Origin of the sequence: Planctomonas deserti (genome assembly GCF_003067705.1) — a bacterium.
GTDB lineage: Bacteria > Actinomycetota > Actinomycetes > Actinomycetales > Microbacteriaceae > Planctomonas > Planctomonas deserti.
The window spans coordinates 1-114219 of the sequence record NZ_QANL01000001.1; the positions used below are offsets into that span (position 1 = coordinate 1).

A 114219-nucleotide genomic window follows, 5' to 3' on the forward strand; every position below is an offset into this window, starting at 1 on the left:
ACATCTAGATGCGAAAACCAGAACCGGGAATCGATACCCAGTCTCCGCGAGTTTGTTCTGACTAAATTCGAATATCAACTGACATTCATTATCTAATCCAAAGGAATCTCACCAACCACCAAAAAGGTGATTGCCGAGGATATTTGGCATTTGACATTGTGCACGCTGTTGAGTTCTCAAGGATCGGACGCACCCGGATCCATCCCTATTCAGGACTTCCTCCGAGGCAACTTCCTTAGCTTACATCATCTCCTGGCCCCCGTCAACTCGGCCGGGCGGTTCGGATCGTGATGATCCTGGCCCGGTTCGGGTGAGGGGAACTGTCGGAGCGACGTCCCATCCTACGCATCCGATCCGACTACTCGCAAGAGCGTCTGAACCAGGTGGAGGAGGTGGCCCCCGCTTGAGGCCGGGAAGCTCAGCGGCTTTCCCGCACCTTTGGGGTGACAAGTAAGTACTTTACGCAGGGCTCCAGGGGGCCGCAACTCGGCGCTGCAGCCCGGGCGTGTCGCGCCACAGTTCCCCGGAATCCCGGCGATGTGGCTCTACTCGGCGCCGGCGTGCAGGTGCCCGAGCGCACGCTCAAAGCGGGCCCGGAACTCGGCCACCTCGGCGTCGCCGATGATCAGCGGCGGCGCGATGCGGATGCTGGACGGGTTGGGAGCGTTGATGATCAGCCCCTCCTGCATCGCGGCAGAGGCGACCCGTGCCGCGACCGGCTCGGCGAGACCGAGCCCGAGCAGGAGTCCTCGCCCGCGGACCTCCCGGATGAGCGGGGAGCGCATGCCACGGATCACGTCGCGCAGCTGCTCTCCCCTGCGCTCCGCGTTCCCCACCAGGTCGGCCGTCTCGATCTCCCGGAGTACGGCGTTGGCGGCGGTGGTGGCGAGGGGGTTCCCCCCGAAGGTGCTGCCGTGCTGCCCCTTCTGCAGGAGGTCGGACGCGCGCTCGAAGGTCACCATGGCGCCGATCGGCACTCCGCCGGCGATGCCCTTGGCCACGGTGATGGCGTCCGGCTCTATCCCGTAGTGCTGGAAGGCGAACCACCTGCCGGTGCGACCGACACCGGTCTGGATCTCATCGAGCATCAGCAGGGCGCCGTGTTCACGGGTCAGCTCGCGCGCGCGCCGCAGGAAGCCGTCGGGATGTTCGACGACCCCCGCCTCGCCCTTGATGGGCTCGACGAGCACGGCGGCCACCGTGTCGTCGATGGATGCCTCGAGGGCCTCGATCGTGGCGTCGATGTGCTCGACGCCACCGGGCAGAGGCAGGAAGGGCGCCTGCATCTCGGGCTGACCGGTCAGGGCGAGGGCCCCCATGGTGCGGCCGTGGAAGGAGCCCTTGACGGTGAGGATGCGCGTGCGCCGCCCGGACTCGTTGTTCCGGCGGGCCAGCTTGAAGGCGGCCTCGTTGGCCTCGGCGCCCGAGTTGCCGAAGTAGACGCGCCCGGCGTCCCCGGCGCCGCTCAGCCGGCGGAGTCGCTCGGCGAGTTCGATCTGCGACGGCGTCGCGAAGTAGTTCGACACGTGGGCAAGAGTGGCGATCTGCCTGCTCACCGCCTCGACGAGGGCGGGATGCGCGTGCCCCAGCGAGTTGACGGCGATGCCGGCGAGGAAGTCGAGGTAGCGCTTGCCCGCGCTGTCCTCCACCCAGGCACCCTCACCGCGGACGAGCATTGCGAGCGGCGGCGGGGACGAGCGCATCATGGCCGAGCTGAAGCGCTCCGCCCACGGGGTGACCGCATCCGGCGGCGGGGCGTGGTGCCAGGTGGGGGAATCCGACCGGGGGGACGACCCGTCGGCCGGCTCGGGAACCGGAGGAAGCTCCGGAACCGCATCCGTCGCGCAGCCGTGATCCGTTTCCGTGGGGTGGTCAGACATGGGAGACGACCTCCGTGCCGATGCCGCTCCGGGTGAAGATCTCGAGGAGGATGGAGTGCGGGATGCGGCCGTCGATGATCGCCGCCTTCGCCACTCCCCCGTCGACGGCCTCGAGGCACGCCGCCATCTTGGGGATCATTCCGGACTCGAGGCTGGGGATCAGCTCGCGCAGCGCATCCGCCCCGATGACCGAGACGAGCGATTCCCGGTTGGGCCAGTCGCTGTAGAGCCCGGCCACGTCGGTGAGGACCACGAGCTTCTCGGCGCCGAGCGCCACCGCGAGCGAGGCCGCGGCCGAGTCGGCGTTGACGTTGAGCGACTGCGTCGGATCGTCGATGTCCGGCGCTATCGAGGAGACCACGGGGATGCGGCCGGCCTCGAGCTGGGCGAGAACGGCGGCGGGGTCCACCTCGACCACGTCCCCGACGAGCCCCAGGTCGATCTCCTCGCCGTCCACGACGGCGGACCGGCGCCGGCCGCGGAACAGGCCCGCGTCCTCGCCCGAGATGCCGGCCGCGAGCGGCCCGTGCTCGTTGATGCGGCCCACGATGCTGCGGCTCACCTGGCCGGTCAGCACCATGCGCACGACGTCCATGGCCTCCGGCGTCGTCACGCGGTAGCCGCCGCGGAACTCCGACTCGATGCCCAGGCGCTTCAGCATCGACGAGATCTGCGGGCCGCCGCCGTGCACCACCACGGGGCGGATGCCCGCGTAGCGGAGGAAGACGATGTCCTCCGCGAACGCCCGGGTCAGCTCCTCGCTCACCATGGCGTTGCCGCCGAACTTGACCACGATGATGCGGTCGTGGAAGTGCATCAGCCAGGGCAGCGCCTCGATCAGGGTGGCGGCCTTCTCCCGCGCCTGATCCTGGTCCGTGCTGCTCCGGTCCGTGCCGGGCTGGTCGGTGCCGCGCTGGTCGGTGCCGGGCCGGTCCGTGCTGGGCTGGTCACTGCCGCGCTGGTCCGTCACCTGCTGGTCGCTCTCCGTCGCGTCGATCGTCGGGTCCGCCATCCTCAGCTCGCGTATGCGCTGTTCTCGTGCACGTAGTCGTGCGTGAGGTCGTTCGTCCAGATGGTCGCGGTCTCGCCGCCCGCGTGCAGGTCGATCAGCACGTGCACGGCCCGCGGTGAGAGGTCGACGAGGTCGCGGCTCTCGTGCGGCTCCCCCGCTCGGCAGACCTGCACGCCGTTGATGGCGACGTCGATCCCGTAGGGGTCGAAGGCCGCGTCAGTCGTGCCGACGGCGGCGAGTACGCGGCCCCAGTTCGGGTCGTTGCCGAAGACCGCCGCCTTGAAGAGGTTGCTCCGGGACACCGCCCGGCCGACCGTCACGGCATCGTCCTCCGACGCCGCGTTCACGACCTCGATGGCGATGTCGTGGCTCGCGCCCTCGGCATCCGCCTGCAGCTGGAGGGCGAGGTCACGGCACACGTCGGTGAGCGCGTCCGTGAAGTCGTCGACGGCCGGCACCACCGCTGACGCGCCGGAGGCGAGCAGGGTGACCTGGTCGTTCGTGGACATGCAGCCGTCGGAGTCGAGGCGGTCGAAGGTGACCCGCGTCGCGGCCCGCAGGGATGCGTCCAGCACCGGGGAGGGCAGGTCGGCGTCGGTCGTGAGCACGACGAGCATGGTCGCGAGCCCGGGCGCGAGCATGCCCGCGCCCTTCGCCATGCCGCCGACCGTCCAGCCGTCGGGCGAGCGGAAGACCGCCTGCTTGGGCCGGGTGTCCGTGGTCATGATGGCCTCGGCCGCGTCCGCGCCGCCGGACTCCGCGAGCGAGCCCGCGGCGGCCCCGACGCCGTCCTGCAGCTTGTCGAGCGGAAGCTGCTCGCCGATGAGGCCCGTCGAGCACACGAGGACGTCGCCCGCCGAGATGCCGAGGTACTCGGCCACCGTCTCGGCCGTGGAGTGCGTCACCTGGAAGCCGCGGGCGCCGGTGTAGCAGTTGGCCCCGCCCGAGTTCAGCACGATGGCGGCGACGGTGCCGTCGGCGATCACCTGCTGCGACCACAGGATCGGGTTCGCCTTGCAGCGGTTGCTCGTAAACACCGCGGCCGCCGCCTGGCTCGGCCCGTGGTTCTGCACGAGCGCGAGGTCCCTCGCCCCCGTGGACTTCAGTCCGGCGACGGCGCCCGCCGCCACGAATCCTCGTGCTGCTGTCACGCTCACGGCGCCACCCCGTTCCTCTGCAGTCCCGTCGTCTCGGGCAGTCCGAGAGCGATGTTCGCGGACTGGATCGCCGCCCCCGCGGTGCCCTTGCCCAGGTTGTCGATGACGGACACGGCCACGACCCGCTGCGCGGCCTCGTCGATCGCGAGCCCCACGAGCGCCGTGTTCGAGCCGAGCACGTCCGCGGTGCTGGGGAAGACGCCGGGCGGGGTCAGGTGCACGAAGGGCTCGTCGCGGTACGCCAGCTCCCAGGCGGCCCGCACGTCGGAGGCGCTGAAGCCGGGCTCGAGCCGGGCGGTGGACGTCGCGAGGATGCCGCGGGCCATGGGCACGAGCACAGGCGTGAAGGACACGGTTACCGGCGACCCGCCCGCGAGCTCGAGGTTCTGCTGGATCTCGGGGGTGTGCCGGTGGATGCCGCCGACGCCGTAGGCGCTCGCGGAGCCGAGGATCTCGCTGGCGAGGAGGTTGGTCTTCAGGGCCCGGCCGGCGCCGGACGGGCCGACCGACAGGACCGACACGATGTCGTCCGGGCGGATGACGCCCGCCTTCAGGCCGGGGGCGAGGGCGAGGGTGATCGCGGTCACGTTGCAGCCGGGCACCGCGATGCGCTTGACGCCCTTCAGGTGCTCGCGCTGCGCCTCCGGGGCGTCCAGGTGCACCAGCTCCGGCATCCCGTACGGCCAGGCGCCGTAGAACTCGCCACCGTAGAACTTCGCCCAGGCGGACTCGCTCGTGAGGCGGTGATCCGCGCCGCAGTCGACAACCAGGGTCTCGGGATCCAGCTCCGCCGTGATGGCGCCGGACTTGCCGTGCGGCAGGGCGAGGAACACGACGTCGTGCCCCGCGAGGTTCTCCGCGGTCGTCTCCACGAGCTCGAGGTCGCCGTAGCTGCGCAGGTGCGGATGCACGCTGAGGAGATGCGATCCCGCGTTGGAGTACGCGGTGACGGTGCGCACGTCGAACTCGGGGTGATCGGCCAGCAGGCGGAGGAGCTCGCCGCCCGCGTATCCGCTTCCGCCCGCGACCGCCACCGAAAAAGTCATGCATCCAACCTACTGCCGCCCGGCACCCGCCTCTTTCCGCCGAAGCGCCTCACCCCGCACGCGCACGCGTGAGGTGCCTACTTCGGACCCTCTCGGGCGGAATTCGGGACCGAAGTGGGCACCTCACGGGAGGGGGCGCGGGGTCAGTCGCGGAGGGTGGCCCCGAAGCGGGTGGCGGCGAGCGCGACCGCCCCGTTCTTCGCCTCGGTCGCCTCGGCGGCCGTGAGCGTGCGGTCGGCGGCGCGGAAGCGCAGCGCGAAGGTGAGCGACTTCTCCCCCTCGGCGACGCCCGTGCCCCGGTAGTCGTCCACGAGCCGCGCCTGCTCCAGAAGCTCGCCGGCGCCCTCGATGATGGTCGCCAGCACCTCGGCGGCCGGCACGTCCACCGGAACGACGAGGCTCAGGTCCTGCGTCGCGGCCGGCATCGACACGATCGGGGACACGACGACCTCGCGGCGGGCGTGCTCCAGCAGCGCGTCCAGATCCACCTCGGCGACGCCCACGACCCGCGGCAGGTCCAGCTCCCGCGCGAGCGCGGGCAGCAGCTCGCCCGCGAAGCCGATCGGCACCGCCCCGGTGGGCGTGTCGACGACCAGCTCGGCGGTGCGTCCGGGGTGCAGGGCCTTGTGCCGGCCCTGGATCACCCGCACCTCGGCGCCGACGGACGCGGCGAGCTGGTGCACGGCGGTCAGCGCGTCGGCGACGCCCGCGGGAAGCGCGGTCTGCCCCGGCTGCTTCGCCACGGTGTTGCCCGTCACGAGCACGCCGACGTGACGCGGCTGCGGGGGGATGCCGGCGTTCAGCAGAGCGAGGGTCTCGTCGCTCGGCAGCGCGCCGCCCTGCGGCAGGTCGGTCGCGTGGCCGTAGGTGACGCCCGGCTCGGGCCGGAAGACGAGGCCGATCTCGAACAGGGACAGGTCGGTGAAACCGCGGGAGAGGTTGCGGCGCGCGACGTCGATCAGGCCGGGCAGCATCGAGGTCCGCAGGAACGGCGCCTCGACGTCGAGCGGGTTCGCGAGTCGCACCGCGGGCACCGCATCCTCCGTCGGGCTGCCGAACGTGTCGTTCGCGATCCCGGACAGGAAGGGGTAACTGAGCACCTCGACCGCGCCCACTGCGGCGAGGGCGTCGGCGGCCTTGCGACGCAGGCGCTGCTCGCGCGTGATGCCGCGGCCGGGCGGGGCGACGGGCAGCACCGAGGGGATGCGGTCGTAGCCGACGATGCGGGCGACCTCCTCTGCGAGGCTCGCGGCGTCGATGAGGTCGGGTCGCCACGTCGGCGGGGTCACGGAGAACCCGGCGCCGGTGCTCTCGACGGACGCCCCGACGGCCGCGAGCGTTCCGCGCACCTCGTCGGCCGAGAAGTCGACGCCGATGAGGCGGGTCACGTAGTCGGCCGGCAGGGCGATGGCGGCGGGCGGCTCGGACTCGTCGAGCACGGAGCCGAGCTCGTCCGCCGTGCCGCCCGCGTGCTCCACGAGCAGCTGGACGACCCGCGCGGCCGCGGCGGACGCCACCGCGGGATCGACACCGCGCTCGAAGCGCTTGGACGCCTCGCTCGGCAGCTTGTGCCTGCGGGCGGTGCGGGCGATCGACACGGGGTCGAAGTTGGCGGACTCGATGAGCACGTTCGTCGTGCCGCTCGAGATCTCGGTCGCGGCGCCACCCATGACGCCGGCCAGGCCGATGGCGCCGGACCCGTCGGTGATGAGCAGGTCCTCGGGATCGAGCGTGCGGGTCTGGTCGTCGAGGGTGACGAGCGTCTCCCCGGGACGGGCGCGCCGCACGGTGATGCCGCCTGTCAGCCGGTCGAGGTCGTAGCCGTGGATCGGCTGGCCGAGCTCGAGCATCACGTAGTTCGTGATGTCGACCGCGAGCGAGATGGACCGGATGCCGGCGAGCTTCAGGCGCGCGACCATCCACGGCGGCGTGGGGCGGGTGGCGTCGATGCCGCGCACCGTGCGGGTGACGAAGACGCCGCAGCCGACGCGCCCGCGGATCGGCGCCTCGTCCTCGACGGTCACCGAGAACCCGCTCGGCCGCGCGGCCGACAGGTCCGCGGCGACGCGCTCGACGGGATCCGTGAAGGCGGCGCCGGTGGAGTGCGAGTACTCCCGGGCGATGCCGCGGATGGAGAACGCGTACCCGCGGTCGGGCGTGACGTTCACCTCGACCGCCTCGTCGTCCAGGTGGAGGAGGCGCACCGCATCCGTGCCGACCTCGGGGTCGAGGCCGATCGAGGACAGCACGAGGATGCCGGCGTGGTCGTCGCCGAGGCCGAGCTCCTTGGTCGACGCGATCATGCCGTCCGACACGTGGCCGTAGGTCTTCCGCGCGGCGATCGGGAACGGCCCGGGCAGCACGGCGCCCGGCAGGGTCACCACGACCTTGTCGCCCACGGTGAAGTTGTGGGCGCCGCAGACGATGCCGCGCACGTCGGCGCCGCCGTCCGCCGCGAGCTGCCCCTCGGGCGCGACGCGCACCTGGCACCAGTTGATCGTCTTGCCGTTGTTCTGGGGCTCGGGCGTCGCCTCGAGGACCTGCCCGACCACGACGGGCCCGGTCACCTCGAAGCGGTGCACGTCCTCCTCCTCGAGGCCGACGCGCACGAGGGCGGCGTGGATGTCCTCGGCAGTGACGTCTCCGGGCAGCTCGACGTACTCGCCGAGCCAGCTGATGGGGATACGCATGCCTCTAGACCACCATTCCGAACTGCTGCGAGAAGCGGATGTCGCCCTCGACCATGTCGCGCATGTCACTCAGGTCGTTGCGGAACATGAGGGTGCGCTCGACCCCCATGCCGAAGGCGAAGCCGGTGTACTCGTCCGGGTCGATGCCCGCGGACTTGAGCACGTTCAGGTTGACCATGCCGCAGCCGCCCCACTCGATCCACCGGGGCCCGCCCTTGGCACCGGGGTGCCACACGTCCATCTCGGCACTGGGCTCGGTGAACGGGAAGTAGTTCGGGCGCAGGCGGATGCGCGCCTCCTCGCCGAACATCGCTCGGGCGAAGTGCTCGAGCGTTCCGCGCAGGTGCGCCATGGTGAGGCCGCGGTCCACGGCGATGCCCTCGACCTGGCGGAAGACGGGGGTGTGCGTCGCGTCGAGCTCGTCGGTGCGGTACACCCGGCCGGGCGAGATGCGGTACACGGGCAGCTCGCTCGCAAGGAGCGAGCGGATCTGCACGGGCGACGTGTGCGTGCGGAGCACGAGGTGCGACTCCGGCGGATCGATGAAGAACGTGTCCTGCATGGCCCGGGCGGGGTGGTCGGCGTCGAAGTTGAGGGCGTCGAAGTTGAACCACTCGCTCTCGAGCTCCGGCCCCTCGCCCTGCTCCCAGCCCATGCCGACGAAGATGTCGACGATCCGCTCCTCGAGAGTGAGCAGCGGGTGGCGCGCGCCGGGCGTCCAGCGGGTCGGCAGCGCCGTGACGTCGATGGCCTCGGCGGCGAGCTGCGCGGCCGCCTCCGCCTCGGCGATCTCGGCCTCGCGGGCGGCGAGCGCCTGGTTCACCCGGGCGCGGGCCTGGCCGACGAGCTTGCCCGCCGCGGCCTTCTGATCCTTCGGCACGGTGCGCAGGCCGGCGTTGAGCTTGGCGAGTGCGGATGCCTCCCCGACGTGGGCGTTCCGCGCGGCGCGGAGGGCGGCGGAGTCGGCGGCGGCGGCGATGTCCGTCAGCGCGGCATCCACCGCCTGGTCGACGTCGGATCCGGAGATGTTGATGGGGTCAGACACGAGAGACGAGTTTACGGCGTCCCGGGTGCGCCCCCGCCGCCGCAGGGTCTTGCCGTGGCCGGTGTGGGCGGGGACGCTACGGGAGGACCTCGGCATCGCGGGACCGGTCCCACAGGGCGAGGCGGGTGAGGGCGGGCTCGCCCATCCGGTCGACGACGAGCGTGAGCAGCTGCTCGGTGAGGAGGAACGCGGCGGACATGCTCTGGAACGTCTGCCCCGCGTCGCTCGTCACGTCGAGCACGACGTCGGCCCGCGGCGCGATCGGGCAGGCCAGGCTGTCCGTGACGAGCACGAGCGTGGCGCCGCGGCGCTGCGCCGCCGTCGCCAGGTCGGAAGCGCTCCGCTGGTAGCGGTGGAAGTCGAACAGCACGACGACGTCGCGCCGGCCCAGGTCGAGCACGGTGCCGAGGTCGCGGCCGTCGGGGTCGTTGATCATCCGCACCCCGGGTCGCAGCTGCTCCAGGTGCAGCCCCAGGTGGTAGGCGAGGAGGTAGGAGAATCGGCCGCCGGCGAGCACGATCCGCTTGCCGGGATCCGACAGCGCGGACACCGCAGCATCCCAGGAGGACTCGGGGATGCGGCCGAGGGAGTCGACGGCCCGCTCGGACTGCGCGCGGGCGAAGTGGAGCACGGTCTCCCGCGCCGAGCCCCCGGCGACGACCTCGTCGTCGACCCGATTGATCGGCCCGGACGAGCGCAGCCGCAGCTCCTCACGCAGGGCCCGCTGCAGGTCGGGGAAGCCGGTGAAGCCGAGGCTCTGGGCGAAGCGGAGCACCGTGGGCGGGCTCACCCGCGCCTCCTGGGCGAGGCCCGCCGCGGTCGACAGCCCCGCGCTCGGGTAGTCGCCGAGTAGCACGCGTCCGACCTGCCGCTCCGCCCGGCTGAGCGTGGGCAACGCCGCGGTCGTCAGATCGGCGACGGTGCGCTTCCCCTCGGCCACGACGGTCAGGCTACCCGGGCCTCGGCGGCGAACAGCGACTCCGTCGTCGCGTGCCCGTCCGCCAGGCGGATGGTCGTGACGGACTCCGGCGGGAGCGCCTCCCAGTCGGTTCCGGCCACGCCCGTCGAGCCGATCAGCACGGTGCCGTCATCCTTGCGGCGCCAGCGCAGGGCGAAGTAGTCCTCCGCGTGCTCGTCCGGCAGGTCGTAGGCGAGGATCTCCGCGATGTCCTCCTCGTCGAGCGAGCTGCCCGCCGACGCGTGTACGACGATGAGCTGCTCCGCGTCAAGGAGGATCGCGTTCAGGCTGCTCGCCGGGAACGTCGCCCGGAGGCGGCTCGCCACCTCGAGCGCCGCCGCCGGCAACGGGAGGCCGTCCGCGACCTTCTCCCGGATGAGGGCGAAGTACATCTCGCTGTCGGTCTGGCCGACGAGGCGCTCGACGCTCGCCGGGGACAGCATCGAGCGCACCCGGTCGAGGGGCTTCACCGATCCGTTGTGCTCGAACGAGATGCCGTCCGCGAGGAAGGGGTGGGTGTTGTCGTCCTGCACGCCAAGGCCGAGCGTCGCCCACCGCAGGTGGACCATCGCGGCGCGGGCCTGGGCGGCGATCGCGGAGCCGAAGGCCTCGTCCTCGGCGGCCGATCGCACCGACTTCTGCACCTCGGGCGCGGCGCCGGGATCCGCGATGCCTGACCATCCCCACCCGTCGCCGTGCACCTGCGCGAGCGACACGAAGCTCTCGATGCCCGCAGGGCCGAGCTCGGCGTCCGCGGCGGAGGGGGTGGGGGCGACGTAGGCGAAGAGACGGCACATGTCGGGGCGATCCTCCCAGGACGAGTCGGACGGGCGAATGAAACGAATGTAACAGGCCGCTTCCTTGTAATGACTTTGAAACAAATCTGCCCCATGATGATGCCACGACGATGTGAACCCGATGCGGAAAGTGGATCCACGTGGACGAGACGATGGACGGAACGACGAGTACCGAGCTCGAGTCGCTCGTGAGCGCGCTCGAGGGGGCCGGAGTCGATCTGCTCGTCGGTACCGCCGTCGACTTCGGCGGTGTCACCCGGAGCAAGGGAGTGCCCGTGCGCCGGCTTCCGGCGTTCGTCGAGTCCGGCATGGGGGCGTCGCCCTCCTGGAACGTGTTCTGCGTCGACAACGCCATCGCCTTCACCTCCACGATCGGCGTGACCGGCGACCTCCGCCTCCGCCTCGACCCCGCACGCGTGCGACGCATCGACGACGGGCTCGCCTGGGGGCCGACCGACTTCTACAACCAGGACGGCACGCCGTCCCCGCTCTGCTCGCGCAGCCGCCTCGCGGCAGTGGTGCAGCGAGCCGAGTCGCTGGGACTCGTCGCCACCATGGGGACCGAGCTCGAGTTCACCCTCACCACGGCAGACGGCGAGCGCCTGCCCCGCCCGGCCTGGGCCGCCTACGGCATGCAGTCCGTTGTGACCAACCGGGCGTTCCTCGTGGACCTGACCGCAACCCTCGAGGCGTCGGGCGTCGGGCCCGAGCAGGTGCACGCGGAGTACGGGATCGACCAGTTCGAGGTGTCCCTCGCCCCCGCGTCGCCCGTCGCCATGGCCGACGCTCAGGTGCTCACCCGGGCGCTGATCGGAATCGTCGCCTCGCGCCACGGCATGGCCGCGTCGTTCTCCCCGCTGCCCTGGATCGACGGCACGGGGAACGGTGCCCACCTCCACCTCTCGCTCGCCCGCGACGGCGAGCCGCTGTTCGCGGGCGGCGAGGGACCGCACGGCATCACCGAGGCCGGCGGATCGGCCATCGGGGGCATCCTGGCCGGGCTGCCGGAGCTCCTCGGCGTCTACGCGGGCTCGTTCCTCTCCTCGCACCGGCTGCAGCCGGGGCACTGGTCGGGCGCGGCGGTGTGCTGGGGGCTGGAGAACCGGGAGGCGGCCGTGCGCTTCCTCGCGGCGACGCAGGGCAACCCGCACGGCGCGAACGTCGAGCTGAAGATCGTGGACCCGACGGCGAACATCTACCTCGCCGCCGCCGCGCTGCTCGGCTCGGCGCTGCACGGCATCGAGGCCGGACTCCCCCTGCCCGCGGAGGTCGCCACCGATCCGGCGGGGCGGGCCGACCCCGCTCTCGCGCTCGAGTCGGACCACGCGGCCGTCCTCGCCGCGCTCGAGGGATCCGCGCTCGCCGCGGAGCTCCTCGGCCCCGAGATCCTCGAGGGCGTCGTCGCCGTGCGCCGGCACGAGGCCGAGGTTCTCGCCACCCGCACCGGCGAGGAGATCGCCGAGGCGCTGCGCTTCGCCTGGTCGTCCTGACCGCCCTGATCCGACCCCACGACCTCGACCCGACCGACCGCGCCCGACCTGACCGACCCCATCCCGGCACCCCAGCCCGTCCCGTCACCCCCCCAACCCGAACGGAGAGAGCCATGGCAGTAGAACAGCACGACCAGACCGTCATCCGGCGGCGCCTTCCCCTGTGGGCCGCCCTGGCCCTGTCCCTCGCCACGGTGGGCCCGACCCTCGCCATGTCCGGCAACGGGCAGGGCCTCGTCGGCATCGTCGGCAAGTCCGTCCCGCTCGTCTTCGTCATCGGCCTTGTCGGCGTCGGACTCGTCGCCTACGGCTTCGTGCGGCTCACGCGCCACCTCAACCACGCCGGATCCGCGTACGCGCTGGTCGGCGGCACCATCGGACCGCGGTCCGGCTTCTTCTCCGGCTTCGCCATGCTCGGCGCCTACGTCGGGTTCTCCATCGGCACGCTCGCGCTCACCGCGACGTTCGTGAACGCCTTCCTCGCGCAGCTGCAGAACGGCACCGACGACCCGTTCCAGATCCCCTGGATCGTCATCGCGCTCGTCGGCGCGGTCATCTCCTTCGCCCTCGCCGGCCGCGACGTCGCGCTGATCGCGAAGGTCCTCCTCGCGATCGAGGGCATCGGCATCGTGGCCATGGTCGTGCTCGTCGTCGTGATCTTCGCCAACGGTGGCGCCCCGACCACGGGCCTCGACCTCAGCGTCTTCAGCTTCGAGGGCGTTGACGTGTCGCAGGTCATGTCGGGCGTCGTCGCCGCGTTCCTGTCCTGGGCGGGCTTCGAGGCATGCGCGTCGCTCGGCGAGGAGACGAACGACCCGAAGCGCAACATCCCCCGCGCCCTCGGCGGCACGCTCGTGCTCACCGGCGTGCTGTTCATCGTCGTGATGTTCGTGCAGACCGTCGGCTTCGGCACCGACGCCGCCGGGCTCGAGCGCTTCCAGACCTCGGGCAACACCCTCGGCGACCTCGGCAACGACTACATCGGCACCTGGTTCAGCCTGATCATCATCTTCACCGCGATTTGCGCGGCCTTCGGCTGCCACCTCGCGACCGCCGCGACGTCGGGCCGCATGATCTACGCCTTCGCCCGTGACGGCTTCGGCCCCTCCTCGCTCGCGGTGCTGCACACCAAGACGCAGGGACCCCGGCGGGCGACCTGGCTCGTCATCGTACTCGCCCTCGTGGCCAACATCGTCTGCGCGCTCGTCGGCTGGCCGGTGATGGGCACGGGCAACGCGCCGCTCGACGCGTACTTCCTCTTCGCGGTCGCGGGCGCGGTGTGCCTCATGGTCGCGTACTTCATGGTCGAGATCGCCGCCGTCGTGTTCACCGGCAGCCGCCGCTTCGACGTCGTGCACGGCGGGCAGGGCCGGATCCTCGGCATCGCGCTTCCCGCGCTCGGCGCCATCGTGATCGCGGTCGTGCTCTGGTTCAACGTGAAGGATGCCACCGACCCGGCCGCCGCTCCGCTCCTCGGCCTGTACTGGTGCGCGCTCGGCCTCGTGCTCGCGGTCGCGGCGTCGAAGATCGCCGCGCGCGTCGGACGCGCCCTGAGCGCCGAGCTCGACCTCCCCGCCCTCGGCAAGGAGCTCGACCCGCGCGAGCCGGTCGTCAGGTGACAACCCTCTACGAGCGCGACGCCGCGGTGATCGCGGGCGTCGAGAAGCTGCGGTTCTTCCCGCTCGAGGTCGTCGAGGGCCGCGGATCGCTGCTCTACGATCCCGACGGCAGGGAGCTCCTCGACCTGTCCGCGACCTGGACCGCATCCGGGCTCGGTCACGGGCATCCGGCCGTCGTCGAGGCGGTCACCCGCGCGGTCCGCACCGCGCCGGGGTCCGGCGGCCTGTCCGCCGTCCACCCGGACTCGGTCGGCCTCGCCGAGGATCTGCTCGCCCTCGTTCCCGGCTCCGGCGAGCGCCGGGTCTACTTCGGGCACGCCGGTTCGGACGCGAACGATGTCGTACTGCGGGCCTGCCGGAACGCCAGTGGCCGGCGGACGGTCCTCGCGTTCGAGCACAGCTACCACGGTGGCGTCGGCCTCGCCATGGCGGTCTCCGGACAGCAGGTCGACGCGGGACACGAGCCGGACCCCGACGTGGTGTTCCTGCCCTACCCGAACCCGCTGCGACCGCGGACCGGCGACATCGACTCGACCGTCGACGAGATCCTGGCCCGTGCCAGGGAGGTGCTGGCGACGGACACCATCGCGTGCCTCATCGTCGAACCGATCCTCTCCGACGGCGGCCTGGTCGTGCCGCCGGACGGGTTCCTCGCCCGACTGCACGCGCTTTGCCGGGAGCACGGCGTGCCGCTCGTCTGCGACGAGGTGAAGGTCGGCCTGGGCAGGCCGGGCCTCCTGCACGCCTTCGCCCACGACGGCATCGAGCCGGACATCGTGACGTTCGGCAAGGCCATCGGCGGCGGGCTTCCCCTGTCTGCGGCCGTCGGGCCGGCAGCGATCCTCGACAATCCGCCCGCATCGGCCCTGCTGACCACGGCGGGCAATCCGATCTGCACCGCCGTCGGCCGCGCCGTGCTGCGCACAATCGTCGAGGACGGGTTGCCCGAGCGCGCCAGGATCGCGGGCGAGCGCCTGATGGCGGGGCTGCGCGACGTGCAGGACGGGCGCGGCGCCGACCGCGGCCGATCGGCGGAGCGCATCGGCGACGTGCGCGGCCGCGGGCTGGCGATCGGCCTGGAGCTGGTCGCCGGGCGGGACGGGCTGGAGCCGGACCGGGAGCTCGCCCAGCGTGTCGTCTACCGGGCCTGGCAGCTCGGCGCGGTGCTGTACTACGTCGGGGGGAACGTGCTGGAGATCACGCCGCCGCTCATCATCACGGACGACGAGGTCGACCGCGCGGTCGCGATCCTCGATCGGGCCATCAGTGACGCCATCGCCGGCGTCGTCACGAAGGAAGAGGTGGCCCCCTATGTCGGGTGGTGAACTGCGGTACCTGTCGATCGAGGACGTGGACGTGCTCGCGGGGCTGGCCGACCCGGTGCCGGGCGACCTCGCGGCCGCGCTCCGGGACATGCGGCTCGCGGACCACCACGTGCACGGCTGCTACACCGCCGACATCGACCGGGCCCAGTTCGAGGAGTCGATCAACGAGGGGTCACCCGACCCCATCCCCGCGTTCATGACGCAGTTCGACTCGCAGCTGGGCTTCGCGATCCGCCGTTGGTGCTCGCCGCTGCTCGGGCTCGAGCCGCATGCGAGCGCCGACGACTACTGGGCCCGCCGCGCCTCCCTTCCGCGCCGGGAGGTGAACCGCGCGATGCTGACGCCCGCCGGCGCGTCCCGCTGGTACCTGGACACGGGCTTCAAGGGCGGCTCGATCAGCTCCGCCGCCGAGATGACGGAGGACTCGGGGGTGCCGGGCTCCGAGATCCTGCGCCTCGAGGTGCTGGCCGAGGGACTGCTCAACGACGGCGTCTCCCCCGCGGAGTACCCGGACGCGTTCCGCTCGGCGCTGCAGGACGAGGATCACGTGGTCGGCTACAAGACCATCGCCGCCTACCGCACGGGCTTCGACATCGACTGGTCGCGCCCCTCGGACGAGGAGGTCGCGCGTGCGGTCGAGGCGTGGGCGGCGGCGACGAACGGACCGGCCCGGCTGCTCGACCCGCGCATCATCGCGTTCGGCATCCACGAGGCGGCCGACCTGCGCCGCCCCGTGCAGTTCCACGTGGGCTTCGGCGACCGCGACATGGACCTGCACCGCTCCAACCCGATGTACCTGCTCGACCTGCTGCGCCAGCCGGCGATGGCGGGCACGCCCGTGATGCTTCTGCACTGCTACCCGTACCACCGCGAGGCGGGCTACCTGTCGCAGGCGTTCGACGACGTCTACTTCGACGTCGGTCTGACCCTCAACTACCTGGGCAGCCAGAGCAGGCAGATCGTGGCGGAGTCGCTGGAGTCCGGCCCGTTCGCGAAGCAGCTGTTCTCGTCCGACGCGTTCGGGCTGTCGGAGCTGCACGTGCTCGGTTCGATCCTGTGGCGCCGGTCCATGGCGCAGGTGCTCGGCGCCTGGGTGCGCGAGGGCGACTGGAGCGAGGCTGACGCGATCCGCGTCGCCCGCATGATCGGCCGGGACAACGCGGAGCGCGTCTACGGAATCTGAGCCGCCCCCAGCCTCCGCATCCGCATCCGCATCCGCATCCGCATCCGCCGTACGGTTCCGGATTCAGGCCGCACGAGAGACACGCCGTGCTTCGAGGGGTCGAAACGCGGCGTGTCGCCGTACGACCTGAATTCGGGACGGTGCCCCTGCACGGTGCTGGGGGCCGGTGCCCGCCAACGTGGGCGGGCTAGGTCGAGGCGCCCGCGACGGCGGCGCCGCCCTCGAGCGGAGCGACGGTCGCCGCGCCACCGGGTCCGCCGGTCGGGGCCGCGGTCGCGGTGCCGGACTGGTTCCGCCGGCGGGCGAGGAACCGGGCCAGCGTGGAGACGGCGAGGTTCAGCAGCAGGTACATCGTGACCATGACCACGAACAGCGGGAAGTAGTACGTGGAGCGGCCCAGGTACTCGGCGAGGAGCTCGCCCTCCTTCACGAGGCCGACCTGCCCGACCACCGTGCCGAGCGCGGTGTCCTTGATGAGCACGACGAGCTGGGCGACGATGATCGGCAGCATGTTGCGGAACGCCTGGGGGAACTCGATGAGCAGGCGGTTCTGCAGCGGGCGGAGGCCGATCGCGAGACCCGCCTCGCGCTGGCCCTTCGGCAGCGCGAGCATGCCGGAGCGCAGCGCCTCGCCGATGATCGCACCGTTGTAGACGGTGAGCGCCGCGACGACCGACCAGTACGCGCCGATGGGGAACATCAGGTAGATGAACAGCATCATCAGCAGCACGGGCATGCCACGGAAGAACTCGAGCACGACGGTCGTGGGGACGCGCACGACGCGCAGCTCCGACTGCCGCAGCAGGGCGAACACGACGCCGAGGAGGATGGCGAGCGCCGCGGCGGTGATGGCGGACTGCACGACGATCCAGAGTCCGCGCAGCAGCGCCTGCCAGATCAGCGGGTCGTTGAAGATGAGCCAGCGCTCGGCGTCCAGCTGGCCCGCCTGGGCGAGCTGCACGATCGCGAACGCCAGGACCCCAGCGACCACCAGGCCGGTGACGACGGAGAGGATGCGCGAACGCCGCCGGGCGCGGGGGCCCGGGACGTCGTAGAGGACACTCGTCATCGGCGCACCGCCACTCGTCGTTCGATGTGGTCGGCCAGCTGGCCGAGCGGCACCGTGATGATCAGGTAGAAGAACGCGACGCCGAGGAAGACGGCGACGACGGCGTTGCCGTTCGCGTTGGCCACCTCGCGCCCGACGTTGAAGAGCTCGAAGATGAAGAACGCCCCGGCGACGGATGTGTTCTTCGTGAGCGCGATGATCACGTTGATCAGGGGCGGCACGACGCTGCGCACGGCCTGCGGCAGGATCACGAGCCCGAGCGTCTGGCCGAACGTCATGCCGATGCTCCGGGCCGCCTCGGCCTGGCCGACCGGCACGCCGTTGATGCCGGACCGGATCGCCTCGGCGAAGAACGGGGCCGTGTAGATGGTGAGCGCCAGCACGGCGGCCACCTGGAACGGCAGCGCGCCGGAGATGTACGTGATGATGACGCTGAAGAAGGTGAAGACGAGCAGCAGCGGCGTGTTGCGCAGCACCTCGACGTACACGGTCGACGTTGCGCGCAGGCTCGCGACGGGTGAGACGCGCATCGCCGCGAGCAGGAGCCCGAACGGCAGTGCGAAGAGTGTCGTGAGCCCGAGAAGCGTGAGCGTGCCGCCGAACCCGCGAAGGAACGTGTCGATGTTGTCGAAGATGACGTTCATGGCACCTCCTTCGGGAAGTCAGGGTGGTGGGGAGAAGAAGCGGGACCGAGCGGTCCCGGGAAGCGGTGGAGTGGCCGACCGGCGCCGGCGTGGGAGCCGGATGAACCGGGACCGGCCGGTCCCAGGGGAAGGTGCGGACCCGCAATGCGGGTCCGCACCTCTCCGGGTGGTGCTAGTAGCGGTCGACCGCCGGGGGCTCCGGCGTGTTCTCGATAACGGTGCCCGCGGTGGCCTCGAACAGGCGCGCCCAGGTGCCGTCGTCGTACGCCTCCTCGAGGGTGTCGTTGATGAAGTCGCGGAACGCCTGGTCGCCCTTGGCGATGCCGATGCCGTAGGGCTCCTCGGTGAAGGTCGCGCCACCGTCGACGAGCTTGAACTCGCCCTCGTTCTGGTCGACGAATCCGGCGAGGATCACGTTGTCCGTGGTCACCGCGACGACCTGCTTGTTGCGCAGCGGGTCGAGGCACTTGCTGTAGACGTCGGTGGGCACGACGACCGCGCCGTACTCCGCCTCGATGGTCGCGGCGGGCGTGGATCCGGCGACGGAGCAGACCTGCTGGCCGCGCACGTCCTCGGGACCCGTGATGGTCTCGTCGTCCGCAAGGACCATGAGCGCCTGACCGGCCACGTAGTACGGGCCGGCGAAGTCGACGACCTCCTTGCGCTTGTCGTTGATCGTGTAGGTCGCGACCACGGCGTCGACGGAGCCGTTCTGGATGAAGGGCTCGCGGTTGGCCGACACGGTCTCGGTCCACTCGATGCTGTCGAAGGGGATGCCGAGCTTCGAGGCGATGAGCGCACCGATGGCGACGTCGAAGCCCTCGGGCTTGCCGCTCGGAGCGCGCAGGCCGAACAGCGGCTGGTCGAACTTGGTGCCGATGGTCATGGAGCCGGCCTCGGCGAGCTTCGCCATGGTCGTGCCCTCTTCGAACTCGGGGCTCTCCTCGACGACGAGCGAGTAGGGGCCCTCGCCCTCGGCGGGGGCGTCGGACGCGTCCGCGCCGGGGCTCGTTGCGCTGCCGGGCGCGCCGCATCCGGTGAGGCCGAAGGCCACGGCGACCGCCGCGGCGCCGACCGTCAGGAATCTTCTCTTCATGGGGTTTCCCTTTTCTCTTGGGTGCTGTTGCTGTGTTCGGGAGGGAATCGGCGTCGCGCCCCAGCCCCGGGGCGGGGTACGCCGGGTCAGTGGGTGAGGATCTTGGAGAGGAAGTCCTTCGCGCGCTCGCTCTTCGGGTTGTCGAAGAACTCGGCGGGGGTACTGTCCTCGAGGATCTCGCCGTCGGCCATGAACAGCACGCGGTCCGCGGCCTTGCGGGCGAAGCCCATCTCGTGGGTGACGACGACCATCGTCATGCCGTCATGGGCGAGCTGCACCATGACGTCGAGCACCTCGTTGATCATCTCGGGGTCGAGCGCCGAGGTGGGCTCGTCGAGCAGGATGACCTTCGGGTCCATGGCGAGGGCGCGGGCGATTGCGACGCGCTGCTGCTGTCCGCCGGAGAGCTGGGCGGGAGACTTGTTGGCCTGGTTGGCGACGCCGACGCGCTGCAGCAGGTCCATGGCGCGCTTCTTGGCGTCCGCGGGCGACTGCTTGCGCACCTTGATCGGGCCGAGCGTCACGTTCTCGAGGATCGTCTTGTGCGCGAACAGGTTGAACGACTGGAACACCATGCCGACGTCGGCGCGCAGCTTGGCGAGGCCGCGACCCTCCTTCGGCAGCTCCTTGCCGTCGATGAGGATCGTGCCGTCGTCGATCGTCTCGAGGCGGTTCAGCGCGCGGCAGAAGGTCGACTTGCCGGATCCGCTCGGCCCGATGACGACGACGACCTCGCCACGGTTGATCGTGGTCGAGATGTTCTTCAGGACGTGCAGATCCCCGTAGTGCTTGTTGACGTTCTTGACGACGACCAAGGGCTCGCGCCCTGCGGCTGCGGTGCCGGGGGCGGGGTGCGCCGTGTGGCTAGGCTCCATGCCTTCACCCTATTGCACGGCATGTTACGTATTTGTGTCGCTTCAATCGCCCTGGGGAACGGCGGAACGCTGCGCGAAGGCGCTCTCGTACAGGCACACCGAGGCCGCCGTAGCGAGGTTCATCGACTCCGCCTGGCCGTAGATCGGCACGGAGACGGCCTCGTCGGCGAGGGCGAGGTTCTCGTCGGTGAGCCCGCGCGCCTCGTTCCCGAACAGCCACGCGGTGGGCCGGGCCAGCGTCCCGGCCTCGCGGGCCGCGAGCAGGTCGGAGCCCTTGATGTCCGCGGCGAGCACGGTGAGGCCGGCCTCGCGCGCGCGGTCGAGCACCGCGGAGAGCTCGGGAGCGAGCGCGACGGGGAGGTGGAACAGCGACCCCGTCGTCGCGCGGACCACCTTCGGGTTGTACGGGTCGACGGCGCGGCCGGTGAGGATGACCGCGTCGGCTCCCGCCGCGTCCGCGGCCCGGATGATGGTGCCGGCGTTGCCCGGATCCCGCACCTCCTCGAGGATGGCGACGAGCTGGGGCCGGTCGGCGAAGATCCGGCGCACCGAGGTGGGGAACTGGCGGCAGACCGCGACGACGCCCTGCGGCGTGACGGTGTCGGCCATGGCCTCGAGCACCTGCTCCGTCACGTACTCGATCTCGACGTCGGCCTCCTCGGCCGCCTCGCGGAGCTCGGGGTGGCGCTCGAGCGCCGTCGGCGTCGCGAACACCTCGACGAGGAGCTCGGGACGGAAGTTGAGGGCCTCCCGCACGGCCTGCGGCCCCTCGAGGAGGAAGGCGCCGGTCTCCGCCCGCTCGTCCTTCGTCGACAGCCTCGCGACGGAGCGGACACGGGGGGCGCGGGGGTTGTCGAGCATCGCGCCAGTCTACCGACGGGGCATCCGGCGACCGGGGCGGGAGCAGCGCCCGGCGCGACGGCCGCGGACACGACGAAGGGGCGGCACCGGAATCAGTGCCGCCCCTTCGTGCGGATGGTGCGCTGCCTTAGGCGGCGGAGACCTTCGGAGCCGACGTGTCGGCCGGAAGGGCCTGACGGGCGGTCTCGACGAGGGCGGCGAACGTGGCGGGCTCGTTGACCGCGAGGTCGGCGAGGATGCGACGGTCGACCTGCACGCCGGCCAGGTTCAGACCCTGGATGAGGCGGTTGTAGGTGAGGCCGTTCGCGCGCGACGCGGCGTTGATGCGCTGGATCCACAGGCGGCGGAACTCACCCTTGCGGGCGCGACGGTCGCGGTACGAGTAGACGAGGGAGTGGGTGACCTGCTCCTTGGCCTTGCGGTACAGACGGGACCGCTGACCGCGGTATCCGGCGGCGCGCTCGAGAATGATCCGACGCTTCTTGTGGGCGTTTACGGCCCTCTTTACTCTTGCCATTTCCTATTTCCTTCTGAACGTGTCCGGTCGGTGAGGCGGATGGGCGCGAGGCGCCCACGGGGCCTACTTGCCGAGGAGCTTCTTGACGATCTTGCTGTCGGCGGCCGAGAGGACCTGGTCCTCGTTGAGGCGGCGCTTGCGCTGGCTCGACTTGACCTCGAGGTTGTGGCGCATGCCGGCCTGCTGCTTCATGATCTTGCCGGAACCGGTGACCTTGAAACGCTTCTTCGTCCCAGAGTGAGTCTTCTGCTTAGGCATTGTTTTCTTCTTTCGCTTCTCGTGCACTCGCCTTGTTGGCGTCGCGCTTTGCGTTGGCCTCCGCCTTGGCCTCCGACTTGTTCTTCGCCGGGCCGATGACCATGACCATGTTTCGGCCGTCGATGGTCGGGGTGGACTCCACGGAGCCGAACTCCGACACATCCTCGGCAAATCTCTGGAGCAGACGCACGCCCTGCTCGGGGCGTGACTGCTCACGACCGCGGAACAGGATCATGGCCTTGACCTTGTCGCCCTGCTTGAGGAAGCCCTCGGCGCGCTTGCGCTTGGTCTCGTAGTCGTGGCTGTCGATCTTCAGGCGGAAGCGCACCTCCTTGAGGATGGTGTTCGCCTGGTTGCGGCGAGCTTCCTTGGCCTTCTGAGCGGCTTCGTACTTGAACTTCCCGTAGTCCATGATCTTGGCCACGGGGGGCTTCGAATTCGGTGCTACCTCGACGAGGTCGAGATCTGCTTCCTGTGCGAGCCGGAGAGCGACATCGATGGAGACGACGCCGATCTGCTCGCCTGCTGGGCCAACGAGGCGAACCTCAGGAACGCGGATACGGTCGTTGGTACGGGGATCGCTGATGAATAACTCCTCTGGATTGCGATGCCTGCTCCCGTGGCGACGGATGCCGCCCACGGGCCGGAAGAGGAGATTTCACCGAGCTGGGCCGGCGAACCGGCACAACGGGCTTCGCCTGTGTGCACTCTCGCGCACACGAACTCCCGTCAAAGGGAGCGGCATCGACCCGGTAACCTTATGAAGCGGTCAAGCGCGGGTGGGAAATTTCCACTTTCGTACCGGCGCTACAAACGCCGGAAGCCATGAGAACTATAGCAGGTCACGCGGAAAACGGCACCCAAGGGCCAGTAGGAGGAACGCATGAGCGACTACGAGGGTCCGACGGGTCTCGAGAACGGCGCGGGCGCCGATGCCGGCGCCGGTGCCGATGCCGAGGGCGACTACGTCCGCGACATCGCGGAGGTGTCGGCGGTCGAGGTCATCACCACCACGGCCGTGCACCTCATGAGCGCCGCCGCCGTGAAGTGCGGCCTCGCCGACGACCCGGAGTCGCAGACCGACCTCGACGAGGCGCGGAAGATCATCACGTCGCTCGCCGGACTGGTCACGGCGGCGTCGCCCGAGATCGGCGACCACCACGCGCGCAGCCTCCGTGACGGCCTGCGTTCCCTGCAGCTCGCGTTCCGCGAGGCGTCCGCGATCCCCGACCCGATCGGCAAGGGCCCGGGAGAGAAGTGGACCGGCCCGGTCAGCTGACCCGCCCCGCTTCGTACGCAACACAGGCTCAGCTGCCCCTTTGGGCGGAAGCGGCCGGCGCCATCGGTGGCTCCGGGCTGTGAGGGAGCCTGCGTCAGGTGCTCGCCCCACGGTCCCTGAGCCCGATGCCGCGTCCGCACCCTACGGTCCCTGAGCCTGTCGAAGGGATAAGGACCACACGGTCCCTGAGCCCGTCGAGGGGACGCGACGTTCGCTTTCGGGATCAGTTGCGTCGCTTCGACCAGCTCAGCGACCGTATCCGGCCCCGTCCCCGTCCCCGATGTCACCCCTCCCCGCTCTCCAGCACGCAATTCGGCACATGTGGGCCGACACGCCGCCCTAGTGACACGGCATCGGGCGTGTCACGGCGGATCTGCTGAATTGCGTTGACCATTCGGCCCGACTGCGCCTTCCGTGCGCAATGCAGGCTCGGCGCGCCCTCGGTCGGCGGGAGCCCGCGCCGACAGTGGAACCCTGCCGTGAGGGAGCCTGCGTTGGGTGCTCGCCCCCACGGTCCCTGAGCCTGTCGAAGGGACGGGACGTTCGCTTCCGAAATAACTTGCGTCGCTTCGACGAGCTCAGCGACCGTGTCCGTACCGTTCGTGCCCGTCCTGTTCCCTGCACCCGGAGCGACGCAACTCAGCAGGTCTGGGCCGACACGCCGCTTCGGCAACACGGCATCCGGCGTGTCGCGGGGGATCTGCTGAATTGCGTTGACGACCCCGCCCCCAGGGACCGAGGGCTAGGGGGTGTGAGTGGTGAGGGCTACGCGCATGCTGTCCACGCGGGTCGCGATCATCTCGTCCGCCGCCCAGCGGGACTGCAGGCGGGCGAGCAGGGCGTCGAGCGCGGCGCGGTCGAGTCCCGGGACGAGGGCCAGGCGGACCACGACCTCGGGGCCCGCGAGACGGGCGTCGGGGTCCCCCGCCGAGACGGCGACCGCGCCGACGGCGGACTCCCCTGCGACGGCGGCGGCGAAGGCGGCCTCGACGGCCGGATCCGTGGCGCTCGGCGACCACGGCTGCGACTGGGCGATGGCCCACAGGGCCGGGCGGCGCAGCACGAACTCGGACTCCGAGGTGGGGTCGAGGACCACGAGGTCGGTCTGCTCGCTCGCCGCGGCGAGGGCGACGCGCACCCCGTCGGCCGGCACCGGCCGCGCTGTGGGGTTCCAGGCGCGCATGGTGTCGACGGACGTGAACACCGGCATCACGCTGCGACCGTCGGGACCCGCGACCGTGACGATGGACAGCTCGGCGCTCTTGTCGACGGTGAGGCCGTGCGCGCCCTCCCCCGACTCGCCGAGCGCGGCGACCAGCGGGATGAGCAGGCGCGACTCGCGCACCGCGTCGACCACGGCGGTGGCGTCGGCGTCCCCCGCCCGGAAGCGGCGGAGGGCGTCAGCCAGCCGCGGCGGCGCGGATCCGTCATCCGTCGACGCGGCGGTGTGCTCGAACGACCGGCCGGCCCAGGGGCGCCCGGCGGAGTCCGTGGCGCCGCCGGCGCCGTGGGGTGCCGACATCAGTCGGAGGCGACGTCCAGCGCCTCCGCGAGCGTGAATGCGCCCGCGTAGAGCGCCTTGCCCACGATCGCGCCCTCGAGGCCGTTGGGCACGAGCTCGCGCAGGGTGGCGAGGTCGTCGAGGGAGGAGATGCCGCCGGATGCGATGACCGGGCGATGCGTGCGGGCCATGACCTGCTGCAGCAGCTCGACGTTCGGGCCCTTGAGGGTTCCGTCCTTCGTCACGTCGGTCACGACGTAGCGGGCGCAGCCGGCGTCCTCGAGGCGGTCCATGACCTGCCACAGGTCGCCGCCCTCCCGGGTCCAGCCGCGGGCGGCCAGGGTCGTGCCGCGGACGTCGAGGCCGACCGCGACCGCCTCGCCGTACTGCGCGATGACGTGCGCCGCCCACTCGGGGTTCTCCAGGGCCGCGGTGCCGAGGTTGATGCGCTTGGCACCGGACTCCAGCGCGGTGTCGAGCGAGCGGTCGTCGCGGATGCCGCCCGACAGCTCGATGTTCACGCCGCGCGTCGCGCGGATGACCTTCTTGATGATGCCGAGGTTGTTGCCGCGCCCGAACGCCGCATCGAGGTCGACGAGGTGGATCCACTTCGCGCCCTGGTCCGCCCAGTCGCTCGCCGCATCGACGGGGTCGCCATAGTTGGTCTCCGTGCCGGCCTCGCCCTGGGTCAGGCGCACGGCCTTCCCGCCCGCGACGTCGACCGCCGGAAGCAGCGTCAGTCCGGGGGTCCTGTTGAACTCGCTCATTGTCGCCTTCGTTAGTGGTGCACGGCCGGTGGCGATATTAGACCTAGCGGAGCGTCCGGAGCCAATTGGTGAGGAGGCGGATGCCCGCGGGACCGGACTTCTCGGGGTGGAACTGGGTCGCGGTGAGGGGGCCGTTCTCCACTGCCGCGACGAAGCGCCCGCCGTGGTCCGCCCAGGTGACCTTCGGCGACGGGAAGGGCGGCTCCGGGAACAGCGTCCAGTTCTGCACGGCGTATGAGTGCACGAAGTAGAACCGCTCGTCCTCGATGCCGTCGAACAGCGCCGTTCCCGCCGCCGCGTCCACCGTGTTCCAGCCCATGTGCGGGACGATGGGCGACCGCAGCTCCTCGACCACGCCCGGCCATTCGCCGAGGCCCTCGGTCTCCACGCCGCGCTCGACGCCACGGGAGAAGAGCACCTGCATGCCGACGCAGATGCCGAGGACCGGCCGGCCGCCGGCCAGCCGCTTGTCGACTATGGCGTCGCCGCGCACGCTCATGAGGGCGTCCATGACGGCCGAGAAGGCGCCGACACCCGGCAGCAGCAGTCCGTCGGCCTCCTGCGCCTTCTTGGCGTCCCGGGTGAGGAACACGTCCGCACCGGCGAGCTCGAGCGCCTTGACTGCCGAGTGGATGTTGCCGCTGCCGTAGTCGAGGACTGCGACGGATGGGGCGCTCACAGCGCTCCCTTCGTTGAGGGGATTCCGGACACGCGGGGGTCGAACTCCTTGGCCGCGCGGAACGCGCGCGCGAAGGACTTGAACTCGGCCTCGGCGATGTGGTGGGGGTCGCGCCCGCCGAGCACGGTCACGTGCATCGTGAGGGCGGCGTTGAAGGCGATCGCCTCGAAGACGTGCCGCACCATCGACCCGGTGAAGTGCCCGCCGATGAGATGGAACTCGAAGCCGGCCGGCTCCCCCGTGTGCACGAGGTACGGACGCCCGGAGATGTCGACGACGCTCTGCACCAGCGCCTCGTCGAGGGGCACCAGGGCGTCGCCGTACCGGGAGATGCCGGACTTGTCGCCGAGTGCCTGACGGATGGCGGTGCCGAGCACGATGCCGATGTCCTCCACGGTGTGGTGGACATCGATCTCGATGTCGCCCGATGCGCGCACGGTGAGATCCGTCAGGGAGTGCTTGGCGAACGCGGTGAGGAGGTGATCGAAGAACGGGACCGACGTGCTGATGGTCGACTGGCCGGTGCCGTCGAGGTCGAGCGACAGCTCGATGCTCGACTCGCTCGTCTCGCGTCTCAGCGATGCGGTGCGGGCAGGACGTTCGCCGGTGCTCATCCGTTCAGTTTAGCCGCGACGGGGGTGCGACCCACGGCCGCGATCGCCTCGAGGAAGGCCGTCGTCTCGGCCTCCGTTCCCGCGCTCACCCGCAGGTGGCCCTCGATGCCGATGTCGCGGATGATGACCCCGCGCTCGAGCAGCGCCTCGAACAGCGCGTGCGGGTCGTCGACCCCGCCGAACAGCACGAAGTTCGACCAGCTGGGCACGGGCGCGTAGCCGAGTCGCTCGAGCTCGACGATGATGCGGTCGCGCTGGCCCTTGATGTCGTCCACCATGGCGAGCATCTCGTCGGCGTGCGCGAGGGCGGCGATCGCCGCGGCCTGGGTCAGGGCGGAGAGGTGGTAGGGCAGGCGCACGAGCCGGAGGGCGTCGGTCACGGCGGAGTGGGCGGCGAGGTAGCCGAGCCGGGCACCGGCGAAGGCGAAGGCCTTGCTCATCGTTCGTGACACGAGAAGACGGTCGCGGCCCTCGAGCAGGGTGAGCGCCGTCGGCTGATCCGCGGGGATGAACTCGGCGTATGCCTCGTCCACGACGACGATGCCGTCGGTCGCGTCGTACGCGGCGGCGATGGTCTCGAGCGACACCGGGGTCCCCGTGGGGTTGTTCGGCGAGCAGAAGAACACGAGGTCAGGCCGCGTGCGCTCGATCTCGCGAACCGCCGTCTCCGGCGAGATATCGTAGCCCGCGTCGCGCGTGCCGTCGATCCACCGCGTTCCAGTGCCGGACGCGATGATCGCGTGCATGGAGTAGGTCGGCGGGAAGCCCAGCACGGACCGGCCCGGCCCGCCGAACGCCTGCAGGATCTGCTGCAGCACCTCGTTCGACCCGTTGGCCGCCCAGATCTGGTCCCGGGTCAGGCCGTGCCCGAGGTAGCCGGCCAGCCGATCGCGCAGCTCGCCGAACTCGCGGTCCGGATAGCGGTTGATGGTGAGGATCGCCGAGGCGAGACGGGCCACGATGTCGTGCGCGACGTCCTCGGGCACCGGATGCGTGTTCTCGTTCACGTTGAGCGCGACGGGAACCTGCTTCTGCGGCGCGCCGTAGGGGGTGCGGCCGCGGAGGTCGGCGCGGATGGGGAGGTCGTCGAGGGTGGTCACCAATCGAGTGTAGGGCGGGACGAATCCCGTGCCGCTACCGCCCCAGGTCGCTCGGGATCGCCAGCTCCTGCCCCGGCACGACGTCGTAGGACGACAACTGGTTGAGCCGCACGATCGACTCGATGACGTCACGCGGGTCGGCGGCGGGGGCGACGGCCTGGGCGATGGCCCAGAGCGATTCGCCGCTCTCCACCGTCACCGACTGCAGCGGGACCCGCGAGATCTCCGACGAGGCGACGGCGGGCTCTCCGGTGAGCGCGAGGAACAGGGATCCGGCGACGATCGGGATGCCGGCGAGGGTGGTCAGCGCGGCGCGGCCGCGGCGGGTGAGGCGCAGGCGCGTGCGGGGGGCCGTCGTCGCGGGTGCAGGCGCGGCGGGCGCGAGCGCCTCGACGGCGACGAGGTGGCGCCGGGGCGGGAAAGAGGTGGCGAATGCATCGGTGATGAGAACTGCGCTCATGGTCGTGCCTCTCTGTGAGGTGTTCCGGGGGGTGCCCGGGTCGATCCCGCACCCGGCGCTCGGTCCTCGGCCGGGAGGCCCGGGCACCGGGTGCGAAGATCTGTTCCGAATATATCTTCGATCGAACGAAGCTACAACTGCCGGCAGGAATTCGAGGAGCAATTTCGCGAAACACTCGAACGGATGTTTGCTTCCCGAACCCCTGCCGATATGGTTCGAGTGTCTGGTTGGCACTCAATCAGGAGCCACCGACATTGCCGCCACCGCGCGGCCGAGAGACAGGGGATCACGTGAGCACGGAGCGAGCCCAGGGTGACCGCGGGACCAGGCGCCGCAAAAACCTCAGCGAGAAGCAGGTCGCGATCCTCGAGGTCATCTCGAAGTCCGTTGCGTCCCGCGGTTATCCGCCGAGCATGCGCGAGATCGGCGACGCCGTCGGGCTCGCCTCGCTCTCGAGCGTGACCCACCAGCTGAACCAGCTGGAGCTGAGCGGCTACCTCCGCCGCGACCCCAACCGTCCTCGCGCGCTCGAGATCCTCATCGAGCTGCCCGCCAACCCCGCGGACGCGGACCTCGACAACGTGACCCCGGTCGGCGACGTCGCCATGGTGCCCCTGGTCGGCAGGATCGCCGCCGGCGTACCCATCACGGCCGACCAGCAGATCGAGGAGGTGTTCCCGCTCCCCCGCCAGCTGGTGGGCAAGGGCGAGCTCTTCATCCTGCGTGTCTCGGGCGATTCCATGATCGACGCCGCGATCTGCGACGGCGACTGGGTCGTCGTCCGCCGGCAGAACACCGCGGAGAACGGCGACATCGTGGCCGCCATGTTGGACAGCGAGGCGACCGTCAAGGTGTTCCGGCAGCGCGACGGCCACACCTGGCTGCTTCCCCGCAACTCGAGCTTCGAGCCGATCCTGGGCGACTTCGCGGAAGTGCTCGGCAAGGTCGTCGCCGTCATGAGGTCCGTCTAGCCGACGTCCGCCCCGGCGGGTCCGTCACACGAGACAGCGCCGCCCGACCTGCTGGTCGGGCGGCGCTGTCTCGTTGTGGCGCCTGTCGTCAGTCGGCGAGGACGGTGGGCGCGGGTGCGTCCACCGCGAACTCGGCGAGCTGCGGCGCGAACTCCGGCGACACGAGGGCGTGGACGCGGGTGCCGCCCTCCTCGTAGTCGATCGAGAGCACGCGCTGGCGGTCGTGCACCTGGGTGACGAGGTCGCCGCGGTCGAACGGGATCAGGGCGTTGACCTCGACCGAGGGCCGGGGCAGCAGGGCCGAGATGCGCTCGCGCAGCTCGTCGATGCCGGCGCCGGTGCGCGCGGACACGAACACCGCATTCGGCACGAGCCCGCGCAGGGCCATCAGGTCGTCCTCGGACACCAGGTCGCTCTTGTTGAACACGATCAGCTCGGGCACGTCCCGCGCGTCGACCTCGCCGATCACGTCGTGCACGGTCGCGATCTGGCTGGCCGGGTCGGGGTGCGACGCGTCGACGACGTGCACGATCACGTCGGCGTCGGCCACCTCCTCGAGGGTCGAGCGGAAGGCCTCGACGAGCTGGTGCGGAAGGTTCCGCACGAACCCGACCGTGTCGGTCAGCGTGTACAGCTGACCGTCCGGCGTCTCGGACTTGCGAACGGTGGCATCGAGGGTCGCGAACAGGGCGTTCTCCACGAGCACGCCGGCCCGCGTGATGCGGTTCAGCAGCGACGACTTGCCGGCGTTGGTGTATCCGGCGATCGCGACGGACGGCACGGAGTTGCGGTTGCGGTTCGCCCGCTTCGCCTTGCGCGCGGGCTCCATGCCCTTGATCTGCTTGCGCAGCCGCGCCATGCGGGTGTGGATGCGCCGACGGTCGAGCTCGATCTTCGTCTCACCGGGTCCGCGGGATCCCATTCCTGCGCCCGCGCCGCCCACCTGACCACCGGCCTGGCGGGACATCGACTCACCCCATCCGCGCAGTCGCGGGAGGAGGTACTGAAGCTGCGCGAGCTCGACCTGGGCCTTGCCCTCGCGGCTCTTCGCGTGCTGGCTGAAGATGTCGAGGATCACGGCGGTCCGGTCGATGACCTTGACCTTCACCACGTCCTCGAGCGCGCGCCGCTGGCTGGGCGCAAGCTCGGTGTCCGCGATCACGGTGTCCGCGCCGAGTGCCGCGACGACGTCGCGCAGCTCGTGCGCCTTGCCGCTGCCGAGGAACGTGCCGGGATCCGGCGTCGCGCGCTTCTGCAGCAGCCCATCGAGCACCTTCGCGCCCGCGGTCTCTGCCAGGGCGGCGAGCTCGCGCAGCGAGTTCTCCGCGTCCTCCAGGCCGTTCTGCGGGTAGATGCCGATGAGCACGACGTTCTCCAGCCTCAGCTGCCGGTACTCGACCTCGGTGACGTCCTGGAGCTCCGTGGACAGGCCACCCACGCGGCGCAGAGCCTGGCGCTCCTCGCGGTCGAACTGCTCCCCGTCGGCTCCCGCCGCGTCCGGGCGCGAGTCCCCGTCGGCCTGCAGCGCCTGAGCGGCGCCGGCGCCGAACAGGGCGTATCCGGACGAACGGGTCTCTGCGCGTGCGAGCACGCGGTCGACGACGTCGTCTCCGTGTTCCTCTTGCTGGTTCGTCATGTGTTGGTTAACCCTAGTCTCTTGGATTTCGATATCTTCCCTCTATGTCGGGCGACCACTACTTCACCTCGTCTCCGGAGAGCGAGCTGAAGCTGCGCACCTTTTCTGCGCGGCTGAGTGGTCAGTCGTACGAGCTGACGACGGCGAACGGGATCTTCTCCCCCGACCGCATCGATCTCGGCACTCAGGTGCTGCTGAGCTCCACGCCCGCGCCGCCGGCCGCCGGTCACCTGCTCGATCTCGGTTGTGGATGGGGCCCCATCAGCCTCACGCTCGCGCTCGAGTCACCGGACGCGACCGTGTGGGCGGTCGATGTGAACGAACGGGCGCTTCAGCTCGTCCGGCTCAACGCCGAGCGCTTGGGCCTCATGAATGTCAACGCGGTTCTGCCCTCGGATGTTCCCGCCGACGTGCGGTTCTCGACCATCTGGAGCAACCCGCCCATCCGCGTGGGCAAGAACGAGCTGCACGGCATGCTCGAGCACTGGCTGCCCCGGCTGGCGCCCGGCTCGGACGCCTGGCTCGTGGTGCAGCGGAACCTCGGCTCCGACTCGCTGCAGGCATGGATGCAGGCGACCCTCGGCGACAGGATCGCCGTGCAGCGAGCCACCTCGAGCAAGGGCTACCGCGTGCTGCGGGCCCGGCGGACCGGGAGCGTCCCCGACTCAGCGGAGTAGTGCTGCACGGCGGACACGGTCCCTGAGCGTGTCGAAGGGACACTACCGGCGCACGGAACGTCCCTTCGACAGGCTCAGGGACCGTAGAGCCCCGCATTCCGCACGCAGCGAAAAGCGCGCTACGGGAGGGCGAGCACGCCGTCGAAGACGAGCTCCGCCGGACCGGAGAGCGCGACGTGCTCGCCGTCCTCCGCGGGGAACATGCGCACGCCCACGACGCCGCCGGGCACCTGCACGCGCCACTGGTGCGGGGCGCCCTGACCGGCCCAGTGCCGCGTGGCCAGCGCGGCGGCCGCGGCACCCGTGCCGCAGGAGAGGGTCTCGCCACTGCCGCGCTCGTGCACGCGCATCCGGATGCGGCCGATGCCGTCGCGCACGAGGGGCTCCTCGGGCACGACGAACTCCACGTTGACGCCGCCGACGACCTCGGGCTCGACGTGCGGGACGTAGGACAGGTCGGCCTCGTCGAGCTCGTCGTCACTGGACAGGGCGACGACCACGTGTGGGTTGCCGACGTCGATGCCGAGCCCGGGGCGTGCGACCTGCAGGTTCTTCGCGCGGACGAGCGGCTCGCCGCCCGCGAGGCGCCAGCGGCCGAGGTCCACGGAGAATCCCGAACCGCTGATCTGGACGTCGCGGACGCCCGCCCGGGTGCCGATCGGGATCGTGTCGCCGGGGACGAGGTCGATCAGGCCGTTCTCCAGCAGGAAGCGCGTGTAGACGCGGATGCCGTTGCCGCACATCTCGGCGGGCGAGCCGTCCGCGTTGAAGTAGTCCATGAACCACTCGGCCGCCGGGTCCTCGGCGAGGCTGGCGGCCCCCTCCGGGAGGCTGGCCGAGCGCACGGCGCGGATCGTGCCGTTCGCCCCCACGCCGAAGTTGCGGTCGCAGATCGCCGCGATCTGGCTGGGGGTCAGGTCGATGTCGCCATCGGGGTCCGCGAACAGCACGAAGTCGTTGCCCGTGCCCTGTCCCTTGGTGAACTGGAGATCGATGGCCATCCGCCCATGCTAGTCAGCGGCGGCAGAGCCCGGCCGAGCACGGATCCCCGCCGGCTCGAGGGCGGCATCCACGGCGGCCATCGCCTCGTCCACGCGCCCGGGGTCGAGCGCCCCGAGGGGGGTGGCGTCGGAGTAGCGGCGGAACCAGCTGACCTGACGCCTCGCGTACTTCCGAGTGAGCAGCGCGGTCTGCGCGATCGCCTCCTCCTCCGTCAGGTCGCCGCGCAGCTGGGCGATCGCCTGGGCATAGCCGATCGCGCGGCTCGCCGTCACGCCCCGCTCGAGCCCGAGCGGCAGCAGGGCGCGCACCTCCTCGACGAGCCCGTCCTGCCACATCGCCTCGACGCGGGCGTCGAGGCGGGGCACGAGCTCGTCGCGGGGCATGCCGAGACCGAGGATCACGCTGTCGCGCCAGCGGCCGGGCTGCTCGGGCAGGGACGCGCTGTGCGGACGGCCCGTGAGCTCGATGACCTCGAGGGCCCGGACCAGACGCCGCCCGTTGAACGGCCCGATGGCGGCCGCCGCCTTCGGGTCGATCTCCCTGAGGTGCCGGTGCAGCATGCCCGGCCCCTCCCGCTCGAGCCGCTCCTCGAGCCCGCGCCGGATATCGGGATCGGTGCCGGGGAACTCGAACTTGAACAGCACCGACGACACGTAGAGCCCGGAGCCGCCGACGAGGAGGGGGACGGCGCCCCGGTCCTGCACGTCGGCGATGGCCGCGCGGGCATCCCCCTGGTAGCGGGCCACCGCGGCGTCGTCGGTGACCTCCAGGACGTCGAGCAGGTGGTGTGGCACGCCCCTGCGCTCCCCGGGCGGCAGCTTCGCGGTGCCGATGTCCATGCCGCGGTAGAGCTGCATCGCGTCGGCGTTCACGACCTCCGCGGCGATCCCCCGATCGCGGAGGCGCTCAGCGAGGTCGAGCGACAGGGCGCTCTTGCCCGTGCCGGTCGCCCCGACCACGGCGATGATCGGGGTCACGGAAGCGTCGCTGGGCGTCAGCGCCGGCCGTCGGCGGAGTCGTAGATCGGCACCGTGATCACGGGCCGCGCTCCGACGCGCAGGCTGGGCAGGCCGAGGTTCACCGCGGGGCCTGCGTCGCCCGCCCCGCCGTGGGCGGGGACCGCGCACGACTCGGCCTGAGCGCGATCCCAGGCGTCGCCCGCGCTGGTGCGGCGCAGAGCCAGGGGCGCGCCGTCGGCCGAGTCCGCGATGAGGTGGAACGGGGCGGCCTGGCTGATGGTCACGGTGACGATGTCGCCCGGGCGGGGCTCGGGCGAGCCGGCCGGCACGTCGAAGTGCACGAGCCGGGAGTCCTCCGCGCGGCCGCTGAGGCGGTGCCGTTCGGCGTCCTTGCGCCCCTCGGTCGTGACGAGGAGGTTGACGCTCGTGCCGACCAGCTTCGCGTTTTCCTCGGCGGAAATGCGGTCCTGAAGGGCGACGAGGCGCTCGTAGCGCTCCTGCACGACGGCCTTCGGAACCTGGTCGGGCATGGTCGCCGCCGGGGTGCCCGGCCGGATCGAGTACTGGAAGGTGAAGGCGGAGGCGAACCGGGCCAGCTCGACCACGCGCAGGGTGTCCTCGAAGTCCTCCTCGGTCTCGCCGGGGAAGCCGACGATGATGTCGGTGCTGATGGCGGCGTTGGGGATCTTCTCGCGCACCCGGTCGAGGATGCCGAGGAACTTCGCGGAACGGTAGGACCGGCGCATGGCCTTCAGCACCCGGTCGGAGCCGGACTGCAGCGGCATGTGCAGCTGCGGCATCACGTTCGGGGTCTCCGCCATGGCGTCGATGACGTCATCGGTGAAGGCTGCCGGGTGAGGGCTCGTGAAGCGCACGCGCTCGAGCCCCTCGATGCGGCCGGCGGCGCGCAGCAGCTTGCTGAACGCCTGGCGGTCGCCGAACTCGACGCCGTAGGAGTTCACGTTCTGCCCGAGCAGCGTCACCTCGATGGCGCCGTCGTCGACGAGCGCCTGGATCTCGGCGAGCACGTCGCCCGGGCGGCGGTCCTTCTCCTTGCCGCGCAGCGCCGGGACGATGCAGAAGGTGCAGGTGTTGTTGCAGCCGACGGAGATGGAGACCCAGCCGCTGTGCACGGAGTCGCGCTTGGTGGGAAGGGTCGAGGGGAAGGTCTCGAGCGACTCGAGGATCTCTATCTCGGCCTCGGCGTTGTGCCGGGCCCGCTCGAGCAGCCGGGGAAGCGAGCCCATGTTGTGGGTGCCGAAGACGACGTCGACCCACGGGGCGCGCTCGAGGATGACGTTCTTGTCCTTCTGGGCGAGGCAGCCGCCGACGGCGATCTGCATGCCCTCGTGACGCTTCTTGACGGCCGCGAGATGGCCGAGGTTGCCGTAGAGCTTGTTGTCCGCGTTTTCGCGCACCGCGCAGGTGTTGATGACGACGATGTCGGCCTCGGCCCCGTCGGCCGGCACATAGCCGGCGGCCTCGAGCGAGCCGCTGAGGCGCTCGGAGTCGTGCACGTTCATCTGGCAGCCGTAGGTGCGCACCTCGTAGGTGCGCGGACGCCCTGCGGCGTCGAGGGCGGCAGGCGACGCGAGGATGGGCGTCGGCGGCGTCAGGGGGGCGGTCTGGCTCATGGTGCGTCTAGTTTAGGTCGGCGTTCCCGCGCTGTCCGTCGCGTCCGCAGGCCGCGCTCCCACGATCAGCGGAAGCGCACCCCGGAACCCCGGCCGTGGCCGGCGAGGGCGACGCGGGTGGCCTCGCGCACGATCGACGACGAGTAGCCGCGCCGCATCAGGTAACCGGTCAATCGCCGCTCGGCCGTTGCCGCGTCGAGGGACGAGAACTGGCGGGCGCGCTTGACGGCCATCTCGGTGGCCATCGCCTGCTCGTCCTCGTCGTCGATGGCGGAGACCGCCTCGTCGATCACGGCGGGGTCGATGTGCCGCTGCGCAAGCTCGCGGGCGAGGGCGTTGCGCCCCAGCCCCTTGCGCTCGTGCTTGGTGCGCACCACCGTCTCGGCAAGTGCCGCGTCGTCGAGCAGGTCGACCCGCTGGAGGCGGTCGAGCTCGGCCTCGATGGCCTCGATGTCGTACTCGCGCCGTGCGAGCAGGTCGCCGAGCTCCCATCGGGACATGCCGCGACGGGTGAGGGCGCGCATCGACACTGTCTCGATGTCCTGCAGCGGAGCCTCGGGCTCGGGCTCCGCCTCGTGATCCGCCTCGGGCTCGGTCTCGCCGGCCTCCGGGTCACCGACGGCGACGTGGGCGGTGATGCGCGCGAGACCCTCGGCGCGCCGTCGGTCCTTCTCCGACCGATCCTGGTCCGGGACCTTGTGGTCCGGGACATCCTGGTCGGAAGGCGCCCAACCGGTCTGGGCAGCGGCGCCGTCCGGGGCCGCCGCACCACCCGGTGCGGAGGCACCGCGGAGATAGGTCACGGGAGCGAGGCCGCCGTCCTCCCGGTCGCTGGCGGGAGGAAAACGCACCATGTCCCGTGACCTATCCGTTCCGCGTCCGTCGATCCGGCTCACGCGCCCTTGCGGGCGGCGATCTTCGGCTCGATGGAGTTGACCTTCGACTCCTCGATGGGCGTCACCTCGGCGACCGCGTTCGGGTCGGCGACGAGGCCCATCTTGATCTTGATCTTGTGCTCGATGTCGGCCGCGATGTCCGGGTTCTTGATGAGGAAGTTGCGGGAGTTCTCCTTGCCCTGCCCCAGCTGGTCGCCGTCGTAGGTGTACCAGGCGCCCGACTTGCGCACGATGCCGTGCTCGACACCGAAGTCGATGAGGCTGCCCTCGCGGGAGATGCCGACGCCGTACAGGATGTCGAACTCCGCCTGCTTGAAGGGCGGCGCCATCTTGTTCTTCACGACCTTCACGCGCGTGCGGTTGCCCACCGCGTCGGTGCCGTCCTTCAGCGTCTCGATGCGGCGGATGTCCAGGCGGACCGACGCGTAGAACTTGAGCGCCTTACCACCGGCCGTGGTCTCCGGGCTGCCGAAGAACACGCCGATCTTCTCGCGCAGCTGGTTGATGAAGATCATCGTGGTGTTCGTCTGGTTGAGCCCACCGGTCAGCTTGCGCAGGGCCTGCGACATGAGGCGCGCCTGGAGACCGACGTGGGAGTCGCCCATCTCGCCCTCGATCTCCGCGCGGGGCACGAGCGCCGCGACGGAGTCGATGACGATGAGGTCGATGGAGCCGGAGCGCACGAGCATGTCGGCGATCTCCAGGGCCTGCTCACCGGTGTCGGGCTGCGAGACGAGCAGGGCGTCGATGTCGACGCCGAGCTTCTTGGCGTACTCGGGGTCGAGCGCGTGCTCCGCATCGATGAAGGCCGCGATGCCGCCTGCGCGCTGCGCGTTGGCGATGGCGTGCAGGGTGAGCGTGGTCTTACCCGACGACTCCGGGCCGTAGATCTCGACGATGCGGCCGCGGGGCAGTCCCCCGATGCCGAGGGCGACGTCCAGCGCGACGGAGCCCGTGGGGATCACGGCGACGGGCGCGCGTTCCTCGCTGCCGAGGCGCATGACCGAGCCTTTGCCGAACTGGCGGTCGATCTGGGCGAGGGCGGTCTCGAGCGACTTCTCGCGATCAGCGGGTGATGGCATGGGATTCTCCTTCGGTGGAACGTGTCGCGCCTATAGGCTGTCGACGCTCAAAACCCGGACCGCTGGAAGCGGGACCGGACCGTTCGACAAGGCTGTTGCTGGCTCAACGCCTGATGAAGAGCACGCTAGGCAAAGCCACCGACATTCCACTCGGCGGGGCGCCATCTGTGTACAACTCGTCTTCGATTGGACCTGAGTACGAGGCTATCAAGCCTCGAAGGTGTATTCGAGAGGCGGCTGGGCGTGTCGCGCGTGGATTCCCGCCGATCGGCGGCGTGCGGCGGCTACTTCTTGGGGTCGGCGAGACCGGCGCCGTGGCGGCGCGACTCGGGGACGTCCATGGCGCGGCACAGCGCCAGCCAGACGTCCTTCGCCCGCACGCCGGCGGCGAGAGCGGCCTCGGGCGTCCGGCCGCCGAGCTCCGCGAGAACGAGGTCGTGCAGCAGCACCTGCCCGTACCCCTGGCCGAACTCGTCGGCCACGGCCCGGCGGAACTCGCTCAATCGCATCCGTCAACGCTAGCCGGTCGCCCGTTAACGACGAAACGCCCCGCGCGTGCGGGGCGTTCGGCGGTTCTTGAGTCACCGGGTGACGAGGTCTGCGTCCAAGTCTGCGACGAACTCATCCGGCACGGTGTCCGGGATGGGGTTGAGGCCTTCGATCACTGCAAGTCGATCTCCGACCTCGCGCATGATCACCGAGATCGGGGTGTCGAGAGCATCTGCCACCGAGGCGAGGATCTCCGACGAAGCCTCTTTCTGGCCACGCTCCACCTCGCTCAGGTAACCGAGTGCGACGCTCGCCTTGCTTGCGACCTGGCGGAGCGTGCGTCCCTTCTGCAGGCGGAAGTCCCGGAGAACATCGCCAATTTCCTGACGAACTAGTACCACTGGACCCTCCTTCAATGCCTGTGCGCCTGCGAAAGCCGGCGGATACGGATGGACAACGTTACAACCACCGATTGCGCCAATCTAACCATTCACACTGGGGGTTTGCTTGTGAACCCGCTAGTAGTAACCGCGCGTCGCGGTCATTTGTTCCCGAGCTCGTCCACCGCGTTCTTCAGCAGGAGCAGGGCCTCGTACACCGTGGTGTTGCGGATCTCGCTGCGGTCGCCGGTCAGTGCCAGGCGCGTGACCCGCGTGCCCGCGGGCGTGGAGATGCCCACGAACACGGTGCCCGCCGGCTGGCCGTCCTGCGGATCCGGTCCGGCCGCGCCGGTCGTCGCGATGCCGATGTCGGCGGGCCGGCCCGAGACGCGGCAGTGCTCGCGCACGCCCACCGCCATGCGTCCGGCCACGTCGGGATGGACCGCCCCGTGGGCGGCGAGCACGTAGGAGTCGACGCCGAGCAGGGTGTGCTTCAGCTCCGTGTTGTAGGCGACGACGCCGCCCCAGACCACGGCGGACGCCCCCGGCGGGTCGATGAGCTTCGCGGTCAGCAGGCCGCCGGTGAGGGACTCCGCCACCGCGACGCTCAGTCCGCGCGCGGTGAGTTCGGCGATCAGCTCGATCGCCAGGCCGTTGACCGAGACGCCGTGGATCTGCGGCCCGCTCCCCTGGCCCGCGTCGCCGGTGCCTGCGGCGTCACCACCGCGCACGACCTCCTCCTCGGCGGTCATCGCGGGGTCCTGTTGTGCCGCACCGCCTGCACCACGTAGTCGATGCCGGTGACCACCGTGAGCATGACGGCGATCGACATCACGCCGGTGTTGAGCACGTGCACCCACGGGCCGAGGAGGTCCCACAGCGGCACGAGGGCGAGGGAGATCGCGACCGACTGCGCGATGGTCTTGAGCTTGCCGCCGCGGGAGGCGGGGATGACGCGGTCGCTCAGCACGGCGAAGCGGTAGACCGTGATGCCGATCTCCCGCACCATGATGACGACGGTGACCCACCAGGGCAGCTCGCCCAGCAGGGAGAGCGAGACGAGGGCACTGCCGATCAGCACCTTGTCGGCGATCGGGTCGAGCAGCTTGCCGGCGTCGGTCACGAGGTTCCGGCTGCGGGCGATCGCGCCGTCGACCCCGTCCGTGGCGATGGCCACGATGAACAGGGCGGCGGCGACGTAGCGCAGCGCGCCGTCCGCGGAGCCGTCCATCAGCAGGAGGGCGATGAACAGCGGCGCGAGCAGGATGCGGACCACCGTGATGACGTTGGCGAGGTTCGCGTTGCTCGCGGGCGTCTCGCCCCTGCTCACGAACCGCCCCCGCAGTGAACCGCCGAGAACGGAGTCGTTCCGCGCCGGTGTGCGACCCCTCCGCACGCTGCTCTTCGGCACGTCGATCACTCCCTGCCGGTCAACCCCCAGGCGTCCTCGTCCGAGGCGCCCTCCTCCTCATCGTATCCGGAGTAGTCCTTCTCGAGCGGGTCGGCGGAGTACCGCTCGTCCTCCTCCGAGTCGGGCTGCGGCGAGACCGGGGAGGCCGTGCGCGGTGCCGCTGCGGCGGGCTCCTCGCCCCGCATCCGGGCGAGCACGGCGGGCAGCTGCTCGGCCGCGACGAGCACGTCGCGGGCCTTCGAGCCCTCGGACGGGCCCACGACCTCACGCGACTCGAGCAGGTCCATCAGGCGGCCGGCCTTGGCAAAGCCGACCCGCAGCTTGCGCTGCAGCATCGAGGTCGACCCGAACTGGGTGCTGACCACGAGCTCGGTGGCCTGGAGCAGCAGGTCGAGGTCGTCGCCGATGTCCGCGTCGATCTCCTTGCGCTCCACCGTCGCCGCGACGTCCGGGCGGTACTCCGGCTGCGCCTGCCGGGTGACGTGCTCGACGACCTTGACGACCTCGCTCTCGTTCACCCAGGCACCCTGCACGCGGATGGCCTTCGAGGCGCCCATGGGCAGGAAGAGGGCGTCACCCTGGCCGATGAGCTTGTCGGCACCGGGCTGGTCGAGGATGACGCGCGAGTCGGTCATGCTGCTCACCGCGAAGGCGAGGCGGCTCGGCACGTTGGCCTTGATGAGGCCCGTCACGACGTCGACCGAGGGGCGCTGTGTCGCGAGGACGAGGTGGATGCCGGACGCACGCGCGAGCTGGGTGATGCGCACGATCGAGTCCTCGACGTCGCGCGGCGCGACCATCATGAGGTCGGCGAGCTCGTCCACCACCACGAGCAGGTAGGGGTACGGCTTCAGCTTGCGCTGGCTGCCGGCGGGCAGCACGATCTCGTCGTTGACCACGGCCTTGTTGAAGTCGTCGATGTGGCGGAAGCCGAAGCTCGCCAGGTCGTCGTACCGCATGTCCATCTCCTTCACGACCCACTGCAGCGCTTCCGCCGCCTTCTTGGGGTTCGTGATGATGGGCGTGATCAGGTGCGGGACGCCGGCGTAGATGGTGAGCTCGACGCGCTTCGGGTCGATGAGCACCATGCGCACGTCGGACGGCTTCGCCCGCATGAGCAGGCTCGTGATCATCGAGTTGACGAAGCTGGACTTTCCGGAGCCGGTGGAGCCGGCCACCAGGAGGTGCGGCATCTTCGCGAGGTTCGCGACGACGAAGCCGCCCTCGACGTCCTTGCCGACGCCGATGGTCATGGGGTGCGAGCTGCTGGTCGCGACCGAGGACCGCAGCACGTCGCCGAGGGAGACGATCTCGCGGTCCGTGTTGGGGATCTCGATGCCGATGGCGCTCTTGCCCGGGATGGGCGAGAGGATCCGCACCTCGTTGCTCGCGACGGCGTAGCTGATGTTCTTGGCGAGGGCGGTGACGCGCTCGACCTTCGTGCCCGGTCCCACCTCGAGCTCGTACCGGGTCACGGTCGGGCCGCGGGAAAACCCGGTCACCGTCGCGTCGACGGAGAAGTTCGTGAGCACCTCGGTGATCGCGCGCACGACCTCGTCGTTGACCGCGGAGCGCGCCTTCGCCGGGGTACCGGCGGAGAGGGCGGCCGGGGACGGCAGGCGGTACGGCGCGGTCGGCGCGTCCGACGTGGGAGTCTGCACGTCCTCGTCGAAGTCGCCGCCCGTGAAGCCCGGCAGCTCGTCCGTCGCCGACATGCTGTCGTCGTCGAGGATGCTGGTGGGGCTCGGGGAGACCACGGGTCCCGGCACGGGCACCGGCGACGCGGACTTCTTGGACGACGCCGCGGGCACCTGGTCGGGGTGCAGCAGGTCGCCGAGCACCTCCGTGTCGAACTGGCCGGGCAGCGGCTTCGTCGCCAGCTCCGGGTCGGGCGTGCGGTCGAGGATCTCGGTGGGGCTCGTCGAGGTCGGCGAGAGCACCGGGCTGTCGTACGCGGGGTCGTCCTCGCGCTGCGACTTGTTGCGGCGCCACCAGGGCAGCTGGCCCTCGTCGTCCTCGTCATCGCCGTCCTTGCCCGCGTCCTTGCGGGCATCCTTCTTGGCGTCCCGGTCGGCCTCGGTGTCGGTCGCGCCGAAGAGGTAGCCGTAGAGCTCGCGCAGGCGCGGTCCGACGCGGTTCGGCGGGGTCTTCGTGATGATGAACAGGGAGAGCACGAGCAGGATGGCGATCACGACGCCCGCGCCGTACTGCGTGAGCAGGGCGGTGAGGGGTGCCGCGAGGATCCAGCCGAGCACGCCGCCCGCGGTGGCGAGCACGATCATGCCCTCGCTCGGGTCGGGCTGGCCGCCGGTGAGGTGGCAGAGGCCGGAGACCGTCACGAGCAGCACGCCGAGACCGATGCCGATGCGGCCGTTGTCGTCCGTCGACGAGGGGTGCCGGAAGAGCCACAGGGCGAAGAGGAACAGGATGACGGGCAGGGCGAAGGCGACGCGGCCGAACAGTCCGCCGAACGTGTAGGCGTCCAGCGCGATCGCGACGGCGTCCGTCGGGTTGAACCACTCGACGATCGCGCCGATCACGGCGAGGACGATGAGGAAGAACGGGAAGCCGTCCCGCCTGTCCTCCTTGCTCAGCTTCTCCGGGCCGAGGGCGCGCGCGGCGCCGCCGGTGAGGTGGGCGAGGCCCATCCAACCCCGCGACAGCAGGCCGCTCTCCTGCGGCTCGTCGGCGACCGGGTACTTCACAGTCTTCTGCGCGGCGGTCGCGGACGACTTCCGTCCCGATGCCTCTGTGGTGCCGCGCGAGGACTTCGCGACGGGCGACGCGGTGCCGCGCCCCTGCGACGCCCGGGCACGGCCGTTCGACTTGGTGCTCGTGGCCATTCCCTTACGGTACCTTCCCGGTCCGCCGCGGGCGGGCAAGGGGGCACGGGTGTCTGTTCCGGCCGGTCAGTACCGGATCGCATCGATGACCTTCACCCGAACCGCGACGATGGCGGGCAGGAGCCCGGCGAGGGCGCCGACGAAGAGCGACGCGGCGAGACCGAGGATGGCCGCGTCGAGCGGGAAGGGCGGCAGGTCGACGACGCCCCGCCCGATCGCGTCCGTGACGAAGGGGCTCTTCACGATGGCGACGGCGGCGAGTACGCCGACTACGCCCGCGGCCATGGTGGCGACGACGCTCTCCATGAGGACGGCGAAGAAGACCCGGCCCGCCGTCGCTCCGAAGCTGCGGCGGACGCCGATTTCCCGGATGCGCTGGCGCACGGTGACGAGCGAGATGTTGACGAGCCCGAGCGCGCCGAGCAGGAGGACGAGTGCCGCAACCCCGCCCACGAGCAGCTTGATCGGCAGGAACGGGTCCTCGCCGAACGCGGCGAAGTCGTTGCGGTTGACCGCGACCTCGACCCCGTCGCCGAGGTCGGAGGCGATGTCGGTGCGCAACCGCTCCGCCAGCTCGTCGGCGATCTCCGGCGGCACCCACGCCTCGAGGGACGGCTGCCCCTGGGCGACCGCATCCGGGCCGGCGACGCGCTCGAATGCGTCGAGGAGCATATACGCGGTCGGCCCCTCCTCCGGATAGTTGTTCGGCAGCACGCCGGTCACGACGGCTGTCGCGCCGTTGAGGCCGAGCAACGGAACGGTCGGGTTCGCGCTGAGCTCCACGCCGCCGAGCGCGACGAGGAACGCCTCGTTCACGACGAGCGCGGGCGCCAGGCGGGCGGAGTCCGCGTCCTGGAACCAGCGCCCCTGCTGCACGGGGACCCGGTGCATGGTGCCGTAGTCGGCCTCGACGGCCGTGACACCGATGTCGCGCACCCCGTCCGGGAACTGGGCACGCAGACCGGTGTAGAGCACCGCGCTCGTGTACGTGACGCCGTACCGGTCAAGGGCCTTCGCGTACGCGTCGCGCGACTCTGTATACGGCGCGGGCATGCCTGTGTCCGGGGCAAACGACGAGATGCTGAGCGTCGCCGGCCGCCCTCCCCCGCGCTCGGAGAACTCGCGCTGCGCCTGTTCCGCGACGGCGCCGAGCCCGACGACCGTGGTGAGCGCGCAGACGGCGACCGCGACGCCGATCAGGGAGAGCAGCACGCGCGTGCGGTGGATGCGCAGCTCCGCCCAGGCCTCGACGACCGCGCCGACGAAGCCGGTCGCGGCGTTCCTCACGCCGTCACCTCCGCGCCTGAGCCGGCCGGCAGGAGCACCCCGTGGTCCAGCCGGTAGTGCCGCTCCGCGAGCGCCGCGACGTGCGGGTCGTGGGTGATGGTCACGAGGGCCGATCCCGCGGTCCGCGCGACCTCGTCGAGCAGCCCCATGACGGTCTCACCCGTCTCGACGTCGAGGGCGCCGGTCGGCTCGTCGGCCAGGATGATCCGCGGCGAGCGCACGAGGGCCCGGGCGATGGCGACGCGCTGCTGTTCGCCGCCGGACAGCTTCTCGGGCATGGCGGTGAGCCGGTGACCGAGCCCAACGCGGTCGAGCATTTCGGCCGCGATCGCCGAGCGGCGCCAGAACTGCCGCCCGCTCGCGTAGAGCAGCGGCGTCATGACGTTCTCGAGCGCGCTGCGGCCGGAGAGCAGATTGAACTGCTGGAAGATGAAGCCGATGTCGCGGCCGCGGGCGCGGTCCCGCGCCGCCGCGGAGAGCGTCGACACGTCGGTGTCGCCGAGCAGGATGCGCCCGGTCGTCGGCGCGTCGAGCAACCCGAGGATGTTCAGCAGGGTCGACTTGCCCGAGCCGGACCGGCCGACGATGGAGATGTGGTCCCCCGCGTTCACGTCGAGGTCGACCCCGGTGAGGATGGTCAGCGGCGGCGCGTCCGGGAGCGGGATCGTGCGGGTCACGCCCTCGAGGCGGACGAGGCTCATCCGCCGTACCCGACGAAGCCGTCCTCGCCCTCGGCCGGCGCGGGCGCCCCCGGCACGAACTGCAGCACCGTGTCTCCCTCGGCGAGCCCGTCGACGATCTGCACCGATGCGCCGTCGTTCAGGCCGATGCGGACGGGGCGCTTCTCCGGCTCCCCACCGTCCGGCGCCACGACCCAGACGTTGCCGTTCTCGGACAACCCCTCGACGGCGGTGGTGGGCAGGGTGAGCACGTCGGCCGCCTCGCCCGCCGCGATGGTGATGCTGGCCGCGAGCCCGTTGAAGACGCGCACCTCGCCCAGGATCGCGCAGGACACGGTCGTTCCCCCGGACGCGGGCGGAGCGCCGACGTCTGCCCCGCCGAGCGGGTCGTCCTCGCCCGCCGTGGTGCTGCCGCTGGACACCTTCAGGCCGGGGCAGCTGAACGGGGCGGGCCCGCCGGGGATGGTCACGGTCGCGTCCGCGGGCTGGGTGACCAGCCGGTACTGCTGCTCGGCGGTGAGCGTGCCCGTCGCCGAGAAGGTGGAGGGGGCCACGGAGCCGAGGCTGTCGCCGACCGAGACGACCTGGTCCTTCAGCACGGGAAGCGAGCCGACGACGCCGGCGATCGGGGCCCACACGGTCTCGACCCGCACCTTCGGCTTCGGCTGGGTGACGGACCCGTCCTCCGCGACGACCGGGTCGACGGGCGTCTCCTGCCGGATGCGAAGGAGCGGGTCCCCCTTGGCGACGGTCGCGCCCTGCGCGACGACGAGGTCCGAGATGGTGCCGGCGAGCGTGGCGCGGATCGGCACGGTGGCATCGGCGGCGATGGCGCCCTCGACGACGATGTCGTTGACGATCGTCCCCGTTGCCACCGCCACCTCGGCCTGCGTGATCTCGCCGGTCGGCACCGCGGGATCGGTGGTCGCGGTCGCGTCGCCGAAGAACGCGACCTTGACCAGGGCCGCCGCGATGGCGCCGAAGATGATGAGTCGAAGGATCGGGAAGATCCACTTGCGCGTGACGCCCATCCGGGGACCGCCTTCCTTCCGCTGCCCCGCGGATCGGTATGTCGGTCACACTATCCAGGAGGTGAGGAAATGCACCTCCGCCGGAAGGATGATCAGCGTCGCCTGTGGGAGGACATTGCGGGACCTCGCCGCGCTCGCCTCTGATCGCGGCGCCCGATCCTCGCGCGTCAGTTGAGCGTGCGGACCATGGTGTCGGCGTCACGGCCGGACTCGACCGTGACGAAGCCCTCCCCGCGGTACAGGCTCATCGCGAAGTTGGCGCGCTCGCAGCTCAGGCTGATCCGGGCGAAGCCCGCCTCCCGGGCCTGCGCGACGACGGCCTGCAGCAGGGCGCGGCCGACGCCGCGGCTGCGCCAGGCGGGATTCACGCCGAGGGTGAGCTCCGGCACGCCGGGTCCGACGAATCCGTAGCCCGGGTCGGCCGCGGTGAGCAGCCGCAGCCAGCAGGCCCCGATCGTGGTGCCGTTCGCCGTGACGGCGACGGAGCCGAGGTCCCCCGGCCGCGGCCAGCCCGCGACGTAGTGCGACACGGCCGGGTCGGCGAGGGTCGCGTCGCGCGATCGCTTGCGCTCGGGGTGCCAGTTGGCGGCCTCGACGAGCATGTCGGTGAGGAGCCGGGCGTCCTCCATCGTCGCGGGCCGGATCGAGAACGCCGAGTCGCTCATGACTGCACCAATCGGGGATGCGAAGGAACGCGAGACCGCCAGAGTACGGCAGCGACCGCACCCGGGACAGGCCCCGCGGGGACGAGGCGGGTCGCTCAGGCGGCGGACTCGGTGGGAGCCCGCCGCCGGATCGATCAGGCCTCGATGACCACCGGGATGATCATGGGGCGGCGGCGGTGCGAGGAGTTCACCCAGCGGCCGACGGTGCGACGCACCACCTGCGAGAAAGCATGCGAGTCGCGCGTGCCGTTCGCGGCCGCCTCGGCGAGCGCGCGGATGACCTGCGGCTTCACGGCGTCGAAGACCGACTCCTCCTCCGCGAACCCGCGGGCCTGGATCTCCGGGCCGACGATGACCTTGCCGGTCTGGGCCTCCACCACGACGAAGATCGAGATGAAGCCCTCCTCGCTGAGGATGCGGCGGTCCTTGAGGTCGGCGTCGGTGATGCCGCCCACCGTGGATCCGTCGACGTAAATGTAGCCGAGGTCGAGCTGGCCGACGACCGAGACGTGGCCCGCGCGCATGTCGAGCACGGTTCCGTCCTCGGCGATGAAGGTGTTCTCCTCGCGCACGCCGGTCTGCACGGCGAGGTCGCGGTTGGCCTGGAGGTGGCGGTACTCGCCGTGCACGGGCAGCACGTTCTTGGGCTTCAGGATGTTGTAGACGTACAGCAGCTCGCCCGCGGACGCGTGGCCGGAGACGTGCACCTTGGCGTTGCTCTTGTGCACCACGTTCGCGCCGAGCTTGGTGAGGCCGTTGATGACGCGGTAGACGGCGTTCTCGTTGCCCGGGATGAGGCTCGAGGCGAGGATGACCGTGTCGTCCTTGCCGATCTCGATCTGGTGCTCCATGTTCGCCATGCGGCTGAGCACGGCCATGGGCTCGCCCTGGGATCCGGTGCTCATGTAGACGATGCGGTTGTCCGGCAGGTTCGCGGCCTGCTTGCTGTCGATAAGCACGCCCTCGGGCACCTTGAGGTAGCCGAGGTCGGCAGCGATGCCCATGTTGCGCACCATCGAGCGGCCGATGAAGGCGACGCGGCGGCCGTGGGCGTGCGCGGCGTCCAGCACCTGCTGCACGCGGTGCACGTGGCTCGAGAAGCTCGCGACGATGACGCGACGGGGCGCCTTGCCGATCACGGCATCCAGCACGGGACCGATGGAGCGCTCGGTCGGGGTGAAGCCCGGCACGTCTGCGTTCGTGGAGTCGGGCAGGAAGAGGTCGACGCCCTCCTCGCCCAGGCGGGCGAAGGCGCGGAGGTCGGTGATGCGGTCGTCGAGCGGGAGCTGGTCCATCTTGAAGTCGCCCGTGTGCAGCACCCGGCCGGCCTTGGTGACGATGGAGACCGCGAGCGCATCCGGGATGGAGTGGTTCACGGCGACGAACTCGAGCGCGAACGGCCCGAGGTCCTCGTGCTGGCCCTCGCGCACCTGCAGCGTGTACGGCTTGATGCGGTGCTCCTTGAGCTTCGCCTCGATGAGCGCGAGGGTGAGCCCGGAGCCGATGAGCGGGATGTCCTGCTTCAGGCGGAGGAGGTAGGGGACGGCGCCGATGTGGTCCTCGTGGCCGTGAGTGAGCACGACGCCGACCACGTCGTCGAGGCGGTCGCGGATCGGAGAGATGTCCGGGAGGATCAGGTCGACGCCCGGGTGCTGCTCCTCGGGGAAGAGCACGCCGCAGTCGACGATGAGGATCTTGCCGTCGATCTCGTAGATGGTCATGTTGCGACCGATCTCGCCGAGGCCGCCGATCGGGATGACCCGGAGCGTTCCGGGTTCGAGGGCGGGCGGGTCGAATACGGCGTTGGGCATGAGGTCTCGTTCCTACGTTGTGGTGTGGGGTCGTGCTGCCGCCTCACGGGCGGTGGACGTCGTGGCGGCGCCGAGGCGCCGGGGAGGTCAGCGGGTGGTGCCGGCGACCTTCGGGAGGGCACCGCCTGCGGCGGCGTTGCGGTCCGGGCGGAAGTTGCGGAAGTCGGCGCCGGGCACGTTCTTCACGAGGTCGATCTCGTCCTCGATCTGCGCGGCCTCCCACTCCTCGGGACCGACGAGCGGCAGGCGCACGCGGGGGCTGCCGATGCGGCCGAGCCCGTGAAGGATGTACTTGGCCGCGACCGTGCCGGGCACGTGGGTCATGACGGCGCGGACGAGCGGCTCGAGCTGCTGGTGCGCGGCCGTCGCGGCCTTCAGGTCGCCGGCGTTCACCGCATCCACCATCGTGCGGTACGGCGTGGGCGCGATGTTCGCGGTCACGCCGATGAGACCCGTGCCGCCGATAGCGAGCGTGGGCAGCGCGTTGGCGTCGTCGCCCGCGAAGTACAGGAGGTCGGTCTGGTTGAGCACGCGGCTGACCTCGCTGAGGTCGCCCTTCGCATCCTTCACGGCCATGATGTTCGGGTGCTTGGCGGCGCGCAGCAGGGTGTCGTACTTGATGGGGATGCCCGTGCGGCCCGGGATGTCGTAGAGGATGACCGGCAGGTCGGTGGAGTCGGCGATCATGCGGAAGTGGGTGAGCACGCCGGCCTGAGTCGGCTTGTTGTAGTACGGCGTGACGATCATGTTGCCGTCGGCGCCAGCCTTCTCGCTCTGCTTGGCGAGTTGCATGGCGTGCGCGGTCTCGTTGGAGCCGCCGCCGGTGATGATCTTCGCGCGCCCATCGGCGACCGACTTGCCGACCTCGACGAGGCGGATCTTCTCCGGGTCCGTCAGCGTGCTGGTCTCGCCCGTGGTGCCCGTGACGACGATGCCGTCGGCCCCGGCGCGGATCACGTCGTCGATGTGCTTCTCCACGCCGGGCCAGTCGACCTCCCCGTCCGCCGTGAACGGCGTGACGAGGGCCACGAGTACCTGACCGAACGGATTCTCGAGAGTGGACACGCTCTACAGGGTATCGGGTGGGGTCGCCACCTCGGTGCCGCGGTGTGTGTTGCGGGGTGCGGGTGCGGTGCCCCGGATCCGGTTTCGTCTAGTACACAACACAGGCTCCCCCACAGCCCTCCTCAGGTGATCGCGCGGGTGGAGACGCGGATTCAGCTGTTGCAGCCTGTATTCGGTACTGATGCGGGCCTTGCGCGGTCCCCGAGTGTGTCGACATGCGGGACGAGCACGGCGGACCAGGCAGAGGGGCGTCAGACGCGGAGGAGGTGCAGGCCCAGGGCGATGTGGCGCTCGACCGCCGCGAGCACCTTCTGCCGTTCCCGCATCACCTGGCGATAGGAGAAGCGCAGGGTGACGCAGCCACGGGCGGCGCCGGCGGCATCGCGACTGCGGTCCGACTCGAACTCGTGATACTCCTGACCGTCGAGTTCGATGATCAGTGACCGCCCGATGAGCAGGTCGACCCGTCCCACTCCCGCGATGCTCACCTGCGGGCGCGCGTCGATGCCGGAAAGGTGGAGCCGCCAGCGGACCAGAGTTTCGAGTCCGCTCTGCGCGTCCGACCGGCAGAAGTCGATCGCCCGCGTGACGTGCCGCGGGACCCGCTCAGCGAGTTCGTCGAGCTCCTGCGATGCAAGCTCATCCTGATTGAGCGCGGATTCTAGTGTGACGAGGAAGCTCTCTGCGCCCTGGCACCGGGCGATCTGCAGGAGCGCGTGCGGCAGGGAGACGGCCGCTTTCTCGTCGCCGGGCCAGCCGTGATCCCGGTGCACGCGGCGCCCGCCCGGCGGGGGAAGCCGGCTCTGAGTCGGCGGGATCCAGACGTGCACGCGGGAGAAAGGGAGGGTCCAGAGACTGTGCAACCGTGCGGCGGACACGCAGCCGACGCGGCCTCCGATGGCCGTCGCTTGCCGTACGGACGACGGGGCGTGAGGCGCAACAAAGCTGCCGCGCCGCACCCGCTTGATCAGTCCCTCCTCGAGAGCGAGGTCGACGTGCCGTCTGCGGAGGCCGGCCCGGCGGAGATCGGCAGCGAGAACCAGGCCATGGGACTCCCGGACTTCCACCCCGAACACGCGCACCCTCCCAGGCTGGCGCGGTCGGTCGGTCAGCCGACCGGGGACCTCTGTGCCGTGAAGAGGCCGCTCTGGTTTGGATCTGTGGAGGACTGTTCCCCACCGCTGCGTTCCGCCCGGCTCGACACAAGAGGCTCGACCGGTTCGCAATGCAGGCTCGACGTTTCCCAACACAGGCTCGATCAGATCTCCGGCGGCGGCAGACCGCCTCTCAGCGGTGTTGTCGCCTTGTGCGAGCCTGTGTTGCGCTCCGGGTGAGCCTGTGTTGCGTTACGGGAGGGAGGTGAGCCCGTGATGGGCGCGCAAGCCTGTGTTGGGTGATGGCGAGCCTGTGTTGGGGTGAAGAGAGCGGACGGGTGGGATCGGGTCAGTAGAGGTCGAGGTCGGGCTCTCGGCCTTCCGCCGTCGCCTTCTCGGAGGCGCGCTCCAGGCGCACGCGGAGGGGCTCCTCGTCGGGGTGCGGCACCACCATCACGGGGCACGGCATGTTGACCAGCACGTCGTGGGTGACCGAGCCGAGCAGCAGTCCGGGCACGGCGCCGCGGCGGTGGGTGCCGACCACGATCAGGTCGGCGGACTCGGCCGCGTTCACCAGCTCCAGGGCGGCCGGCCCCTCGAGCAGCTGGGCCCGCACGGGCAGGTTAGGGTGCCTCTCGGCGATGCGGGCGACGCAGCGGTCCAGGATCTCCTGGTGCTTCACCCCCACCGTCGAATGCGGGTCGGGACCGATGCCGATCCGGCCCAACAGGTTCGCCGCCGGGATGTGCCAGGTGTGGATGACGAGCAGCTCCCGGCCCAGGCGCTCCGCCTCGCGGGCGGCGACGTCGAGCGCGACCTGCGACGTGTCGTCGTCGTTCGCGCCCACCACGACCGGTCCCGCCTGCGACGTCCACTTGGCGGGCACGACCACGACGGCGCAGCGCGCGGCGGCGGCCAGCTGGTGCGGGAGGATCCCGTGGAACACGCCCGTCGCCTCGTGCGTGCCGACGACGAGCAGGTCTGCCCGGGCCGACGCGTACAGGAGTTCCTGGCGCGGCGTGCCGCGGCGGATCGAGCCGCTCGACGCGACCGACGGCGCCTCCGCCTCGGCGCGCTGCACCGCATCCTGCACCACCCGCTCGTACAGCGGCCTGAGGGTCTGCTCCGCGTCCGGCGGCGCCTGGTTCGACATCTCGATCACCGTGGTGATGTCCAGCGCGGCGGGCGCCGACTTCGCGCGCTCGATGGCCCAGCTGAGGGCGGCGTCGCTCTCCGCTCCCCCGTTGACCGCTACGACAATCTTCTCGACCATGGCGCCTCCCAGCGTTGCCGGCGACGCCGAACAGCCGGCCCGCTCCGCGGGTTCGCGGATGGTCGCGTGCCGGCGCCATCGCCGTTCGCTCTCATGCTAGCCAGGACGGGCCGCCCGCCAGAAGAGCGGGGCCATCGGGGTGGTGTCCCGTCGCTTCGACGAGCTCAGCGACCGTAAGGGCGACCTCGGTAAGCGAGTTGCGGTTCCTGGGCCGGTCGAAGGGACACGCGGATCCGTTACGTCGCTTCGACAAGCTCAGCGAGCGTAGGGGCCGATATGGGTAGGCGAGTTACGGTGCCTGAGCCTGTCGAAGGGACGCGCGGTTCCGTTACGTCGCTTCAACAAGCTCAGCGACCGGAAGGACGAGCTCAGCGACCGGGACAGCAACCGCGACCGTGACCGTGACCCCCAGCCCGGCGGCACCACCGCAGGTGCGGTTACGGGGCCACGCGGCCGTTCGCGTTGAAGGCCGCGTAGGTGAGCGGCATGAGCTCCGCGAAGACGTCCTCCATCTGCTCCGCGCACATCTCGATCTCGCGCTGCGGGAACGACGGGAACTGCGTGCCCTCGCGCTTGGTGCGCAGCGACAGGAAGTTCATGAGCGACCGGGCGTTCAGGGTCACGTACATCGACGAGTAGATGTTCAGCGGCAGCACGATGCGGGCGACCTCGCGAGCGACCCCGGCGTCGAGCATCCGCTGGTACGCCTCGAAGGCCGCGGTCGACGCCGCGCGGGCCTGCTCGCCGACCAGCGCCGTCTGCTCGGGCGTGCCCGGCGTGAAGTCGTACGCCCCCGGCTTGCCCACCTGCACGAGGTTGCGCTCCGGACCGGGCACGTAGAACACCGGGTTCAGCTCGCGGTAGCGGCCCGATTCCTCGTTGTAGGAGGCGATCCGGTGCCGCATGAACTCGCGGAACACGAAAATCGGCGCCTGCACGTAGAAGGTCATCGAGTTGTGCTCGAAGGGTGAGCCGTGGCGGTCGCGCATCAGGTAGTTGATGAGCCCGCGATCGCGCTTGGTCTGCACGTCGGCATCCACGTCCTGCGCAGCCTCGAGGGTCTGCTCGCCCTGCGTCGAGACCCGCGCGGCGAACAGCACGTCGGAGTCGTGGGCGCTCGAGCGGACGAGCTCGACGGTCATATCGGAACGGAAGACGATGCTCTCAGACACGCCCTTCACCCTAGGGCAGGTGCGGCGCCCGGGGACTCCCCGGGGGCACAGCCCGCGTGATTACGCTGGGACTCCTCGACGGAAGGTGGCGGCATGACGAACGAGCACCAGGTGGATCCGGGGGACGACCCCGTCCCCGAGGCGGTGTCCCCCGCGAAGGCGGACATGGTCGACGCGGCAGGCGGGACGACGCCCAGCACGACGCCCGGGATGACAGAGACGCCGGCGACCGAGGGAACGGCCCCGACGACACCGCGGGACGGAACGGGCGCCGCGGATGCGGTGGAGCCCGAGGACGAGGGCCCCGCGGAGTCCGTGCTCGAGGCGGTCTCGCCCGTCAAGGCGACGCTCGCGTCCCTCGCGACGCCCGCCGCGGCCGAGCCCCGCAGAGCGCTGCGCGTCCTTCTCGCCGGGGCGTCCGGCACCATCGGCACGGAGCTCGTCCGCCAGCTCGAGGCCGCCGGGCACACGGCGATCCGGCTGGTACGGCGCGAGGCCCAGGGCCCGCTCGAGGTCAGCTGGTCGCCTGCGGAGGGTCGCCTCGACCCCGCGGCGCTCGACGGCATCGATGCGGTGGTGAACCTCTCCGGCGCCACCATCAGCCGCGTGCCGTGGACGGCCGGCTACCGGCGGCAGATCCTCGACTCCCGCATCTCCGCGACGCGGACCCTGACCCAGGCGATGGCGGCTGCCGCAACGCCTCCCGAGGCGTTCCTCAGCGGATCCGCCGAGGGGTTCTACGGCGACCGGCCGGGCGAGACCCTCACCGAGGACTCCCCGCGCGGCCTCGGCTTCCTGCCGGAGGTCGTTGACGCCTGGGAGAGCGCGGCACGGCAGGCGCCGTCCGGCACGCGAGTCGTGCTTCTACGCACGGGCATCGTGCTCGCGGAGAAGGGGGCGCTCCAGCCCATCCGGCTGCTGACCAACCTCGGCGTCTCGGGCCCCCTCGGCGGCGGCCAGCAGCACTGGCCCTGGATCAGCCTCTACGACGAGGCCGCCGCGATCGTGCATCTCATCGCCTCGTCCTCCCTCTCGGGACCCGTCAACCTCGTCGGGCCGACCCCCGCGACCGCGGAGCGCCTCATGCGCTACCTGGCCCGGCGATCGCACCGGCCGTACCTCGTGCCGGCCCCACGCTTCGCGCTCACGCTCGCGCTCGGCGACGCCGGACGCGAGCTGCTGCTGGCGAGCAGGCGGATCTCGGCGGCCCGCCTGCAGGAGGACGGATTCTCGTTCGCGCACCCGGGCGTCAACGAGGCCGTGGACTGGGCCGTGAACCGGTCGGAGCACGGCGCCTAGCGCAGCCTCTGCATCGCCGGCGGGCGCTGCCAGCGCTAGCGGGCGTTCTCGGCGCGCTGCAGGTCGATGGCCGTGCGGATGGCCTTCCGCGCCCGCTTGCGGTCGCCGCTCGCGTCGTAGGCGAGCCCGAGCCGGAACCAGGCGCGCCAGCTCTCGGGCTCGGCGTCCACCTCGGCCCGGTAGCGCGGGAACTGCTCGTCCGCCGCCGCCCGGACGGGGCGGCCGCTCGCCAGCTTCGGCAGGTCGTCCACGGGGAGGCCGCCCTCGGCGTCGAGGATGCCGACGAGCCGCTGCGTGCGGAAGCCGAACTGGAGCTCGCGCCAGATGGCCCACGCCCCGACGAGCGGGAACACGAGGAGCGCGACCCCCATCGCGACGCCCACCCCGACTCCGGAGCCGAGCAGCACGACGGCCCGCTGCCCGAGGAGCACGAAGTAGAGCACGAGGAGCGCCGCCATCACGGCGACGCCGATGCGTGCGTTCACGCGCGGTCCGCGGGCGCCGGGACGGACCCGGACCGTGGGGCGGGGGCGACGGCCGACGCGGCGAGCACGGCGGAGCCGCCGCCGTTCTCCGGAGTCAGGTCGATGAGCTTGTCGAGGCCCACGATCACGCCGCGGGCCGAGCGCACGGCACGGAGGGCGATGAGGATCCCCGCCTCGTAGGCGCTCGGGGCGAGCGTCTCGTGGCTCAGGGTGAGCACCTCGCCGTTCCCGCCGAAGTGCACGTCCTGCTTGGCCACAACGCCCTGCATCCGCAGGCTGTGGATGGGCACGCTGGCGACCTGCTGGCCGCGGGCGCGCTGGTCGACGTGCGGCGCGACGACGGGCCCCATGGCGGAGCGGGCCGAGCCGATCAGCTCCGCGGTGCGCACGGCCGTGCCCGAAGGCGAGTCCACCTTCGACGCGGAGTGGGCCTCGACGATCTCGATGGAGTCGAAGAAGCGCGCTGCCATGGTGGCGAAAGTCGTGGCGAGCACGGATCCGACCGAGAAGTTGGGCACGATGATGACGCCGACGGCGAGGTTGCCCGTGATGCGGCGCTCGAGGTCCGCGATGCGCTCGCCGGACCAGCCGCTCGTGCCGACGAGCACGTTGATGCCGTGCGCGATCGCGAACTCGACGACGCCCTGGCTGACCGACGGCAGGGTCACGTCGACCGCGATGTCCGCGCCGAGCATCTCGCTCAGCTCGCCCTTCGAGTCGATGGCGGCGACGACCTCGAAGTCCTCGCTGCCCTCCAGGATGTGGAGGATCAGTTGGCCCATCTTGCCCGTTGCGCCGACGACAGCGACCTTCGTAGTCATCCGGCCATGCTACCGAGCGGCTTTCTTACCGCGCTGTGCGGGGCGTCGGGGGTGCAGTCGGTCATGGAGGTGTTGCGTCCCTTCGACAGGCTCAGGGACCGTGGGGTGGCTCAGGGACCGTGGGGTGGCTCAGGGACCATGGGGTGACTTAGAGACCGCGGGGCGGCCCAGGGACCGTATCGGGCTAGACGGGCTGGGGGTCCGGGAGGCCTGTGCGGAGCTCGACCGGAAGGTGACCGAGGTCGTTGTGGACCACGAGCACGGGCGGCTTCGCCGAGCGCACGCGGATGATCGTCAGCCCGCAGTTCGCCTGGTTCAGGCCCATCCAGCGCCAGTCCGCGGCGTCGAAGACGTGCCGCACGAACCAGGCGATCACGAAGTTGTGGGTGATCAGCAGGTCGTGCCGGTCCTGCCGGCTCGGCGAGAAGAACTCGCTCACCGCGTCCGCCATCTGGGCCGACCCGGCGTCGATCTGCTCCGGCGTGATCCCGCCGAAGAACGACTCGAACGCGTGCGGCATGTCGGGCGACGGACCCGAGGGGATGCAGTCGAACAGGAGGGCGTTCGGCTGCGGCTCGAGCGCGGGCATGCGCTCGGCGATGATGTCGGCGGTCTCGGTCGCCCGCTTGAGCGGCGAGTGCCATGCGCCGGTGAACGGCACGCCGCTCAGCCGGTCGGCGACGAGCTGCGCCTGACGCTTGCCCCGCGGCGACAGCGGGCCGTCCGGCAGGCCGTGCTCGGCGTCGAGCTGTTCGCCGTGCCGGACGAGATACAGGTAGTGCGACATGGTCCCCCTAGACGATCGCGCTGAAAGCAGAGTCGTCCACCGTGCCGACGGCGGCGATGGACAGCGGGCGGGCGGCGAGCTCCCCGGCGAGGGAGCGGATGTCCGCAACCGTCACCAGGGCCAGACGCCGCAGGGTCTCATCGAGGTCGATGAACTCGCCCATGGTGATCTCGGCGCGGCCGAGCCGCGACATGCGGGTGTCCGAGTCCTCGAGCGCCAGCGCGGAGGCGCCCGAGAGCTGCCCGACCGCGCGGCGCAGCTCCTCCTCGGTCACGTCCTCCTCCGCGAGGCGGCGGAACTCGGCGAGCATCAGCTCCGCGACCTGCCCGGCCTTGCTCGGCGAGCAGCCCGCGTACAGGCCGAAGACGCCGGCGTCCGAGTAGGACGAGCCGAACGAGTAGACGGAGTACGCGAGGCCGCGACGCTCCCGCACCTCCTGGAACAGGCGCGACGACATGCCGCCGCCGAGCACGGAGTTGAGCACGCTGAGATGCGCACGGCGGTCGTCCGCCGCGACGATGCCGGGGACGCCGAGCATGATGTTGGCCTGCTCGATGGGCCGGTGCACGGTCGTGAGGGCGCTGCCCCGCGCGATTTCCACGCCCTCGCCCGAGCGTCGTCCCACGGGCGCGCCGGGGATGCTGAGGTCCCAGCCCGCGGCCTCGAGGGCCGCCGTCACCCGCACGACGAGGAGGTCGTGGTCCACCGCTCCGGCGACCGAGATGACGAGGTCCTGGGGGCGGTAGTTCGCCCGGTAGTGGTCCCACACCGCGTCACGGGTCGCGGCCTGGATCGTCTCGGGGTTGCCGCCGATCGGGCGACCGAGCGGGTGAGCGCCGAACACGGCCTCGAAGAACCGCTCCCCCGCAACGTCGGAGGGGTCGTCGTCGGCCATCGCCAGTTCCTCGAGGATGACCCCGCGCTCGTTCTCGAACTCGGTGGGGTCCAGCCGCGAGGAGGTGAGCATGTCGGTCAGCACGTCGACGGCCATGGGCAGGTCGCGATCCTGCACCTTGGCGTAGTAGCAGGTGTACTCCTTCGCCGTCATGGCGTTGTGCTCGCCACCGACGGCGTCGAAGGAGATCGCGATGTCGAGGGCCGACCGCGTCGGGGTGCCCTTGAAGAGCAGGTGCTCGAGGAAGTGGGTCGAGCCGTAGTTGGCCGGCAGCTCGTCGCGGGATCCGACGGCAACCCAGTAGCCGATCGTCGCGCTGCGGCTGCCCGGCACGCTCTCGCTGAGGATGCGCACCCCGCTCGGCAGGATCGTGCGTCGGACGAGGGAATCGCCGGATGCGGTGAACGAGAGCTCTGGCTCGTCGAGCGGGAAGGCAACGGCGTCGTTCATATCCGCTCCACACTACGGCACCGGTTCGGGCGCCCCCCGTGTCCCCCGTTCTGGGGGTGCGGCGGATCCGGGGCGAACAGACAAGTCTGTCCACCCCTCTGCTACTGTCGGTTCCGGAAGGTGAAGCAGGACCCGAAACTGCTTCACCCCCAGACTTTCGTCGGTGCCGCCTCAGTGACGGCCGCGGCTCCGACCCACCCGAAACACGACCGTCACGCGCAGCGCCCGAACGCTGTGCATCATGCGGCACCCCGAGGAGACCATCGTGGTGATCAACGCCCAGCAGGAAACGACCCGGCCGCTCTCCGCCGCCAAGGCCCGTCTGCTCGAGGTGGCGGACGAGCTCTTCTACAGCGAGGGCATCCACACGGTCGGCATCGACCGCATCATCGCGACCGCCGGGGTGACCAAGGCCACCTTCTACAAGCACTACGGGTCGAAGGACAACCTCATCCTCGACTACGTCGTGGGCCGCTCCGCCGCCGTGCGCCGCCTGCTGACCTCGGTCGTCGACGAGGGCCAGTCGCCCGCCGAGGTGCTGCGCTGGACGGTGACGACGGTGCTCGAGAACATGTCCCGTCCGGGCTTCCGCGGCTGCCCGTTCCTCAACGCGGCCTCGGAGTTCCCGGACCGCGACCACCCGGTGCGCCGGGCGATCGCCGAGCACCGCGAGTGGTACCAGGACTTCCTCACCGACCAGCTGAAGCTCATGGGCCACCCGTACCCCGGTGACGGCGCCGACGAGCTGTACCTCCTGCGCGACGGCGCCCTCTCCTGCGCGTACGCGGGAGACGCGGTCGCCGCGCAGACCGCGTACGAGCGCGGCGCCGAGCGCATCTTCACCCAGGTGGCGGCTGCCGCCCACTAGGCGGCGCACGCGGCCGGCCCCAACCGGCTCCAACGCAAAGATGCCGCGGGCCCCCCGGCCCGCGGCATCTTTCGTGATCCTCGTGTCCCCCCGGAAACGTGACCCCTTGCGTGAGTGGTGGCCCCCCCGGCCCTCACAACGGGACTGGCGCCCCCCGGCGCTTCCCCCCGCGAGCCCCCCGGCTCGCAGGTACGAATGTAGCAACGGCGCGAAGCGAGCGGACAGACCCCTTTTCGGGGGCGGAGAAACCGGCGCCCGCGCGGACGGGGCACCGCTTTCCGGAACGCGGACCGCGCGGCTAACCGAAGGCCTTGCGCAGCGCCGCCAGGGCCATCACGGAGTCCTCGATCGCGCCGCCCTCGTGCCCGTTGTACGGCCAGATGGTAATCTCCTTCGGCCCCGCGTACTCGTGGTAGGACGCGAAGACCGTTGACGGCGGGCAGATGCCGTCCATGAGCGCGACCGAGTACGAGATGGGCACCGTGGCCCGACGGGCGAAGTTGACCCCGTCGAAGTAGGACAGGGTGCGGAAGACCATGTCGGTCTTGTCCCGCTGCACGGCGAGGTACTGGCCGAGCTCGCGGTAGGGGTAGTGGTCGGTGATGGTGGACGCGCGCCGCATGTCGCTGAGGAACGGCACGAACGCCACGGCAGCCGTGAGGTCGTCGCGCAACCCGGCGACGGCGATGGTGATGGCCCCGCCCTGACTGCCGCCCACGACGGCGACGCGGTCCTGGTCCACCTGCGGGAAGGACTTAAGTGCGTCCACCGCGCGCACGGCATCGGTGAAGAGCCTGCGGTAGTAGTAGTCGCGCGGATCCTCGATGCCGCGGGTCATGACGCCGGAGTACGCCGGTCCGGACCCGCCGGGGTCCGGCGTCGACCCCTTGCGGTGGCCTGCGCCCTGGCCGCGGGAGTCCATGATGAGGTGCGCGTACCCCGCGGACGCCCAGACGAGGCTCTCCAGCGGATTGCCTCGGCCTCCCCCGTACCCGATGTACTCGACCACGCCGGGCAGCGGGCCGGTGGCGCCGGCGGGCAGCAGCAGCCACGCCCTGATGCGGTGCCCGCCGAAGCCCGAGAACGTGACGTCCCAGACGTCGATCGTGGAGAGGCCGCTCTCCCACGGCTCCGCCTGCACGTCGAGCGGGTGCTCCGCCGCCTCGGCCAGCGTGCTGCTCCAGAACTCGTCGAAGTCGGCGGGGTTCGGCACGTCGCTGCGATAGTTCCACAGGTCGGCCTCGGGCATGTCGGTGAACACGGATCTCCTTCGATGGGTCTCGACTGCGGTCCGGCCGGGCCGGCCGCACGATGGGCACCGTCCAGTATCCCGGTGCGCGCGCAGGCATGCCGCGCCCGACATCCGTCCCCGCCGTCCGAGGCGGGCCCCGACGCTATTCCGAGACGCGATCGAGCAGCGCGAGCTGCTCCCGGGACAGGGTGAGCCCGACGGCCCGGATCTGCTCCTCGATGTGCTCGGCGGCGGCGGCGCGCACCACGGGGATCACGCCACCTCCCCGGGCGAGCAGCCACGCCAGGCTCACCGCGGCCAGGGGCGCGCCGACCTCGAGGGCGACACGCTCGACCGCGGCGAGGATGCGCTCTCCCCGCGCTCCGATGTGCTCCCGGGCGGCCGCGAACATCACCGAGGTCGGCACCTGGTCGCGCGAGCGCAGCACCCCGGCGAGATAGCCGCTGGCCAACGGCAGCCGGGCGAACACGGCGAGTCCGACCCGCTCGGCAACGGCGGCGAGCCCGCTCTCGTAGGCCGACCGGTGCACCAGGTTGTACTCCGTGAGGAGTCCGGACGGCGCGGGGATGCCGAGGCGCTCTGCCGTGGCCGCGAGCTCGGCGATCCGGCCGGCCTCGAAGCCCGCGACGGACAGGAAGCGGACCTTGCCCGCGACCCGCAACCGTTCAACGGCCCCGAGGCTGTCCTCGAACGGGGTTCCCGGGTGATCGCCGTCGAACGCGAGGAAGTCGATCCGGTCCGTACCGAGCCGGCGGAGTGACGCGTCCACCCCGCGCGTGATGGAACTCGGGGACAGGCCTGCGGCATCCGGGTGCCTGCCCACCTTGGTGGCGACGATCATGCCGTCACGGCACCCGCGCTCGCGCATCCAGGTGCCGAGCATCACCTCGCTGCGGCCGCCCGCGTAGTGGTCGGCGGTGGCCACGAGGCGCCCGCCTGCGGCGTGGAACGCGTCGAGCACGGCGGAGGTCTCCTCCGGTCCTGACGCCCAGCCGAAGATGCTGCCGTCGAGGGCGAGCGGGTACGAGACGAGTCCCGTACGCCCGAGCGGCAGCGACGCGCCGCCCCCATCGGCTGTGTTCACGCTTCGAGCATATGCGCGCGCCCCCTATGGGCGGGCGTATTCTCGCACGAATGCGGCCAGGACCTTGCCGGGCTCGGGGACACTCACCCCCTCCACCGACTCGATGAGCGCGTGCATCTGGTCCGGCTGGAAGTAGCCGTAGTTGCGGTAGACGTGGATGCGGGTCACAATCCCGTCCACGGTGAGCTCGGGGTGGAACTGGGTCGCGTAGACGTTGCGGCCGATCCGGAACGCCTGGACCGGGCAGTTCTCCCCCGTGGCGAGCAGCACGGCTCCGGGCGGAAGCTCGGTGCAGGCCTCCTTGTGCCCCACGAAGGCGTCGAACGACTCGGGCAGCGCCGAGAACAGCGGATCCTCGGCACCCTCGGGGGTGAGGGACACGCGGACCCGGCCGATGGGCTCCGACCATCGCCGGTCCACGACGCCCCGGAGGTGGGTGCCGAGGAGGCCGATGCCGTAGCAGGCGCCCAGGAACGGCCGGTCGCGGGCGAGGACGTCGTCGAGCAGCGGTCCGAGCTCGCGCTCGACCCTGCGCTGCGACTCGCTCTTCTCCTCCTCGGGGTCGCTCGTGGTGAACGGGCTGCCGCCGACGACGATGCCGGAGTAGTCGTCGAGGTCGAGAGCGGGCATGGGCACCGCCTCGAGGCGGACGCGGTGGAGCTCCGCCGGCTCGAGGCCGCCCGCCTCCAGGAAGGCGGCGTACTCGTTGTCCGCGGCCTCGTCCTCGGCGCGCGTCGCGAGCAACAGGAAGGGCTTCATCTCCACATGCTACGCAGCCGGGGAGCGCGACGAAGCCCGCCCGCGACGGGTCGCGGACGGGCTTCGTGTGGCGGGGTGGGACCACCCCGGGCTGGATTACTCCGCGCCGACCTCGGCGGTGTCCGCGGTCGCCTCGGCGCCCTCGGCCTCGTCCATCACCGGGGCGAGCGACAGCTTTCCGCGGTCGTCCGTCTTGGTGATCTCGACCTGGATCTTCTGGCCGACGGACAGGACGTCCTCGACGTTCTCCACGCGCTTGCCACCGGCCAGCTTGCGGACCTCGCTGATGTGCAGCAGTCCGTCCTTGCCGGGGGTGAGCGACACGAAGGCGCCGAACGACGCGAGCTTGACGACGGTTCCGAGGAACCGCTCGCCGACCTCGGGGTTGAGCGGGTTGGCGATCGCGTTCACCTGGGCGCGAGCAGCCTCAGCCGAGGGGCCGTCGACGGCGCCGATGTACACGGTGCCGTCCTCCTCGATGCTGATGTCCGCACCGGTCTCGTCCTGGATCGCGTTGATCGTCTTGCCCTTCGGGCCGATGAGCTCGCCGATCTTGTCGACGGGGATCTGCACCGAGATCACGCGGGGCGCGGTCGGGGCCATCTCGTCGGGGGCGTCGATGGCGCTCGTCATGACGTTGAGGATCGCGGTGCGAGCCTCCTTCGCCTGCTTGAGCGCGCCGTCGAGCACCTGCGAGGGCAGGCCGTCGAGCTTGGTGTCGAGCTGGATCGCCGTGACGAACTCGCTCGTGCCGGCGACCTTGAAGTCCATGTCGCCGAGCGCGTCCTCGGCGCCCAGGATGTCGGTCAGCGCGGCGTAGCGCATCTGGCCGTCGACCCTGTCGGACACGAGGCCCATGGCGATGCCGGCGACCGGCGCGCGCAGCGGCACACCGGCGTTCAGCAGGGACAGGGTCGAGGCGCAGACGGAACCCATCGAAGTCGAGCCGTTGGAGCCGAGAGCCTCGGACACCTGACGGATCGCGTAGGGGAACTCCTCGCGCGACGGCAGCACGGGCACGAGCGCACGCTCGGCGAGCGCTCCGTGGCCGATCTCGCGGCGCTTCGGGGTGCCGACGCGTCCCGTCTCACCGGTGGAGTAGGGCGGGAAGTTGTAGTAGTGCATGTAGCGCTTGCGCGTGACCGGGCTCAGCGAGTCGATCTGCTGCTCGAGCTTCAGCATGTTCAGCGTGGTGACGCCCAGGATCTGGGTCTCACCGCGCTGGAAGATGGCGGAGCCGTGCACGCGGGGGATGACGGCGACCTCGGCGTCGAGCGGGCGGATGTCCGCCAGCCCACGACCGTCGATGCGCACGCCCTCGCTGAGGATGCGACCGCGCACGACCACCTTGGTGACCGACTTGTACGCGGCGGACAGCTGCACGAGCACGGACGCGTCGACCGAACCGGCCTCGACGCGCTCGGTGATGGTCTGACGGACGCGGTCCTTGACCTGGTCGTCAGCGGCCTGGCGCTCCTGCTTGTCGGCGATCTGGTAGACCCGCACGAGCTCGTCGTAGGCGAGCTCCGCGACGACGTCGTAGGCCTCCTGCGAGTAGGGCGGGAAGACCGGGTAGTCGGCCGTGGGCTTCGCGGCCTGGCGGGCCAGGTCGGCCTGCGCCTCGACGAGCGACTTGAGGAACGGCTTGGCGGCCTCGAGGCCCTGCGCCACGACGGCCTCGTTCGGCTTGGTGGCACCGCCCTGGATGAGCGCCCAGGCACCGTCGGTGGCCTCGGCCTCGACCATCATGATGGCGACGTCCTGCTCGCCGTTCTCGTCCGTGACGACGCGGCCGGCGACGACCATGTTGAACACGGCGTCCTCGAGCTGCGAGTGCTTGGGGAAGGCGACCCACTGGTCACCGATGAGGGCGACGCGCACGCCGGCGACGGGGCCGGAGAACGGAAGGCCGGACAGCTGCGTCGACGCGGACGCGGCGTTGATGGCGAGCACGTCGTAGAACTCGTCCGGCGCGATCGAGAGCACCGTGACGACGACCTGAACCTCGTTGCGGAGGCCGTCGACGAACGACGGACGCAGCGGCCGGTCGATGAGACGGCAGGTGAGGATCGCGTCGGTGGACGGGCGTCCCTCGCGACGGAAGAAGCTGCCGGGGATGCGACCCGCGGCGTACATGCGCTCCTCGACGTCGATCGTGAGCGGGAAGAAGTCGAAGTTGTCCTTCGGGTGCTTGCCGACGCTCGTGGCGCTCAGCAGCATGGTGTCTTCGTCGAGGTAGGCGGCGACGGCGCCCTGCGCCTGCTGCGCCAGGCGACCGGCCTCGAAGCGGACGGTGCGCGTGCCGAACTTGCCGTTATCGATGACGGCTTCGGCGAACTTGATCTCTGGACCCTCCATGTGGGGGTTTTCTCCTTTGTTTAGTGTCGCAACCCCGTGTGGGCAGCGACAGTCGTCCAGGAGCAGGAGCGGGCAAGGCGATCCGGGCGCGCCTCGCGAATGCGGGGTCTACCGGGAAACGTGCGGCTCTGCGGGTGCTCTAGTGCACCGCGGGCGCATGTCTGGCCATTAGTAGAAATCCTCCGAGCGACTCGGAAAACCACCACCAACGACCAGCCTCCTGCCGGCCTGCTCCGTTGTTGCGTGTTCAGTTTGGCGATGCGATCCGGATCGCCCAGGGCGACATGGTTCGGATCCATCGAACGGGCGAACCCGCTTCCCGCCGGGCGGTGCGTCGTGCCGAGCGGGCCCGTGACACGGGACTCCGTCGGCGCACCGGTTCACGGGCGTACGGTGCCGACTCTAGCACGCGGCCCCTTTTCCTCCCCGGAAGGCCCGGCGGATTCCCGGGCTCGTCCATATGCCGGTCCGCTCCCCCGCCTCCGCGGTGATCACTGCGTCAGCGGGTCTCGCCGATCAGCAGGTCGACGCGCAGGCCGGCCTTCGTCTTCACGATCGCCACCGGGAGGCGGGTCTTGTTCTCCCGCTCCTGCCAGCGCACGAGGGCGGCCTCGACGGCGCCCTCCAGACCGCGCGGGACCTCGCCGACCACGGCGGTGGGCCGGCCGTCGGCGAACAGGCGCACGGGCATCGGCGCATCCACGCGCTCGTCCTCCTGGGTGCGGCGGGGGATGAAGGCCTCGGGACTCGACCGTCCGACGATGCCGGCGATCACGTCCTGCGCCCCGTCGCTCTTGGCAAGGCGGATGGTCACCCGCGCGTTGCGCGGCTGGAGGTTGTAGTCGTAGTCGCTCAGCTTCCCGGAGCCCGCGTCGCTCTTCGGCGGGGCGTCGGGGTCGGCTGGGCGCTGGAACGGAAGTCGCATGTGCCCATTCTGGCGGCTCGGGCCCCGGCCGCGGGAGAGCGGCGCGGGGGTCGGCGCGACGGGGTGCGTCCCTTCGACGGGCTCAGGGACCGTGAGATTGTCCCTCGTCAGGACCGGTACGGTCGCTGAGCCTGTCGAAGCGACGTGACCGGCGCGGGGGTGCGTCCCTTCGACGGGCTCGGGGACCGTGGGCGGTTCCCGTGCATCGGGCGGGCGTTAACGGCGAAACGGCCGCTCCCCGAAGGGAGCGGCCGCCTCGCGACAAGAACTAGCGACGAAGGCCGAGGCGTCCGATCAGTGCGCGGTAACGGTCGATGTCGATGTCCGACAGGTAACCGAGCAGGCGGCGGCGCTGTCCCACGAGGAGAAGGAGGCCACGACGCGAGTGGTGGTCGTGCTTGTGCTCCTTCAGGTGCTCGGTGAGGTCCTTGATGCGCTGGGTCAGCATTGCGACCTGCACCTCAGGAGATCCCGTGTCACCGGGGTGGGTGGCGTACTCTTCGATGATCGCCTTCTTGACGTCGGGTGCTAGTGCCATAAATGGGACCTCTTTCCTCTCGCTGCGCGGTGCCCTGCACGGGATGTGTGAGCTCTCTTGATCCGCGGCCGTTCTGACGGCAACCGAAAGAGTCTACCACCGCTCAGGCGTAGCGGGAGATGAGGGCGTCGAGGGCCTCGTCCAGCTCTACGTCGACCTCGCGGCGGGACTCGTCCTCGTCGTGCCACGCCACGATCTCCCGGGCGCCGGCGGCGAACGGGACCGTGGCCACGTAGTCCGGCACCAGGGACTTCACCTTGCTGTTGTCGAAGATGACGGAGTGCGACTTGTCGCCCAGGATGCCGGGCCCGAGGTCGGGCAGCGCCGCGGCGATCGCATCGGAGCTGACGTGCACGATGTCCGCCTCGACGCCCGCCGCGCGGGCCAGCTGATCGGTGATCTGGTTCCAGGTCAGCACCTCGTCCGAGGTGATGGTGAAGCTGTCGCCCACGGCCTGCGGGTTGCCGAGCAGCCCGACGAACGCCTTCGCGAAGTCGGTGTTGTGGGTGAGCGTCCAGAGGGAGGTGCCGTCGCCGTGCACGACCACGGGCTTGCCCCGCCGCATCCGGTCGATCATGGTCCAGCCGCCGCTCAGCGGGATGGACGTGCGGTCGTAGGTGTGGGAGGGCCGCACGATCGTGACCGGGAAGCCGCTCTCGCGGTAGGCCTCGACGAGCACGTCCTCGCTCGCGATCTTGTCGCGGGAGTACTGCCAGAACGGGTTCCGCAGCGGTGTCGACTCGAGGATGGGCAGCCGGGCCGGCGGCTTCTGGTACGCCGACGCGGAGCTGATGTACACGTACTGCCCGGTGCGGCCCGCGAAGAGGTCGATGTCGCGGCGCACGTGGTCCGGCACGAAGGCGACGAAGTCGACGACGACATCGAACTCGCGGTCGCCGAGCGCCGACCGCACGGCGGCCGCGTCGGAGACGTCGGCCGTGAGCACCTCGGCGCCCTCGGGAGCCGGCCTCGTGCCCGTGCGGCCGCGGTTCAGCACCGTCAGGTCGATGCCCCGCTCGACGGCCAGCGCGCCGCACGCCGAGCTGATGATTCCGGTGCCCCCGAGGAAGAGGACCTTCAGGTTCGTCACGGTGTGCTCCCTACGCCGCGCTCAGGCGGCTGATCTCGTCGGAGGAGAGCTCGAGGTCCGCCGCGCGGGCGGAGTCGACGATGCTCTCCGGGCGGCTCGCGCCCGGGATGGGGATGACGCGCTCCGAGAGCGCGAGCTCCCAGGCGAGTGCGACCTGCTGCGGGCTCACGCCCCTGTCGTCGGCGATCTCCCGGAACGCGGAACGCTCCTCCCCCAGCCCGGGCGCGCGGCGGATGCCGCCGAGCGGGCTCCACGGCAGGAATGCGATCCCCAGCGAGTCGCACAGCTCGAGCTCCGGCTCGCTGGAGCGGAACTCGGGTGAGAACTGGTTCTGCACCGACACGAGGGCGTCGCCGAGCACCTCGTGCGCCGTGCGGATCTGGTCGGGGTCGGCGTTCGAGATGCCCGCGAAGCGGATGACGCCCTGCTCGATGAGCTCGCGCAGGGCGCCCATGGTCTCCTCGTACGGGACCTCCGGGTCCGGGCGGTGGTGCTGGTACAGGTCGATGACTTGCACGCCGAGGCGCTCGGCGGACGCGCGCGCCGCCCGGTGCAGCGCCTCGGGCGATCCCTCGAGGCCCCACGGCCCCTCGTCGCGGTGAATCGTGCCGCCCTTGGTCGCGACGACCACGCCGGAGGTGTCGCCGCCGTAGGAGCGCAGCGCCTCCGCGATGAGGATCTCGTTGTGCCCGATGCCGTCGGCGTCGAGGTGGTACGAGTTCGCGGTGTCGATGAGCGTGATGCCCGCGTCGAGCGCCGCGTGAACGGTCGCGATCGAGGTCTCCCGATCCTTGCGACCCTGGATGGACATCGGCATGCCACCGAGGCCGATCGCGCTGACGGTGAGGGAGCCGAGGGAACGATGCTTCATTGAATCTCCTTGACGGAACGGAACTTCGGTAGGGACTTCGAGGGGGACGGGGGACGGGAGGCGAAGCGGTGCGGGGCGTCCGGAGTGGTACTCGGGCGTCCGAGTGTGGCGGGACGACCCGCGGGTCAGACGCTGAGCTCGACGAGCAGCGCGGGCAGCTCGTCGGCGAGCTCGCGGGCGAGGAAGCCGAGCGGCCCCACCCGCGCGGCCAGCCGGTCGCCGGCCGCGGCGTGCAGGTACGTGCCCCAGCAGGCGGCCTGCTCGAGGGTCGCGCCGCGGGCGCTGACGCCGAGGATCGTGCCCGCGAGCACGTCGCCGCTGCCCGACGTGGCGAGGCCCCCGAAGCCGCTCGTCGAGTTCCAGAGGGACCCGTCCGGCGCGGCGATGGAGTTCATGCAGGTGACGACCGCGCCGTAGCGCTTCGCGATCTCGGCCACGTCGTCGTCGAGATCCCCCACCTCGCGGTCGAGCAGGCGCTCGGCCTCGGACTGGTTCGGGGTGAGCAGCAGGCGGCCCGCCAGGGCTTTCTGCACGTCGGGAAGGCCGGGAAGCACGCCGAGGGCGAGGGCGTCGAGGTGCACGCGCACGTCGTCGTCGAGCAGGGGGACCAGGTTCCGCAGCAGTTCCGCGGCCTCGTCCGGGTCGTCGAGGCCCGCTCCGACGAGCACCGCATCCGTGCTCGCCTCGCGGCCGAGGCGGTCGGCCGCGTCGCCGCGGACGGCGCCGGACGGCGTCTCCGGCAGGCCGATGACCCCGGACTCCGGCACGGCGACGGCGAGCGCGGCCGCCGTGGACTCCGCGACCGCGAGGGTGAGGCGGCCGGCTCCGACGCGGAGCGCGCTGACTCCGGCGAGTAGCGCGGCCCCGGGTGTCTTGCGAGCGCCGCCCACGACGAGCACCTGCCCGCGGTCGTACTTCGAGGTGCCCGGGGCGGGCAGCCGCCACTCGCGGAGGAGGGCGGGGGTGATCAGCTCAGCGCGAGAAGACATCGCGGTCACCCCCGTGCTGCGTCACCGGAGCGCCGTGCTGCTCGAGGTGCTCCGTGGAGTTGAAGAGGGTGGGCGTCCAGCGGCGGCCACCCGGCTCGCGGGTGAGCAGGCTGACGCCGGTGTTCATCACCGGGGTCGTGGCGCCGATCTCGAGCACCTCCTCCTCCGTGTAGCCCTCGCAGACGTAGCGGAACACGAGCACGACCGCGTCGTGGCAGACGACCGCAACACGCTCCGGCCCGCCGTACACCTCGAGGTCGAGCAGGAACGAGCGCACGCGCAGCGCGAGGTCCGCCCAGGACTCCCCGCCCGGCGGCCGGTAGTAGAACTTGCCCAGCCAGCGGCGGCGCTCGGCCTCCTGCGGGAAGCGCGAGACGATGCCGCGGCCGGTGAGGGTGTCGAGCACCCCGAGCTCCCGGTCGCGCAGTCGCTCGTCCAGCAGCGGGCGGAGGCTCTCGCCCGAGCCGCCGCCGTCCCCGGCGGCATGGCCGTCGGCGCCGGTCGCGCCGAACGCGAGCTCGGCGGTCTGCCGGGCGCGCATGTAGGGGGACGAGAAGACTGCGCCGGGCCGGAGGTGGCGGCCGTCCCCGTTGAGCCAGAGACCGAGCGACGTCGCCTGCTCGACCCCGGTCGCGGACAGCGGCACGTCGGCGTCGCGCTCGGTCACGGGCACGACGTCGAGCCGGTCCCGGGTCGCCGTCGCGGCTGCGACGTTGCCCTCGCTCTCGCCGTGGCGGATCAGCAGCAGTTGCGTCGTTGTCATGCGGGGGCGGACTCCTCGGGGTCTCACGGGGTGTCACGGGACGAATGGTGCCCGTCGTTCGAGCGTATGCCGGTCGCCCGCCCGACGCGGGCGGCGCTACCGATCGCGGGCGGGCATCCTGCACAATGGCGGAACGCGCACGGGAGAGGGACGCATATGACGAGCACTGCGAGGCGGGTGCTCCTCGGCGTGCTCGCCGTGGTGCTCGTGGGCCTCATCGGCGGGGCCCTGCTCGCCCTGGGACCGCGGCTCTCCATCCCCGACGAGGCGGGGCGCGCCGTGGACGTCGCCCCCGTCGTCGTGACGCCGGCCCCCGCACCTCCTCCCGCCGATCCCGCTCCCGTGCCCGGCGAGCCGCCGGCGCCCGCGCCCACGCCGTCCCCGTCGGAGTCGCCGGACGAGGATGATGACGGCGCGACCGTCGTGCCCGGTCCGGAGCCTGTCGAGGTGGGCGACGACAACGGCGGCGACGACGGCGATGACGGCGGCTCCGGCCGGTCCGGCAGGGATCACCCCGAGGACGACTAGCCCCGCCGATCCCGCTCCGCTGCGCGCCGGGGGGCACGTGTGCGTGCTGCGTGCGTGCCGCGTGCCGGGGCGGGTGCTGGGTGCTGCTGCTGTGTGCTCGCCCTAGGTCCTGCTCCCTCTCGCCCCTGCCCAGGCAGAAGGTTCCTGCGCAGGTAAAAGCTGGGCAGGAATTTCCTGCCCAGGCAGGGGCAACGGAGGCAGCAGGTTTGAGTCTCCTGCCCAGGCAGGGGCAAGGGAGGTCAGCGGGGCGGGGTCTCCTGCCTGGGCAGAGGCGACGAAGCCAGCGGGGCGGGATGCCCCTGCGCAGGCAGAAGATTCCTGCGCAGGTAAAAGCTGGGCAGGATCCTCCTGCCCAGGCAGGGGCAACGGAGGCAGCGGGGCGGGGCCTCATGCCCGGGCAGGGGAAACCAGAGGCAGCGGGGCTGGGGCTCCTGCCTGGGCAGAGGCAGCGGAGGCTGGCGGGCGGGATGCACTGCCCGGGCAGGCGCAACGGAGGCAGCAGGGCGGGGGTCTCCTGCCCAAGCAGGGGCAACGGAGGCAGCGGGGCGGGGTCTCCTGCCTGGGCAGGAGCAGCGCTGAGGCGGCGGGTCCAGGCGGATCCTCGGCTTCATGAGAGACGTCTCATGTTCGTCTGTGGGGCGGCTCATGGTCGGCGCACAGCCTGGACCCGTGGCGATGGACGCCATGCCCGTCCTCCGGGCTCGAGAAAGGTCCCCTCATGCGCATCTCCCCGAAGCGAGCCGTACCGATCGCAGCCGGCGCCGCCCTCATCACCGCCCTTGGCATCGGTGCGACGCTCACGGCGCAGGCCGCCGAAGGCGCCGACGACAACCCCACCAGCCGGAACGGAGAGATCGCCGACGACAACGGCGGCACCCGGGCTCCCGGCGTCAGCGACGACGCGACCGCCACGCCGACCCCTACCCCGTCGCTGTCCCCCTCGCCCTCGCCCACTCCCTCGCCGACGGACCTGCCGTCGCTCACCCCGCCGACTGACGACGACTTCGGTCTCGACGACACCCCGACGCCCGACCCGAGTTGGACACCCGACCCGGCCCCCGGCGCGGACGACAACGGCGGGCTCCGCGCGCCCGGCGTCAGCGATGACCCGGCGGGCGTCGACGACAACGGTGGCACCCGCGCCCCGGGCGTGGGCGACGACCCGGTGGGCGTCGTCGACGACAGGGGCGGGCTCCGCGCGCCCGGCGTGAGCGACGACGCCACGGACGGTGACGGTGGGCATCACCGGCACGGCGGCGACTCACGCGACGACGACTCGTCGCACCACGGGTCCGACGACGACCACCACGGAGACGGCGACCACCACGGTGGCGACGACCGCCACGACGACGACTCCGGGCACCACTCGGGCGGCGACGACGATCACGACGACGACGACTCCGACGACGACGGCCACCACGGCGGGCGCTCCTCGGACGACTGACCCGACCTCGACGGCGGGGCATCCACGAACGGGGGATGCCCCGCCATCACGCTGCCGGTACCCGACCGCCGCGTGACGGCGGGGCGTTCACGATTCAGGCCCAGCGCCGTGAACGCACGGGATTCAGGCTCTCCTGCGGCGTGTCGCCCGTAGGGCCTGAATTGCGATCATCAGCACCTGCACCACGACCAGCACCAGCACCAGCACCGGCGCCAGCAGGATCGGCGGGACCTCGGATCAGCGGTAGCGGTAGCCCATGCCGCGCACGGTCTCGATCCGCTGCGCCCCGAGCTTCCCCCGCAGGTAGCCGACGTAGACGTCGACGATGTTCGAGCCCGGGTCGAAGTCGTAGCCCCAGACCCGACTCAACAGCTGCTCGCGGCTCAGCACCTGGTCCGGGTGCCGCAGGAACTCCTCGGCCAGCGCGAACTCCCGCGCGGACAGGTCGACGGGCTCCCCGTCCACGATCGCCCGCCTGGTGCGGAGGTCCAGCTGGACGGCGCCGTTCCCGAGCACCGTCGTGGACGGCGCCCTCCCGTCGGCGATCCGCAGGCGCACCCGGGCGAGCAGCTCGTCGAAGCGGAACGGCTTGCTCATGTAGTCGTTCGCCCCGCCCTCGAGGCTCGCAAGGGTGTCCTCGGCCGAGTCCCGGGCGGTCAGCACGATCACCGGCAGCGTCGATCCGCTCCCGCGCAGCCGGCGCAGCACCTCGTACCCGTCGATGTCCGGCAGCCCAATGTCGAGCACGAGCAGGTCGAAGCCACCGCCCGCGGACTCCTCGAGGGCGGCCGCCCCGGTCCCCACGACGTGCGCCGAGAAGCCGGCCGCCGTGAGTCCCTTCCTCACGAACGAGGAGATCCGGTCCTCGTCCTCCGCGATCAGGATCCTGCTCACGCGTCGGTCCCCTCTCCGGCCGCGCCGCCGGGCGCCACCTGGCTCTGTCGCCCGGCGGGGCGGAATGGCAGGTCGAGGGTGATGACGGTGCCGTCCCCCGCCGCCGACCGGACGAGGACTCCGCCGCCGTGAGCGGTCGCGATGGCCTCGACGATCGCCAGGCCGAGTCCCGAGCCCTCGCTCCCCCTGCCCGCGGATCCGCGCCGGAAGCGCTCGAACATGTGCTGCCGGGTGTCGTCGCTGATCGGCGCGCCGTCGTTGCGCACCCACAGCCGCAGGCGCTCGCCGCCCGACGGATCGGGCGCCAGCGCGCTGCCGATCTCGATGCTTCCGGCGGGTGCCCCGTGCCGGACGGCATTGGACGCGAGCTGGAGCAGGGCCTGGGTGATGCGCTCCGGATCCACCAGCGCCACGACGTTCGCGGTGCCGCCGGACACCCAGCGGTGGCCGGACAGCGCGGACGCCTTGCGCAGCACGGCAGCCGTGAGCGGCGCGATGTCGGTCGGGCGCGCGTCGAGCCCGGCGGGGGCGCTCGCCGTGGCGAGCGCCGTGATGTCACGCACCAGCCCGCTCATCCGGTCGAGCTCGTCGATCGCGAGCGCCTTCGTCGACGCGACGTCGGCGGGGTCCGACTCGTCCATCACCTCGAGATGCCCGCGCACGATCGTGATCGGCGTCTTCAGCTCGTGCCCCACGTCGTCGAGGAGCCGGCGCTGGCTGCTGAGCGCGCCGTCCAGCCGGTCGAGCATCTCGTTGACCGTGCGGGTCAGGTCGGACACGTCGTCCCGGCCGCGCAGCGGGATGCGCTCACTGACGTCCGACGCCGTGATCCTGGCGGCGGCGAGTCGGAGGTCGCGGATGGGTCGCAGCAACCGCCCCGCGACCACCCAGCCGACCCCGCCCAGCACGAGCAGGGCGACGGCGGCGACGGCCGCGAAGGTGCGGAACGCGTCCCCGATGGGCCGGAGGCGCGCGTCGAGGTCGTAGGCCGCCACAAAGAGTCCCGTGCGCGCGTCGCCCTGCACGGAGACGGGGATGGCGATGTAGCGGATGGAGTCGCTCGTGCCCCGGACCGCGACACCGCCCGCCGCCTCGGCCGCCACGCGCGGCGCGAACCCGGGCAGGGCGTCAAGCGCCAGGTCAGCGTCCTCGGGGGCGAAGGTCGGCTGTCCGTCGATCAGCGCGAGGGTGCCCTGGTCGGCGTCGGGCCGCACCGCCCGCACGAGGTCCCGCAGGAGGCCGGTCAGGTCGACGGCCGCGCCGTCTGCCGCGACGTCGGCGGCCTCGGCGGCCGTGGCGAGGAGCCGCTCGTCGACCACGGCGAGCGCCCGCTCCCGCTGCACGAGGGATGCGGTGCCGCCGGCGACGAGCATCCCGAGCGCGGCGACCGTGAGGATCGCGGCGAGGATGCGCACGCGGACGGACGGCGAGCGCGGCCGATCCTCCCTCTGGTCGCCCGCGCGCATCTGCCCATTATCGGGTCCCGGTACCCGCTGCCGCCCGCTCCGCGCCGCCCCGCCCGGTGTCTCCTGTCCCGGTGTCTCCTGCCTGGGCAGGGGGATCCTGCCCGGGCGCGAGGACCCTTCCCGGTGTCGCCTGCCCAGGCACGAGGATCCTGCGCAGCTTGAAGCTGGGCAGGATCCTTCTGCCTGGGCAGGGGCGGGAGAGGGGGCCGCGATGCGCCCGGCGGACCGGGCGGGACCGGGCGGATCGGAAGGACGGGATCGGACGGACGGACGGACGACACGCGGCCTAGACCGGGGTCGCGGCGGCGGCGTCCGTCTCCCCGGTCTGCTGCTTTGCGACCCGCTCCCGCTTGCGGTCGAGCAGGGTCATGACAGGCGTCGCCGAGATGCCGTGGATGACGATGGACGCCACGACCACCAGCCCGGTGATGCCCCAGATGCGCTCCCCGCCCTCGAACGCGCCGTTCGCGAGCGCGTAGGCGACGTAGTACAGCGAGCCGATGCCGCGCACCCCGAAGAAGGAGATGACGCCGCGCTCGCGCAGGCCGGTGCGCCCGAAGGCGAGGCCGATCCAGCCGGCGAGCGGGCGAACGACGAGCAGCACGGCGAGCGCGACGAGCACGTCGGGCAGGGTGAGCTCCGCGAACAGCCCGCGGGCGACGGCACCGCCGAGCAGGATGAGGATCAGGGCCGTGAGGAGCCGCTCGATCTGCTCGACGAAGCGGTGCAGGATGCGGTGGTAGCCGTGCGACCGCTCGGACCCCCGGATGGCGACGGCGCAGACGAACACCGCGACGAAGCCGTAACCCTCGATGACCTCCGCGACGCCATACGCGAGGAACGTCGCCGCGAGCGCGACGAAGCCCTCCGCGTGCTCGGCGAGCCGCAGCCGGTCGGAGGACACCGAGAAGAAGAGCTTGCCGAGCAGCCAGCCCGTGCCGAGTCCCACGGCGCACCCGGCCACCAGGCGCCACAGGACGTCGAGGAGCACCCACTCGCCGAGCCAGTCCTGCGGAGCGACGCCCACCGCGCTGATGGCGATGGCGGCGTACACGAACGGGAAGGCGAGGGCGTCGTTGAGCCCGGCCTCGGAGGTCAGGGCGAACCGCGCCTCGTCCTCGGGCTCGTCGGGATCCTCCGTCGGCTCGCCGACCTGCACCTCGGTGGCGAGCACCGGATCAGTGGGGGCCAGCACCGCGCCGAGCAGCAGCGCGCCGGCCACCCCCAGCCCGAGCGCTCCCCAGCCGAGCAGCGCGACACCGAGGATCGACAGCGGCATCGTGATGGCGAGTAGCCGCCAGGTCGACGCCCAGCTGCGCCGACCGAGCCGCCGGTTGATGGCGAGGCCGGCGCCCATCAGCGAGATGATCACGCAGATCTCGGTGATGTGCAGGGTCAGCTCGCCATACTCGATCGGGCTCGGCGTCGGCAGGTTGGGGATCAGCGCGAACGCCAGCACGCCCGCGCCGAGGAAGACCATGGGCATCGACATCGGCACCCTGCCGAGCAGGCGAGGCAGCAGCGCCGCGGCGAGGGTGGCGAGTCCGACGGCGGCGAACGCGACCCCTGCCCCGTCGATCATGACCCGCTCCCGGGCGTCGCGTCGGCCGCGAGCGCGCGGATCGCGAGGTGCGCGAGCGCCGCCGCCTGGTCCGCGAGCAGACCGTCGTCGAACACGACGCGGGGCGAGTGGTTGGCGGCCGCCGTCGCGTGGTCCACGCCCTCCGGGCTCGCCGAGAGGAACACGAAGGTCCCGGGCACGCGCTCGAGCACGAACGAGAAGTCCTCGGAGCCCATCAGCGGGTCCGGTAGCTGCGCGACCCGATGCGGGCCGAACAGCTCGCCGAGCCGCTCGACGGTCTCGGCAGTGCGAGCCCCGTCGTTCACCGTGACCGGGTAGACGACCTCGAAGTCCACCTCCGCACGGCAGCCGTGAGCCTCGGCGATCGACGACGCGAGCCGCGGGATCTCCGTCTGCAGCACCGCGAGGGACTCGCGGGAGAGGGTGCGCACCGTCGCCCCGAGGGATGCCGTGTCCGGGATGATGTTGAACGCCGTGCCCGCGGAGAGCTTCGTCACGCTCACCACCACGGGGTCGAACACGCTGAACCGCCGGGTCACCATGACGTTCAGCGCCGTGACGATCTCCGCGACCGCCGGCACCGGGTCGTGGGCGCGCTCCGGCTCCGACCCGTGCCCGCCCTCGCCGTGCACCTGGATGGTGATGTGGTTCGCGCCCGCCATGAGGGTGCCCGGCCGGGTCGCGAAGACGCCGCGGGGGCCCGGGACCACGTGGATGCCGTAGGCGGCGATCGGCAGGGTGCCCGACGCGTCGAGCAGGCCCTCCTCGATCATCACGCGGGCGCCGGCCTGGCCCTCCTCGCCGGGCTGGAACATGAAGAGCACGTCCCCGACCAGCTCGTTCCTGCGGGCGTGTAGCAGGCGGGCGGCGCCGACGAGCCCGGCGACGTGCAGGTCGTGCCCGCAGGCGTGCATGTTGCCGTTGGCCGAGGCGAACGGCAGGCCGGTCTTCTCCTCAATCGGCAGCGCGTCCATGTCGCCACGCAGCAGCACGGTCGGTCCCGGCCGGCCACCGCGCAGCACCGCGACGACGGACGTCGTCGCGGTGCCGAGCGTGATCTCCAGGTCGAGGCCGTCGAGCGCCTCGAGCACGAGGGCCTGCGTGCGGGGCAGGTCGAGGCCGAGCTCCGGCTCTGCGTGCAGCCTGCGGCGCAGCGCCACGAGATCGGGCAGGATCGCGGCACCGTCGCTGAGTAGGGTCATGCGGTCAAGTCAAGCAGGGCCGAAGAACCTCCCGCTCGCGATCCGGGCGCCCTCACCGAGAGCGGCCAGCTTCGCGACGGCGATCTGCGGGTGGATGCGGCCGCCGAGACCGCAGTCCGTCGACGCGATGACGTTCTCGGGACCGACGACGGAGGCGAAGGCCTCGATGCGGTCGGCGACGAGCTCGGGATGCTCCACGACGTTCGTCGCGTGGCTCACGACGCCGGGCACGATCTTTTTCCCCGCGGGCAGCTCGAGGTCGCGCCAGATCTTCCACTCGTGCTCGTGGCGCACGTTGGCCGCCTCGAAGGAGTACGACCCCGCGTTGATCTCGAGCATGAGGTCGGCGATGTGGCTGAACTCGATGTCGGTGGTGTGCGGCCCATGCCAGCTGCCCCAACAGAGGTGGAAGCGCACCTGATCCTCCGGCAGGCCCCTCAGCGCGTGGTTCAGCGCCTCGACCCGGATGCGGGTGAACGCCCGGTAGTCCTCGACGCTCGGCTCCGGGTTGATCTGGTCCCAGTTCTCCGCGATGGAGGGGTCGTCGATCTGCACCGTGAGTCCCGCCTCGACGATGGCCGTGTACTCCTCGCGCAGCACCTCCGCCCAGGCCCAGATGTGCTCCTCCTCCGTCGCGTAGTAATCGTTCGCGATCCGCGCGCCGCTGCCGGGCGAGAGCGCCGTGAGGAACCCCCGCGACGTGTCGTCACCGAGGCCCGCCTTGAGGTTGGCGATGTCGTTGGCGATGGCCTCCTGGCCCACGTACTCGAGCGGCCCCGTCGTCGAGGGGAAGGCCGTCGCGGTCTTGCCGGTCGAGATGCCCGAGGTCGGGTCGCTGTACGCGTCGCGGAAGATGGTCCAGTCGCGACGGTCGGGGAACGAGGTGAGGCGCACGTTCCCCGGCTCGGAGCGCACGGGCTGCTGGCTGAAGATGTCCGAGCCCGTGAGCGAGAGCCCGCTCACGCGCTGGAAGGAGTACGACCACCAGGCGCCGTAGTCGACGGCGCTCGTCATGGCCTTGCCGTACTCGCCGTCGTTCACGATCGTGATGCCGAGCGCGCGCTGGCGCTCGACCAGGTCAACGACGGCGGCGGTGAGGAGTTCGTCGAACTCGTGGGTCCGCTCCAGGGTGAACCCGTCGTCCGCCAGGCGGCGGGCGTCGTTCGCCGCGATGAGTTCGGGGGTGCGGGGCAGGCTGCCCGCGTGACTCGTGTCGATGCTGTTTCCGGTCATGGCGACTCCGTCCTGTCGGCCGCGCGAGGCGGCGCTGGGGGAAGGGGCCGATGGCCGGCCCGATCCATGGGGTCGCAGGCGGTGCCCGATCGGGCTGGCGAGGCTTCGCGTGAGATGCGCTGCGATGGTTGCCATAGTGGACCGGGCCCGGGTCGGCCCGCAGCGAGCGCGTAAGACAACGACACGAAAGCCACGCGCGGGCGGCGGGACGGGCGAGGACCGCCGCGACGTCAGCGGGTCAGAGCCCGGCGAGTGCCTGGTCGAGGTCGGCGACGATGTCCCGGACGCTCTCCAGCCCCACCGAGAGCCGGATCAGGCCGGGGGTGACGCCGATGTCCCGCCGCTCCCGCTCGGTGAGCCTGCCATGCAGCGTGCTGCCGCTGTGGATCGCGAGGGTGCGCACGTCGCCGATGTGGGTCATCGTGCTCACGAGCCGCAGCGCGTCGAGCACGGTTCGCGCCGCCTCCCGCCCGCCACGGAGGTCGAAGGCGAGCACCGACCCGGCGCCCCGCGGGAAGAGGGCCTTCGCCCGCTCGTGGAACGGGCTGGAGGGCAGGTCGGGGTGGTCGACGGAGGCGACGGCCGGATGCGCCTCCAGCCACGCGGCGACCTCACGGGCGTTCGCGACGTGCCGGTCCATCCGCAGGGAGAGGGTCTCGATGCCCTGGAGGAGCGCGAAGGCGCTCTGCGGCGGCAGCGTAGGTCCGTACTCGTTCACGACGTCGCGCCGCAGGTAGCGAAGGAAAGCCTGCTCGCCGTGGCGCTCCAGGTAGGAGGCGGACCCGTCCGGCCCCCGCTCGGAGAGCACGGGGAAACGGTCGCGGTTCGCCCCCCAGTCGAAGTGCCCGCCGTCCACGATGGCGCCGCCGAGCACGCTGCCGTGCCCGGAGAGCCACTTGGAGGTGGAGTGGATCACGATGTCCGCGCCGTGCTCGATGGGCCGGAGGAGGTACGGCGTCGCGACGGTGTTGTCGACGACGAGCGGCACGCCGATGCGGTGCGCGATCCGGGCGAGCTTGGCCAGGTCGACGATGTCGTTCTTCGGGTTCGGGATCGACTCCGTGTACAGCGCACGGGTGTCCGGCGTCGCCCGCGCGAGCCACTCCTCCTCGGGCGCCTCGGCGTCGAGGAAGTCGAAGGAGACGCCCTGACGGCGCAGGCTGCCGCGGAACATCTGCTTCGTGCCCTCGTAGAGGCTGCGGGTGGCCAGCACGGACCGGCCCGCGGGCGCGAGGGCGAAGATCGTCGAGGCGATCGCGGCCTGACCGCTGGCGACGAGGAGGGCGCCGACGCCGCCCTCCAGGTCCGCGAGCCGCCGCTGCACCACGGCGTTTGTCGGGTTCTCGCTGCGGGAGTAGATGTCGCCGGCGCTCGTGCCCGCGAAGCGCCCCTCCGCGTCGTCGAAGGATCCGAACAGGTAGCCCGCGGTCTGGTAGATCGGCGTGATGCGGGCACCGAACGTCGCCTCCGGCAGCACCCCGGCGTGGATCTGGCGGGTCTCGAAGTCGTAGCGGCCGTGACCCGCGTGGGGAGCCGGGTCCGTCACCGCTCGTGCTCGTGCACGGGCTCGCCGAGGCTCAGCATGAGGCGGTTCGCCCAGTTGAAGAAGGCGGCGCCGTTGACGACGTCGACGATCTCGAGGTCGTCCAGGCCCGCCGCGCGGAGCCGGTGCACGTGCTCCTCGCCGAAGGCGATCGGGGTCGCCGTCAGCGCGACGGCCGCGGCGACGATGGCGTTCCACCGCTCCCCCAGATCGGCGCCGACGCCCTCGTCGAGCAGTCGCTGCACGTCGTCCTGGCGCTTCGAGAAGTGCGAGGCGAAGCGGGAGTGCACGGATGCGCAGAAGATGCACCCGTTGAACCGGCTCGCGGCCGTGGCGGCCAGCTCGCGCTCGGCACGCGGGAGACCGGTCCTCGTGTTGTAGAAGATGTCCTTGTCCGTGCGGGTGCGGGCTCCCAGGATGTCGGGATCGCGGGCCAGCAGCATGAAGTACTCGCTCTTCGCGCGGGACCTGTCCACGAGCCCCGACCAGTGCCGCTCGGTCAGCTCGTCCTCGGTGAGCGGGGGGAGCCAGGGCTCCCAGCCGAGCGCGTCCTGGGTGAAGGCCACGGGCCGGTCCTGGTCGGGCCGGACGTCCGGCGCCGGCGTGGTGCTGAGGTCGGTCATGAGGAGCTCCTCGTGGTGTCGGCGGGAAGGGCGGCGAGCGTGGCCAGTCCGGACACGACCCGCAGCTGGAACGAGAGGAAGGCGACCTCCTGGGACAGGGTGACGATGTCGTCCACGGACCAGCCCGCGTCGGTCAGGGCGGCGAGCGCGGCCGGGCTCGCGTCCCGAGGCCGGAACACGAGGAGGTGGGCGTGCGCGAACGCGGCGGCGAGGCGCTCGCCGAGCGCGGCGGCCGTCACGGCGGGCACGGCGTACTCCGGTCCGGCGGCGTCCTCCGCGGACAGCGGGCCGGGGGGATACGCGCCGTACGGACCGGAGGCGGCGCCCGCCGCGGCCGCCGCGAGCACGGCCGCGACGAGCCCGTCGGAGGCGCCGGCGGCGGTCAGCTCGGACACGTAGTGGTCCGCGACGCCGGACGACCCGGCGCCGTGCAGCGTGGTGACGAAGACGGCGACGGCGTGCCGCTCCAGCAGGCTCACCCCGCGAGGGTCGGCGGGGGCGAACAGGGCGAGGTGACTCTCCTGCGCGTTGTCCCTGGCGGCCGGGCGCTCCGCGCGCACGAGGTCCAGCGAGGAGCCGGGCTCGATCCCGGCCAGCCTGTCGATGATGTCGAGTGTCATGCGGTGCGTCCTTCAAGGGTCGGGGCGGCAGGAACGGGAACGGAATCGGCGCCGGGGGCGTCGCGCCACCCCAGGAGCGGCGCGACGCGCTCGACGAACAGCTCGATCGATCTGAGCACGAACGGGTGCGGCGGGTCGACGGAGTGCACCTGCACCGCCACGTCGGTGGCGTGCGCGAGGGACGGGTCGGCGGCGAGGGACTCGGCGACGTCGTCCGGCTCGCCCAGGTGCTGGTCGAAGGCGCGGATGAGCCCGTCGAGGGAGTCGTCCGCGGCGGGCTGGCCGATGCTCGCGAAGTGCGCCGCGGCGCGCCCGAGGCCATCGGCGGCGAGTCGCCGCGCCTCGCCCCGATCGTCGGAGACGAAGACGGACCGGGACGCGAGGATGCGGGGCGGCACGCCGTCCGGCAGCGCGTCGAGGTAGGCCTCGATGATGGGCACCTGCAGGTCGGCGAGCGTCGCGTCCGGGTGCTCGGCCGGCCGGGGCTGCGTGCGGGAGAGCATGAGGCCGTCACCGGCGAGGCCCGCGCGGCGGCCACCGGCCACGGAGAACGTGGCCTGCCACACCCTGTCGAGCAGGGATCCGCCCGCCGGGTACAGGCTGTCGCCCGCGTCGGTGAGAGGGTCGCCGCGCCACGCATCCTTCAGGACGGCGAGGTGGCGGTCGTAGGTGGCGGAGCGGTCCTCGCTGCGCTGCCCGAACGCCGCGAAGGAGCTGGGCGTGCCGCCGCTGCCGACACCGACCTCGAGCCGGCCGCCGGAGAGCAGGTCGAGCACCGCGGCGTCCTCGGCGACGCGCACCGGGTTCTCCAGCGGAAGCGTCACGATGCCGGTGGCCAGCCGGATGCGGGACGTGCGGGCCGCCGCGTGGGAGAGGAACACGAACGGCGCGGGCAGCCCGCCCTCGCCGGCGCGGAAGTGGTGCTGGGCCACCCAGGCGGAGTCGAAGCCGAGCCGCTCGGCGAGCTCGATCTGCTCGAGCGCGTTGCGGTACCGCACGGCCGCGGGTGCCGCGTCCAGCAGCCGGGTGAAGAATCCGAGTCTCGTGCCGGTCATCGGCGGTCTCCTAACGGGGTGGGTAGAGCGTCTGCGGCGCCCGGCACGGCGGCACCCGGCACGGCGGACAGCAGCTGCTGCGTGTACTCGTGCCGGGGGTCGGCGAACAGCGACGCGACCGGGCCGCTCTCGACCACCCTTCCGCGCCGCATCACCGACACGGTGTCGGAGATCTGCCGGACGACCGCGAGGTCGTGCGAGATGAAGAGGTAGGTGAGTCCCAGGTCGCGCTGTAGCTCGTCGAGGAGTCGCAGGATCCCGGCCTGCACGGTCACGTCGAGCGCCGAGACGGCCTCGTCGAGTACGAAGACGGCGGGGTCGAGGGCCAGCGCCCGGGCGATCGCGACGCGCTGCCGCTGACCGCCGGACAGCTCGCGCGGGTGCCGGAGCAGCACGGACGGGGGCAGTGCCACCCGGTCGACCAGCTCCGCGGCCCGGTCGCGGCGTGCCGCGCGGTCGCCGAGACCGAAGTTGCGCAGCGGTTCCTCCACGATGTCGCGGATGCGCTGGCGCGGGTCGAGGGTGGAGAACGGGTTCTGGTAGACGAGCTGCACCCGCCGTCGCAGGGCGCGCAGGGCGGCGCCGCGCGCGTCGGTGATGTCCTCGCCGGCGAGGGCGATCGAACCGGCCGTCGGCGTCTCGAATCGCGCGACCATGCGGGCGGTCGTCGTCTTGCCGGAGCCGGACTCCCCCACGATGGCGTGCGTGGTGCCCGCGGGCACCGCGAACGACACGTCGTCGACGGCCCGGAAGGCCGCGCCGCGCGCACCGCGACGGAACTCCTTGACGAGACCCGTGACCGCGAGGGCCGGCGGCGCGGCGGTGGGCGGCGCGGCCTCTGTGGTCGCCCCACCGGCCGCGGAAGAACCGCCGCCCGCGGGCCGGGCCACTCGTTCCACGGTCGAGAACGCCGGCGCGTCCGCGAGCAGGGCCCGCGTGTACGCCGAGCCCGGCGCCTGAAGGATCGTGGCGGTGTCGTCCTGCTCCTCGACCCGGCCGTCCCGCATCACGACCAGGCGCTGGGACCGCTCCGCGGCCACCGCGAGGTCGTGGGTGACGAAGAGCACGGCCGTGCCGAACTCCCGCCGTAGCGAGTCGAGCAGGTCGAGCACGTTCCGCTGCACGGTCACGTCGAGCGCGCTCGTGGGCTCGTCCGCGATGATCAGGCGCGGGTGCAGCGCCACGGCGATGGCGATGAGCACGCGCTGCCGCATGCCGCCGGAGAGCTCGTGCGGATACTGCCTGGCCCGGTGCTCCGGCTCGTCGATGCCGACGCGCTCGAGCAGGGCGAGCACCCGCGGCAGGACCGGGCGCCGGTCGCGCGGCTCGTGCAACCGGAACACCTCGGCGATCTGAGCACCGATGGTCTGCACCGGGTCGAGCGAGCTCACCGGGTCCTGCGGCACGAGGCTCACCTGGGTGCCGCGCACCGCGCGCAGGCGGCGCTCGTTCCAGCCGGCGATGTCCGTGCCGTTCAGGAGCACCCGGCCGCGCTCGACGCGGCCGTTCTCGGGCAGCAGGCCGATCACCGCCTGGGCGGTCGTGGTCTTGCCCGAGCCGGACTCGCCCACGAGCGCGACGGTCTGCCCCGGCTCGATCGCGAGCGAGACGTCGTGCACCGCCCGCCTGATGCCGCCGGCAGTGGAGTAGGAGACGGCGAGGGACTCGATCTCGAGGAGGCTCATCGGATCCGTCCTGCCTGTGCGCCGCGCCCGATGGACTGCCCGACGCGGTTGGCCGCGAGGACGACGAGCACGACGACGAGCCCGGGGAATGTGGTCAGCCACCAGGAGGTGGCGATGTAGTTGCGGCCCTCGGCGATGAGCAGTCCCCACTCCGGCGTCGGCGGCGGTGCGCCGTAGCCGAGGAAGCCGAGGGTGGAGATGGCAATGATGGCTGTGCCCACCTGCAGCGCGATCAGGGACAGCACAGGCCCGAGGGAGTTGGGCAGCACGTGCCGCACGAGCACGCTCGCGTAGCGGCCGCCGGAGCCGAACGCGGCCTCGACGTAGTCGCTGCGGCGCACCCGCACGACCTCGGACCGCGTCAGCCGGGTGAACGAGGCTATGGACGTGAGGCCCACCGCGATGGCGGCGTTCACCGTGCCGAAGCCGAGCAGGATGATGACCGAGAGCTGCAGGAGCAGCCCGGGGATCGAGAGCAGCACGTCGACGAGTCGCCCGATGATCGCGTCGACGATCCCGCCCGCGGAGCCCGCGATCAGGCCGAGCACGGTGCCGGCCACGAATCCGACGGCCACGGCCACGACCGCGGCGGACAGCGAGTGCGCCGCGCCGTGCACGATGCGGGCGTAGAGGTCGCGTCCGAGCTCGTCCGTGCCGAGCCAGTGCGCCCCGCCCGGCGGGAGCAGCCGGTCGCGCGGCGTGCCGCTCACCGCGCTGTAGTCGGTGAACAGCCCCGGGACGAGCGCCCAGAGCAGCACGACGGCGAGCACCGCCCAGGCGAGCAGAAGCGTCGGGCGGAACGGCAGTCGCCGCCCGCGGCCGCTCCGGCCGCCCCGCCGGCCGCGCTTCGCGCCGCGTTCCTCCCCGGGTGGCGTTACGCCGGGACCCGGACGGTCGCCTGCGCGCTCCTCGGCCAGGACCGACTTCACGCCGGCGCTCACGCCGAGGCCCCCGTCGCCACGCGGGCGCCCGCGCGCCGGTTCGCCCGGCGGTCACCCGAGCGCACCGTGATGCGCGGGTCGAGCACCGGGTACAGCAGGTCGACGATCAGGTTCACCACGACGTAGCCGAGCGCGGAGAGCAGCACGACGGCCTGGAGCACGGCGACGTCCTGGTTGTTGACCGCATCCTGGGTGATCCTGCCGATGCCCGTGCGGCCGAAGACCGTCTCGGTCACGACGGCGCCCGCGATGAGCTCGCCGAGGAGGACACCCGCGATCGTGAGCGCGGGCAGGGTCGCGTTGCGCGCGACGTGCCGCCACAGCACCCAGGAGGGGGACGCGCCCTTCGCCCGGACCACGGACACGAATGGCTGCACGGACACCTCGTCGATGCTCCGCACGAGCACCTGCGCGAGGGGCGCGGAGATCGGGACGGCCAGCGTGAGCACCGGCAGGAGGAGGGACTCGAGGGTGGAGCCGCCGATGACGGGGACGAGCTTCAGGCGGAAGGAGAAGATCTGGATGAGGGTGATGCCCAGCCAGAACGTCGGGATGGAGATGAACAGCGACGGCACGGAGTGCAGCACGTTCCGGAGCCACGCGAACGGCGTGAGCGAGGAGACGAGCGCGATCCCGACGGCGAGCACGACGGCCACCGCGAACCCGAGCGACGCCAGCACCAGCGTCGACGGGAGGTTGGCGGCAAGCAGCGTCGTGACGGGCACGCCCGCCTGCACCGAGTAGCCGAGGTCGCCGGTCAGCACGTTGCCGATCGCGTGCAGGTACTGGACGAGGAGCGACTCGTCCGCCCCGTAGGAGAGGCGGATCTCCTCGAGCTGCGCGGGGGTGAGGTTGAGATCGCCGCCCTGGAACTTGATGAGCACGGCGTCGCCCGGCAGCGCCTGCAGCAGCACGAAGGTGACGGTGAACGCGATCCACAGCACAAGGACGGCCTGGGCGATGCGCCCCCAGAGGTATCTGGCCACGAGGAGGACGCCCCTAGTGCTCGGCGAGCCAGGTCGTGTAGAAGCTCGGCCGGCCGACAGCCTCGAACCCGAGTCCCTCGACGTACGGCGCCCCGGCGTAGACCTGCGGCTCCTCGAACAGCGGGATGTTGTAGGCCTGGGCGATGAGGTGCTTCTGCACCTCCTGCGTCGCGGCGAGTCGAGCCTCGCGGTTCGGCTCGCTCGTCTCGGCCTCGAGCAGGCCGTTGAGCGTGTCGTCGCGGAACGTCGCGGTCGGCGCGGAGCCGCCCGCCTGCAGCAGGCTGTTGCGGTTCGTCGGGTAGAACTGGCTCTTGATCACGTCCGGGTCGGCACGGCCCACGATGCTGACCACGAGGGGGGACTTCGCCGGGTCGAGCTCGTCGGTCGTCTTGCTGCCCGCGTCGCCGGCCTTGACGCTGAGCGTCACGCCCACCTTGGCCCACTGCTGCGCGACGAGCTGCAGCACCTGCCGGTTCTGCGGCTGCGGCAGCGACTCGTAGATGGAGAGCTCGAGCTTCTGGCCGTCCTTCTCGCGCACGCCGTCGGCGCCCACCGTCCAGCCGGCCTCGTCGAGGAGCCGCTCGGACAGCTGGGGGTCGAACTCCAGCTCGTCGGAGAGGTCGATGTAGCCGGCGGCCGTCGACGCGAGCACCGACGTCGCCTGCGGGTAGTTCTTCGAGAAGAGCGTCTCCACGACCTCGGCCGAGTCCGTGGCGTGCAGGAGCGCCTGCCGCACGCGGAGATCGGAGACGAGGGGGTTCTCGGGGTGGAAGGAGATGCTGTCGTTCACGCCGTTCGTGGCGCGGGCATAGACCTCGTAGCCCTGCGAGGTGACCTGCTCCTCGTCGTACGCCTGCACCTGGCGGATGAGGTCGCCCTGGCCCGAGAGCAGGGAACCGATGCGCACGCTGTCCTCGCCGGTGACGATGACGGTAATGCCGTCGAGGTACGGGCGCCCCTGGTTCTCGGAGCTCTCGGGGGCCCAGGCGTAGTCCTCGCGTGCGGCGAGGTCGACCTGCTTGCCGAGCTCCTCGCTCTCGACCATGAACGGGCCGGAGCCGATGATGGCCGTGGCGTTGCCGAGCTCGTCGAAGTTCTTCGCGAGGGTGGAGAGGGACACGAGCCCGGAGCCGATGGTCGCCGTGCCCTGCAGGAAGCCCGGGGAGGGCTTCGTGAAGAAGAAGCGGACCGTGTGCTCGTCGAGCACCTCGCTGTGGTCGTAATTGTTGATGACCTCGGAGACCGGCTGCTTGAGGGCCGGGTTGCCCAGGCCGTAGGTGTCGAAGTTCTTCGCCACCGCCGCCGCGTCGAGGGGCGTGCCGTCGGAGAAGGTGACGCCGTCGCGGATGGTGAAGGTGTACTGCGTCGCGTCCTCGCTCACCTCCCAGCTCTCGGCGATCCACGGCTCGATCTCGAGCGTCTCGGGGTTCTGGTACGTGAGCTTGTCGGTGATCTGGTTGAGGATGCCGCCGTTGGGGTAGAAGCCGCCGGCCGGCGGGTACAGGTTGGTGTGCGCCTGCTGCTCGAGATAGGTCAGCGTGCCGCCGGTCACGGGATCGGTCGGCGCTGTCGCGGATGTCCCCTCGTTCCCGGCCGCGGAGGAGCAGCCGGCGAGCAGGAGGCTCGCGGCTGCGGCGGCAGCCGCGAGGGGAAGGAGGCGGAATCGGGACACGGTGGAGCCTTTCGTGAGGGGTGCGGGATGCGCGGCCGGTTCGGCCGGTCGGCTCGGCCGAAGCGCCGGGGTGCCGTGCCTCATGTTCCGTCGGGGGCCGCCGGCGGCCGAATCGGTGCGTCACGAAACGCAACGTCGCGTCACACTTCGTCATCCAGGAATGCGCCCGAGCCCGATCGCGTCGATTCCGCGACGCCGCGTTACGCGGTGCGCGGCAGGCCGACTCACGGCCCGCCAGCATGACGTCATGGTCGAGGTAGTCACGGCGCCGCTCGAGCGCATCCGCACCGAACGCAGCAGCATCAAGTGGACGAGGTTCCCGTCCGACGTCCTTCCCCTGTTCGTCGCCGAGATGGACTTCGCCATCGCCGAACCGGTGGTGGAGGAGCTGGTGCGCCGCGTGCGGGCCTCGGACGTCGGCTATCTCGACGGCCCCGGGCCGCTCGCCCCCGCGTTCGCCGCGTTCGCGAGCCGGCGCTGGGGCTGGCACGTGGATCCGGCGCGCGTGCGCATCGCGACCGACGTGAGCGTCGGCATCGTGGAGACCCTGCGCCTCGCCGTGCCCCGCGGCGGCCTCGTCGTGGTGACGCCGCCCGTGTACCCGCCGTTCTTCGAGCTCGTGGAGGAGGCGGGCGCGACGGTCGTCGAGGTTCCGCTCGCCGTGGAGGACGGGCGCTGGTCGCTCGACCTGGACGGCCTCCGCGACGCCTTCGCGGCGGGCGCGGACGCCTTCCTGCTCTGCAACCCGCACAACCCGCTCGGGCTGGTGCACGACGCGGCGACGCTGGCCGCGGTCGCGGGCCTCGCGGCGGAGCACGGCGTGCTCGTGGTCAGCGACGAGGTGCACGCCCCGCTCACCCACCCCGGCGCCGCCTTCGTGCCGTTCCTGCCGCTCGCCGAGCGCGCGGGCGCGCGATCCGTGTGCGTCACGTCCGCGAGCAAGGGCTGGAACCTCGCGGGCGCGAAGTGCGCCATCATCGTCGCCGGCGACGCCGCCACCTCCCGCCTGCTCTGCGCGCTGCCCGAGGAGGTCGCGTGCCGCACGAGCATCCTCGGACTGCACGCGAACGTGGTCGCCTACCGATGTACCGACTGGCTCGACGACGCCATCGCCAGGATCGTCGCGAACGACCGTCTCCTCGATCGGCTGCTCCGCGAGCGCCTGCCCCAGGTGGTCTACCACCGGCCGCGGGCGGGCTACCTCGCCTGGCTCGACCTGCGGGGGCTCGGGCTGGGTGAGGACCCGGCCGCGCGCATCCTCACCGAGGCGCGGGTGGCGCTCAACGCGGGGCACACCTACGGGCGGGAGGGCAGGGGCTTCGCCCGCCTCAACCTGGCCTGCGATCCGGACGTGCTGCGGGAGGCCGTGGCCCGGATCGCCGCCCTCGTGCCCACCGCCTGACCGGCAGCGGCGCACGGGCGGTGCGGCGGGCAGGGAAGCGGGGCGTGATCGGCCGGCCAGCGTCACCGGGCAGGCTCAGCTCGGCGGGCTCACCCGGGCAGGCGTCAGGCGGGGCGTGAGCTCAGGCCGCCGCGGACGATCGAGTCCGAGGAGTGGCCCGGATCCCCGTCCAGCGGCTCCGCCGACACGTCGACGACGCTGTACTCGGCGAGGTCGATGTCGGCGGGCAGGGGGAAGGTGCCCTCGTCCGTGGCGAGCAGGCCGACGCTGACGAGCTTCGTGAGGTCGCTGCTGATCAGCCACACCTCCCGCACGGTGTCGGGCCGGGTGTCGCGGCTCACGTTCACGCTGAGGACCCGCTCGCCGTCCACCTCGCGCACCTCGGCGCTGCCCCTGGCGTCCGGCCAGGCGGGCAGGGCGTCGAGGGTCGCCTCGGCGACGACGTCCCCCTCCCCTGCGGTGAGGGAGCCGACCACGAGGGTGGTGCCGACGCCGGCGACCACGAGGATCCCGGCGGCGACAGCGAGCCAGGCGGTGCGGCGGCCGCGGTCGGCCCGGCGAGGCCGCAGCGGCGTGACGGGCGCCGACGCGGGTGCGGGTGACGCGTCCACCGTGCCGGGCGGGGCGGGCGCCGGCCGCACTCCGGACGGGTCGGCGGAAGCGGGATCCGACGAGGCCGCGGTGCCGACGGAGCGGCCCGCGACGACGTCGGGAACGAGGCCCGGGGACAGCCCGAGCGAGGAGGAGATGCCCGCCCAGACGCGGTCGCTCGGCTGCTCGAGCCGGGCCGACGCGTCCGTGGCGCGACCCGCGGTGACGACGAGGGCGAACTCGTCGAGGCGGCCCGCGCACTCGCCGCAGCGGGCGACGTGGTCGACGTCCTCGGCCGTGCCCGCGGACTCGCCGAGCGCGAGCAGGGCGAGCACGTCGGGGTCAGTGTGCGTCATAGGTCACCTCCATCCGCGATCGAAGTCTGTCCAGGCTGCGGCGGATATGACTCTTCACCGTACCGAGAGGCAGGGTGAGCCGTTCCGCGATCTGCGCGTGCGTCAGGTCCTCGAAGAAGGCGAGACGCATCACCTGCTGGGGCACCGGCTCCAGGCGGGCGAGCTCGTCGGCCACCAGGAGCCGTTCGGCGAGATCCGGCTGGTGCAGGCCCTCGTCCGCCTCGGCCGTGGCGATCAGCGCGGCCTCGACCGTGCGGTCACGGGTGCGGGCGGCGAGCGCGTCCGCGATCTTGTGCCGGGTGATCCCGACGAGCCACCCCGGGAGGGGCCGCTCGGGGTCGTACCGGCCCCGGCCCTGCCAGGCGGACACGAACACGCGCTGCGTCACGTCCTCCGCCTCGCTCACGTCGCCCAGGTTGCGCAGCGCCAGCGTGTACACCAGCGCCGACCACCTCGTGTACATCTCGGCGAGCGCCCGCTCGTCGCCGGCGGCGAACGAGGCCGCAAGCGTCGCAAGCGCGTCGTCGGGGCGAGCGTCTGTCACGATGGGCGGCAACTTCCGTAGTCGGGCGTGAGCACATGCTAGCGCCGCCGCAGTGGTCGTCATGGGATCGGGAGAACGGTGACGACCACATTGTCGAGGTAGTGGCCGGTGCTGCGGTCGAACTCGCCGCCGCAGGTAACGAGCACGAGTCGCTCGGGCCCGGTCCGGTCGAAGAGGAGATCGAGCGGCACCTCCGTCTTCGGGGTGCGCTCCACCCGATCGACGCGATACCCGTGATCCGTGCCGTCGGCCGTCGTCACGGTCACGACCGCTCCGACGGGAACGTCCCGCAGCCGGGCGAATGCGCCGAGCCCGTGGACGAGCGAGTCCACGTGGGCGGCGACGACGGTGGTGCCCGGGGCGCCCGGCGCGGGTCCGAACCGGTACCAGCCGGCGTCGGCGGTGTCCTCGGGCAGGGCCATGGCGCCGTCGTCGTCGACGCCCATCGCGAGCACGGGCATGTCGAGCTGCACGTCCGGCACCTGCAGGCGCACGGGCGGGGGCAGCTGGGCCGGAGCGGTCTGGGCCTCGATGCTGGAGTCGCGGCGCGGAACGGCGGCGGGCGCCGGGGCGGGAGCGACGGTGGGCGTCGGTGCCGGTTCCGTGGTCGGCGCGGCATCCGGCGTCGTCGTCGGCGATGGGGACGGAGAGGCGGTTGCGGGGGCGCTCGCCGCGGGCATGCGAGGGGTGCCGGCCGCCTCCGAGCCCGCCGCGCAGCCGCTCAGAACGAGGGAACCGAGCAGGAGCACCGGAAGGACGGTGCGCGCGAGGCCGCGGCCCCGAGGCACGCGCCGACGAAGCGGGCGAGGAGGACGGGCAACGACGGGTGCTGCTGCGCCCGGTGCGGGGATCCGCATGGTCGTTCTCCTTCCTGCTTCGCGTTGTTCGGGGAAAGCGATGTGAGCTTTTCGGCCGGTTCCCGCCCCTGTGGGCGGGCGGGGGGTGGGACGGGCTCGGGGCCAAGGCCTTCGCCCGACAAGGACGGCCGGGAGGTGGGGTCGATACCGCCTCCCGGCCGCCGGCCTGTCGTGCTACTTGCGGACGGGCGCCACCTGGCGACGGACCACGAGGGTCGCGGCTCCCAGCAGGGCGAGCACACCGGCGATGCCGAACCAGAGGGTGCTGGAGTCACCCTCGGCGGCGAGACCGGCGCTACCGGCGGGGATGCCACCGGGCGCGGAGTGCAGTCCCTCGATCGTCTGCACGGCGAGTGCGAGGTTCGAGTTCTGCAGGCTGCCCCACGCGTAGACGATGGTGCTCGTGCCCTCGGCGACGTTCACATCGGCCGGGCCGATCACCGGGGCAGTGGTGCCCGCTGCGGCCACAGACGCGTTCACCGTGCCGGCGGGAAGGTTCAGCACCTTCTCGTTCGGGTTGGTGAGGCCGCTGATCACGGCGCTGCCGCCCGCGAGCACGTCGACGGCGGGAGCGGATGCCACATGCCGCACCGTCAGCCGGCCTTCACCGGCGGCGGTCGGGGTGACGTCGTTCGTGAACAGCGTCGCTCCGGGCTGACCCGCCTCGTTGAGGTGCGCCACCGCGGTGTAGTTGCCACCGGCGGACAGGGTCAGGTCGACCGGGCCGATCGCCGGGGCGCTGGCGTCGGGCGCGTCCGACGCCGTGATGGCCACGGAGTACGTTCCGGCCGGGAGGTCGAGCGGTCCGGCGAGGTCGCCGGGCTCGAAGTCGTCGATCGTGAGCTCGTTGTTGACGTAGACGTCGACCGTGAGGCCGGGCACGCCGTGCAGGACGGAGAGCTTGGCTCCGTCGGTGGCCGCCGCGGCGGGGGTCGCGACCACGGCGAAGGCAACGATGCCCACGGCCGCGCCGCTCAGGATTCGAGTTCGAGTGCGCATGAAAACCTCCTTGTTATGGTCCGGAAACCGGACCGGTTTGCCTTTGACCACCACTTCCGCCGGGGAGGACGAAGCGGATGCAGGCGCGGGAGATCTTCCAGCCAACCTTCAGGATCCGGCGCAGGACCGGAGTCGCGGACCGGCCCGGGCAGCGTCCTCGGTGAGGCGACGGGTCGGTGAGGCGTCGGGTCGGTGAGGCGTCGGGTCAGAGGGTGAGGGTGGCGTGCACGTCCACGCCGAGCGGACCGAGCACCGAGCGGCCGGGCAGCGCGCCGAGCTCCAGCACGACGCCGATGCCGGTGAGCGTGTAGCCGGCTCCGGCGATCAGGCGCGACGCGGCCGTGAGGCTGCCGCCCGTCGCGAGAACGTCATCGAGCAGCAGCACGCGGGTTCCCGCGGGCAGCCGTCCGGGCGCGAGCTGCAGCGAGTCCTGGGCGTACTCCAGGCCGTAGTGCTCGGTGAGCACCGTGCCGGGCAGCTTGCCCGCCTTGCGCACGGCGAGCACCCCGGTGCCGGTGGCGAAGGCCACAGCGGAGGCCAGCAGGAAGCCGCGGGCCTCGACGCCGGCGACGACGTCGAACCGGCCGAGGAACGGCGCGAGCAGGTCCTCGACCACCGCCCGGAACGCCGGTCCGGACGCGAACACCGGGGTCAGGTCGCGGAACACGACGCCCTCGGTCGGGAAGTCGGGATAGCAGTCCAGCAGCGCGCGGACGACGTCCGCGGTCTCCGTGTCCGTCACGCGTCCACGCTCGATGCGTCGGCGAGGTCGCCGCGGCCGCCGGCGAGACCGGAACGGTCGAGGAGGTCGGCATCGAAGCCCTCGGGCAGATCCGCCGTCGTAACGATGTGCAGCCGCTGCGTCGGCCGGGTCATGGCCACGTAGAGCGCACCCGCCCCTCGCGGCGACTCGGCGAGCAGCCCTGCGGGCTCGGCGAGGACGACCACATCGAACTCGAGCCCCTTGGCGTCCTGGGCGGAGAGCAGGGCGATCGGCCGGGTCAGTCCGGCGGGACCGCGGCCGATGTCCTGCCCGAAGACCCGGGACAGGGAGTCGCCGATGGCGTCCATCCGGTCCTCGGGTGCGATCACGGCGATGCTGCCGCCCGGGTGGAGCTCGCGGTCCTCGTCCACGACGTCCGCCACCGCGTCGGCGAGGTCGGAGGGGTCGACGCGGAGGGCGTCGACGGGCCACTCCGTGCCCCGCACCGCGCGCGAGGCGGTGATCGGCAGGCCCTGGGCGACCGCCACCCGCTCCGCGGCCTCGGCAATCTGCGCGGGAGTGCGGTAGTTGACGGTCAGCTCCTCGAGGCGCCAGCCGCCGGTGAAGACGGGGTCGAGCGCCCTGCTCCAGTCGGTCGCGCCGGCCGCGGCGCTCGCCTGAGCGACGTCGCCGACGATCGTGAAGGACCGGAGGGGGCAGCGACGCACGAGCAGGCGCCACTGCATGGGCGAGAGCTCCTGCGCCTCGTCGACGACGATGTGCCCGTAGGTCCAGGTGCGGTCGGCCGCCGCGCGCTCCGCGGTCGTGCCGCGGGCGACCGTCTCCGCGAACCCGGCGGCCAGGTCCTCGGCGTTGACGAGTCCCTCGACGCCCATGTTGCGGATGGCGTTCTCCGCGTTCTCGATGTCGCGCTTGCGCTGCTGCTTGCGCTCGCGCTTCTCCGCGTCGACGCGCTGGTCGAACTCGCCGAGGAGCTCGGCCGCCTCGTCGAGCAGGGGCACGTCCGACACGGTGAAGGGCTCGTCCCGGTCGCGACGGAGGAGCGCGCGGTCGCGCTCGCTCCAGTCGCGGGTGATGGAGGCCAGCCAGGATGGGCGGGCGTAGAGGTCGGCGATGAGCTTCTGCGGGGTCAGCGGCATCCAGGCGGTGTTGAGCAGCACCTTCACGTCGTAGGCCGTGCGCAGGTCCTCGCGCAGCACGGCGACGTCCGCGTCGTCGACGGTGGAGCCCGAGCGGCGCATCTGGTCGGCGAGCTGCTTGGTCAGCTGGTTCAGCGCGCTCTTCACGAACGTGACCCTGGCCTCGTTGTGCGGCTTGCGGGTGTCGCGCGCCCGGTGCAGGGCGTTCGAGAGGAGCGAGGGCTCGACGACGAGGCGCTCGCCGTTCACCTCGATGGTCTGCGGCGCGTCGGGCACCCGCTGGCGGGAGCGGACCGCGCGGGAGAGCACCCCGGCCATGCGCGCCGAGCCCTTCACCGCGGCGACGTCGGGCGCGTCGTCGCGCACGGCATCCACGCCGGGGAAGAGCTGGCCGACGCTCGCGAGCACGACGCCCGTCTCGCCGAGGCTCGGCAGCACGGCCTCGATGTACTGCAGGAACGACCGGCTCGGCCCGACCACGAGCACGCCGGAGGACTGCAGCCGGTCCCGGTAGGAGTAGAGGAGGTAGGCGGCCCGGTGCAGCGCGACCGCGGTCTTGCCCGTGCCCGGACCGCCCTGGACGACGAGCACGCCCTTCAGGTCGGACCGGATGATGCGGTCCTGCTCCGCCTGGATGGTCGCGACGATGTCGTGCATCCGGCCCGTGCGCTGGGCGGTCAGGGCGGCCAGCAGCGCGCCCTCGCCCTGCAGCTGCGCCTCGGATCCGGTGAGCAGGTCGGCGTCGAAGACCTCGTCCTCGATGCGCACCACCTGCCGGCCCTTGGTGGTCAGGTGGCGGCGGGCGCGGGCGCCCAGAGGCGTCGCGGCCGTCGCCTGGTAGAACGCGCTCGCCTGCGGCACGCGCCAGTCGAGCAGCAGCGGGCGCTGGTCCTCGTCGCGCAGGCCGATGCGGCCGATGTAGCGCAGAGTCGGGTTGTCGGTCGGGTCGTCGCCCGCGTCCCCGTCCGCGCTACCGCCGGGCAGGTGGCCGGGCGCGAACTCGAGGCGCCCGAACGCGAGCCGGTCGTCGACCTCGTTCAGGGCGCGGATGCGGTCCTCGTAGATGCGGGCGAAGGCGTCCCGCTCGGATCGGTTCTGATGGGTCCCGCCCTGGTTGGCGGCGCGCACCGCGGCGAGCTGATCGGCGGCCTCCTGGCGCAGCGCATCCAGTCGCGCGTACAGCCCCGCGACGTACGTCCGCTCGCGGGCGAGTTCGGCGTCGGCCACGCAACACCACCCCTCTCGACACACGGCTTCCGGGATCGGAAAACCGGCGTGCAAGTCTATCCGAGGGCGGCACACCGTCGGCTGTGAACGCACCCCCGGGGCGTGGAACGGGCACCCGGCTCCGAACGCGTGGGGCCGCGGTCAGGGTCGGGGGTGCCGAATAGTGTGATCGACATGCGCATCCTGCATCTCTCCGACACCCACCTCCTGGAGGGTGGGCGACTCCACAACGCGGCCGTCGACACGCACGAGGCCCTGCTCCGCGTGCTGGCGCACTTCGACGCCGACGACCGGATCGGCCTCGTGGTCGCGTCCGGCGACCTCTCCGACGACGGCAGCGTGCGCTCCTACGAGCTGCTGCGGGACGCGCTCGAGCCCTGGGCGGCGGCGCGGAACGCGCGGGTCGTGTACGCCATGGGCAACCACGACCTGCGCGAGGGGTTCGCGGCCGTGCTCGGCGGTGGTGACCCGTCCGGCCCCCTGGACAGCGCGATCACGGTCGCCGGGGTGCGGGTGATCGTGCTCGACTCCGCCGTGCCCGGCGCCGGTTACGGCCGGATCCGGCCCGGGCAGCTCGACTTCCTGCGTCGCACGCTCGAGGAGCCCGCGGAGCGCGGATCCCTCGTCGTGGTGCACCACCCGCCCGTTCCCGCCGCCACCGTGCTGTTACAGGGTCTCGCGCTGCAGCAGCCCGAGGAGCTGCTCGCGGCGTGCGCGGGCACGGACGTCCGCGCGGTGCTCGCCGGGCACTACCACCACCCGCTCTGCACGGTCGCCGCGGGCATCCCGGTGATCGTGAGCGGCGGCGTTGCGAACACAGCGGACGTGCTCGCGCCGGTGGGCGTCGAGCACGCGACGCGCGGATCGAGCGCGACGATCATCGACCTCGAGGACGACGAATCCGTGCGCGCGACCGCCGTGCACGTGCACGGCCCGGGCGACGGCGAGACGGTGCTGATGCTCGACCACGACGCGGTGCAGCGGATCATCCGCGAGTCCGGTGTCCCGGGTGCTGCGGGGGGTGCGGGTGCGGGTGCGAGTGCGGGTGCTGCGGGTGCAGGTGCGGATGCGGATGCGGATGCGGAGAGCGACTCCCCCCATCCTGCGGACGTCGTGGGGGATGCCGAGCAGCCAGCCGGCGAGGGCACAGCACCGGCCGCTGCTGCCCTCTAGACGCCCCTCGGCCCGCCCCGGTTCGACCCTTGCGCGGTCGCGGGGGCGGGGTGCATCCTAGGACTGTTGAACTCATCGTCCGTGGCCTCGTCGGCGGCACTGCCCCGCAGCAGGACGGTGAGTTCCTCACGTTAACGGCCCTCCCGCGCGGCGACTGAACCGGCGCCCGCGCCCGCGGCCGGACTCTCGCGTCTCCCCCGCCGTCGATCCGTTCCTGCCCAGGCAGAGGCATCCTGCCCAGGGGCCCCGACGCCTCCTGCCCAGGCAGAAGGATCCTGCACAGCTAAAAGCTGGGCACGATCCTTCTGCCTGGACAGGGGCGCGAGGGGTGAGGCCTCCTCCCCCGGCAAGACCGCGCGTCGGCAGCGCACACCCGGCTGCAATCCGCCTCGTACGGCACCACGGGCCGGGCACCCTGGCCGGATGAGTACGACATCCACGGTCGTGGCGCGGCCGATCGACCTCATCCTCACGAGCGACGTCGCCGGTCGCGACGGGAGCAACCATCAGCTGCGGCGCGCCCATGCCCGAGGCGAACTGGTGCGCATCCGTCGCGGCGTCTACGTCGACGCGGCAGGCTGGAACGCGGCGAATCCCGATGACCGCTACCGGATGCAGGTGCGGGCCGCGGCACTCACCCGGCTCGCCCCGCTGCATGTGTCCCACCTGTCCGCCGCCGCGATGCACCGCCTCCCCATGGTGGGCACGTGGCCGCCGGTCGTGCAGGCCATCACCCCGGGGGCGTCAGGAGGAAGCTCGAAGCACGGCATCGTCACGCACAGCCGCGTGCCGGCCGCTGCCGGCGTCTTCGTGGACGATGTCCTCGTCACCACGATCGAACGCACGCTCGTCGACGTCGCCGGCACCTCCTCGGCACGCATCTCGGTGCCGATGCTCGACCACGCCCTTCGCCTCCGCCTCACCACGACGGCCGCCCTGCGCGAGGCGTTGAGCGACGTGCCCCACGGCCCCGCGTCGTCACGAGCCCGTTCCGCGGTCGAGTTCGCGAACCCCCTCGCGGACAGTCCCGGCGAGTCCCTCAGCCGGGTGCTGATTGAGGAGCTGGGGTTCGCGCAGGCGGAACTGCAGGTCGCGTTCTCGCTGCGCGGTCGTGTCGCCATCGCGGACTTCTACTGGCGGTCGGTGAGGCTGATCGGGGAGTTCGACGGCCGAGGCAAGTACGAGCGCGACGAGTTCACGCGCGGCGCCGAGCCCGGCGAAGGTGGTGTGGCGGGAGAAGCGCAGGGAGGACGAGCTGCGCGCGACGGGCGAGCGGGTGGTCCGCTGAACCTGGGACCTGCTGCTCTCCCCGGATCGCCTCACCCGGCACCTCCGCGACGCGGGCGTTCCGCTCGCGCGGTAGCAACGTCATCGGAGCGCTTTCTGTGCGCTCCCGGGTCTCGCTCCCTCTTCCATCGCTCGCACCCTCGCGCCCTCGCCCTGCGCTCCCCCGCGCACTCGCTGCCCCTCACCCGCTCCTGCCCAGGCAGGAGGATCCTGCGCAGCTAAAAGCTGGGCACGATCCTTCTGCCTGGGCAGGGGCGCGAAGAAGGTGGGCAGGGGCGCTAGGCACCTGGGGGTCGCGCCTAGGAGAGGTGGCGCTCCTCCGGCCCCGTGTACTCGGAGAGCGGGCGGATGAGGGCGTTGGACGCGAGCTGCTCCATGATGTGCGCGGTCCAGCCCACGACACGGGACGCCACGAACAGCGGCGTGAACGTGAGGGTGTCGAAGCCCATCAGCGCGTACGCCGGGCCGGACGGGTAGTCGAGGTTCGGCTTGATGTTCTTCCGCTCCCCCATTGCCGCCTCGAGCGACTCGTACAGCGCGAGCATGTCGCCGGCGTCGTACTCGTCGACGAGCGTCTGCAGCGCCGCGCGCATCGTCGGCACCCGCGAGTCGCCGTTCTTGTAGACGCGGTGGCCGAACCCCATGATCTTCCGCTTGGCCGCGAGGGCCTCGTCCAGCCATGCGTCGACCCGGTCAGCGGTGCCGATCTCGTCGAACACGTGCATGACGGCCTCGTTCGCGCCGCCGTGCAGCGGGCCCTTGAGCGCGCCGATCGCGCCCGTCACGGCCGAGTAGAGGTCCGCGAGCGTCGACGTGATGACGCGGGCGGTGAACGTCGACGCGTTGAACGAGTGCTCCGCGTACAGCACCATCGACACCTCGAACGCGCGGACGACGACCGGGGCGGGCACCTCGCCGAACGTCATGTGCAGGAAGTTCTGCGCGTAGGTCAGGTCCTCGCGCGGCTCGACCGGCTCCTGCCCACGCCGCCGCCGCTGGTCGTACGCCACGATGGCGGGCAGTTGGGCGAGCAGCCGCACGGCGCGCTCGAGATTCGCCTCGGGCGACGCGTCGTCGAGATTCTCGTCGTTCGCACCGATCACGCTGACGGCGGTGCGCAGCACGTCCATCGGATGCGCGGACAGCGGAAGCGCGTCGACCACGGCGCGCACGTTGTCGGCGAGCGCGCGCTGCGACCGCTCCTCCGCCTCGAAGTGCTCCAGCTGCTCGTCCGTCGGCAGCTCGCCGTGCCACAGCAGGTAGGCCACCTGCTCGAACGAGCACTCGGCCGCGAGCTCCTGCACGGGATAGCCCCGGTAGAGCAGCGAGTTCGTCTCCGAGTTCACCTTCGAGATCGTGGTCACGTCGACCACGACGCCGGCGAGACCCTTGTGGATGTCGGTCATGGGGCTCCTTTGCACACGCCGCGAGAGGCGGCAGGAGCAGCGTAGCGGCCTAGCGGTGCCCGTCGAGGTTGAAGTTGAACACCGAGGAATCGAAGCGGTTGTACGCCTCGTAGTCCAGCAGCTCGTACAGCCGCGCCCGCGTCTGCATCTCGGGCACCACGGGCTTCAGGGAGCCGTGCTCGTTGAGCACGTCGAGGGCCCGCTCCGCCGCGCCCATCGCCATCCGCAGCAGCGACACCGGGTAGATGACGATGTTCATGCCCACGTCGGCGAGCTGCGCGAACGTGAACAGGTCGCTCTTGCCGAACTCCGTCATGTTGGCGAGCAGCGGCACATCCACTGCGGCGCGCATGACCTCGAACTCGCCAAGGTCGGCCATGGCCTCGGGGAAGATCGCGTCGGCCCCGGCGTCGACGAGGGCCTTCGCCCGGTCGAGGGCGGCGGGCAGCCCCTCGACCGCGCGGATGTCCGTGCGCGCCATGATCAGGAAGTTCGGATCGCGCCGCGCGTCCACCGCCGCCCGCACCCGCTTGAGCGCCGTGTCCTCGTCCACCACCTGCTTGCCGTCCAGGTGGCCGCAGCGCTTCGGGTTGACCTGGTCCTCGATGTGCAGTCCGGCGAGCCCCGCGTCCTCGAGCAGCTGCACGCTGCGGGCGACGTTCATCGGCTCGCCGAAGCCGGTGTCCGCGTCGACGATGGCGGGGAGGTCGGTCATGCGCGAGATCTGCCGCGACCGGTCGGCCACCTCGCTGATCGTCGTGAGCCCGATGTCCGGCAGGCCCAGGTCGGCCGAGAGCACGGCACCGGAGATGTAGACCCCGTCCATGCCCTTCTCCTGGATGAGGCGGGCGGAGAGCGGATTGAACGCGCCGGGGAAGCGCAGCAGCTGCCCGCCGGCGAGGCCGTCGCGGAGGGTCCGGCGCTTGTCGGCGGCGGTGACGGTGGTGTGCAGCATCAGAACAGGCCCTTCGGGACGACGACCGAGTCGAGAAGGCCCGGCCGGGCGGTGATGGTGAGCGCAGAGAACTCCCCGGCGGAGAGCTCGGGCAGCCGCTCCGCGGCGGCGAGGAAGCGGTCGATCTCGCCCGGCTCGAGCACGCCGTCTGCGAGCGTGCGGAACTTCTGCACGTACTGCTCTCGGGCGAACGGGCGGGCACCGAGCGGATGCGCGTCCGCGACCGCGATCTCGTCGACGATGCGGGTGCCGTCGGTGAGCGTGATGGTCACGCGGCCGCCGAAGGCCTTCTCCGCCGGGTCGAGCGAGTGGTAGCGCCTCGTCCACTCCGGATCCTCCTCGGTCGTGGTCCTGCGCCAGAGCGCGACCGTGTCCGGCCGGGCCGCGCGTTCGGGCGCGTAGGAGTCGACGTGGTGCCACGCGCCGTCCTGGAGGGCGACCGTGAAAATGTACGGGATTGAGTGGTCGAGCGTCTCGCGCGACGCGTACGGGTCGTACTTCTGCGGGTCGTTCGCGCCCGAGCCGATCACGACGTGGGTGTGGTGCGACGTCGAGATGAGCACGGACTGCACGCGATCGGCGTCGGCGAGCTCCGGGTGGGCGGCGTGCAGGCGCCGGGCGAGGTCGATCCAGGCCTGCGCCTGGTACTCCGCCGAGTGCTCCTTCGTGTAGGTGTCGAGGATGCCGCGCTTCGCCTCGCCGGGCGCCGGCAGCGGCACCGAGTACGCCGCGTCCGGCCCGTCGAGCAGCCAGGCGATCACGCCGTCCTCGCCCTCGTAGATGGGGGTGGGGCTGGTCTGCCCGCGCATGGACCGGTCCACGGCCTCGACGGCCATCTTGCCCGCGAAGGCCGGCGCGTATGCCTTCCACGTGGAGATCTCGCCCTTGCGGGACTGCCGGGTCGCGGTGGTGGTGTGCAGGGCCTGGCCGATCGCCTGGAACACGGTCTCGGTGTCGAGCCCGAGCAGGGTGCCAATGCCCGCCGCCGCGGAGGGGCCGAGGTGCGCGACGTGGTCGATCTTGTGCCGGTGCAGGCTGATGGCCTTCACGAGGTCCACCTGGATCTCGTACCCGGTCGCGATGCCGCGCACGAGGTCGCGGCCGGTGAGCCCGCGCTCCTGGCCGGCGTGCTGGGCGACGGCGATCAGCGCGGGGATGTTGTCGCCGGGATGGGAGTACTCGGCCGCGAGGAAGGTGTCGTGGAAGTCGAGCTCGCGCACGGCGACGCCGTTGGCCCAGGCCGCCCACTCCACGCTCGCGCGGGCCTCCGGGAATGCGCCGAACACGGTCGCGCCCGCGCCGCCGCGGGAGACCGGGTGCGCCAGCGCCTGTGCCCGCGCGGCGACGACGGGGTCGCGGGTCAGGGACGCGGCGGCGACCGCGGCGTTGTCGATGACCCGGTTGATCACCATGTCGGTCACCGCATCCTCGACCTCGACGGGGTCCGTCGCGACGCTCGCGATCTTCCACGCGAGCTGGTCCTCCCGGGCCAGGGCGTCGGAGCTGGGGTGCACGGTCACCGGGTGAAGCTGCATGCCCTCCAGCGTAGGCTCTCGCCTCTCCACCCCCTGAGGTGCCTACTTCGGACCCGAAATCGCCGGATTCAGGACCGAAGTGGGCACCTCACGGGGTGGCGCGGGGACCGGGACCGGGCCCGGGGGCCCAGGACCGGCTAGCGGCGGCGGAGGGCGGACTCGTAGAGGTCGCGGCGGCCGAGTCCCGTCTCGGCGGCGATGGCCGCGGACGCGTCCTTCAGCCGCACACCGTCGGACACCAGCTCGAGTACCTGCTCGACGCCCGTCTCCAGGTCGATCGCGAGCGGAGCAGCGCCCTCGACGACGATGCAGATCTCGCCGCGCACGCCCTCGGCGGCCCAGGCGGCCAGCTCGGCGGCGGTGCCCCGCCGCACCTCCTCGTACATCTTGGTGAGCTCGCGGCAGACGACGACGCGGCGCTCCGCCCCGAGCTCGGCGGCGAGGTCGGTCAGGGATGCGGCGAGCCGGTTGGGCGACTCGAAGAACACCATCGTGCGCCGCTCGCGCACGAGCGCCCGCAGCGCGGCCGACCGGTCGCCGCCCTTGCGCGGCAGGAAGCCCTCGAACGTGAAGCGGTCCGTCGGCAGACCGGAGACGGCGAGCGCCGCGAGCACGGCGGACGGGCCGGGGATCACGCTCACCCGCACGCCCGCGGCGGCCGCGGCCTCGACGAGGTGGAAGCCCGGATCCGACACGACGGGCATGCCCGCGTCGCTCAGCACGAGCACGTCCTCCTCGGCGGCCAGGGCCACGAGCTCGGCCGCGCGCGCCCCCTCGTTATGGTCGTTCAGCGAGAGCAGCCGCGGCCGGTTCTCGACGCCAAGCGCGTTCATGAGCTTGATCGTCACCCGGGTGTCCTCGGCGGCCACGGTCGTCGCCGTACGCAGGGCCTCGACGAGTCGCGGGGACGCGTCACCCAGGTTGCCGATGGGCGTGGCCGCAAGGAGGAGCATGCCCCCGATTCTGCCAGCCGCGCCCGTGGAAGAATTGCCCGGTGTCCGTCTCGACTGCCCCCGCCTCGCCGGTCGGGACGCCCGCGGTGTCCCGCGTCGACGAGTGGTGGGGCCGGATGCTGGCGACGCCGGCCCGCAGGCGCGCCTGGGAGTGGGGCGGCCCGATCGCCGTCACCCTCCTCGCCGCGGTGCTCCGGCTGTGGAACCTCGGCCACCCGCACACGCTGCAGACCGACGAGACGTTCTACGTCAAGGACGCGTACACGCTCCTGAACCTCGGCTACGAGGCCGACTGGCCCGACGAGGCGGACGCCCGGTTCAACGCCGGGGAGACGGACATCTTCACGCGCGACCCCTCCTTCGTCGTGCACCCCCCGCTCGGCAAGTGGATCATCGCGCTCGGCCTCGCGGTCTTCGGCGCCGACAGCAGCTTCGGCTGGCGCATCGGCACCGCCGTCGTGGGCATCCTCGCCGTGCTCGTGCTCACCCTCGTGGCGCGCATGCTGTTCGCCTCGCCGCTGCTCGGGGTCGTGGCGGGCGGCCTGCTCGCCGTCGACGGTCACGCCATCGTCATGAGCAGGGTCGCGTTCCTCGACACCTTCGTCATGTTCTTCGCGCTGCTCGGCTTCGGCGCCGTGCTGCTCGACCGGCGATGGCACTTCGCCCGGCTGGCGTCCGCGATCGCCGCAGCGCGAGCGCGGGGCGCGGATCCCGAATGGGGACCCGCGCTGTGGTGGCGGCCCTGGCTGCTCGCGGCGGGCGTCGCGTTCGGCGCCACCGCATCCGTCAAATGGTCGGGCCTGTACTTCCTCGCGGCCTTCGGCGTGTACTGCGTCGTCGTCGACATGGTGGCCCGCAGGCGGCTCGGCATCCCGTTCTGGTTCAGCGGCGCGATCCTGAAGCAGGCGCCGGCGACGTTCCTGCTGCTGGTGCCCGTCGCGCTCGTGGTCTACGTCGCGAGCTACACCGGCTGGCTCGTCACGTCCGGCGGCTGGGACCGGGGCTTCGCCGACGAGGAGGGCAACGCCTGGTCGGGACCGCTCGCCTGGGTGCCGCTGCCCCTGCAGAGCCTCTGGCACTACCACGTGAGCCAGTACTCGTACCACGTGGGGGTCGACGCCGAGCACAGCTACAAGGCGAACCCGCTCACCTGGCTGCTGCTGGTGCGTCCGTTCGCCATGTACTACCGCTCGTCGGCCCAGGGCGAGAACGGCTGCGACTTCTCCTCCTGCACCGAGGCGGTGACGTCCATCGCGAACCCGATCCTGTGGTGGGCGGCGAGCGCCGCGGCGCTCTACCTCGTCTACCGCCTGGTGCGGCGCCGCGAGTGGCAGGTCGGTCTGCTGCTCACCGGCCTGGCCGCCGGCTACCTGCCCTGGCTGATGTACCTGCACCGCACGGTGTTCCAGTTCTACTCGATCGCGTTCGAGCCGTACCTGATCCTCGCCCTCACGTTCTGCCTCGGCCTCGCGCTCGGCCGCCGGAACGCGCCGCCGGCGCGGCGGATGATCGGGATCGCGGCCGTGGGCGCCTTCGGGCTCGTGGTCCTCGCGGTGAGTGCGTTCTTCTACCCGGTCTGGACCGGGATGCAGATCCCCTCCTGGTTCTGGAACTCCCACAACTGGCTGCGCTCGTGGATCTGACTCCGGCGCGGTCGGCGCGACCGACCGGACCCGCGACGCCCGCCTGGCTGCCGGGGATCGCCGTCGCCGGGCTCGCCGCCCTCGTGGCGCTCGCCGTGTCCTCGGCGCTGCCCGCGGTGCCGCTGCTTACGGCCGCGGTCGCGCTCGGGATCGCAGCCGCCCAGATCCCCCGGGTGAGGGCGTGGCTCGCCGGCGCCCCGAAGGCCGGCCTGGCCCTCGCAGCCCGTCGCCTGATGCGCATCGGGGTCGTGCTGCTCGGCCTCAAGCTGAGCCTTGTCGACGTCGCCGCGCTCGGCTGGCGGGCCGTGCTGCTGGTCGTCGCGGTGGTGCTGCTCGCCTTCGCCGGCACCTACCTGCTCGCGCGGCTGTTCCGGATGCCGGGCTCGCAGCCGCTGCTGCTGGCCGCCGGCTTCTCGATCTGCGGGGTCTCCGCGATCGGCGCGATGAGCGCGGCGACGCGGTCGCGCGGCAGCGACGCCGCCGTGCCCGCCGCCCTCGTGACGCTGTGCGGGACGCTCGCGATCGCGGTGCTCCCGCTGCTGGCCGGACCGCTCGGGCTGTCCGCGGAGGAGTTCGGGCACTGGGTGGGCGCGGGCGTGCACGACGTCGGCCAGGTCGTGGCCACCGCGCAGGTCGCGGGATCCGCCGCCCTCACGGTCGCGATCGCCATCAAGCTCACCCGCGTGCTGATGCTCGCGCCGCTCGTCGCGGGCGCCGCCGCGGTCACCCGGCGACGCGAGCGCATCCGCCGGCGCGCCGACGAGGCCTCGGCGTCGACCGTGGCCTCCCCCGCCGCCGCTGCACCGACCGGCGACCCGGCGGGCGCCGCCGCCACGACCGCCTTGACCGCCACGACCACGACGTCGCTGCCGCCGATCGTGCCGCTGTTCGTGGCCGGCTTCGTGGCCGCGATCCTCGCCCGCACCCTGCTCGACATCCCGGAGCCCGTGCTCGCCGCCGCGGACGCGATGCAAACCGCCCTGCTCGCCATGGCCCTCTTCGCGCTGGGCGCCGCCGTGCGGCTGCGCGACCTGTTCGGCACGGGCGGCCGGGCCATCGCGGTCGGCCTGCTCAGCTGGCTGCTCATCGCGGCGCTGGCCCTCGCGGCAGTCCGCCTCGGCTGACCGCCGCCGCCCTGCCCGCCGCCGAGGCCGCGCCCCGCACACCGCGCACCCCACACGGCCCGCCGCCGAGCCCCGCGCACCACACCCGCGCCGCCGCCCGCCGCACCCCGTAAATACCTCGCCCCTGCCCAGGCAGAGGATTCGTGCCCGGCTTTTAGCTGGGCAGGATCCTCCTGCCTGGGCAGGGGCACCGGGGGGTGGAGCGGTGGAGCAGGGGTCGAGCGGGTGTGGCGGGCGGGGCTACTCCGCGATCAGGGCGTCGATGCGGGCGTCCACCTCGGTGAGCGTGGACACCTCCTCGTTGCCGATGTAGAGGCTGTCCATGGCCGGGTTCAGGATCGAGAGGATCTCGGCGCCGTGCGTGGTGACCGGGAACAGGACCGTGTAGTTGTTCTTGACGAGGTCCGTGAAGGGCGACACGTCGACGCCGCGCTTCTCCTTGAACGCCGCGATGGCGGCCTCCGTGCCCGCGGGCCGGGCCGGGAACACCACGCCCTCCTCGCCGATGATCGTCTGGCAGGCGTCCGTGCCGAGGAAGGCCACGAAGCGGGCGGCCTCCTCCGGGGTGTCCGTCTGCGCGCTGATCGAGTCGCCGAGGCCGTTGTACATGGAGACCGGGTGTCCGATGGGGCCCGCCGGCACGGACGCGATGCCGAGGTCGATGCCCTCGAGCCTGCCGTAGCTCGCGATGGTCCACGAGCCGTCGGGCGAGAGCGCCGCCTGGCCGGAGCCCAGCTGCTGCTGGGGGTTCGGCGCCGTGCCGACCCGCTCGAACGAGGGCATGTAGCCCTTGTCGACGAGCCCGAACAGCCACTCGAGCGAGGCCTGCACGCGCGGGTCGTCGTAGTTGTACTCGGTGCCCCACACGTCCGCGTTCGTGTACTTCCAGCCGGTCGCGCCCGCGAGCCAGGACCACTGGGTCTGGCCGTGGCCGCCGCCGCCGGAGCCGCCGGACGCGAGCCCGTAGGTCACGACGTTGGTCGGGTCGAAGCCGGGCTCGTCGCCGCGGACGCCGTTGGCGTCGATGGAGAGGTGCGCGATGACCTGCTCGAACGTGCCGCCGTCCTCGGGGTTCCACTGGAGCCCCTCGAGGTCGGCCGCCGTCATGCCGGCCTCCTCGAGCATCCCGTTGTCGTAGAACAGCGCGATGGTGTCGAAGTCCTTCGGCATGCCGTAGCGCTTGCCGTCGAGGCCGGTCCACAGGTCGAGCAGGCCCTCCTGGAAGCCGCTCTCGTCGATCTCCTTCGTCGCCTCGAGCGAGTCAAGCGGCAGCAGCACGTCGCGGCTCACGAACTCCGGGTACTTGGTGAGGTGGTCGGTGAACACGTCCGGCCCGGCGCCCGCGACGAGGCCGGCCGACAGCTTCTGCCAGTAGTCGCCCCAGCCGTACTGCGTGATGCGGACGTCGATGTCCGGGTTCTCCTTCTCGAACGCCTCGGCACACTTCTGGTAGCCGGGCAGCTGGAGGGACTCCCACAGCCAGTAGTCGATGCTCGTCGTCGCGGCCGCTCCGCCGGTCCCCGCGCAGCCCGCGAGGCCGAGGAAGCCGACCGCGATGGCCGAGCTGGTGATGCGGCGCCACGTGCTGCGACGGCCGGAGGTGGAACGGGCGGTCCGGGTGCGGTGTGCTCGTGTCATGGTGGGTCCCTAAGCCTTACTTGATCCCGCTGAAGCCGATGGAGTTGACGATCCTCTTCGCGAAGACCGCGAACAGCAGGATCATCGGCAGCGCCGCGATGAGGGTCGCCGCCATGAGGCCGGCCCAGTCGGGACCGCCCTGCGGGCTCTGCGCCCGGAAGGATCCGAGCGCGACGGTGAGCACGCGCGAGTCGTCGGTGTACGACACCATGAGCGGCCAGAAGTAGTCGTTCCAGGCCGTCATGTAGGTGAGGATCGAGATGGTCGCGATGGGGGCGGCGGACATCGGGATGATCAGGTTGAAGAACACCCGGATCTTGCTCGCGCCGTCCACGAGCGCCGCCTCCTCGACCTCGAGCGGCACGTTCAGGAAGAACTGGCGCAGGAAGAAGATCGCGAACGGCGCCATGAACATCGACGGCAGGATGATGCCGAGCAGCGTGTCGATGAGCCCGAGCTGCTTCACCAGAAGGAAGTTCGGCAGCAGCGTGAAGATGACCGGGACCATCAGCGAGAGCAGGAACACGCCGAACACGAGGTCGCGTCCGCGCCAGCGCAGCCGGGCGAAGGCGTACGCCGCGAGCGCGGAGAAGAACACCTGGAACACCGTGATCACGGTGGCGACGATCGCCGAGTTGATGAGGTAGCGCCAGAAGTCGATCTTCGCGCCGGAGCCGCCCTGCTCGATCGCCTCGTCGACGGTCTGCAGGCCGAACACCCGCTCGAAGCCGCCCCAGCTGAAGTCCGCCGGCAGCAGCGAGCTCGAGTTGGCGTAGAGGGCGCCGTTGCTGGAGAGCGCCGTGCGGAGCATCCAGTAGAAGGGGAAGATCGTGATGAGCAGCAGGATGCCCATCGCCACCCAGGCGACGATGCGGCCGATGCTGACCTTGCGCCCCGTGCGCTGCTGCACCGGCGGGGTGCGGCGGCCGCCGTCCGGGTCGGCCGCGACCGGCGCCGCGATGGTGGAGGGTCCGTCTAGCTGAGTCATGTGCGTGAGCCCCTAGTTCAGGTCGGTCTGACCGGCCCGCGTGATGCGGTACTGGAAGAACGTGACGACGACGAGGATGGCCAGCATCGCGACGCTGAGCGCCGACGCGTAGCCGAAGTTGAACTGCGCGAACGCGTTCTCGTAGATGTAGACCTGCAGCACGCGGCTGGCGTTGACCGGGCCGCCGCTCGTGGTCACCGAGACGGTGTCGAACACCTGGAACGAGCCGATGACCGAGATGATCAGCACGAGTCCGAGGATCGGCCGCAGCAGGGGCAGCGTGATGCCGGTGAACTGGCGAAGCTCGCTCGCGCCGTCGACCCGGGCCACCTCGTAGAGGTTCTGCGGAATCGCCTGCAGGCCCGCGAAGATCAGGAGGGCCGTGTAGCCCATGTGCCGCCAGACGTTCACGGCGGCGATCGTCGGGATGGCCCACTCCTCGGTGGTGAAGAAGCCGATGCGGTCGAGGCCGATCCACTCGAGCAGCTGGTTGCCGATGCCGAGCTGGAAATCGAGGATCCAGAAGAACACGAGCGCGGCCACGACGTTGGACACCAGGTACGGCGCCAGGATGAGCCCGCGCACCAGGGTCGACTGGGTGAGCCGCTGCATGAGGAGCGCGATCACGAGGGCCACGACGGTCTGGATGCCGATGTTCAGCACCACGTACTCGAGCGTCACCCAGATCGCGTTCCAGAACACCGGATCCGCGAACATCCGGGTGTAGTTGTCGAAGCCGACGAAGCGCTCCGGCGAGAGCAGGTCCCACGAGGTGAAGCTCAGCCAGATGCCGCGCACCAGGGGCCAGAAGTAGAACAGCACGAGGCCGATCACGGCGGGGAAGATGAAGAGCAGCGCGAGCTTCGTGTCGTCCGGTCGCCGCTGTCCTCCCCCCGCCCCTGCCGAGGGCCGGGCAGGCACCCTCCGCGCCTCACTCCGGGTTGTTACAGCCACCGTGACCCCTCTCGGTCAAGGGCCGAGCCGCTCACCCTCCACGTCATCGTGCGGGTGGGTTCCGGCGCAGCATCTTGTGCGAATCGAACGTGGCGCGCCGCGGATGACGGCGTCGTCTCGGACATTCTTGCCGCAATCGGTGCCCCTCCGTCAAGCGCGACAGGCAAAAGAAGGGAAAGAATTGGTAACGCTTCCAAATGGCGCCGCGGAACGGCTAGGGTCGCCGGAGGAACTGCGCCAATGGCGGACGCACCCGTTCGCTTTCGATCACAGGGGATGTCTTTCGTGAGCACTTTCGACTGGAACACCGGCCGCATCACTCTTCGCTTCGAATTCGGTGAGGACGGTCCCGTGCGTCTCGTCGCCATCGAGGATCCCGAGGCGGGTGTGGGCCCGGCCGAGGGGCGTCCGTCGCCGGCGCAGCCGCTCGTCGAGGTGCTCTCGCCGGCCTACGGCCGGAACAACAACAGCTACCGCTACGACGGCTCCGCGCTCGGCGCGGGGCTCCGCTACGTGTCGCACGAGGCGTCGGACGCGTCCGATGCTTCCTCTGCGGGCGTCGCCCGCCTCACCGTCACCCAGCGCCACGCCGAGTCCGGTCTGCGCGCGACGAGCGTGTTCGAAGCCCACGAGGGCGTCGCCGCCGTCCGCGCCACCACCACCGTCGCGGTGGACGAGGGCGCGGAGCCGCTGCCCGTCTGGGCGGTCACGTCCTTCGCGACCGGCGCCGTGGTGTCCGACTCGCCTAACGACATCGACGTCTGGCGCGCCGCATCGTCCTGGTGCCAGGAGAACCGGTGGGGATCGGAGCCGCTCCGCTCCCCCGGGCTCGTCGCCATCGACCCGCACGCCTGGGGCGAGACGAGCCGCAACCGGCTCGGCTTCTCGAGCCTCAGCACCTGGTCGTCCGGGCTCTACAATCCGCTCGGTGCGGCGAGGAACCGTGCGACCGGCGCGACCCTCGCCTGGCAGATCGAGCACAACGGGGCCTGGCACTTCGAGGTCGGTGAGAACCCGGACTGGGCGCACGGCGCCGTTCCGATCGAGCAGCGCCTGCGCTCCCCCGAGCCGGCCGGCCCACCCCGCGGCGACCGGTCGAGGGACGGCGCGTACGTCGCGGTCCTCGGGCCGACCGACACCCTGCACCAGTGGTCGACCGTGCTGGACGGCGAGCGCAGCTTTACCACGGTGCCCGTGACCTTCACCGTCGCCGGCGGGCTCGAGGACGCCTTGGGCAACCTCGCCGGGCACCGCCGCGCCGCCCGCCGCTCCCACCCGCAGGACGCGACGCTGCCGGTGGTCTTCAACGACTACATGAACACGCTCGAGGGCGACCCCACCGAGGACAAGCTCCTGCCGCTCATCGACGCCGCGGCGCAGGTCGGCGCGGAGTACTTCTGCATCGACGCGGGCTGGTACGACGACACCGCCGGCTGGTGGGCGAGCGTCGGCGACTGGAGGCCTTCGACCGCGCGGTTCCCGTCCGGCCTCGCCTCGATCCTCGACCACATCCGCGAGCGCGGGATGGTGCCGGGCCTGTGGCTCGAGCCCGAGGTCGTCGGCGTCACGAGCGAGGCCGCGACGAGCCTGCCGGAGGACGCCTTCCTGCAGCGCGGCGGCGTGCGCGTGCGCGAGAACAACCGCTACCTGCTCGACCTCCGCTCGCCCGCGGCGCGCGCCCACCTCGACGAGGCCGTCGACCGCCTCGTCGGCGAGCTGGGCGTCGGCTACTTCAAGCTGGACTACAACGTGACTCCCGGCGCGGGCACCGACCGGGACGCCGAGTCCGTGGGCTCCGGGCTGCTCGAGCACAACCTCGCCCTGCTCACCTGGCTCGAGAGCGTGCTCGACCGGCACCCGGACCTCGTGCTGGAGAACTGCGGGTCGGGCGCCATGCGCAGCGACTTCGCCATGCTCTCCCGGCTGCAGTTGCAGTCGACGTCGGATCAGCAGGACCCCCTGCTCTACCCGCTGATCGCGGTCGGCGCCCTCGCCCACGTGCTGCCGGAACAGGCGGGCAACTGGGCGTACCCGCAGCCGGACATGGACGACGAGCAGATCGTCTTCACGATGTGCACGGGCCTGGCCGGCCGCCTCTACCAGGCGGGCGTGCTGAGCGGCATGGACGAGCACCGCCTCGGCCTCGTCTCGGCGGGCGTCGCCGCGCACAAGGACACCCGGCACATCCTCGCCCGGTCGACGCCGCGCTTCCCGACCGGGCTGCCCACGTGGGAGGACGCCTGGACGACGGTGGCGTTCGACGCGCCCGACGAGACCCTCGTGCTCGCCTGGCGGCAGGCGCACGCCGACCCGTCCGTCCAGCTCGACCTCCCGCACCTCGCGGGCGCCAGCGTCTCGGTGCAGCAGGTCTACCCGCCGGAGGGCGTCGGCGCGGCGTGGGAGACCGAGGCCGTCGACGGCGGCCTGCGGATCACGACGCCCGACGCGGTCGCGAGCGCCCGCATGTACCGCCTGGTGCGCTCCGCCTAGTTCCGCCCTCTTCTATCCCTGAGGTGCCCACTTCGGATCCGATTCCGGCGGAAACGGGTCCGAAGTGGGCACCTCACGGGGATTGGAGGAGCCGGGGACGCGCTCAGCGGCGGGGCGGCGCCGAGCTCTCGCGCTGCACGAACAGGGGCGGCAGCTGCACGACGGCGCGGAGATCCCCTCGGCCGTCGTGCATGCCGGTGAGCAGCTCGAAGGCGCTGCGCCCCAGCTCCTGGAAGTCGATGCGCACGCTGGAGAGGGAGGGCGTCCACACCGCGGACAGCGGGGTGTCGTCGAAGCCGACGACACTGACGTCCTCCGGCACCCGCCTGCCCAGCTCATGGAACGCGCGCATGGCGCCCATGGCCATGTCGTCGTTGAAGCAGAACAGGGCGGTCACGTCGTCGCCGCGAAGGCTCTCCAGCACGGCGCGGCGGCCGTCCTGCGGCGTCCAGCCGCACGGCACCATCTCCGGCACCCGGGCGCCGCGGGACTCGAGCGCGCGCCGGTAGCCGGCCGTGCGACCGCGGTGCGCGATGTTGGGGAAGCCGAGGTGGTGCACCGTCTCGTGCCCCGCGTCGAGCAGGTGCGACGTCGCGATGAACCCGCCCTGCTCGTCGTCGATCCACGTGCGCGGCAGGTCGGGGTGGCCGTCCTCCGCCAGGGTCACCGCCACCACCGGCATGGTCGGCGGAAGGCGGTCGAGCGCCACCGTGACGCTCCGCTCGAACGCGACGCCGATGATGCCCGTGAGCGGCTGGCTCAGCACGAGGTCGAGGGCCGAGCTGATGTCGTCCGGGTCCTCGCTCTCGACCACGGTGATGCTCACGAGCATGTTCCGCCGCCTCGCGGCCTCCTCGATGCCCCGGATAGAAGAGGCGAAGCCGTACCGGTCCGTGTTGGCGGCGAGCACGCCGACCATGCGCTGGCGGCCGCGCACGAGGGCGCGCGCCGCCTCGTTGGGCCGGTAGCCGAGCTCGCTGATCGCCGCGAGCACGCTGGAGCGGCGGCGGTCGCTCACCTGGCTCGCCCCGTTGAGCACGCGGGAGACCGTGGTCACCGATACGCCCGCCAGGCGGGCGACGTCGGTGATCCCCGGTTGCTTCCCGCTCGTCCCCTGGTCCATGAGGTCGAGACTAATAGCGCCCCGGTCACTCCTCCCGGTCGAAGCGGACGATGCGCGCGCCGTGGGCGGGCACGTCGACGGCGAGGGAGTCGCCGGAGACGGGCACGCGCTCGCCGGACCAGACGTCCGTCGCACTGCCGGCCGCCGCCGGGTCGATACCCAGCGAGGTCAGCGGCACGGAGACGGACTCCGGCGCCTCGCCCGTCCAGAACACGGCCGCGTATCTCGCCGGTGCATCGGTCGCCACGGCCGTCCAGGCCACGAGATCGCCCTCGCGGAACACCTCGCGGTTCCGCTCCGAGTGCGTGAGCACGCGCAGGAGGTCGGCGTTCGTGAGCAGCGCGATCGTCTCCGGCGGGCTGCTCGGCAGGTCGCCGCCGAACATGAGCGGCGACCGCGCCATCACCCACAGCGTCATCAGCGTGCGCTGCTCCTCGTGGGTCAACAGGCTCTGCCGGTCGCTCCCCCGCTCCGCGCGGATGCCGATGTGGCCGAGCGGCAGCATGTCGGCGTCCGCCCACGCCCCGGACGTCTGGAACGGCGCCCAGCGCGACATGCGGCCGAACTGGTCGAACACGTCGGACCAGCGGTCCCACAGGTCGTCGGACACGCGCCACATCTGCGCGTTCGCCCGCAGGTGGTCCAGGTGCTCCGTGGATAGGTTCGTGCCCGGCGAGAGGCTCAGCGCGATCGGCCTGCCGCTCCTGCGGATCGCCTCGGCGTAGGCCTCGATCTCCCGGGAGTGGTACGGGGCGAGCATGTCGTCGGCCTTCACGAAGTCGACCCCCCACTCCGCGAACTGGGCGAGCTGCGCGTCGTAGTAGGCCTGCGCGCCCGGATGGTCGTGGTCGAGCCCGTAGTTGTCGGGGTTCCAGGAGCACGTCGACGAGGTGTCGGCGACCTGCGCCGCGGTGAACTCGGTGCCGAGCACCGGCAGGTCCTCGCGCACGGCCCGCCGCGGGATCCCGCGCATGATGTGCAGGCCGAACTTCAGCCCCAGGTCGTGCACCGCGGCGGCGAGCGGACCGAAGCCCCTGCCGTCGGCGGCCGACGGGAACCGGTTGGCGGCCGGCATCTGCCGCCCGTAGGCGTCGAGCTCGACCGGCGGCTCCTCGTTGTACCCGCCGGCCCGCGCCGTCGGCTCGTACCACTGGATGTCGACGACGACCGTGTCCCAGCCGTGGGGCAGGAGGTGCTCGGCCATGAAGCGGGCGTTGGCGAGCACCTCCTCCTCGGTCACCGCGGTGCCGAAGCTGTCCCAGCTGTTCCAGCCCATGGGCGGGGTCGCGGCCAGCGTTCCCCCCGCCCCGTCGAGGGCGTCCGTCACGCGGTGGCCTTCGGGAGGGAGTTCGGCGCGTCGCCGAAGTCGGGGATGGGAAGCCGCTCGCCACCCTGCCGCGCCGACTCGAGCGCCACGACACCCGGCAGCGTGAAGCGCGCGGCCACCCAGGCGTTCACCGGGGGCAGCGTGCGATCGCGGACAGCGCGGACGAAGTCGTCGGCGAGGAAGTGGTGGGATCCCTCATGGCCGTTCCGGGCTCCGTCGAAGGAGCGCGGCAGCCGGCTGCGGTCGTGCACCTTCGCCGTGCCGCTCAGGAAGCTGTTGAGCAGAGCCGGATCGATGTTCTTGAACTCCTCGGAGGACTCGTCGACCTCGATCTTCGTGCGGAACAGGTCGCCGATGTCGCGGATCGTCTTGCGGTCGCTCTCGGCGGCGGACGTCGAGGTCTGCTCCATTAAGCCGTCCGTTCCGTAGAAGCGGAATCGCGACTCGTGCACGTCGGCGGGGTGCCCGACGCGGCGGAACTCGTTCGTGCGCATCACTCCGCCGTCGGCGAGGTGGAAGAGGGCGGACATGTTGGAGAAGTCGTTGCCGAACATCGAGACGCTCGTGTCGAACACGCCGTCGCCGCGGTCGTCCTTCACGCCGATGCAGCTGACGCTCGTCGCGTACGTCGGTAGGGCGCCGAGAACGCCGCCGATGGCGTGGGTGGGGTACAGCATGGGCGGGTAGCTGGCCGTCGACTTCCATTCGTCGCCACCGCTGAACTGGTAGGCGGCGTAGAAGCCGTTGTCCATATCGTGCACGTAGTCGCCCTCGGAGTAGAAGACGCGACCCCAGGCGCCCGCGGCGATGCGCTCGCGGGCGTAGACGACGGCGGGGTTGTAGAAGCTTGTTTCGCCCATCATGTAGGTGAGGCCGGTGCGCACGACCGTGCGGATGATGGCCTCGATCTCCTCGGCGGAGATGGCCATCGGAACCGCGGAGTAGACGTGCTTGCCCGCCTCGAGGGCCTTCACCACGATGGGACCGTGCGTCCAGCGCTGGGTGAAGATGGCGACCGCGTCGACGTCCGGCGACGCGAGCATCGAGTCGGCGTCCGGGAACGTTCCGGCGAGGCCGTAGCGCTCCATGTGCTCTGTGGCCCGGTCCTCGTGCACGTCGGTGACGTACACCGCGTCCACGTCGGGATGCAGGGTGAACAGGTTGATGAAGTGGCCGGCGAACTGACCTGCGCCGATGAAACCGATCGTGAAACCCATGGCTCTCCTCGTCATTGGGGACGTCTTCCGCAACTTTTGGTGACGTTTCCAGTTAACACGTTCGAGGGCGTACGCCGAGCATGCCGAGCCGGGATATTTCGTGAAATCAGGCCGGAAGCACGACGTCGGACCGCGTGATGGTGATCGCACCGTTCAGCGACATCACCCGGCCGGTCACGTAGCCACCCTTCTGCACCGTGGCGTTGCCGTTGGCGAGGAAGGTTCCCCGACCGACCGCGCTCTGGCCGAGATTCACGGTGTTGGTCGCGCGCCAGTAGACGTTGGCCGCGGAGGCGCCGTTCGCGAGCACGATCACGCTGCTCGCCGCCGTCGCGATGGTCGCCGCGGAGAACACGAAGACGGCGCTCGAGTCACCCCGCGCGTCGAGGGTGACCGTGCCGCTGACGGTGAAGGCGCCGGTCGTGCTCGCGTAGACGCCGGGGCGGATGGTTCCGGTCAGCGTCGGCACCCGCGTCGAAGTGGTGGCCCGGGTGCCGAGCGCGGCGTAGAGGGCGAGGGCGTCCGCCCGGACGTTCCTGGCCGTCAGGTTGCCGAGCTCGATGGTGCCGGACACGTCCGTCTGCCGGAAACCGGAGAAGGTCGAGCCGGGGCTGACCGCGACGCTGCCCTGCACGGTCGTGCCGAGCCCGAACTGCTCCGCGTTCGTGATGCTCGAGTACGCGAGAAGGGCGAACGGGGCGGCGCGGCCCGCGCTGAGCGCCGGCGCGCTGGCCACCCGCCAGGAACTGCTGACCGCCGAGGTGCGCGTGCTGAAGGCGGCGGCCGACTCCTCCGGCCGCACCACGACCATGCCGAGCGCCGCTCCCCCGGCCAGGGTCAGGATCGCCCGCCGTGCGACGGCCTGCTCGCCGGACTCGG

At 71.4% G+C, this 114219-nt stretch carries 103 protein-coding genes (1 of these 103 only partly in view); 17 read left to right on the forward strand and 86 right to left on the reverse strand.

Annotated features, from left to right (window positions below; translation table 11 throughout):
* Positions 1-545: 545 nt before the first annotated feature.
* The 8 genes from DAI20_RS00005 to DAI20_RS00040 all read right to left on the reverse strand — a co-directional run bounded on the left by DAI20_RS00005 (position 546) and on the right by DAI20_RS00040 (position 10585).
* Positions 546-1880, reverse strand: coding sequence for an acetylornithine transaminase (locus tag DAI20_RS00005; protein WP_108248554.1), 1335 nt, complete (start codon positions 1878-1880; stop codon positions 546-548).
* Complete coding sequence (gene argB / locus DAI20_RS00010; RefSeq protein WP_108248555.1) at positions 1873-2892, reverse strand: acetylglutamate kinase; 1020 nt, start codon at positions 2890-2892, stop codon at positions 1873-1875. The genes DAI20_RS00005 and argB overlap by 8 nt, the downstream gene beginning before the upstream one ends.
* 2 nt (positions 2893-2894) lie before the next feature.
* Positions 2895-4049 (reverse strand): bifunctional glutamate N-acetyltransferase/amino-acid acetyltransferase ArgJ, encoded by a 1155-nt coding sequence (gene argJ / locus DAI20_RS00015; RefSeq protein ID WP_108248556.1) that lies wholly within the window; start codon positions 4047-4049, stop codon positions 2895-2897.
* Positions 4046-5095 (reverse strand): N-acetyl-gamma-glutamyl-phosphate reductase, encoded by a 1050-nt coding sequence (gene argC, locus DAI20_RS00020; protein ID WP_108248557.1) that lies wholly within the window; start codon positions 5093-5095, stop codon positions 4046-4048. Before argC ends, argJ begins: the two co-directional genes overlap by 4 nt.
* A 143-nt stretch (positions 5096-5238) precedes the next feature.
* Positions 5239-7785: a phenylalanine--tRNA ligase subunit beta gene (pheT, locus tag DAI20_RS00025; RefSeq protein WP_108248558.1), complete on the reverse strand. Its 2547-nt coding sequence runs from the start codon at positions 7783-7785 to the stop codon at positions 5239-5241.
* Between the two features lie 4 nt (positions 7786-7789).
* On the reverse strand, positions 7790-8818 hold the full coding sequence (gene pheS, locus DAI20_RS00030) for a phenylalanine--tRNA ligase subunit alpha (RefSeq protein WP_438501976.1): 1029 nt from the start codon (positions 8816-8818) through the stop codon (positions 7790-7792).
* Between the two features lie 88 nt (positions 8819-8906).
* On the reverse strand, positions 8907-9770 hold the full coding sequence (locus tag DAI20_RS00035) for a MurR/RpiR family transcriptional regulator (protein WP_108248560.1): 864 nt from the start codon (positions 9768-9770) through the stop codon (positions 8907-8909).
* 5 nt (positions 9771-9775) lie between these two features.
* A complete protein-coding gene (locus DAI20_RS00040; RefSeq protein ID WP_108248561.1) occupies positions 9776-10585 on the reverse strand; it encodes a class II glutamine amidotransferase in 810 nt (269 codons plus the stop codon).
* A gap of 140 nt (positions 10586-10725) precedes the next feature.
* Between DAI20_RS00040 and DAI20_RS00045 the strand changes: the two genes are divergently transcribed.
* The 4 genes from DAI20_RS00045 (at position 10726) to DAI20_RS00060 (ending at position 16202) form a co-directional block, all read left to right on the forward strand.
* Positions 10726-12075, forward strand: coding sequence for a type I glutamate--ammonia ligase (locus tag DAI20_RS00045; protein ID WP_205781316.1), 1350 nt, complete (start codon positions 10726-10728; stop codon positions 12073-12075).
* Between the two features lie 113 nt (positions 12076-12188).
* Positions 12189-13694 (forward strand): APC family permease, encoded by a 1506-nt coding sequence (locus DAI20_RS00050; protein ID WP_108248562.1) that lies wholly within the window; start codon positions 12189-12191, stop codon positions 13692-13694.
* Positions 13691-15019, forward strand: a complete 1329-nt coding sequence (locus DAI20_RS00055) for an aspartate aminotransferase family protein (protein WP_108248563.1) — start codon at positions 13691-13693, stop codon at positions 15017-15019. The genes DAI20_RS00050 and DAI20_RS00055 overlap by 4 nt, the downstream gene beginning before the upstream one ends.
* A complete protein-coding gene (locus tag DAI20_RS00060) occupies positions 15006-16202 on the forward strand; it encodes an amidohydrolase family protein (RefSeq protein WP_108248564.1) in 1197 nt (398 codons plus the stop codon). Before DAI20_RS00055 ends, DAI20_RS00060 begins: the two co-directional genes overlap by 14 nt.
* A gap of 187 nt (positions 16203-16389) precedes the next feature.
* Here the strand turns inward: DAI20_RS00060 and DAI20_RS00065 are convergent, their stop codons facing one another.
* The 8 genes from DAI20_RS00065 to infC all read right to left on the reverse strand — a co-directional run bounded on the left by DAI20_RS00065 (position 16390) and on the right by infC (position 22162).
* Positions 16390-17271: an amino acid ABC transporter permease gene (locus tag DAI20_RS00065; protein WP_108248565.1), complete on the reverse strand. Its 882-nt coding sequence runs from the start codon at positions 17269-17271 to the stop codon at positions 16390-16392.
* On the reverse strand, positions 17268-17915 hold the full coding sequence (locus DAI20_RS00070) for an amino acid ABC transporter permease (RefSeq protein ID WP_108248566.1): 648 nt from the start codon (positions 17913-17915) through the stop codon (positions 17268-17270). The genes DAI20_RS00065 and DAI20_RS00070 overlap by 4 nt, the downstream gene beginning before the upstream one ends.
* 172 nt (positions 17916-18087) lie before the next feature.
* Entirely contained in the window at positions 18088-19011 is a 924-nt protein-coding gene (locus DAI20_RS00075; protein ID WP_108248567.1) for a glutamate ABC transporter substrate-binding protein, read from the reverse strand.
* Between the two features lie 86 nt (positions 19012-19097).
* The gene (locus tag DAI20_RS00080; protein ID WP_108248568.1) at positions 19098-19886 is read right to left on the reverse strand and encodes an amino acid ABC transporter ATP-binding protein; all 789 of its coding nucleotides are present in this window, start codon (positions 19884-19886) and stop codon (positions 19098-19100) included.
* Positions 19887-19928: 42 nt separating this feature from the next.
* The gene (locus DAI20_RS00085; RefSeq protein WP_108248569.1) at positions 19929-20747 is read right to left on the reverse strand and encodes a TrmH family RNA methyltransferase; all 819 of its coding nucleotides are present in this window, start codon (positions 20745-20747) and stop codon (positions 19929-19931) included.
* A 127-nt stretch (positions 20748-20874) separates the two neighbouring features.
* Positions 20875-21264, reverse strand: coding sequence for a 50S ribosomal protein L20 (gene rplT / locus DAI20_RS00090; RefSeq protein ID WP_108248570.1), 390 nt, complete (start codon positions 21262-21264; stop codon positions 20875-20877).
* A 63-nt stretch (positions 21265-21327) separates the two neighbouring features.
* On the reverse strand, positions 21328-21522 hold the full coding sequence (gene rpmI, locus DAI20_RS00095) for a 50S ribosomal protein L35 (RefSeq protein ID WP_108248571.1): 195 nt from the start codon (positions 21520-21522) through the stop codon (positions 21328-21330).
* Positions 21515-22162 carry a translation initiation factor IF-3 gene (gene infC / locus DAI20_RS00100; protein ID WP_240605797.1) on the reverse strand — a complete coding sequence of 216 codons (648 nt, stop codon included), beginning with the start codon at positions 22160-22162 and terminating at the stop codon, positions 21515-21517. Before infC ends, rpmI begins: the two co-directional genes overlap by 8 nt.
* Before the next feature lie 243 nt (positions 22163-22405).
* Here infC and DAI20_RS00105 point away from each other — a divergent pair, with 243 nt between their 5' ends.
* Positions 22406-22801 carry a DUF1844 domain-containing protein gene (locus DAI20_RS00105; RefSeq protein ID WP_168927659.1) on the forward strand — a complete coding sequence of 132 codons (396 nt, stop codon included), beginning with the start codon at positions 22406-22408 and terminating at the stop codon, positions 22799-22801.
* 742 nt (positions 22802-23543) lie between these two features.
* On the opposite strand, the gene DAI20_RS00110 is transcribed toward DAI20_RS00105, so the two are convergent.
* Genes DAI20_RS00110 through DAI20_RS00135 form a run of 6 tightly spaced genes read right to left on the reverse strand, consistent with a single transcriptional unit; the run spans position 23544 to position 27922 of the window.
* The gene (locus DAI20_RS00110) at positions 23544-24323 is read right to left on the reverse strand and encodes an SseB family protein (protein ID WP_108248572.1); all 780 of its coding nucleotides are present in this window, start codon (positions 24321-24323) and stop codon (positions 23544-23546) included.
* Positions 24323-25069 (reverse strand): bifunctional 1-(5-phosphoribosyl)-5-((5-phosphoribosylamino)methylideneamino)imidazole-4-carboxamide isomerase/phosphoribosylanthranilate isomerase PriA, encoded by a 747-nt coding sequence (gene priA / locus DAI20_RS00115; RefSeq protein WP_108248573.1) that lies wholly within the window; start codon positions 25067-25069, stop codon positions 24323-24325. The genes DAI20_RS00110 and priA overlap by 1 nt, the downstream gene beginning before the upstream one ends.
* Before the next feature lie 43 nt (positions 25070-25112).
* Complete coding sequence (gene hisH, locus DAI20_RS00120; RefSeq protein WP_108248574.1) at positions 25113-25748, reverse strand: imidazole glycerol phosphate synthase subunit HisH; 636 nt, start codon at positions 25746-25748, stop codon at positions 25113-25115.
* Positions 25745-26362 carry an imidazoleglycerol-phosphate dehydratase HisB gene (hisB, locus tag DAI20_RS00125; RefSeq protein WP_108248575.1) on the reverse strand — a complete coding sequence of 206 codons (618 nt, stop codon included), beginning with the start codon at positions 26360-26362 and terminating at the stop codon, positions 25745-25747. The genes hisH and hisB overlap by 4 nt, the downstream gene beginning before the upstream one ends.
* Positions 26359-27462: a histidinol-phosphate transaminase gene (locus tag DAI20_RS00130; protein WP_108248576.1), complete on the reverse strand. Its 1104-nt coding sequence runs from the start codon at positions 27460-27462 to the stop codon at positions 26359-26361. Before DAI20_RS00130 ends, hisB begins: the two co-directional genes overlap by 4 nt.
* A 34-nt stretch (positions 27463-27496) precedes the next feature.
* A complete protein-coding gene (locus tag DAI20_RS00135) occupies positions 27497-27922 on the reverse strand; it encodes a LysM peptidoglycan-binding domain-containing protein (protein WP_108248577.1) in 426 nt (141 codons plus the stop codon).
* Between the two features lie 290 nt (positions 27923-28212).
* Here DAI20_RS00135 and lexA point away from each other — a divergent pair, with 290 nt between their 5' ends.
* On the forward strand, positions 28213-28893 hold the full coding sequence (gene lexA / locus DAI20_RS00140; RefSeq protein ID WP_108248578.1) for a transcriptional repressor LexA: 681 nt from the start codon (positions 28213-28215) through the stop codon (positions 28891-28893).
* An 88-nt stretch (positions 28894-28981) separates the two neighbouring features.
* Here lexA and hflX read toward each other — a convergent pair whose 3' ends face one another.
* Positions 28982-30529, reverse strand: a complete 1548-nt coding sequence (hflX, locus tag DAI20_RS00145) for a GTPase HflX (RefSeq protein WP_108248579.1) — start codon at positions 30527-30529, stop codon at positions 28982-28984.
* A gap of 44 nt (positions 30530-30573) precedes the next feature.
* Here hflX and DAI20_RS00150 point away from each other — a divergent pair, with 44 nt between their 5' ends.
* Positions 30574-31206 (forward strand): class I SAM-dependent methyltransferase, encoded by a 633-nt coding sequence (locus DAI20_RS00150; protein WP_108248580.1) that lies wholly within the window; start codon positions 30574-30576, stop codon positions 31204-31206.
* 119 nt (positions 31207-31325) lie between these two features.
* Here the strand turns inward: DAI20_RS00150 and dapF are convergent, their stop codons facing one another.
* From dapF to thyX, 19 genes are all read right to left on the reverse strand, one after another.
* On the reverse strand, positions 31326-32207 hold the full coding sequence (gene dapF / locus DAI20_RS00155) for a diaminopimelate epimerase (RefSeq protein ID WP_108248581.1): 882 nt from the start codon (positions 32205-32207) through the stop codon (positions 31326-31328).
* A gap of 9 nt (positions 32208-32216) precedes the next feature.
* Complete coding sequence (gene miaA, locus DAI20_RS00160; RefSeq protein WP_108248582.1) at positions 32217-33185, reverse strand: tRNA (adenosine(37)-N6)-dimethylallyltransferase MiaA; 969 nt, start codon at positions 33183-33185, stop codon at positions 32217-32219.
* A gap of 17 nt (positions 33186-33202) precedes the next feature.
* Positions 33203-34801 carry a tRNA (N6-isopentenyl adenosine(37)-C2)-methylthiotransferase MiaB gene (gene miaB / locus DAI20_RS00165; RefSeq protein WP_108248583.1) on the reverse strand — a complete coding sequence of 533 codons (1599 nt, stop codon included), beginning with the start codon at positions 34799-34801 and terminating at the stop codon, positions 33203-33205.
* Positions 34802-34866: 65 nt separating this feature from the next.
* Positions 34867-35655: a regulatory protein RecX gene (locus DAI20_RS00170; RefSeq protein WP_108248584.1), complete on the reverse strand. Its 789-nt coding sequence runs from the start codon at positions 35653-35655 to the stop codon at positions 34867-34869.
* Positions 35656-35693: 38 nt separating this feature from the next.
* Complete coding sequence (recA, locus tag DAI20_RS00175; protein ID WP_108248585.1) at positions 35694-36779, reverse strand: recombinase RecA; 1086 nt, start codon at positions 36777-36779, stop codon at positions 35694-35696.
* Between the two features lie 284 nt (positions 36780-37063).
* The gene (locus DAI20_RS00180) at positions 37064-37288 is read right to left on the reverse strand and encodes a DUF3046 domain-containing protein (protein WP_108248586.1); all 225 of its coding nucleotides are present in this window, start codon (positions 37286-37288) and stop codon (positions 37064-37066) included.
* A 72-nt stretch (positions 37289-37360) separates the two neighbouring features.
* Positions 37361-37669 (reverse strand): helix-turn-helix domain-containing protein, encoded by a 309-nt coding sequence (locus DAI20_RS00185; protein ID WP_108248587.1) that lies wholly within the window; start codon positions 37667-37669, stop codon positions 37361-37363.
* Positions 37670-37809: 140 nt separating this feature from the next.
* A complete protein-coding gene (locus DAI20_RS00190; RefSeq protein ID WP_108248588.1) occupies positions 37810-38400 on the reverse strand; it encodes a CinA family protein in 591 nt (196 codons plus the stop codon).
* Positions 38397-38978: a CDP-diacylglycerol--glycerol-3-phosphate 3-phosphatidyltransferase gene (gene pgsA, locus DAI20_RS00195; RefSeq protein ID WP_240605798.1), complete on the reverse strand. Its 582-nt coding sequence runs from the start codon at positions 38976-38978 to the stop codon at positions 38397-38399. The genes DAI20_RS00190 and pgsA overlap by 4 nt, the downstream gene beginning before the upstream one ends.
* An 86-nt stretch (positions 38979-39064) precedes the next feature.
* Positions 39065-41902, reverse strand: coding sequence for an FtsK/SpoIIIE family DNA translocase (locus tag DAI20_RS00200; protein WP_108248589.1), 2838 nt, complete (start codon positions 41900-41902; stop codon positions 39065-39067).
* A 66-nt stretch (positions 41903-41968) separates the two neighbouring features.
* Positions 41969-43189 carry an ABC transporter permease gene (locus tag DAI20_RS00205; RefSeq protein WP_108248590.1) on the reverse strand — a complete coding sequence of 407 codons (1221 nt, stop codon included), beginning with the start codon at positions 43187-43189 and terminating at the stop codon, positions 41969-41971.
* Positions 43186-43890: an ABC transporter ATP-binding protein gene (locus DAI20_RS00210; protein WP_108248591.1), complete on the reverse strand. Its 705-nt coding sequence runs from the start codon at positions 43888-43890 to the stop codon at positions 43186-43188. The genes DAI20_RS00205 and DAI20_RS00210 overlap by 4 nt, the downstream gene beginning before the upstream one ends.
* Positions 43887-44900 carry an efflux RND transporter periplasmic adaptor subunit gene (locus DAI20_RS00215; protein WP_108248592.1) on the reverse strand — a complete coding sequence of 338 codons (1014 nt, stop codon included), beginning with the start codon at positions 44898-44900 and terminating at the stop codon, positions 43887-43889. Before DAI20_RS00215 ends, DAI20_RS00210 begins: the two co-directional genes overlap by 4 nt.
* Positions 44901-45067: 167 nt before the next feature.
* Positions 45068-45565, reverse strand: coding sequence for a GNAT family N-acetyltransferase (locus DAI20_RS00220; protein WP_108248593.1), 498 nt, complete (start codon positions 45563-45565; stop codon positions 45068-45070).
* Between the two features lie 134 nt (positions 45566-45699).
* The gene (locus tag DAI20_RS00225) at positions 45700-47376 is read right to left on the reverse strand and encodes a ribonuclease J (protein ID WP_108248594.1); all 1677 of its coding nucleotides are present in this window, start codon (positions 47374-47376) and stop codon (positions 45700-45702) included.
* An 87-nt stretch (positions 47377-47463) separates the two neighbouring features.
* The gene (dapA, locus tag DAI20_RS00230) at positions 47464-48441 is read right to left on the reverse strand and encodes a 4-hydroxy-tetrahydrodipicolinate synthase (RefSeq protein WP_108248595.1); all 978 of its coding nucleotides are present in this window, start codon (positions 48439-48441) and stop codon (positions 47464-47466) included.
* Between the two features lie 251 nt (positions 48442-48692).
* Positions 48693-49523, reverse strand: a complete 831-nt coding sequence (locus DAI20_RS00235; RefSeq protein WP_159084852.1) for a DUF559 domain-containing protein — start codon at positions 49521-49523, stop codon at positions 48693-48695.
* A gap of 361 nt (positions 49524-49884) precedes the next feature.
* Entirely contained in the window at positions 49885-50808 is a 924-nt protein-coding gene (locus DAI20_RS00240) for a universal stress protein (RefSeq protein ID WP_108248597.1), read from the reverse strand.
* Between the two features lie 437 nt (positions 50809-51245).
* Positions 51246-51950 carry an FAD-dependent thymidylate synthase gene (gene thyX, locus DAI20_RS00245; protein WP_240605908.1) on the reverse strand — a complete coding sequence of 235 codons (705 nt, stop codon included), beginning with the start codon at positions 51948-51950 and terminating at the stop codon, positions 51246-51248.
* A 123-nt stretch (positions 51951-52073) separates the two neighbouring features.
* On the opposite strand from thyX, the gene DAI20_RS00250 reads away from it, so the two are divergent.
* Complete coding sequence (locus DAI20_RS00250) at positions 52074-53279, forward strand: TIGR01777 family oxidoreductase (RefSeq protein ID WP_306766444.1); 1206 nt, start codon at positions 52074-52076, stop codon at positions 53277-53279.
* Positions 53280-53314: 35 nt separating this feature from the next.
* Here the strand turns inward: DAI20_RS00250 and DAI20_RS00255 are convergent, their stop codons facing one another.
* The 4 genes from DAI20_RS00255 to DAI20_RS00270 all read right to left on the reverse strand — a co-directional run bounded on the left by DAI20_RS00255 (position 53315) and on the right by DAI20_RS00270 (position 56717).
* The gene (locus DAI20_RS00255) at positions 53315-53764 is read right to left on the reverse strand and encodes a tetratricopeptide repeat protein (protein ID WP_108248598.1); all 450 of its coding nucleotides are present in this window, start codon (positions 53762-53764) and stop codon (positions 53315-53317) included.
* The gene (dapB, locus tag DAI20_RS00260) at positions 53761-54585 is read right to left on the reverse strand and encodes a 4-hydroxy-tetrahydrodipicolinate reductase (protein ID WP_108248599.1); all 825 of its coding nucleotides are present in this window, start codon (positions 54583-54585) and stop codon (positions 53761-53763) included. Before dapB ends, DAI20_RS00255 begins: the two co-directional genes overlap by 4 nt.
* A gap of 184 nt (positions 54586-54769) precedes the next feature.
* A complete protein-coding gene (locus DAI20_RS00265; protein WP_108248600.1) occupies positions 54770-55372 on the reverse strand; it encodes a histidine phosphatase family protein in 603 nt (200 codons plus the stop codon).
* Between the two features lie 7 nt (positions 55373-55379).
* Entirely contained in the window at positions 55380-56717 is a 1338-nt protein-coding gene (locus DAI20_RS00270; RefSeq protein WP_108248601.1) for a M16 family metallopeptidase, read from the reverse strand.
* A gap of 241 nt (positions 56718-56958) precedes the next feature.
* On the opposite strand from DAI20_RS00270, the gene DAI20_RS00275 reads away from it, so the two are divergent.
* Positions 56959-57585, forward strand: coding sequence for a TetR/AcrR family transcriptional regulator (locus DAI20_RS00275; RefSeq protein ID WP_240605799.1), 627 nt, complete (start codon positions 56959-56961; stop codon positions 57583-57585).
* Between the two features lie 298 nt (positions 57586-57883).
* On the opposite strand, the gene DAI20_RS00280 is transcribed toward DAI20_RS00275, so the two are convergent.
* From DAI20_RS00280 to DAI20_RS00325, 10 genes are all read right to left on the reverse strand, one after another.
* Entirely contained in the window at positions 57884-58846 is a 963-nt protein-coding gene (locus tag DAI20_RS00280; protein WP_108248602.1) for an acetylxylan esterase, read from the reverse strand.
* A gap of 133 nt (positions 58847-58979) precedes the next feature.
* The gene (locus DAI20_RS00285; protein WP_108248603.1) at positions 58980-59921 is read right to left on the reverse strand and encodes an aldo/keto reductase; all 942 of its coding nucleotides are present in this window, start codon (positions 59919-59921) and stop codon (positions 58980-58982) included.
* Between the two features lie 24 nt (positions 59922-59945).
* Entirely contained in the window at positions 59946-60680 is a 735-nt protein-coding gene (locus DAI20_RS00290) for a glutamine amidotransferase (protein WP_108248604.1), read from the reverse strand.
* A gap of 96 nt (positions 60681-60776) precedes the next feature.
* Positions 60777-63038 (reverse strand): polyribonucleotide nucleotidyltransferase, encoded by a 2262-nt coding sequence (locus DAI20_RS00295; RefSeq protein WP_108248605.1) that lies wholly within the window; start codon positions 63036-63038, stop codon positions 60777-60779.
* Between the two features lie 499 nt (positions 63039-63537).
* Entirely contained in the window at positions 63538-63963 is a 426-nt protein-coding gene (locus DAI20_RS00300; RefSeq protein WP_108248606.1) for a hypothetical protein, read from the reverse strand.
* Positions 63964-64231: 268 nt separating this feature from the next.
* A complete protein-coding gene (gene rpsO / locus DAI20_RS00305; RefSeq protein ID WP_108248607.1) occupies positions 64232-64501 on the reverse strand; it encodes a 30S ribosomal protein S15 in 270 nt (89 codons plus the stop codon).
* A gap of 103 nt (positions 64502-64604) precedes the next feature.
* A complete protein-coding gene (locus tag DAI20_RS00310) occupies positions 64605-65591 on the reverse strand; it encodes an NAD-dependent epimerase/dehydratase family protein (RefSeq protein WP_108248608.1) in 987 nt (328 codons plus the stop codon).
* A gap of 10 nt (positions 65592-65601) precedes the next feature.
* Positions 65602-66462 (reverse strand): aldo/keto reductase, encoded by an 861-nt coding sequence (locus DAI20_RS00315; RefSeq protein WP_108248609.1) that lies wholly within the window; start codon positions 66460-66462, stop codon positions 65602-65604.
* A gap of 125 nt (positions 66463-66587) precedes the next feature.
* Complete coding sequence (locus DAI20_RS00320) at positions 66588-67451, reverse strand: NAD(P)H-hydrate dehydratase (protein ID WP_205781317.1); 864 nt, start codon at positions 67449-67451, stop codon at positions 66588-66590.
* A complete protein-coding gene (locus tag DAI20_RS00325) occupies positions 67435-68214 on the reverse strand; it encodes a histidine phosphatase family protein (RefSeq protein ID WP_108248610.1) in 780 nt (259 codons plus the stop codon). Before DAI20_RS00325 ends, DAI20_RS00320 begins: the two co-directional genes overlap by 17 nt.
* A 156-nt stretch (positions 68215-68370) precedes the next feature.
* On the opposite strand from DAI20_RS00325, the gene DAI20_RS00330 reads away from it, so the two are divergent.
* Together DAI20_RS00330 and DAI20_RS18345 are read left to right on the forward strand one after the other, a co-directional pair.
* Positions 68371-68742, forward strand: a complete 372-nt coding sequence (locus tag DAI20_RS00330; protein WP_159084853.1) for a hypothetical protein — start codon at positions 68371-68373, stop codon at positions 68740-68742.
* A 718-nt stretch (positions 68743-69460) separates the two neighbouring features.
* The gene (locus tag DAI20_RS18345) at positions 69461-70186 is read left to right on the forward strand and encodes a hypothetical protein (RefSeq protein WP_159084854.1); all 726 of its coding nucleotides are present in this window, start codon (positions 69461-69463) and stop codon (positions 70184-70186) included.
* A gap of 237 nt (positions 70187-70423) precedes the next feature.
* Here the strand turns inward: DAI20_RS18345 and DAI20_RS00340 are convergent, their stop codons facing one another.
* The 13 genes from DAI20_RS00340 to DAI20_RS00400 form a co-directional block, all read right to left on the reverse strand.
* On the reverse strand, positions 70424-71080 hold the full coding sequence (locus DAI20_RS00340) for a response regulator transcription factor (protein WP_108248613.1): 657 nt from the start codon (positions 71078-71080) through the stop codon (positions 70424-70426).
* A complete protein-coding gene (locus tag DAI20_RS00345; RefSeq protein ID WP_108248614.1) occupies positions 71077-72546 on the reverse strand; it encodes a sensor histidine kinase in 1470 nt (489 codons plus the stop codon). The genes DAI20_RS00340 and DAI20_RS00345 overlap by 4 nt, the downstream gene beginning before the upstream one ends.
* A gap of 286 nt (positions 72547-72832) precedes the next feature.
* Positions 72833-74128 (reverse strand): cation:proton antiporter, encoded by a 1296-nt coding sequence (locus tag DAI20_RS00350; protein WP_108248615.1) that lies wholly within the window; start codon positions 74126-74128, stop codon positions 72833-72835.
* Positions 74125-75330, reverse strand: coding sequence for a M20 metallopeptidase family protein (locus tag DAI20_RS00355; RefSeq protein ID WP_108248616.1), 1206 nt, complete (start codon positions 75328-75330; stop codon positions 74125-74127). The genes DAI20_RS00350 and DAI20_RS00355 overlap by 4 nt, the downstream gene beginning before the upstream one ends.
* Before the next feature lie 9 nt (positions 75331-75339).
* The gene (locus tag DAI20_RS00360) at positions 75340-76563 is read right to left on the reverse strand and encodes a cobalamin-independent methionine synthase II family protein (protein ID WP_108248617.1); all 1224 of its coding nucleotides are present in this window, start codon (positions 76561-76563) and stop codon (positions 75340-75342) included.
* A gap of 238 nt (positions 76564-76801) precedes the next feature.
* Positions 76802-78109, reverse strand: coding sequence for an O-acetylhomoserine aminocarboxypropyltransferase/cysteine synthase family protein (locus tag DAI20_RS00365; protein WP_108248618.1), 1308 nt, complete (start codon positions 78107-78109; stop codon positions 76802-76804).
* Positions 78106-78729 (reverse strand): alkylhydroperoxidase domain protein, encoded by a 624-nt coding sequence (locus tag DAI20_RS00370; RefSeq protein WP_108248619.1) that lies wholly within the window; start codon positions 78727-78729, stop codon positions 78106-78108. The genes DAI20_RS00365 and DAI20_RS00370 overlap by 4 nt, the downstream gene beginning before the upstream one ends.
* The gene (locus DAI20_RS00375; RefSeq protein WP_108248620.1) at positions 78726-79349 is read right to left on the reverse strand and encodes a CMD domain protein; all 624 of its coding nucleotides are present in this window, start codon (positions 79347-79349) and stop codon (positions 78726-78728) included. Before DAI20_RS00375 ends, DAI20_RS00370 begins: the two co-directional genes overlap by 4 nt.
* On the reverse strand, positions 79346-80404 hold the full coding sequence (locus DAI20_RS00380) for a putative FMN-dependent luciferase-like monooxygenase (RefSeq protein WP_108248621.1): 1059 nt from the start codon (positions 80402-80404) through the stop codon (positions 79346-79348). The genes DAI20_RS00375 and DAI20_RS00380 overlap by 4 nt, the downstream gene beginning before the upstream one ends.
* A complete protein-coding gene (locus tag DAI20_RS00385) occupies positions 80401-82089 on the reverse strand; it encodes a dipeptide ABC transporter ATP-binding protein (protein ID WP_108248622.1) in 1689 nt (562 codons plus the stop codon). Before DAI20_RS00385 ends, DAI20_RS00380 begins: the two co-directional genes overlap by 4 nt.
* On the reverse strand, positions 82086-83030 hold the full coding sequence (locus DAI20_RS00390; RefSeq protein ID WP_438501968.1) for an ABC transporter permease: 945 nt from the start codon (positions 83028-83030) through the stop codon (positions 82086-82088). Before DAI20_RS00390 ends, DAI20_RS00385 begins: the two co-directional genes overlap by 4 nt.
* Positions 83027-84016 (reverse strand): ABC transporter permease, encoded by a 990-nt coding sequence (locus tag DAI20_RS00395; RefSeq protein WP_108248623.1) that lies wholly within the window; start codon positions 84014-84016, stop codon positions 83027-83029. Before DAI20_RS00395 ends, DAI20_RS00390 begins: the two co-directional genes overlap by 4 nt.
* Positions 84017-84029: 13 nt before the next feature.
* Positions 84030-85688 (reverse strand): TIGR04028 family ABC transporter substrate-binding protein, encoded by a 1659-nt coding sequence (locus DAI20_RS00400; RefSeq protein ID WP_240605800.1) that lies wholly within the window; start codon positions 85686-85688, stop codon positions 84030-84032.
* 247 nt (positions 85689-85935) lie between these two features.
* Here DAI20_RS00400 and DAI20_RS00405 point away from each other — a divergent pair, with 247 nt between their 5' ends.
* Positions 85936-87090, forward strand: a complete 1155-nt coding sequence (locus DAI20_RS00405) for a MalY/PatB family protein (RefSeq protein ID WP_108248625.1) — start codon at positions 85936-85938, stop codon at positions 87088-87090.
* 104 nt (positions 87091-87194) lie between these two features.
* Here the strand turns inward: DAI20_RS00405 and DAI20_RS00410 are convergent, their stop codons facing one another.
* From DAI20_RS00410 to DAI20_RS00435, 6 genes are all read right to left on the reverse strand, one after another.
* On the reverse strand, positions 87195-88037 hold the full coding sequence (locus DAI20_RS00410) for an anti-sigma factor domain-containing protein (RefSeq protein ID WP_108248626.1): 843 nt from the start codon (positions 88035-88037) through the stop codon (positions 87195-87197).
* Positions 88024-88581, reverse strand: a complete 558-nt coding sequence (locus DAI20_RS00415; RefSeq protein ID WP_240605801.1) for an RNA polymerase sigma factor — start codon at positions 88579-88581, stop codon at positions 88024-88026. The genes DAI20_RS00410 and DAI20_RS00415 overlap by 14 nt, the downstream gene beginning before the upstream one ends.
* A gap of 59 nt (positions 88582-88640) precedes the next feature.
* On the reverse strand, positions 88641-89369 hold the full coding sequence (locus DAI20_RS19025; RefSeq protein ID WP_306766445.1) for a class F sortase: 729 nt from the start codon (positions 89367-89369) through the stop codon (positions 88641-88643).
* A gap of 243 nt (positions 89370-89612) precedes the next feature.
* Positions 89613-90437: a DUF4397 domain-containing protein gene (locus tag DAI20_RS00425; protein ID WP_108248628.1), complete on the reverse strand. Its 825-nt coding sequence runs from the start codon at positions 90435-90437 to the stop codon at positions 89613-89615.
* 205 nt (positions 90438-90642) lie between these two features.
* A complete protein-coding gene (locus DAI20_RS00430; protein WP_108248629.1) occupies positions 90643-91179 on the reverse strand; it encodes an adenine phosphoribosyltransferase in 537 nt (178 codons plus the stop codon).
* Positions 91176-93527, reverse strand: coding sequence for a HelD family protein (locus DAI20_RS00435; protein WP_108248630.1), 2352 nt, complete (start codon positions 93525-93527; stop codon positions 91176-91178). The genes DAI20_RS00430 and DAI20_RS00435 overlap by 4 nt, the downstream gene beginning before the upstream one ends.
* A 174-nt stretch (positions 93528-93701) precedes the next feature.
* Between DAI20_RS00435 and DAI20_RS00440 the strand changes: the two genes are divergently transcribed.
* Both DAI20_RS00440 and DAI20_RS00445 read left to right on the forward strand, forming a co-directional pair.
* Positions 93702-94700, forward strand: a complete 999-nt coding sequence (locus tag DAI20_RS00440; protein ID WP_108249648.1) for a metallophosphoesterase family protein — start codon at positions 93702-93704, stop codon at positions 94698-94700.
* Positions 94701-95123: 423 nt separating this feature from the next.
* Positions 95124-96209: a type IV toxin-antitoxin system AbiEi family antitoxin domain-containing protein gene (locus tag DAI20_RS00445; RefSeq protein ID WP_108248631.1), complete on the forward strand. Its 1086-nt coding sequence runs from the start codon at positions 95124-95126 to the stop codon at positions 96207-96209.
* Between the two features lie 77 nt (positions 96210-96286).
* On the opposite strand, the gene DAI20_RS00450 is transcribed toward DAI20_RS00445, so the two are convergent.
* From DAI20_RS00450 to rsmI, 4 genes are all read right to left on the reverse strand, one after another.
* Positions 96287-97393 carry a bifunctional 2-methylcitrate synthase/citrate synthase gene (locus DAI20_RS00450; RefSeq protein ID WP_108248632.1) on the reverse strand — a complete coding sequence of 369 codons (1107 nt, stop codon included), beginning with the start codon at positions 97391-97393 and terminating at the stop codon, positions 96287-96289.
* 49 nt (positions 97394-97442) lie between these two features.
* Complete coding sequence (prpB, locus tag DAI20_RS00455) at positions 97443-98348, reverse strand: methylisocitrate lyase (protein ID WP_108248633.1); 906 nt, start codon at positions 98346-98348, stop codon at positions 97443-97445.
* Complete coding sequence (locus tag DAI20_RS00460) at positions 98348-99883, reverse strand: MmgE/PrpD family protein (RefSeq protein WP_108248634.1); 1536 nt, start codon at positions 99881-99883, stop codon at positions 98348-98350. The genes prpB and DAI20_RS00460 overlap by 1 nt, the downstream gene beginning before the upstream one ends.
* 137 nt (positions 99884-100020) lie before the next feature.
* Positions 100021-100836, reverse strand: a complete 816-nt coding sequence (gene rsmI / locus DAI20_RS00465) for a 16S rRNA (cytidine(1402)-2'-O)-methyltransferase (RefSeq protein WP_108248635.1) — start codon at positions 100834-100836, stop codon at positions 100021-100023.
* Positions 100837-100877: 41 nt separating this feature from the next.
* Here rsmI and DAI20_RS18770 point away from each other — a divergent pair, with 41 nt between their 5' ends.
* Together DAI20_RS18770 and DAI20_RS18775 are read left to right on the forward strand one after the other, a co-directional pair.
* A complete protein-coding gene (locus tag DAI20_RS18770) occupies positions 100878-102479 on the forward strand; it encodes a dolichyl-phosphate-mannose--protein mannosyltransferase (protein ID WP_159084855.1) in 1602 nt (533 codons plus the stop codon).
* Positions 102476-103603 (forward strand): YeiH family protein, encoded by a 1128-nt coding sequence (locus DAI20_RS18775; protein WP_205781356.1) that lies wholly within the window; start codon positions 102476-102478, stop codon positions 103601-103603. Before DAI20_RS18770 ends, DAI20_RS18775 begins: the two co-directional genes overlap by 4 nt.
* 240 nt (positions 103604-103843) lie before the next feature.
* Here DAI20_RS18775 and DAI20_RS00475 read toward each other — a convergent pair whose 3' ends face one another.
* Genes DAI20_RS00475 through DAI20_RS00485 form a run of 3 tightly spaced genes read right to left on the reverse strand, consistent with a single transcriptional unit; the run spans position 103844 to position 107150 of the window.
* Positions 103844-105241, reverse strand: coding sequence for an ABC transporter substrate-binding protein (locus DAI20_RS00475; protein ID WP_108248636.1), 1398 nt, complete (start codon positions 105239-105241; stop codon positions 103844-103846).
* Positions 105242-105257: 16 nt separating this feature from the next.
* Positions 105258-106229: a carbohydrate ABC transporter permease gene (locus DAI20_RS00480; RefSeq protein WP_168927661.1), complete on the reverse strand. Its 972-nt coding sequence runs from the start codon at positions 106227-106229 to the stop codon at positions 105258-105260.
* A gap of 12 nt (positions 106230-106241) precedes the next feature.
* Positions 106242-107150 carry a carbohydrate ABC transporter permease gene (locus DAI20_RS00485; protein ID WP_108248637.1) on the reverse strand — a complete coding sequence of 303 codons (909 nt, stop codon included), beginning with the start codon at positions 107148-107150 and terminating at the stop codon, positions 106242-106244.
* 318 nt (positions 107151-107468) lie between these two features.
* Here DAI20_RS00485 and DAI20_RS00490 point away from each other — a divergent pair, with 318 nt between their 5' ends.
* Positions 107469-109673 (forward strand): glycoside hydrolase family 36 protein, encoded by a 2205-nt coding sequence (locus DAI20_RS00490; protein WP_159084857.1) that lies wholly within the window; start codon positions 107469-107471, stop codon positions 109671-109673.
* A 103-nt stretch (positions 109674-109776) separates the two neighbouring features.
* On the opposite strand, the gene DAI20_RS00495 is transcribed toward DAI20_RS00490, so the two are convergent.
* The 4 genes from DAI20_RS00495 to DAI20_RS00510 all read right to left on the reverse strand — a co-directional run.
* Complete coding sequence (locus DAI20_RS00495; RefSeq protein WP_108248639.1) at positions 109777-110796, reverse strand: LacI family DNA-binding transcriptional regulator; 1020 nt, start codon at positions 110794-110796, stop codon at positions 109777-109779.
* A gap of 25 nt (positions 110797-110821) precedes the next feature.
* A complete protein-coding gene (locus DAI20_RS00500) occupies positions 110822-112072 on the reverse strand; it encodes a glycoside hydrolase family 27 protein (RefSeq protein WP_108249651.1) in 1251 nt (416 codons plus the stop codon).
* A 47-nt stretch (positions 112073-112119) separates the two neighbouring features.
* The gene (locus tag DAI20_RS00505; RefSeq protein WP_108248640.1) at positions 112120-113340 is read right to left on the reverse strand and encodes a Gfo/Idh/MocA family protein; all 1221 of its coding nucleotides are present in this window, start codon (positions 113338-113340) and stop codon (positions 112120-112122) included.
* Between the two features lie 106 nt (positions 113341-113446).
* A protein-coding gene (locus tag DAI20_RS00510) for an ice-binding family protein (protein WP_108248641.1) crosses the window boundary here: on the reverse strand, positions 113447-114219 show its 3' portion. Its footprint extends 694 nt past the window's final position; 773 of the gene's 1467 nt are visible here — the last part of the coding sequence; its start codon lies beyond the right edge, outside the window — the gene reads right to left on this strand; its stop codon occupies positions 113447-113449.

Excerpts from the sequence above, each read along its gene's own strand:
- DAI20_RS00005 (WP_108248554.1), bottom strand. The coding sequence starts at position 1,880 with ATGTCTGACCACCCCACGGAAACGGATCACGGCTGCGCGACGGATGCG.
- DAI20_RS00500 (WP_108249651.1), bottom strand. The coding sequence starts at position 112,072 with ATGGGCTGGAACAGCTGGGACAGCTTCGGCACCGCGGTGACCGAGGAG.
- DAI20_RS00110 (WP_108248572.1), bottom strand. The coding sequence starts at position 24,323 with ATGTCGGCACCCCACGGCGCCGGCGGCGCCACGGACTCCGCCGGGCGC.
- DAI20_RS00275 (WP_240605799.1), top strand. The coding sequence starts at position 56,959 with ATGCGGCACCCCGAGGAGACCATCGTGGTGATCAACGCCCAGCAGGAA.
- pheT (WP_108248558.1), bottom strand. The coding sequence starts at position 7,785 with ATGCGTATCCCCATCAGCTGGCTCGGCGAGTACGTCGAGCTGCCCGGA.
- recA (WP_108248585.1), bottom strand. The coding sequence starts at position 36,779 with ATGCCATCACCCGCTGATCGCGAGAAGTCGCTCGAGACCGCCCTCGCC.
- DAI20_RS00105 (WP_168927659.1), top strand. The coding sequence starts at position 22,406 with ATGAGCGACTACGAGGGTCCGACGGGTCTCGAGAACGGCGCGGGCGCC.
- thyX (WP_240605908.1), bottom strand. The coding sequence starts at position 51,950 with ATGACCGTCGAGCTCGTCCGCTCGAGCGCCCACGACTCCGACGTGCTG.
- DAI20_RS18345 (WP_159084854.1), top strand. The coding sequence starts at position 69,461 with ATGCGCATCTCCCCGAAGCGAGCCGTACCGATCGCAGCCGGCGCCGCC.
- argC (WP_108248557.1), bottom strand. The coding sequence starts at position 5,095 with ATGACTTTTTCGGTGGCGGTCGCGGGCGGAAGCGGATACGCGGGCGGC.
- rpmI (WP_108248571.1), bottom strand. The coding sequence starts at position 21,522 with ATGCCTAAGCAGAAGACTCACTCTGGGACGAAGAAGCGTTTCAAGGTC.
- DAI20_RS00320 (WP_205781317.1), bottom strand. The coding sequence starts at position 67,451 with ATGTCTTCTCGCGCTGAGCTGATCACCCCCGCCCTCCTCCGCGAGTGG.
- DAI20_RS00050 (WP_108248562.1), top strand. The coding sequence starts at position 12,189 with ATGGCAGTAGAACAGCACGACCAGACCGTCATCCGGCGGCGCCTTCCC.
- DAI20_RS00295 (WP_108248605.1), bottom strand. The coding sequence starts at position 63,038 with ATGGAGGGTCCAGAGATCAAGTTCGCCGAAGCCGTCATCGATAACGGC.
- DAI20_RS00070 (WP_108248566.1), bottom strand. The coding sequence starts at position 17,915 with ATGAACGTCATCTTCGACAACATCGACACGTTCCTTCGCGGGTTCGGC.
- dapF (WP_108248581.1), bottom strand. The coding sequence starts at position 32,207 with ATGGCCATCGATCTCCAGTTCACCAAGGGACAGGGCACGGGCAACGAC.
- DAI20_RS00440 (WP_108249648.1), top strand. The coding sequence starts at position 93,702 with ATGCGCATCCTGCATCTCTCCGACACCCACCTCCTGGAGGGTGGGCGA.
- DAI20_RS00065 (WP_108248565.1), bottom strand. The coding sequence starts at position 17,271 with ATGACGAGTGTCCTCTACGACGTCCCGGGCCCCCGCGCCCGGCGGCGT.
- DAI20_RS00085 (WP_108248569.1), bottom strand. The coding sequence starts at position 20,747 with ATGCTCGACAACCCCCGCGCCCCCCGTGTCCGCTCCGTCGCGAGGCTG.
- DAI20_RS00505 (WP_108248640.1), bottom strand. The coding sequence starts at position 113,340 with ATGGGTTTCACGATCGGTTTCATCGGCGCAGGTCAGTTCGCCGGCCAC.
- DAI20_RS00330 (WP_159084853.1), top strand. The coding sequence starts at position 68,371 with ATGACGAGCACTGCGAGGCGGGTGCTCCTCGGCGTGCTCGCCGTGGTG.
- hisB (WP_108248575.1), bottom strand. The coding sequence starts at position 26,362 with ATGAGCACCGGCGAACGTCCTGCCCGCACCGCATCGCTGAGACGCGAG.
- DAI20_RS00240 (WP_108248597.1), bottom strand. The coding sequence starts at position 50,808 with ATGGTCGAGAAGATTGTCGTAGCGGTCAACGGGGGAGCGGAGAGCGAC.
- DAI20_RS00350 (WP_108248615.1), bottom strand. The coding sequence starts at position 74,128 with ATGATCGACGGGGCAGGGGTCGCGTTCGCCGCCGTCGGACTCGCCACC.
- DAI20_RS00360 (WP_108248617.1), bottom strand. The coding sequence starts at position 76,563 with ATGACCGGAAACAGCATCGACACGAGTCACGCGGGCAGCCTGCCCCGC.
- DAI20_RS00060 (WP_108248564.1), top strand. The coding sequence starts at position 15,006 with ATGTCGGGTGGTGAACTGCGGTACCTGTCGATCGAGGACGTGGACGTG.
- hflX (WP_108248579.1), bottom strand. The coding sequence starts at position 30,529 with ATGACGAACCAGCAAGAGGAACACGGAGACGACGTCGTCGACCGCGTG.
- DAI20_RS00460 (WP_108248634.1), bottom strand. The coding sequence starts at position 99,883 with ATGCAGCTTCACCCGGTGACCGTGCACCCCAGCTCCGACGCCCTGGCC.
- DAI20_RS00080 (WP_108248568.1), bottom strand. The coding sequence starts at position 19,886 with ATGGAGCCTAGCCACACGGCGCACCCCGCCCCCGGCACCGCAGCCGCA.
- DAI20_RS00315 (WP_108248609.1), bottom strand. The coding sequence starts at position 66,462 with ATGAAGCATCGTTCCCTCGGCTCCCTCACCGTCAGCGCGATCGGCCTC.
- rpsO (WP_108248607.1), bottom strand. The coding sequence starts at position 64,501 with ATGGCACTAGCACCCGACGTCAAGAAGGCGATCATCGAAGAGTACGCC.
- DAI20_RS00210 (WP_108248591.1), bottom strand. The coding sequence starts at position 43,890 with ATGAGCCTCGTCCGCCTCGAGGGCGTGACCCGCACGATCCCGCTCCCG.
- DAI20_RS00200 (WP_108248589.1), bottom strand. The coding sequence starts at position 41,902 with ATGGCCACGAGCACCAAGTCGAACGGCCGTGCCCGGGCGTCGCAGGGG.
- DAI20_RS00270 (WP_108248601.1), bottom strand. The coding sequence starts at position 56,717 with ATGAACGACGCCGTTGCCTTCCCGCTCGACGAGCCAGAGCTCTCGTTC.
- DAI20_RS00410 (WP_108248626.1), bottom strand. The coding sequence starts at position 88,037 with ATGACGCACACTGACCCCGACGTGCTCGCCCTGCTCGCGCTCGGCGAG.
- DAI20_RS00220 (WP_108248593.1), bottom strand. The coding sequence starts at position 45,565 with ATGAGCGACTCGGCGTTCTCGATCCGGCCCGCGACGATGGAGGACGCC.
- DAI20_RS00355 (WP_108248616.1), bottom strand. The coding sequence starts at position 75,330 with ATGACCCTACTCAGCGACGGTGCCGCGATCCTGCCCGATCTCGTGGCG.
- DAI20_RS00150 (WP_108248580.1), top strand. The coding sequence starts at position 30,574 with ATGTCGGGCGACCACTACTTCACCTCGTCTCCGGAGAGCGAGCTGAAG.
- argB (WP_108248555.1), bottom strand. The coding sequence starts at position 2,892 with ATGGCGGACCCGACGATCGACGCGACGGAGAGCGACCAGCAGGTGACG.
- DAI20_RS00265 (WP_108248600.1), bottom strand. The coding sequence starts at position 55,372 with ATGTCGCACTACCTGTATCTCGTCCGGCACGGCGAACAGCTCGACGCC.
- DAI20_RS00290 (WP_108248604.1), bottom strand. The coding sequence starts at position 60,680 with ATGAAGCCCTTCCTGTTGCTCGCGACGCGCGCCGAGGACGAGGCCGCG.
- rplT (WP_108248570.1), bottom strand. The coding sequence starts at position 21,264 with ATGGCAAGAGTAAAGAGGGCCGTAAACGCCCACAAGAAGCGTCGGATC.
- DAI20_RS00180 (WP_108248586.1), bottom strand. The coding sequence starts at position 37,288 with ATGCGATTGAGCGAGTTCCGCCGGGCCGTGGCCGACGAGTTCGGCCAG.
- DAI20_RS00345 (WP_108248614.1), bottom strand. The coding sequence starts at position 72,546 with ATGCGCGCGGGCGACCAGAGGGAGGATCGGCCGCGCTCGCCGTCCGTC.
- miaB (WP_108248583.1), bottom strand. The coding sequence starts at position 34,801 with ATGAGCCAGACCGCCCCCCTGACGCCGCCGACGCCCATCCTCGCGTCG.
- priA (WP_108248573.1), bottom strand. The coding sequence starts at position 25,069 with ATGAGCGAGTTCAACAGGACCCCCGGACTGACGCTGCTTCCGGCGGTC.
- DAI20_RS00075 (WP_108248567.1), bottom strand. The coding sequence starts at position 19,011 with ATGAAGAGAAGATTCCTGACGGTCGGCGCCGCGGCGGTCGCCGTGGCC.
- DAI20_RS00040 (WP_108248561.1), bottom strand. The coding sequence starts at position 10,585 with ATGTGCCGTCTCTTCGCCTACGTCGCCCCCACCCCCTCCGCCGCGGAC.
- DAI20_RS00225 (WP_108248594.1), bottom strand. The coding sequence starts at position 47,376 with ATGCCCAACGCCGTATTCGACCCGCCCGCCCTCGAACCCGGAACGCTC.
- DAI20_RS00170 (WP_108248584.1), bottom strand. The coding sequence starts at position 35,655 with ATGGTGCGTTTTCCTCCCGCCAGCGACCGGGAGGACGGCGGCCTCGCT.
- DAI20_RS00445 (WP_108248631.1), top strand. The coding sequence starts at position 95,124 with ATGAGTACGACATCCACGGTCGTGGCGCGGCCGATCGACCTCATCCTC.
- DAI20_RS00385 (WP_108248622.1), bottom strand. The coding sequence starts at position 82,089 with ATGAGCCTCCTCGAGATCGAGTCCCTCGCCGTCTCCTACTCCACTGCC.
- DAI20_RS00475 (WP_108248636.1), bottom strand. The coding sequence starts at position 105,241 with ATGACACGAGCACACCGCACCCGGACCGCCCGTTCCACCTCCGGCCGT.
- dapB (WP_108248599.1), bottom strand. The coding sequence starts at position 54,585 with ATGACTACGAAGGTCGCTGTCGTCGGCGCAACGGGCAAGATGGGCCAA.
- DAI20_RS00405 (WP_108248625.1), top strand. The coding sequence starts at position 85,936 with ATGGTCGAGGTAGTCACGGCGCCGCTCGAGCGCATCCGCACCGAACGC.
- DAI20_RS00325 (WP_108248610.1), bottom strand. The coding sequence starts at position 68,214 with ATGACAACGACGCAACTGCTGCTGATCCGCCACGGCGAGAGCGAGGGC.
- DAI20_RS00375 (WP_108248620.1), bottom strand. The coding sequence starts at position 79,349 with ATGACACTCGACATCATCGACAGGCTGGCCGGGATCGAGCCCGGCTCC.
- DAI20_RS00190 (WP_108248588.1), bottom strand. The coding sequence starts at position 38,400 with ATGACCGCCGAGGAGGAGGTCGTGCGCGGTGGTGACGCCGCAGGCACC.
- DAI20_RS00380 (WP_108248621.1), bottom strand. The coding sequence starts at position 80,404 with ATGACCGGCACGAGACTCGGATTCTTCACCCGGCTGCTGGACGCGGCA.
- DAI20_RS00450 (WP_108248632.1), bottom strand. The coding sequence starts at position 97,393 with ATGACCGACATCCACAAGGGTCTCGCCGGCGTCGTGGTCGACGTGACC.
- DAI20_RS00300 (WP_108248606.1), bottom strand. The coding sequence starts at position 63,963 with ATGCGACTTCCGTTCCAGCGCCCAGCCGACCCCGACGCCCCGCCGAAG.
- DAI20_RS00135 (WP_108248577.1), bottom strand. The coding sequence starts at position 27,922 with ATGAGCGCAGTTCTCATCACCGATGCATTCGCCACCTCTTTCCCGCCC.
- DAI20_RS00495 (WP_108248639.1), bottom strand. The coding sequence starts at position 110,796 with ATGGACCAGGGGACGAGCGGGAAGCAACCGGGGATCACCGACGTCGCC.
- rsmI (WP_108248635.1), bottom strand. The coding sequence starts at position 100,836 with ATGCTCCTCCTTGCGGCCACGCCCATCGGCAACCTGGGTGACGCGTCC.
- DAI20_RS00370 (WP_108248619.1), bottom strand. The coding sequence starts at position 78,729 with ATGACCGACCTCAGCACCACGCCGGCGCCGGACGTCCGGCCCGACCAG.
- DAI20_RS00425 (WP_108248628.1), bottom strand. The coding sequence starts at position 90,437 with ATGCGCACTCGAACTCGAATCCTGAGCGGCGCGGCCGTGGGCATCGTT.
- DAI20_RS00250 (WP_306766444.1), top strand. The coding sequence starts at position 52,074 with ATGACGAACGAGCACCAGGTGGATCCGGGGGACGACCCCGTCCCCGAG.
- prpB (WP_108248633.1), bottom strand. The coding sequence starts at position 98,348 with ATGCTGCACACCACCGTCACCGCCGCCGACAAGCGCCGGACCCTCCGC.
- DAI20_RS00215 (WP_108248592.1), bottom strand. The coding sequence starts at position 44,900 with ATGGGCGTCACGCGCAAGTGGATCTTCCCGATCCTTCGACTCATCATC.
- DAI20_RS00480 (WP_168927661.1), bottom strand. The coding sequence starts at position 106,229 with ATGACTCAGCTAGACGGACCCTCCACCATCGCGGCGCCGGTCGCGGCC.